This is a genomic window from Bacillus sp. ISL-4, from assembly GCF_018613275.1.
Lineage (GTDB): Bacteria > Bacillota > Bacilli > Bacillales > DSM-1321 > Peribacillus > Peribacillus simplex_E.
Genome location: NZ_JAGGQN010000035.1, coordinates 1 through 115,343 on the forward strand (window position 1 = coordinate 1; position 115,343 = coordinate 115,343).

Below are 115,343 nucleotides of genomic sequence, written 5' to 3' on the forward strand. Positions count from 1 at the left end.
TACTCGTGAGTTTGGCGCGTTTACTCGTGAATTTGCGCTTTACTCGTGAGTTTGGCGCATTTACTTGTGAGTTTGCTCCTTTTACTTGTGAGTTTGGTGCGTTTACTCGTGAGTTTGCTCCCTTTACTCGTGAATTTGATGAAGAATACCATTTATAAAAAAAAGACGCCATAATTGACGTCCTCCTCATTCACTTTTTTACATGTTTTTTTAATACATACCCAATTTGGCTTCCTTTTTTCACTTTATACCATTCATCTTGTTGAGCCAGGATCGTTACGGCTTGGTCCCTGTATAGATTCCCGACCGTTTCAGATGATGCATTTTTATTTTCTTTAATATATAACTCGCTTGCTGTCACTATTCCCTTGGTCTTCCTAATGGAGACTTTCGTTGAAATGAATTTCTGATTGTTACTCTTATCCTTAGCGGAGATTGTCACCGTAAACATCCCGTTGGCTATATTTTTGAAATCCCAGGTTGCCGATTGCCTGCCTTTATTGAACTGCCTTTCAGAAAGGATGCCAACAACCTTACCTTTACTGTTCTTAATTTCCACTGTTACATTAGCGTTTTCATTAATTGTATAGGTTATGTTCGCTTTCTCGGTACTATAATCGCCCGATGTATTGACATCGGTTATTTTCGGTGCCGACGTATCTTTACTGACCTTAATCGCCATTGTGGCCAAGCCTTCATTCCCGCTTTGGTCCATTGCTGATATTTCTGCTTCATATGTACCGTTACTTACCGCTTTTGTGTTCCAGATTGCAGAATGGGTACCCTTTTTCATTGTTTGGTCACGGACTGGGGTAGCTAAGGCTTTCCCTTTACTATCTTTAATCGTGAGTGTTGCCACAGCATCTTCTTTTAGGGAGTATGTGATTCCAACCTCATCATTTAAATGATCCGTCTCCGCTTTCATGTTTACTGAATTCGGTTCCGCCTTTACGACAGGTTCCGTTTTAGATCCAGCACCTGGTCCATATTCCTTTTCTATAGTTGTGTCAGGGTAATAAAACCACAAAATCTCTTGATATGATTGGCCTGCTTCCGCTCTGTTTTTCGCTCCAAACTGACTTAGTCCGACACCATGCCCATATCCTGATCCTTTAATAGAGATTTTGGAAGGATCGGTAGATGAATGGTCAACCAAATAGCTTTTCATCAGCTCTTGCCCCACCATGCCCCTGATTTTGGAAGCCGCTACATTAGTAAGCTTAACCGTTTGTTGCAAAAGTTTCCCCCTGTCATCAACGAGATCCCTTACATAGAAATTCAGTTGGATGGAGCCTTTCGTTACACGGCCTCCCGTTTTTTCATCTGTAAATGTTAACAAGGGAATCTCCGTTATTTTAATATCTTTATTCGCATATCCATTATTCTTCAGCCAAACCTTCAGCTTCGGCACAACCGTTTTATCTTTTTCCTCTACACTTGCCCACCATTCTTCCGGTTTAGATAAATCCATTTTTGACAGGTCGATTTGCTGCTTGTCCAGCATTATTTCCCAATTGGTTTTCGAATCATAGAGGTCTTCTTTTATAGATAAATATGCAAGGGGATCGCCACTTGACCAAACATTTGAATTCGATTCGGTCATCCCTCCATTGCTAGAGGAAAAGAACGCTTCAATTATTTCGCCATCATGTTTGATTACCATGCCCTTTGTCTGTTCAATGGCTGAATTAGTTCGATAGTGACCGGCTGCCCCGCCATATACTTGGTAAGAAACCGTATCATCAATTATTGTGGATTGATGGCGAAGTGCATAAGTCCGGGCGGCAATCGCCTGTGCCTTTAAGGCTTCGGCATGCCATAGAGCGGGCATCTCCAACGGGACAACGCCCTTTAGATAATCTTCCATGTAAACATGATTGATTGGCCGGATGTAACCGTCCTCCGTTGTAAATGAAAATGAGCCAAGATACGGACGGCCGTTTATGGACAATGAAGCACCAGGGTTAACTGGCATAACCTTAAAGGAAGCATAAGATCCCGTTTTCTTAAAACCTTTGTATACGGCAAGTTTACCCGACTCCACTTTCAAAGTCAGATTTTCACCCGCCTTAATGAATATCTCTCCCCCTGAAGTTCGGTAGTCCCCGGTTGCCTTTATTTTGACACTGGTTCTATTCCCCAAATAATTCTTCAGTTTCACTTCCATCGTTGTATTCTCTTTTGCTGCCGTTGTTTCATGAGAAGGAAATGCAAAAAAAATGATAAAGAAAGCGATAAACAAATACCTTAAACTTCTCATTGCTTTTCATCCTCATTCCTATTCTATTTATCTTTCAAAGAATTTTGAATTAATCCTGTTCAATCCATTGGCATGGATAACGGCCTGGAAGATGTCACTGCTGCAGAAACCCCTGATGATTTCAGGACCACCGGGATCGCGGGCTTACTTGCAGGTACTCTTTTTACATTCTGTATGTACGACTCATTATCCTTCAAGTCCAGCTTTATTGTCTTAACAAAATTGGAATCCTCAACATGTGAAAAAATAAAAGCAGGACATGGAAGAAACCATGTCCTGCTTTTTAATGGTAAATGCTTGCTGCATTTTTACCCATTTCTGATGGATGACTTTTTTCTTTACTTCAAATACTTTTTCAACACCGGTTTCATATGATCGACAACGACATGGCTGCCGCCTCGTCCTTTTACATCTTCCATCATCCATGCCATGAGAAGTTCCGGGTCTTCTGTGTCCATGGCAACAAACCAGCCATTTTCTGTTCCGTCAGCATTTTTGGATGCCTTGATTTCGGCAGTTCCCGTTTTGGCAGCGATTTTGATGCCAAGATCATCTATTCCATGTCCGCTTCCCTTAGGATGTTCCACCACTTGTGTCAGCATCTTGGTGACCTGATTTGCTTGGTCTGCTGATATCGCATTTTCTTTCCATATTTTCTTTTCTATTTTATCTCCTGTTATTAACGAAGGTGTCAGGATGTTTCCTTCATTCAAGAAGGCTGAATAGGTCATGGCGAGATGCAGCGTGCTCATTTGGACTTGCGCCTGACCATATCCGGCATCTGCCAAGCGTCCCTCACTGTCGATCTTACCGATGCTCGATGCTTTGATTGGATAATCGTAATTCAAAGACTCATCAAATCCGAATGCCTTGAGTCCATTTGTGAATTTTTCCTTTCCAAGTCCCAAAGCTTTTTGAGCAAAGTAAATATTGTCTGAATAAATTAATGCCTTTTCCATATCGATTGGAACACCGGGGTCCGACACCCTTGTAATGGAATGATCTTTCCATGTCGATTTGGCCCACGTTTTCCCTTGGATATTGATCGACTCTTTCGGATCCACACCATTTTTCAAAGCGATTGCCGCAGTGATGGCCTTAATGGTTGAACCAGGTGCAAACGTCGAACTGAACCGGTTCAAAAGTGGTTTTTTCGGGTCCTCCTCAAGCGCTTTTTGTTCCGCTTTTGTTATCCCGAAAATATATTTATTAGGATCGAATGACGGACTTGAAACAAGTGCAAGCGTTTCGCCTGTCTTCGGATCAATTGCCGATGCCGATCCAGTTTCGTTCTTATATTGCTCGAAGATATCCTTTTGAAGCTCGGCGTCGATGGTCAAGGTAATGGTTTCTCCCTCTTCAGCAGGCTTTTCAGCAATCACTTTTTCTTCGCCATCTTCGGTTTTAATAAAGATTTTACCGCCAGGTTGACCTTTAAGCCGCTCTTCCAACACTTCCTCAAGACCTCGCTTGCCAATAACGTCACTTGCGGTATAACCTTTTCCTTTCAATCTCTCCAGATCTTCCGCCGATGCCTCACCGACATATCCAATTAGATGGGCAGTAGCCTCTTTATATGGATATATACGCTCTTCCGTATTATTGACAGATACACCGGCAATGCTCAATAGCTTTTCCAAGGTTGCGGCATTATCATTTGACATTTTCTTGATGGGCACGAAATAGCTTGGCTTTACCCATGATTGTTTTAATTTCTGATTCACTTCGTCGGTGGACATATTGAGGATTCCAGCGACCTTTTTAACCGTTTCGGAGTCGTTGGCCATTTTCTCTGGCACGATCCCCACTTCTGCTACCGTTCCATTCATGGCAAGGCCGCGTTCATTTCGATCGACAATTTCTCCGCGAATGGCTGGATACGATACAACCGATACCTTCTCTCCAGCTTTCAATTGTGGGAATATATAGCTTTCATCCCACTTGATGTACCAATTTTCTTCCTCGCCTTCCCCTTCCTTGACAAGTGTCGCTTTATGGTCAGAGCTGACAGCACCAGCCATAGTGGACATGCCAACGGTATATAAAAGGCTTACCTTTTCTCCATCTTTATGATTTTTCTCTTCTTTAGGCTGTTTATAGTCCACCTGTAATTGGTCGGCTTCTATGCCCGTATAGATTTTTTCATAACGGTTCGCAAATTCATCCGCACTGATTTCTTTCTTTGTCTCAGGTGACAGATACTCGTACATTTTTGCAAAATCTTGTTTATTCCAAAGCTTCGTGTATGCCGCAAAGCGATCTTCAGGACTTGGCTCATCCGAGCATCCGGCCAGAAACAATACGCTCATCAACAATAAGCTGGAAACTAAAACTAGTTTCTTCATGATTTCCTCCTAATGAATAGTTAGAATGATATACCTATAGTTTAGCAAAATATTAGGGGAATGGGGGATTTTGCATGCCGAATTTCTTCATTTTTCTAATTGACCATGTTTTTTCTAAAACAAAAGTCCTGTACATAGTGTACAGGACTTTTATATTAAAGCATTCTTTTTTTTCGGCTTTTTTTCTCTTGCAGCCATTTTTTCAAGAAGAAAAAGCCCAAGATGCCCGAAATGATTAGACCGCTTGTCGTAACAATGACAGCTACCCACTCGAATAAGGTGTAATTCATGTACGCTTTCCACGGCAATTTCCCTTTCCAATCTTCAATATATAGATTCATTCCGAATATCCCGGAAACAACCGTATAAATCGTTAATATTTGCAAGAGATAATTACTGCTTTTCCCAGACAGTTTATCTTGATTTTGATAAAGGTAGGAAAGTGTTTCCTTCACTTCTCTGTAGAGAGCGGAAATCCTGAAGGCTTCATCCGTTTTTTTGAATAGCTCCTTACCGATTGCCGTACTATTGACTTCAGTGAATAAGTACTTTGCAGAAAACTGAGTGATCATGAATATCAGCTGTTCCGTATCCGATTGATCTTTTTCCACATCTATCTGGGAATGTTCATGAGCCAATTTAAGCAGTACGATTTTATAATAGAAGAAAAGCAACACTGTATAAAAATGCTGGCCATACATTTCACTTGCCAGTTCCTGTTCCAATTTACCTGTCGCTTTCGTGACACAAGCGAAATGATACATGCTAGTTACATAATAGGTTTCCTTGCCCCACCTGTCATATACCCTTTCTTGATAATACTTTTCTATATAATCGGGGTTTAATGCGCCTATATATGGCTCACCATCATTGTCATACCCGTTCAGCTCACTGATGCGGAATAAATCATTTTTAGTGATATCACGATTCTCAGGGAATGCAGTATAGCTGACCACGTACATTCTTTCATCGATAAAGAAGGGCAAACTGCCAAAATAAGTCGGGTTCGCTTGTTCTTCATCCATATATTCCTCAATCGGCGGCAATAGTTCATTGAAGATGAAATCCTTCACCTGTTCATATTGATTTTCACGACAGCTTACTTTCGTTTTTTCTTCATCATCAGCAATTGGTTCGAGGATTCGGAATGTATCGCCAAAATAGAGCACATCATCATATGAAAGCCCTTCAGGCAAAGTAATGCGAAGATTCATCATGCCAATATGAAATGGGCATATGAAGATATCTATAGAGTTAATAATAAATGGGGTATTTAGATAGGGTGATTCGAAGGTACAATCAATATCCAGTTTTTTTGTGAAACGCCGCAAGCCTTCCTTCTGTTTTGCATTACCCGGAAATAAAATCGGCTCGATGTATGGCATGAAATACTTTTCCAATTTACGGTGAGAAACTTTATGGCCACCGTAAAATTGATTTTGTTGTTCCATATCTTTCAAGTTCAAAAAAACGAAATTGTCCTCAAATAACTTTTTCACAAACTTTTCAATCATATTTCCTTCAAGCGCAAATGGAAAAATGTACTGCTGGAAAGTTCGTTTTGTGGGATCATTCTTTACTTTCGCAACCATAAAATATATTCCTCCGATTAAACAGCGATAAACATAGGTTTAATTCATCTGTTTCTTATATTTACCCATGTATATACAAACAAAACGAAACATATTATAGAAATAAAGTGGACAAATTATCCATATAAAAAAAGATCCCCCAAGCAAGTGCTCGGGGGCCATCGAAAAGAGTTCTGCAACCCTCTTCACTTTAGGGTACTAGAAACTGATGTTTCTAATGAAAAATCCGATATTCGGACCATTTTAGCATTTATTTAAAGTATGATAAAACACAAAATTCCTCCATATTTAGGCATTACCGCTCATTATTATCTAATTTACCCTTATATACAGGGATTCCCAGAAGAAAATATAACTATAGGAATAATAGCGAAAATTTTTTTGTTCATTATTTTTTCTTTATCAACGTTTTAACTAATGAGAAATGGGTAAATAAAAAGAAGCAAAGGAGAGACATCATGAAAACCGATAGCAATAAACAACACTTTAGATTTTTTGAAAGAACAAATAACGTTAAACCAAGTGAACGGAAACAAATGAGCGATTTCATCAAAAAGAAGATGAATGCTCAAAACTCCCATTTAAATGGTAAAAACTCATGACGGGTTGGATGTCATGAGTTTTTATCGTTTAAAATGCGATTTCATTTCCCTGAAGGTTGTGCTTTACACATTTCTTGATACCGATTACATTCAAAAAATGTTTAATTTTCTTCATCGAGGTTGCCTGATATTCATCTACAATGGAAAACTCTTTAATATAAGCGATTTTTTCTTGTATATCTGTATCTATATGATCTTGGCTGTAATCTTTTTGATCTGATTTTTTGCATGTGTACACCACAGCTTCACCAATATTCCTGGTTGCCTTATCAAAATAAAAAGAAAACACAATGGCACATTCATCATCGTAAAAAGAGGGTTGAACTTTCATATTAATATCCATCGTTAAACTTACACCTCTCTCCGTTTTGTTATTTACACTATAACAAAATCATTAAAAGGAAATAGGCGTTACAAACTACGCTCACGTTTCTTCCGCACCTAACAAATGGACCTTACACTCCCCATTCATAGATAATTATAACTACAGGAATATGCGCAAAAGAATAATCATTTAATAATAATAAAAAAACATCTTCTAATGAAGATGCTTGAATGATTGATAGGGACGCTTCAGTACTTATTTATATAAACCTGGAAGTTCTGCGTAAAGGCCTGGTAATTCGCTTGGGACAATAACAAAAGCAGCGATGATAAGAAAAGATACGACTAATGCTTTAGTACTTTTTTTCATAGGTCATTCCTCCTTTTCTTTAAAAAAATATTGGTTAAAATAGAAAAAAATTCTATAGTTATATTTAACCACACTTCTTAAAACCATATATTTCGACTAAAGATTCTATTTAAACCGTTCAGGACCTGTACATACCGCTTTCACCGATTTTTCATGACAAAATATAACTCTAGGCATATTTTAAGGAGAATCAAAATGGATTTTTTTGCAGTTGGACAAAAGATCAAAGAGCTACGTAAACAAATCGGGCTTTCCCAGGAAGAGTTGGCATCCGGTATTTGTACACAAGCACAGATCAGCAAGATTGAAAAAGGCGATGTCTATCCATATGCATCCACCCTCTACTTAATTTCCCAACGTTTAGGCGTTGATGTGAACTATTTTTTCGATATTGGAATGACCCCTAGGCTGGATTATGTTGAAGAAGTGATTTATCAATTAAAAATAGCCAGAAGAACCCGAAATTATGAGGAAATGCAGCAAATTGTAAAGGCTGAGGAAAACAGTCCCCTCTTTCTTCAGAATAAAAAGAATCATCAATTGATTCTTTGGCACAAGGGAATATACGAATATGAAAAAAATAAAGATTTAGATAAAGCCATAGAATTCATTAATCAGGCCATCGCCATTACTCATACGACCGACAAAATATATTCGGAAAGGGAGCTTGAAATCTTAAGCAGCCTTGGTGTAATGTATGTTGCCGAAGAACAGTACGAAAATGCATTCGCCTTGTTAAGGAAAGCTTTAGATCACTTGAAAGCCTTACCCTTTTTGACGGATAAAACGCTAAAGACACGCCTATCCTATAATTTTGGCAGAGTGTTAACACGCCTGGTCCGATACGAAGAGTCCATTGCCTGCTGCCAAGATGCCATAAAGTGGTGCCTCGAACATGATCAATTATATGCTTTAGCTGATTTACACTACCATTTAGGTTACAATTTTGAACTCATAGGTAACTTTGAAGAAGCAAAAGAGTACTTGGAAAAGTCAGCGTTTCTATTCAATTTACAAAAGAATCATACCTTTGTTACATTCATAAACAAAAAGTTGGACAGTTGGAAGAATGAAATGAAAATAAATTAATTCTATATTTTTGGCCATTCCCACGGGAATGGCTCCAATTTTTTAAGGAATGTACAATTTGAACGTTGCCTCCAGGCACCCGCTCAAGTCAACTTTGTTTTAACTTTTATATAGAACCCCATTTGCCTACAAACTGAGCCATTCACCAGGAATATGTATAATTTCACACGCATCATTTTCAAAACCTCCATTCTACATTTTAAATTCCAAGCCAAAATGAAGTATAATAAAGAGATGCTTCAAAAAACGCACATTAATAAAAGGTTCCAGCCCCTCATCACTTAGTTTTGTGAAGCGTGATGAGGATGAAGGATTTCAGGCATGGTTAACGTTAATGCCAGTTATTCCTGTTTATATCCGAACCGCTTATATTCAAGGGGATTTTTGACGATATTGACTTTTACAGGGTTTTTATGAATATACGGTTGGAAGCAGTGATGGTTTGTTCGATTGAATGGATTAGAACGTAAAGAGAACGGCCATGGAAAAAGCCCGGCAATCGATCTCGGGATGTAATATATGCACCGCCCAAGAATAACCGGGGGCGGGATTACGATAAGTTAAAGAACTGATGGTTCATGATCATACAAAAAATATAAATTTTGGTAAACAGGGCTTGTCCCTGAAGGAGGAGAGTATGGAGCGGGAGTTGTTGTTAGTTGGGGAGCGGCTGGCGGAATTTTTGGAGGCCGGGGATCCGGAAGATTCGGATGTGGTGAATCAAGGGCTCCAGTTATACCGTCAGGGGCTCGTTGATATTAAAGAAGAAGCGGTGGATACGATTGCGGCTGAGGTACAGGATGGGACACGCTATAGGGCCAGGCTTAATCTGCTCTTCCCTCAGGATGGAAGCTGTACATGTGATTCAAGGTTCATATGCCGGCATCAAATGGCCGTTTTCTTTTCTGCATATTCTGAACACGCTAGTGTTTCCGAATGGCTGAGCGAATGGAAAGCACCAAAAAACACCTCAACTGCCCAAGCACTGCAGCAAGTTAAACGGGCAAGTGAATTACTTAAACAGGCGGCGGGGAATTCCATCATCTTAGATAAAAGCTACCCATCATGGAAGCAATTCGTCAATGATGCCTTTGCGGAACATGTCGAGCCCCATATAGGCGAGGCTACTTATATGATTGAAAATCATATACAAACTTACTTTAAACGCCTTAGCTCAAAAGCTCCAATGGAAAGGGAATGGAAGTTGCTTTATCATTTCGTTACGCAATTTTGCACGATGCAGCAGACACTTAGAATGATTCAGCTGCATAAAAGTGAGACGCAAACGATCAGGGTCTTTTATGCACTTGCCGTCGACCTGGCAGAAGAGCTGCATGAATCGGTACAGCCGCTTAGCAGGCAAGCGAGGCCCTTCGCCTTTGATCCCTTCGTTTTCAGCATCAAGGAAGATGTAGCTAAACTACTGGATGGAGGAGAAGGCCTGGAATACGAAAAGATCGACCTCTACCGGGAGATATGGAGCTACTTATTCTCCAACTCCTCATGGCGTAAAGAGGAACTGGAACGAATCAATAAAGAACTTCCCGACAAGTATATTGGCACCACTGAGAGGACGTCCTATTCCCTCGCAGCCATTCACCTATCCCTTTTGGAGAGCCATGATAAACAAGCGATTGAGCTTCTCCATGAATTGAAGAAGGAAGCCTGTCCATACATTTTTTATTGGCTGAATCTCCTGGCTGAATCTGACAACCGGTCACGTGCCATCCCTTTCATTGAATTCATCAATAATAATGTCCAGGAATTCCTTGCCGGTTTATCCGATTATTATAAACGCGTAGATTTCGTCCGAACGTTCACGACTTTAATTAACAGTTGCTGTTATAAATTAAAACGGACCGATTTGCTTGAGAAATTTTACAGGGCCACCCTTCCGCACAGCTATTGGAACTATGCAAATTTCCTTTTTGAACAAGGACAATATAAAAAATGGGTGGAGATGCATATTTACTCAGAAATCAGCATTGACTTAATCAGCAGTGAATCCATCAAAGAAGTGGTCTCAAAAGAACCGGAACTAATCCTGCCCCTTTATTATCATGCGGTCCAGGAAAAAGTTTCTTTGAAAAACCGGCCTGCTTATAAGCAAGCTGTCCGTTATTTGAAAAGGATGCGCACCATTTATAAAAAGAGCAAAAAAGAAGACGTATTCGATCGTTATATACTTTATGTAGCAGATTCAACCAAACGGCTTCGCGCTTTCCAAGAAGAACTAAAAAGGGGTAAGCTTATCGATGTTTAATCCAGGGAAATTAAAAATCAAAATAGCGGCTCTCGAAAACGGAACTTACGCCCTTGGTGTCGTCAATGAAGAGAATACCTTCCTCACTACGAATCATATGCGCAGGCTGTTATTCAACTGGGATGACGCAAGCTTTTATGGTACTAAAATGACTACGGATATAGTGGATGGAAATCAAGTATTCATTCTTGACGCTTGGGGACTTCTCAACTTTTTTGCTAGGGAAAGCTTTAACTCCTTCATAGAATGGGAATGGTCCGAGTTATCCTCCCTTTGCCTATCAGCAGCGCCCGTTCTTCATGAATCCATTGAAGCCGGAATCCCCGTACCGGATTTCACTAATCTTCAGTTGGACTCCATCGGCTGGAAGCTGCCGGAAGAAGTGGAAGAGGAATTCGTCCCTTCCTTTTGGGGAGAAGAAATATCTTTGGATCTCCCTTCACCTGAACTGGAAACAAACCGTACTTTTATCGAAAAGTGGTATAACGGTGCCGCTAATATGTATTTAAAAAACTATTCACCCATGCAGCATAAATGGAGTGAAGCCGTCGGGGCATTAAAGGATACACGACTTTCTCCCGAAGAATTGCAGGCCTTTTTTGACAAAGACAGCTGGCAGGAATGGCTCGGTACCCTGCCCGATCCCAAGCCATTCACCATAGGTCTCCGTTTAACTGAGCCTCCTGATGGCAATGGGCCTTGGATACTCGATGTTACCCTTCGTTCTAAAAGGGATGAGAATATCCTTGAAACATATACAGGAAAAAAACTGCCGCGCGGCTGGAATAAGTATGCAAGTGAAGTGGTGCGTGCTACGAAACGCTGGCAACTCGTCGTGCCATGGCTTGGGGAGAATGGCCGTCTGAAAAGGGAGATTTCGGAAACGGATGCATGGGAGTTTCTGACCGACGCAAGCGAAAAGCTCCTGTTTCTTGGCGTCGAAATTCTCCTTCCATCATGGTGGCTTGCCTTGAAGGAGTCCTCATTGAAGGTCAAGGCGAAAGTGAAGAGCCAATCGAACCGAGGCCCGTCTTATGTCGGGTTAAAAGCTTTAATGGACTTCGATTGGCGTTTCTCATTAAATGGCAAAGAGCTCACTGAGGTGGAGTTCGAAGAGCTCGTCAATGAAAAAAGGCGGCTTGTCTTCATCCGCGGCCAATGGGTCAAGCTTGATCCAGCTTTCATTAAACAAATTCAGGAGCTAATGGAAACAGCTAATGAAAAAGGCATCCAATTGACTGACCTGCTGCAGCAGGAACTGTTGAATGGCGTAAATGAAGGTGGCGATGACGATTCTGAAAACGACGAAATGCTCCGGATTCAATTTGAATTGAACCAGGAGCTCCGTAAAATGGTTGGAAAACTCCGGGAAACCAAAAACATATCCATCCTGCCCGTCCCTAATGCACTTCAAGGTGATTTACGCCCCTATCAAAAACTGGGCATGAGCTGGCTCCTTTTTTTAAGGGAGCATGGTTTTGGTGCTTGTCTAGCCGACGATATGGGACTTGGAAAAACCATCCAGATGATTGCCTACCTACTTCATGTGAAAGGCAAAGAAGGAGCGAGTAAAGAGCTCCCCGCTGCCCCCAGGGATGAACAAAAAAGTGAACCGATCATTGTAGTAGAGGATAGTAGCGCAGAGAGCAGTGATGAGGCTGAGATCATTACCACTGCCCCCGAATCCATCTCTGTACAATCGGCGCTCATCGTCTGCCCGACATCGGTCCTGGGCAACTGGCAAAAGGAATTGGAAAAATTCGCACCATCACTTAAAGTTCACCTTCATTACGGATCGAATCGTGCTAAAGGTGAAGCATTTACTAAACTGGCAGCCGATCATGATATTGTCTTAACATCATATGGACTGACCCACCAAGATGTGGCTGAACTGACCACCATCCATTGGAGCAGCGTTATCCTTGATGAAGCACAAAACATCAAGAATGCACAAACAAAGCAATCCAAAGCGGTCCGCAAGCTAAACGGCAGACATCATATCGCCTTATCGGGTACGCCGATGGAAAACCGTTTAAGTGAGCTGTGGGCGATTTTCGACTTCATCAACAAAGGTTATCTCGGAACGCTAGGTCAGTTTCAGGAAAAATATGTGGCGACCATTGAGCGTGATGAACAGAAGGATAAAATCAAGGAATTGCAGCGTTTGATACAGCCCTTCTTGCTTCGCCGTACAAAACGCGATAAAGAAGTCGCTCTTAATCTTCCGGATAAGCAAGAACAAAAGGAATTCGTACCGCTTACCACCGAGCAAGCATCGTTGTATGAACAACTGATAAAAGATACATTCACTGATATCGAACAACTGTCTGCCTTTGAAAGAAAAGGCATCATCCTCCAGATGCTGAATAAGCTCAAGCAGCTTTGCAATCATCCAGCTCTTTACTTAAAAGAGACGGAAAAGGAAAACATCATGAAGGCACCTAACCGTTCAGGTAAACTCGAGAAGCTGACCGAGCTTATCGATGCTGTCCGCGAACAGGATGAAAGCTGTCTCATTTTCACACAATATATCGGGATGGGCAATATGATTAAAGAATTACTGGAAAAACGATATGGCTTTGAAGTGCCATTCCTGAACGGGAGTGCGAACAAGAAGCAGCGTGATGAAATGATCACCCGATTCCAAGATGGGGAATTCCCCATCTTCATACTCTCGTTGAAAGCAGGCGGCACTGGACTTAATCTTACAGAAGCAAACCACGTGATTCACTATGATCGCTGGTGGAATCCGGCTGTTGAAAATCAAGCCACCGACCGTGCTTACCGAATTGGGCAACAGCGCTTCGTTCACGTTCATAAGCTAATCTGCACAGGGACCCTGGAAGAAAAAATCGACCAGATGCTTGATAAAAAGCAAGCCCTGAACGACGAGATCATCAGCAGTGACAACTGGATCACCGAACTTTCCACAGAGGAAATCAAGGACTTGGTTGCTCTTCAATAACCGGACCTCACGATATGAAGGGTGAATGAGGGCTGGTTGTTAGCTAATCAGGACCAAAAAAGGGGAGAATGCATATATGATATGCATTCCCCTTTTTTTATACATTAGCGTCCTGTAACTTTTAAACCCTTGAATACCAGGCATGGTCTAGTTCGAATACGTTTATATGATTCAAAAAAGCGATTTCACCATATAGAGAGCTGTGATCCAAATGATGATTGCAGAAATTTTATTTAATATTCCAAGGAATTTCCCGGATGTATCAACCCTTTTCAGCAATCGCCCCGCAAGACATAATCCATGAAACCAGCACCATGACACAAAGATGCACGTTATGGCGAATATCATTTTATCTTTCCCAGAATAAACAAGTGAGCTTGAACCGATTACACTATCGTATCCAAGATTGCATGCGGATTCAGTAATGAGACTGATAGAGTAAACACAATTTGCTTTTTGGTCGACATCTGCATGGATTGGGCATTTGACTGTGAATTCGATTTGGCAAACCAAATCTGAAAACCCATATACAATAAAAATATAACTCCGATTATGATTAATGTAAGGCGCAACCAATCATATTGCATGACAACCAACGAAACACCTAAAATAGCTAACAGAATGAGCACTGTATCACAAATTGCAGCTGTGATCGTTGCTGGCAATGCTTTTTTTATTGTAGGTTGGATTGCTCCTTGATTAAAAATGAATACATTTTGCACTCCCAACGGAAGTATCAGCCCTAATGCCAATAATAATCCATGAAAAAATGGCCCCATACGAATACCCCCTCCCTTCATATTCAGTATAATGAAAACAACAAAGGAATTAACCATCCAATTGGTTGGTTTTCAAACCAACCAATTTATAATGAATATAGAACATGAAAGGAGTGGTTTTCGCATGTTTATCGAATGGAGACCAAACCGGACTTCCGACCAATCACTTCACCAACAAATAGTAGATTGGGTCAAACAACAAATTACACGAGGGGAATGGCCGGTTGGTACTAAGCTTCCATCACAACGCTCATTGGCCGACTCATTTGGTGTAAACCGAAGTACCCTCATCACAGCCATAGATGAGCTGATTGCAGATGGATTATTGGAAACTAAGATTGGGTCCGGCACATTCGTTTCAAATAATACATGGAATGTGCTCGTCTCCAGCAAACAGCCCGACTGGAAAAACTATGTCCGGAATGGCCTTCATGAACCTAATTTAAAAACGATTCAGGACATTAATCAGTATGAAACGGACACCGCCATCATCAGATTGGGCACGGGCGAACTATCTCCAGCTCTATTGCCCACAAAACAAATCGAAAAGACGTTGCGATCCACTTCTTTTGATGCCCACTCATTAGGTTATTCCGAGCCCAAGGGTGATAAGAGACTTCGCCAATGTATAAGTGTTTATTTAGAAACAAAAGGGATCAACGCAAGTCCCAGCTCCCTCATGGTCGTTTCTGGCGGGCTTCAGGCACTCCAGTTGATTTCAGTTGGTTTACTTCAAAAGGGATCGTTGATTTTACATGAATCCCCTTCCTATTTAAATTCCGTTCACCCTTTTCAATCTGCGGGCATGCAATTAGTAGGTTTATCAATACAAGGCCGGGAAAGTATTCCGACACAAATAAAGCGCATCAATGGAAGGAAAAAAGCGTCACTGTTTTATACTGTTCCAACGTTTAACAATCCAACAAATACTACATGGACAAAAGAAGAAAGACTAAACCTCCTATCACTATGCAAAAAAGAACAGATTCCTATTATTGAAGATGACGTATATAGTGATTTGTGGTTTGAAAAAGAACCACCGCCGCCCTTAAAATCTCTTGATGCAGATGGCCTTGTATTGCACATTGGCAGTATGTCCAAAACTTTAAGCCCCGGATTGCGTATCGGATGGATTGCTGGCCCGATAACTGTGATTGAACGTTTAGCGGACATTAAAATGCAAATGGATTACGGTTCCAGTGCACTTTCCCAACACCTTGTGGCAGAATGGTTAGCAAATGGTCAATATTCAATGCATTTAGAGTGGCTAAGGCATGAGTTGATAGATCGCAGAGATTTTACATTAACCCTTCTCGATCAATATTTTAAGGGACTGGCTGAATGGCAAATACCTCAAGGCGGATTTTATATATGGTTAAAATTATGTAAACCCATCGTGAATCCAAACCTTTTCAAGCAAGCGATAAAGGAGAACATACTTCTTAATCCGGGATACATATACGAACCAAATAACCATACACATATACGGCTTTCATATTCATACGCCTCGAAGGATCAATTAGCTTATGGCATCCAAACCCTATCAAAGATCATTCGGCGGACGGTTTGACATTTTGAAGGATAGGAGACGCTCATCATATCGAGGAGCTGCCGTGGCAGCTCCATCCTTATTGAGTAAAGTAACTCATTGGTACGTTCCCATACCCTACATGTCCTGCAGTTCCAGAAGATGATATCAAGGATTAGCAGCTTTCATTTTTACGTTCCGCCCTTTTTGCTGGATGATGAAAAAAGAATGGTGATGGCCATGATTGATCATGATATGGTCGAGGATTGCAGTAAGCGCCTCACCCTTATTCAGCTGATATGTCCCTGAACTTTCCTCCATGATGATTTTTTCTTGGTGGGGATCATAATTAATAGATGTTTTAGCACCTCTTTCAAAAAATGAAAGGGTTACCTCATGCCATAGAGGAAAATCCTGATAGAGTGAATCTGAGCGGGGATCCTTTTCAAAGGGAGAATGGACGTGCTGAAGTGCATCAAAGAAACTCGGTTTTGTAAGATAAGACCTGTCGCTTCCTCTCCTTTCGAATTTCACTGTAATTCCAAGACCACCTACTTTATTGCTGGATTTCTTCTTATAATTCATAGATACCCTCCTTTTAATAGGTTCTTTATACCTAATTCTTTCATCCCACCCCATATACCTGCCGGATAATGAAAATACTTCCTCACTAATAGATTTCCATATTTGCACGGTGAAAACGCAGCAAACTACTCCATAAACATTTCTAAAGAATTCATACTTCGGAAATCTTATTACGCAAAAACAGCCCTCTTGGATAAGAGGGCTGTTTTTCATTATTTTTTAGCTTTATTGATGTTAAAGGATTTCTTCGATTCATTTCCTGCAAGATCGGTCACCTTAAATTCAATCTTGTTGTTGCCTGTTTTAAGCGGCAGCTCCAAATCCTCTATCTTCTTCTTGTAGGCACGCATTTTGTATGGTTCCTTGAATTCATGATAGAATACTTCACTTCCGTTCAGGTAAAGGCGGATTTCATCGAAATTATCCTCTACCGTCACGTCCACTTTTGGATTCTTTCCTTTGGCTCCAACAGTTTCCGGTACACCTTTAACTTTTAACCCTGGCTTTGTTGCATCGACCATTATCGTCCGTTTAAAGGAAACCGTGTTATCCCATTTATCGGTTGCTTTAACCGTAAAACTTTGGACACCATCTACAAATTTCTTTTCATATGAGAATTGATATTTATTATTCGTCTTGTTATACGTTACAGGCACCGTTTTATTGTCGATTTTAAATTCCGTTATTTCCGACGCTTCTTCAATTTCTCCAGTTATTTTGATTTTAGTTTTATTGTTCACGCTCAAGGCTTCAGGACTCTTGATCTTTACAGCTGGTGCATGATTATCGATCGGGGCCGAATCGCTTGCTAATTCGGTTTCAGCCGTTTTTTCATTACCTGCATAGTCTATTGCCACAACCTGAACCTTTTCCCCTTTTACATCAGGTAGGGTGAATTGTTTCGCATTCGCCGGGAGCGGTTCTTCCATGATGGATGCTCCATCGACTTGTACATCGTAATAAGCAAGCCCTGAACCATTCAAATTATCCTTACCTTGGATGGTCAATACATTGCCTTTTTTCGAAATCTTGACTGTCGGCTTTACCGTATCGATTTTGATAGGCATTTTAAACGTCTGCCATTTCGCACCCTCGTAATCTATCATCGCTTTGATTTCAAAATAATAGACCCCATCCTTAGCGAGTGCATTATTGATTTTACCGTCCCATTTACGGGCTGGATCCAGGGTGTATGCAGTCCCTTGTCCGCCATCATAATAGTCCTTACGTACATTATTCTCTGTGCGAAGTTTCCGGACCGACTTGTTTTCACCATTCAATATATTGTATTCTACCTTTTTCGCATTCCTTAAGAATGATAGGACCGGCACGAAGTCATCCTGTGCACCATCACCATTTGGGGAAATTGCAATATTTTTGCCATTGAATGTTTTTCCCGCAGGGTCATAGCCGAGATAAGTGAAGTCTTTACCTGCTGTCGATACTCCTCCTGCCATGCCATAGAAAGACTCTTTGTCATATTTAGTGCCATCCAGGATCGGGGCTTTGTCCCACTCTCCTTTAAACCCTACATACGGTACATTCAGTTCCGGATTCGTATCGGCTGGATCCTTCAATGAAATGAACCCTTCAACAAAGTATCCATTTGGAAAGACCTTGTCAATGTCTACAAGAGTCTGAAGGTCATCGCCAAGTACCTTTGCATCGGATATGTCCACTTTCACTTCGAATGTAACCGATTTTTTTGCAGGAACGGTAACCTTATTTGTATTTTTATTATTGATTTTAATCGAAGCGTTCTTAATTTCCTGTGCTTCCAGCTCATTAGCGGAATAGCCCAGTTGTCCCTGGATTGCATAGTCCGTTTGAATGTTTCCTTTTACATCATACTTGACCGCTTTGTTGCTGAAGTTTTCAACCTTTAAAGTGAAGGCGAACCTATTGCCGATCTCCTTCATTGCAACCTTCGCTTCTTTCGTGAATGCCTCGGTCACGACAGCAGGTGTGGACAATGCGGATTGCAGCTGCATGACTCCGGCTCCCTGCCTGCGAGGCGAGTAAGGGTTTTCCCAGTCAAGGGCCTTATTGACGACACCCTGATCCGTTAATGGTTTTGAAGTATTCATCATCAGATTCTTAGCTAAATTAGCCCGGGCAGATCCATCTAATTTAAATTCTTTATCCACTCTTTCAAGAACCAGTGCCGAGCCTCCGGAAACATGTGGTGCCGCCATCGAAGTACCGCTCATCATTCCATATTCATCGTTGTTCAGCGTCGAATAAATTTGTCCGCCCGGAGCAGTGATTTCTGGTTTGAAATCCAAGTTCGGTGCGACTCCCCATGAACTGAATGAGCTCATTTTCCCTGCTTCTGGATTTACAGCTTTTGTTTTATCACCATTAAAGGTAACCTTCACCTTTTCGCCATCCGTTAAGGCCGCTTTCAGCTTTGCACCATCCGATTTCAACATGAATAGCTGAGGAATGGTGATGCTTGGATCTGTGGCCATGGAAATATATCCGTCAGCATTATTGTAAATGATGACTCCTGTCGCTCCTGCTGCCTGGGCATTTTGCGCCTTTTCTATAAAAGAAAGCGTACCGCGCTCGATGAGGGCGAACTTGCCTTTAACATCCACTTTGGAAAGCTCCTCCGGCGTCCCAAGACCTGCAGCCACCAAGTCATATGTTTTATCCTTCAAAGCATTGGGATGTACGCTTGAAGCCGACATGAACGGAGCTTTACCTGCTTGTCCGTTTATATCATAAGTCGCTGCATCCAAATCCATATAGTTATTCTCTACCGATGCCACTTGTACAGAATCGTAAGCAAGCCCAGGTGAACCTGAAACGCCAATATCCGGGTTCGAGGCTGATGGGTTTGCAAATCCATTTCCAAAGTGCGCCGAGTTTCCTGCTGAAATCGACATGAGGATCCCATTGTCAACAGCCCTGGATACCGCCTGCTGCTCCGGATCTTCTGCCGATACAAAACCTGCAGTGGAGCCAAGGCTCATATTCAGCACATCCGCCCCAAGGATGATGGCATCGTCAATCGCCTTAATGTATATATCGCCCCATGTTGTCTGCATGTCGGGATCATTCCCGAAGACCTTTAAGGCAAGCAGCTGGGCTTCAGGAGCAACCCCTTTAATGCCGCCGTTCTCTTCATCTCCATTGGCACCAGCCGTACCTGCTACATGCATACCATGCATGGAAGCCCCTTCACCAAGGTCAAGGATTTCTTCATTTTCATCCATGTAATTGTAACCATAAGGCACCTTCGCCGTATAATAATTGCCTAATAGATGGCTAGATTCCTTCATCCCGCTTATTTCACTTTCAGTCAGTTCAGCCTTATTCTCGTCGTTCAGGACCATATCACGGTGAGATGGGTCGATTCCAGTATCAATAATCCCGACGACCATCCCTTCCCCTTTATATCCATATTCCCGCCAAGCTTCCTGGGCTTGGACAAGTTCTTTACTATAAAGCATCTCGGGTTTTTCTACAGGACGTTCATATTCATTCGCAATATGTACTTCAGCAACTTCAGGCATGGCTTCCACCTTTTTGATTTCACCATACTGAAGTTCACCACTGAACCCATTGACGACTGTCGTAAAACTTTCAAGTTCCTTGAAAGCTATTTTTTTCTCTTTCACCTTTTTTTTCAATTTCTTCTGATTAGCTAGCTTTTCGGACTTTAATTGTTGTTTCTTAGTTTTCGATAACTGTTTAAAAAGTTTCCCTTCTTTCGAAGCTGTTTCTATTGCCGGGGCTTCCTTCATCTCTACGATGACCCTGACCTTCTCATTGCTTTTGTATTGCTTCCCCAAATCATTTTTCTTCAGCTTTATAATACTTTCCTGATTCTTCTTACCTGCACCGCCCGAGCCTGTCGGTGGATCTGGGAGCTTGGCTGCGGAAACGCTTGCAGTGAATACTAATAGAAAGATTGCTAGAATGGACAAGCTGCGTTTAATCAATGAACTTTCCTCCTCTATAATAATCAATTTTTGGAATATTCTTACTGAGTATAAAAGTATCACAACTTTTGGGGTGATTTTAAGGGGTAATAGTCACTATTTTCCTATTTCGAACTAGGATTATGTTATTATTTTTCATATTTTAATAGATTTACAAGCTAAACGACAAAAAGATGGTGATGTTAAACTAACATCACCCTTTTACTTCTAGTTTTTCATTCTTGGATCCAATGCATCGCGCAGCCCATCCCCCATTAGGTTAAAGCCGAGTACCGTAAGCATGATCGCAAGGCCAGGGAAAAGAACCGTCCATGGTGCCTGAATGATGAACGCCCTGGAATCAGCAAGCATTTTTCCCCACTCTGGTGCTGGCGGCTGTGCACCGAGACCGAGAAAGCCCAGTGCTGCACACTCAATTATGGCAGTTGCAATTGCCAAGGTACCTTGAACGATGATCGGTGCAAGACTATTCGGCAGGACGTGGTGAAGGAGAATCCGGCCATCCCCCATTCCAATTGCCTTCGCAGCCGTTACATATTCCTCTTCTTTCACCGTTAAGACCCGTGAACGTAAAAGCCGGCCGAATATCGGGACATTGACGATGGCAATGGCAATAAGTGCGTTGCGAAGGGAAGGTCCCAAAACGGCTACGACAGCAATGGCAAGCAAGATACTTGGAAAGGCCAGAATGATGTCAAAGACCCTCGATATGATCGTATCTATCCACTTGCCGTAGTAACCGGCAATGATTCCTAAAAAAGACCCGACCACGACAGATCCGGCAACAGATAAGAAGCCGACCCCTATTGATATGCGCGAGCCATAAATGACCCTGCTCAAAATGTCACGTCCAAATTCATCCGTTCCGAACCAATGCTCCGCAGACGGGGCCAAATGTTTATCACTTAGCTTTTGCCCCTCAAATGAATATGGTGCAATAACGGGCGCGAAGATGGCGATTAAGATAAAAAATGCAACAATCCCCAGACCCACAAGGGCTACCTTATTTTTCCTAAAACTTCTCCATCCTTCCTTCCAGGGAGAGATGACTTTTTCCTCTGCCTCTTTTGGAGGAAGGATTGGCGAAGTATTCGTTGCTATTTCAGGCATGAGTTTCCCTCCCTATTTATACTTAATCCTAGGATCGATCACTGCATACAACAAGTCCACAACTAGATTAATCATGACAAACAAAAAGGCGATGACGAGAATTCCGGACTGTATCACCGGATAATCCCGAGATAGTATTGCATCATAAATATATGTACCGATACCCGGCCATCCAAAAATGTTTTCCGTTAATATGGCGCCGCCTAAAAGTAATCCTGTCTGCAGGCCGATAACCGTCACCACTGGAATCAGTGCATTCTTAAGGGAGTGCTTGTAAACAACCCAAAACATTCTCATTCCTTTAGCACGAGCCGTACGAATGAAATCCGATCTCATAACTTCCAGCATGGACGAACGTGTCATCCTAGCAATAATGGCCATCGGAATGGTCGCAAGCGCAATCCCCGGCAAAATGAGATGTTTGATCACCTCGAAAAACTGATCAACCCTGCCAGCCATGAGTGTATCCATCAAATACAGGCCGGTTATGGCTTCAACGGGATCCCTGATATTATCCCGCCCTGTCGTCGGAAGTAAATCCCATTGAATTGAAACGATGTATTGCTCCATTAATCCAAGCCAGAAAATAGGCATGGACAAGCCAATCAACGCAATCACCATGGCGACATAATCAAACCATGAGTTTTGAAACCAAGCTGATATTATCCCTGCATTCACGCCTATGACCACGGCGATGATCATAGCGATCAAGGCCAGTTCTATCGTGGCCATTAGGTATGGCCCAATTTCTTCAGAAACCGGACTATTCGTTTTTAACGAAACACCCAGGTCTCCCTTTAACAGACCTGATAAATAATCCCAAAACTGAATGAACCAAGGTTTATCCAGACCAAGTTCCTTTGTCATTGCAGCGACTGCCTCTTCCGTTGCTTGCTGCCCTAAAATCACCTGTGCTGGATTTCCAGGAATCGCCCGAATCATCATGAATACAATAAATGCCATTCCGAGTAACACTGGAATGAGAGATCCTAAACGTCGTACGGTATAGGAAAACAAAACAATCACCCACCTTTTAAATAAGGGTCCTTCGAAGCGCCCTTGATCATTTTGAAATACATTCCATAACAAAACCGGGAAGCATGCAAGACTCCATACTACCCGGTTCGTACGGTTAATTTTCTAGAGAAACATTAACAAGGGATTGTGAACCAGTTGGATGTGGAACAAACCCTTTGACCGTCTTAGATCCGGCTAACTGCGGTAAAGAGTGTACAAGCGGAACCCATGGAGCATCATCATGGATGATTTCCTGTGCTTTTCCATACAGCTCATTGCGCTTGGCTTCATCTGCCGTGGACTGAGCTTCGATTAGCAGTTTATGGACCTCATCGTTTGCGTAACGGGCATAGTTGTTGGAGCCGATATTATCTTTATCCAATAATGTATAAAGGAAGTTATCCGCATCTCCATTATCGCCTGTCCAGCCCATCATGAAGGATTGGGCTTCACCAGCCTGCACTTTCTCTAAATATGCAGCCCATTCGTACGAAACGATATTCGCTTCGATGCCGACTTGTTTTAGGCTTGCTTGAATGGCTTCAGCCACTTTTTGACCATCTGGCATATACGGGCGCGGTACCGGCATTGCCCATAGGTCCATTTTAAATCCATCTTCAAGTCCAGCTTTTTTCAGCAGTTCTTTCGCCTTTTCTACATCGTAATCATAGTCTTCGACTTTATCATTGTAGCCAGAAACGGATGGCGGCATAGGATTCTTGGCAGGCTCTGCTGTGCCTTCATAAAAATTATCAATGATTTCCTTTTTATTGATCAAATGAGAAATGGCTTGACGCACTTCTTTCTTGTCGAATGGCGCTTTCTCAACATTGAAAGCAAAGTACCCGACGTTCATGGATGCACGTTCGAATATTTGCAGGTTTTCATCTCCTGTAACCTTACTGATATCACTTGGGTTCAACCCGTCCATCAGGTCGATTTCACCCTTGATTACAGCATTTAAACGCGCAGAGTTATCTTTAATGACCTTAAACGTGATTCCATCAAGTTTCGGCAGTCCTTTTTGCCAGTAGTCATCGTTTTTCACAACTTCAATCGTATCGCCAGGTTTCCATGATTTGAATTTGAAAGGACCTGTACCAGATGGCTTTTTAGTGAAGTCATCACCCTCTTTTTCAATTCCAGCCGGACTGGCTATTGCAAATGTAGGCATGGCAAGGTTTTTCAGGAACGGCGCCTGCGGACGGTTCAAAGTGAATTCCACCGTGCTGGCATCGATCGCTTTTACTTCTTTGATAACATGGCCTTCATCACCTTCAAATCCTCCGAACATGGAGGCATAGTAAGCAAATTTACCCTCATCCTTACTTTGTGCCCAACGTTGAAAGTTTTTTACGACTGCATCTGCATTGAAATCCGTACCATCATGGAACTTGATTCCGGTTTTCAATTTGAATGTGTATGTTTTTGCGTCATCGGACACTTCCCATGATTTTGCAAGACCCGGATTGATTTCCGTATCATCTTCCCCATATTTCACTAGCGTTTCAAAAATCTGCTGTGTGACGATGAATGATTCCCCATCGGTTACGATAGCCGGGTCAAGACCGACAGCGTCTCCGCCTTTACCGTATATCAATACGCCGCCCTTCGCTTCACTCGATCCCCCTTTACCATCATCTTTCTCTTTTGATGTAGACGAGGAGCATCCCGCAAGCGCTAGCGAAAGAGCCAGGATTCCAGTCAGCAATAATGCCCATGTTTTCTTCATATTCTTCCCCCTTATTATTTGCGAATTTATGTATACGTCGTGTCAATTGTATAAATGACAAGCAACGTAGTGACCAGGTTTATGTTCATTCAGGATTGGCTTTTCCGTACTGCATCCTGCAATCGCCTTCGGACATCTCGTATGGAATGGGCAGCCGCTTGGCGGGTTTGATGGGCTTGGAACATCTCCCTGCAGGATTACCCTATCCCCTTTGTATTCCACATCCGGGATGGGCACGGCTGATAGTAAAGCCTGCGTATATGGATGAAGCGGATCTTCATAAAGTCCTTCACTTTCCGTCAATTCAACTATATGTCCAAGATACATGACACCGACACGGTCGGAGATATGCCTCACCACTCCAAGATCATGGGCAATGAACAAGTAGGTCAAATCAAAATCTTCCTGCAAATCCTGCAACAGATTCAAGACCTGTGCCTGGATCGATACATCCAGTGCAGATACCGGCTCATCGGCAATGATCAGTTTGGGGTTGACTGCAAGTGCCCTCGCGATGCCAATACGCTGCCGTTGGCCCCCACTGAATTGATGCGGATACCTCTTAGCATGGTAACTGCTTAAGCCAACAACCTTAAGAAGTTCCCGCACACGGGCCTTTCGCGCCTTTTTATCTTTAACTCCATGAACGATGAGCGGTTCTTCCAATATTTTTTCAATAGTATGCCTGGGATTGAGGGAAGCGAATGGGTCCTGGAAGACCATCTGCATTTCACGGCGCATCTTTCTCATTTCACTGGAAGATAAAGCTGTCAGGTCCTTTCCTTCGAAATAAACATTACCCTCACTCGGCTCAAGCAATCGAAGCAATAACCTTCCCGTCGTAGACTTTCCACAACCGCTTTCACCGACAAGCCCTAAGGTTTCCCCTTTATAAATGGAAAAAGACAAACCATCAACTGCCTTGACCTCTCCGATGGTCTTTCCGAGAACCCCTCCTTTGATTGGAAAATGCTTCTTTAGGTTTTCTACCTTAACCAATGTTTGATTCATGCAAGGCAGCTCCTTTCCCATCTTCATACAGCCAGCAGCGAACATGCTGACCCTCATCGAATTTCAATAGAGACGGGGTCTCATTTATACATTGCTCCATGGCATGGGAGCACCGGGGGGCAAACTGGCACCCGAGGTTGCTTGTCCCAGGTTTTGGCACATTACCCGGTATCGAGTAAAGGCGATCTTTCTTTATTCGCATATCAGGAATCGACTGAAGTAAACCGACCGTATAAGGATGCTTAGGGTTTTGGAAAATCGTTTGCACATTTCCTTCCTCTATCACCTTGCCGGCATACATGACAATGACACGTTCACACATTTGCGCAACTACCCCAAGATCATGGGTAATCATCATGATTGCCGTGTCTGTTTCTTTATTTAAATTCTTCATTAACTCTAGGATTTGTGCCTGGATCGTCACATCCAAAGCCGTTGTCGGTTCATCCGCTATAAGGAGTTTCGGCTCGCAAATCATGGCCATTGCTATCATGACCCTTTGTCTCATTCCACCTGAAAGCTGATGCGGATATTCTTTGAGCAATTCCTCGGCACGGCCAAGCCCAACCAGCTTCAGCATTTCAACCGCTCTATGCCGGGCCTGTTTTTTGTTCCATTTTTTATGTATCCGAAGCGTCTCGACCAACTGCTCGCCAATAGTGAACACAGGATTCAAGCTTGTCATCGGTTCCTGGAATATCATCGCTATATCATTCCCGCGAATTTTTCTCATTTTCGCTTCAGAAGCATTTGCGATATTCTCTCCTTTAAAAAGGATTTCCCCCTCCACCTTACCAGCCGGCGAAGGAACCAGACCCATGATGGACAGAGAAGTTACGCTTTTTCCGCATCCCGATTCTCCTACAATCCCTAGAACCTCACCAGGATTGACATGGAAATCGATTGAATTCACGACAGGAATCACCCCATCGTCAGTACGAAAACTGGTTCGCAGCCCATTCACCTTAATAATTGGTTCGTCCATCAAATCACTTCCTATATATAACTTTTTTTCCAATTATATTATTGGGTTTATTATTGCATCAAAATTAAAATATTACAATATATTTTCTAAAAATTCTAATTTAACAGAATTATTTTTTTATTTTTCTCATTTACACACATTTTGGCACAAAAAAATGACTGCTTATTTGCAGTCATTACAAGGGGGAAATCAGATAACTCGATTATATTGAGGGTAAATCGAGGTTTCCAGCGGGGAAGAAGCTATATTAGCTTTTGGGGAATGAATGGATGAAAGATAATCTATATACTACTGTCAAGTTTCACTAAATTGTGCTGAAAATCTGTGCATGTATTTTTCATTATGGTCATATAAATACTTTTATGGTTTCCAATGCAGTAAACATCAAATTGATCGATCCTACGTTTTCACATGGGTCTTCACCACATGGCGGGATAAACACACTCTTACATTTTCTTGGTAACAAATTTGCTTCCGTCCTGTGGCACGCCATCATGCCAACCTCCACGTAGCACTATAAACCAATATGTTCAAAATCTTTGGGCTTAACATCATTTTGTTTAGACCCAATGAATTGAACCCTCTCGGCAACCACTTCAGTTACATATACATATTTGCCCTCCTGATTTTCGTATCTCCTTGTTTGTATTCTGCCAGTTATGCCGATGGTTGCACCTTTTTTACAATATTGAGCAGTATTTTCAGCCGACTTTTTCCATATGATACACTGTACGAAGTCCGCCTCATAGTTACCGACAGTATTACGGAAGTTCCGGTTGACTGCTAACGTGATATTGGAAACAGCCTTGCCATCGGGTGTGTATCTTAATTCGGGATCCTTCGTAAGCCTGCCGACGAGGGTAACTTGGTTAATCATCTTTTCACTCCTTCCTCTTTAATATGCTTTAATCATACTCTTTCTTCCATCGATTAAAAAATCGAGGAAATGGTCTTATTACACCATTTTTCTTCATAAAAGACCGTTTGGATTGATGCAAAATCATTTTTTATTGATTAAAATCAGGTGAAAAACGAATAGTTAACAAAATTAAATATTTTGCAAATTTTTATTCTATCCTTCATAATTTAGACAAATGTTGGGTTTTCATTTCATTAAGGAACTTTTTTTTAGTATGATATAATTACCTTTAAAAGGATTAAATCGATATGCACCATTTCAAAATTACGTTTAAGAGAGGTAATACCGCTCTTTCTTGCAAGAAACGGAGGAATTAGATGAAATCGTTTAAATTGATCTCGTTGCAAATTGTTACTGAAAATTTAAACTTGATTGATATCGCATTAACAGATGGACTGATAATAAATAAAGAAAACGACGCTAGAACATGGTTACTGGAAGCCTTTGTAGAAGAAAATCATTTCAATAAGCTTCAACCCTCACTTCCCAATATAGACGGAGAGGTGTATATCCAGGCAGTCATTACCAAAAAAGACAATGAACCGGCTTTGTTCCACACGGTTTTACGAACAATAAGAAAAGTGGGCAACCATTATAGCCTTTTATTCGTTGGCCACATCAAAAAAACACGGAGCAAATATGCTGAACTCCTTCTTGAAGATTTGGTCCAAAAAGGTCTAACCGGCGATGAATTAATAAAAGAGTTCAAGCAAAAAATCCGCTCAAAGCCTAAATTAGCAACTAATAAATAAAGACCCTTCCCTTAATTCCCATCCCTAATCGAATGCACATAAAAAAGACTGACTTAGACGAATAAGGATACAAATCCTCTTCTTACCTAAGCCAGTCTTTGTCATTCTGCTAATTACTTATTGTTGTCGTCTTTTTTCTTAATCAAGTCATCCGCATCATTATCGACGTTATCATTGACGTTATCATTGACGTTATTATCGTCGTTATTATCGTCGTTATCAAGCACTCCATCATCATCGTTATCATTCATATCGTTATCATCGTTGTTATCCTTTACACCATTGTTATCATCTTTTATGATGTTGTTATCATTTTCTGGTGCAGGATTTTTGTCATTATCATTCGTTCCACATCCAGCAAGGAACATAATAGATAATAAAGATCCCCCAAGTAGTGCAAAAATTTTCTTCATCATTTTTGGCAACCTCCCTTCTTTCTTTATCATTAGTTATTTTGCCCGAATGTGAAAATAACTTGCGCCCTATTTTAAATTAAAAAAGAAAAATCCGCTTTGCTTTCTCATAAAAAAATGCCGGACATATAAAATGTCCGGCATTCAAAGGGAGAATAGAAATTTTAAAACCGCTCTTGCTTTAAAAAAGCAATGCAGTGCTTTTTATATACACCGCTTCACGATTCCTTAAACCGTTTTCCGAGAAATATAGTTAAAACATTCCATTTCCCTTTCGCGGAAAATGAATCTTATTTGTCACCAAAAGCAAACATGATATCGGCTTCACATGCTGTTTCACCATCCACCGTTGCCACTGCTTTCCCTTTACCCATTGACCCTCTCATACGCACTATTTCCACTTCCAGACGCAGCTGATCACCTGGTTTAACTTGCTTTTTAAAGCGGCAATTATCAATCCCAGCGAAAAAAGCAAGCCGTCCTTTGTATTCTTCTTGTTTCAACACGGCTACAGCACCGACTTGCGCTAATGCCTCTACAATCAAAACTCCAGGCATAACTGGATAATCGGGGAAATGACCATTAAAGAATTCTTCATTTGCTGAGACATTCTTCAATCCAACCGCTCTTTTCCCTTCATCTATTTCTATGATCCGGTCGACTAATAAGAATGGGTAACGATGCGGGATAATTTCCTTTATTTGTGTGATATCAAGCATACATGTTCCTCCTATGACTAAAATATTTCTAACATAAACTCGCCCCTGTCATGTAGACAGAGGCTTAGTTGCCATGTAATATAAATCCGATAACGACAGCAACTACTTCAAAAAAACATGGAACTACGCGCCCTTGTTCACTATATCAATAATATGGGTCCATGTGGATTTTTGGAAAACATCCATTGCATGTCCTCCACCAATCACACTATATCCTAATAGTGCCCCGGATAATACAGCAATGAAAATCAATCCGATAACAATGAGTAAACGAAGCCAAATTGGCAAAAGACGGACCTTGATTCTACGATTCGGTTTCGCCTCAACTTCCTTTATCTCTTCTTCAATTTCTTGTCTCATTACACGATTTTGTTCCATATAGAATGTGAAAGCTCCTTTTAAGAAAACTCGCCGACTGATTTTCCCTATACACCAGAAATTCAGCAGCTATGCAAAATGATCGGCACGAATGATTCTCTTTGTTATGAATACATTATAACCGATTTGCTCTAATTCCGCAGGGAGACATTTTATTTACCAGATACCTTAACGGATTCCATTGACCAATCCGCTCATTTGATCAGCCATCGTTACAGCACGGGATTGAAATTGGTAAGACCGCTGAACATTGATTAGATCCGTCATTTCTTTGGAAAGATCGACATTTGATGACTCCAGCGACCCTTGACGGACTGCTGCCCGGTTGCGGGAATCCCCTTGTTAATGCAGTCATGATATCGTCTTCAGTAACCCCCAAGGCATTGAAGTTTTTGGGCTGTCCAAGTAAATTTCCGCCTAGCCGGTCAAGAAATTGCGGTTTCTTGACCGAGACGATCCCGAGCCCAAAACTCTTTTCGCCATATTCTTCCGTATCCACTATCAATAAGCCATTTTCCGAAATCTTAATGTCTTTAATGTTTCCCTCAATGACGATCGGTTCACCATTTTCATCAAGGACTTTATGTCCAGCAGAGGTAATGAGCATCATTTGGGCGTTAGCATTAGGAGTTAAATAAAAGGCCCCATCCCTTGTAAGCCTTGTATTGACCCCATTATCGTCTTGAACGCTTACGGTGAAGAATTGGTCATCGCGGGTGAATGCGGCATCAAGGTTGCGGTCCGTCGTCTTTAAGGCTCCCTGTGAAAGCACCAATTGAGATTGGCTTATCATAGCACCTGTTCCTTGCCGGATTCCAGGTGTGGTCAATCTTCCTTTTTCCTTGGTCTCACTCGGTTGATTATTGAAACTCTGTGTCAATAAGTCATTGAAACTCGTTTGGGTCTTTTTGTAGGCAGTCGTGTCCGCATTCGCGATATTATTACCTATTTGGTCGATTTTACTTTGAAGTTGGTTCAGCGTATTCGTCGCCGTCATCATCGTCCGATTCATGGTTTTTCCCCTTACATGTTCAAATTCCCAAAATCATTTTTCCCTACTGTTCAATTAAAGCCTTCCAACTTCATTGACCGCTTTATCCAAACTTTTATCATAGGCTTGAAGAACCTTCTGACTCGCTTCAAAAGAGCGGTATGCCGACATCATTTCTGTCATCGTTCTCGATTGGTCAACATTGGAGCCTTCAAGAAAGCCTTGCTTAGTAGAAAAACCGACATCTGCAGCCGCATATGCGCTAGGTAAATTCCCATCATTCACAGCCTTGTACAGGCCTTCCCCATCCTTCATGAGCTGTAATGACGGATCATCCGAATAACCGATGCCCATACGTGCGATTTGAACATTTCCTTCTAAAATAACACCGTTTTCCGCTACTGTGAATTGATCGCCAACAAGCTGGATCTTTTCATTATTTTCGTTCAATACATAATGACCGGAAGGCGTAGTCAGATAACCTTGCCCATCCAGGGCGAAACTGCCGTTACGCGTGTAACGGATAGCACCATCACCATCTTGGACAGTAAAAAAAACCGATCCTTGCCGACCCGTTCCTTCATTGATCGGAAGGTTTTCATCAACCAAGGAAATATCCGTATTAAGCTGGGTTTCCTCCAATGTGCCCTGGGTAAATAACGGATTCGCCTCCTGTACGTAAACACCCGTACTGAGCCCCCCAACCTGGGATAAGTTAGACATGCTCAATTTGCTCTCCGTAGGAACCGTTTTACCACCTATGTTGCTTATGAGCATTTCCGGGAAAGACCTTACACTCATTTGATCCGCTTTATACCCTGTTGTATTCGCATTGGACATATTGTTTGTGAGCAATTCTGTGCGCCTTTGCTGTGTAAGCATCCCGGAAGCAGCCGTATAAAAACCTCTTAACATCTTCTTCACTCCTCAATTTACATAACTTATCCCGTTCAATTTCTCATATCTATCTTATCGGTCATGAACATCAGTATCTTAAGGAAAAGGGACAGCATTAGGAAGAAGAATTTGTCTATATCGTAGGCTAGGTCAGATTTAAAGGAATGGTGTTAAATTCTCGACTAAAAGAAGAGGGCCTATTGCTCATCTGTACTAGAACTGCACGCACTTTCACTATGCCTCACGTTTGTCTGAACCTTAGACCCCTATCTTATGATGCGGATTTCCATCCGCTTTTTAGTTGAATTTGTGCCGTGGCAATTTATCCATATTATCAAGCATGATACCGGTTCCGATTGCTACACAATCCATTGGATGCTCGGCAACGAGTACTGGGACCTTAAGTTCTTCAGCAAGGAGTAAATCAATCCCGTGAAGCAATGCTCCTCCGCCTGTTAAAATGACGCCGCGGTCGATGATATCAGCAGAAAGTTCTGGCGGTGTCCGCTCAAGCACGCTTTTTGCAGCTTGTACAATGATGGAAACCTGTTCGCGAAGAGCCTCCTCAATTTCTTCCGAGTTGACCGAAATGGTTCTAGGCAATCCTGATACCATATCGCGCCCACGGATATCGATGACTTCATTACGAGATCCAGGGAAGACGGTTGCAACCTGGATTTTAATGTTTTCCGCTGTACGCTCACCAATAAGGAGCTTGTACTTCCGCTTGATATAATTTAAAATTTCATTATCGAATTTGTCACCGGCCATTTTGATAGAAGAAGATGTAACGATATCCCCCATTGAAAGAACGGCAATATCCGTTGTACCCCCGCCAATGTCTACGACCATATTGCCGCTTGGTTGAAAAATATCCATACCGGCACCGATAGCAGCCACTTTTGGTTCTTCTTCAAGGAATATTTTTTTCCCGCCGCTTTTTTCAGCAGCTTCTTTAATCGCTTTTTGTTCGACACTTGTTATGTTGGTCGGGCAGCAGATTAAAATTCTAGGCTTTGAAAGGAAGCCTTTCACATTCAATGTATTGATAAAATGCTTAAGCATCGATTCTGTTACATCAAAATCCGCAATGACACCGTCTTTTAAAGGACGGATTGCGATGATGTTTCCTGGAGTACGGCCTACCATTTTACGAGCTTCTTCCCCGACGGCAAGAACACGGTTCGTATTCTTATCAATCGCAACTACTGAAGGCTCATTTAACACAATTCCTTTACCTTTGACATGTATAAGAACATTGGCTGTTCCAAGATCTATCCCAATATCTCTAGCAAACATTTCTTAAATCCTCCTTGAATATCCTCACATATAACCTACTTCTGTCCTAATTGTTTATTTTACCATATTGCATTGGCACAAGTAAGTATGAATTATAAATAAACACTAATAAATACTATTATTACCTTTTTTGCCAATATGTAAAAAAAATCGATGCCTTATGTACTAAATTTTTCGCATTTCCCCATAAAAAAATCCCGGCATGGAACCGCAATCAAAGTTAAGAAAAAAGCTGACATTCACTTTCATGTCCCCTTATTCTGCCCCGATTGCCCAATTCACTTCCAATTGCCGGAATGATTAAAGTATCATTTAACGATTTCTTCTTCTCTTTCAGAACGTTTATATTTTAATTTTGTCGCTTCTCCACCTCTAAGGTGGCGAATGGATTTATGATAATCCAATATATCCTTCACTTCGTTAGCCAAATCAGGATTAATTTCTGGCAGCCTCTCAGTTAAGTCTTTATGAACCGTGCTTTTAGAGACTCCGAACTCTTTTGCAATGACGCGGACTGTTTTTCTAGTTTCCACGATATACTTTCCTATCTTGATAGTTCTTTCTTTGATGTAATCGTGCACACCACTCGACCTCCCCAAATTGGATGTGAGAAGTGTGAAATGAGATTCGTATTTTTCGAATCGAATACCGCTGCCCTATAAACAATAAAAGATAGAATTATTCACCTATTAGATAATTTGTAATAAACGATTCCTCACCTCAAACACTCTCTTTGCATGGTTTATAACATCTTATTAGCTTGGTTAAGAATATATGCCTAATCGGACAGGAGGTTTGGATTTATTTCTGATTTTCATCTATTTATTTTCATTAAACGTAAATTATTTCCCGAGAAATTTGTCAGAAATTCAAAGGTTTCAGCATATTGGCCAATATTTCCTCGAAAAAAAAAAGGAAGCCGTTCAAAGTGAACGGCTTCCTTTTACCAAATTTTCAGTTGTTGTCATTCGTAACGCTCTAGGTTTTTGTTTTGATATTATTAAAAATCTTAATCTTAATTAGATTGATTTAACGAATCTTTTAAGGAATCGCTGTCTTCAGTTGTATCTTCACCAGGGACAGAGCCTTCCTCATCAGTGCCACTCTCTAAATCAGTGCTCTCGTCAGTTTCGTCAACTGCAGGTGTTTCCTCTTTATCAGCTTCAGATCCTTCGACTGCAGGTGTTTCTTCTTTATTAGCTGAATCTTCAAGTTCGCTGCCTTCGGCTTCAGTTGCCGATTGAATCGCAGAAGCTTGTTTATCAACAAAATCAAGTGGGTTTAAAGCAATGTTATCTTTTCTGATTTCGAAGTGTACATGTACGCCAGCCTCTTCATTGATTTGGCTTTTTCCGGCTGTAGCAATTGCTTGTCCTTGTTTCACTTTGTCACCGACTGCAACCTTAATGTCTTTAACAGATTGATAACGGGTAACAACTCCATCTTCATGCTCTACTTCAACTAAATTTCCAAGTAACGCATCGTCTTGAACTTTCGTTACATTTCCACTTAAGGAAGCTTTTACATCGAAAGTCTTTCCATCTTCCATTGCAATGTCTATACCTTTGTTTTGCTCATATCTATTGTTGTAGAATACCAATGCTTCTTCTTGCGCCTTTTCATCCGCATTCACATCATAAAACTGTTTCTTGATAACCGTTTTGTTCGCATCGGCTACAGGCATCTTGATTGTCTCAAGATTACTATTAACCTCTACAGAAGGCTCACCATAGTTTTTTCCTGTTTCAGCTGATTCCTCTTTACCATCTTTAGCTGAATCGTCAAAACTATTTTGTAATAAGAAGGCCGCGGCTAAGATTATGGCTGCACTTGCGATATAGATTGCTGATAATGCCCAACGTTGTTTTAGTATACGTCGGATTGTGGAAGTTGGTTTCTTTTCTTCCTCTCTCATATTAATCACCTCAGCAATCATTCTGAACATTTTGTTAAGATTATATACATTCAGGAAAAAAATTTTTTAGATTTATTTTGTGGAAATGAAACCGATTTTATTCGTAGAATGGTAAAATGTTTGGTATCTTACTGTTGAAGGATGTTTAAATCATGAAAAAAGCTTTTAAACTTGTGTTAACGTTATTGCCCTTTCTATATATGATTGCCATTTGGATAATGTCGAGCAACCCCGATGATATGATTCTTGATCTACCCTCATCCTCAATTGACCGATTTATCAAAGAGGCACTTCATCTGGTCGAATTTGCCCTTTTGTATATATTATTAGTTTCCGCCCTTGCTGCAAACCAAAAACTGAAGCCTGGTTTAAGCCTGTTGGCGGCACTTGTGGCTTGCCTTTACGGAGTTATTGATGAGTACCACCAATCTTTCGTCCCATACCGCTCCTCTACCTTAATAGACGTCATTAAAGATATCATAGGAGTAGCAGCAGTCTATTTCCATGTCCAATATCATTATTTCAAGCGTGAACGGGGCTTTTTGACCATTATAGAAAAATTAAGCGCAAAAAAATGAGAGATGGGGATTCCCATCTCTCATTTTTTTGCTGTCATTGTATTCAGCCACTTATTTGAAGACTGAACTTTTACGCCTTTATAATAATATTTCACGATGTCTTCATAGGTTTTACCTTCCCTGGCCATGCCATTAGCACCGTATTGGCTCATTCCAACTCCGTGTCCGGATCCTTTTGTCGTGATGACAATCTGGTTGCCTTGACGCTCCCAGTCAAAATCGGATGATGTAAGCCCGAGCTTCTCACGAATTTGTTTTCCTGTCATTTTCTTTCCTGCGATTTCCACTACACCTACGCGATTACCTGATGTTCTTTCAATGACAGTCCCTATTGATGTTCCCGAAGAAAGACTTACACCCAGTTTTTTTTCAAAATCGGCAGTATCCACTACAACTTTATTATAAAATTTTGGTGATTCTTCTTTATCCCACGGACTGGATACACTTTTTAAATAAGGATAATCAGCTTGCCAATAGTCCTCGGAATTCTCCGTGTAGCCATTACTGGTCGAAAAAAAAGTGGCAGTAATCGGTTTTCCTTCATAGGTTAAAATTTGACCCGCAGTTTCTTTTATAGCCTTGTTAATTTTTTGCATCTTCGATTTATAATCAGAGCCCCACTGTTTTTTCAGCTCATCATTATTCTTATAAACTTGGTGCATGACCGTATCGCTTACATCGGCACCATTCGGCAAGCCCAATCGACTTTCGCTTATAAGCTGATTGACAATGTAAGTTCTAGCTGTCAATGCTTGAGCCTTCAGCGCTTCTTCTTCAAAATCCGCTGGCATTTCAGCCGCAACCACACCAGTCAAGTACGATTCAATCGGCAGTTTTTCAATCTTTTTTGCAGATGTTCGGTATACGGCAACTTCTACAGAACTCATTTCATTTGCAGCTACCTCTTTACCCTCATTCTTCACTTTCTTTTCTAATTGCTCGGTCAACTGCCCACTTGTCTTATCATTTGAAAATGGAAGCACAAGCACTGCCGGAATCATGATAATTACGAATGCTACTGCTATGAATAGTACGATCATCGGTTTGATTGCTTTCAAATTCCTGAGCCTCCCTACACTTGTTTTCTCTGCCGTATATAATCGTATCCAGCAGGTATCTTTACATAACAAATGTATGTCGAAGGACAAGCTTTTATGAATAGAAAAACGACATCTATTTAACTGTAGTCGATGAATCCGGATCAAGACAAAAAAAACCATTCACGGTTCAATGACTCGAACTGTGAATGGTTCTATAAGCTATTTATGCGTTTAAATCTGCAATTTTTTTTGTTTCAGCAGGTACATCTTCGTTAATACGTTCCACATCTGCACCTAGGGATGCCAATTTACCATGGAAATTCACGTACCCTCTGTCAAGATGCTTCAATTCTGTAACACGTGTAATGCCATCAGCAACCAATCCAGTCAGGATGAGCGCTGCCGCGGCACGTAAATCTGTTGCAGCTACTTCAGCACCTTGAATGTTAGTTGGTCCATTAACGATAACGGAACGACCTTCTATCTTAATATTGGCATTCATGCGACGGAATTCCTCAACATGCATAAAACGGTTTTCGAAAACGGTCTCCGTAATCATACTTGTTCCTTCAGCACGCAGTAATAATGCCATCATTTGCGATTGCATATCAGTCGGGAAACCAGGATGCGGCATTGTTTTGATATCAATGGCCTTCAAGGTTTTTGGACCGATAACGCGTAATCCATCTTCTTCTTCAAGAATTTTGACGCCCATTTCCTCCATTTTAGCAATAAGGGAAGTAAGGTGTTCAGGTACAGCTCCTTGAACAAGAACATTTCCGCCAGTAAGAGCGGCCGCAGTCATGAATGTACCAGCTTCGATACGGTCAGGTATAATCGTATGTTCAGTGCCATATAATTTATCGACACCTTCGATTCTCAACGTACCAGTACCGGCACCTCTGACTTTGGCACCCATTTTATTAAGGAGATTCGCAAGATCTACAATTTCAGGCTCTTTGGCCACATTTTCAAGAATTGTTATACCTTCAGCAAGTGTTGCTGCCATCATGATGTTTTCAGTGGCACCCACACTCGGGAAGTCAAGATACACTCTTGCACCCTTAAGTCTGCCTTCTACCTCGGCATCAATGAAACCATTGCCGACCTTCACTTTTGCTCCCATCGCTTCAAAACCCTTTAAATGCTGGTCGATAGGACGTGATCCGATGGCACAGCCACCAGGAAGAGCAACGCGGGCCCGGCCATTCCTTGCTAGTAATGAGCCCATCACTAAAACGGAAGCTCTCATTTTACGTACATATTCAAATGGTGCTTCTTCTAATAACTCTCTTGATGCATCTACAGTTACTTGATTGTCATGAAAGGCAACATCTGCATTTAAGTTGCGCAATACTTCATTGATTGTATATACATCGGAGAGCGTAGGAACATCTTTAATGATACTTTTCCCATCACTTGCTAATAATGTTGCAGCGATAACTGGCAAAACGGCGTTTTTAGCACCTTCTACTTTAACTGTCCCGCTAAGCCTTTTTCCGCCGCGGACGATGATTTTTTCCAAAAGTATTCCCCTCCGCGTCCATTTTCTCTATATTAATATTCAAACGTTATGATTGGTGTGCCAACTACAAAGTTCGTTCGGTCACCCAATCCTTCTGTCCGTAGCCCAAACTGCAAATTTAATTTTTCTTTTGTCAATGGTTGTTTAAACAATGTTGAATGTGCAGATATAGATGTAAAGTTTGTTTCATGCACACTCTCAATTTCCCTTGCTTGGAACATATCTAACAGGTCTTCAGTTTTAGAGTTTAAAACCGAATCCATATTATCATTGATAGACCCTTTAATACAAGAAAAAATTGAAGGAGTTCCTATAAATAGGTCATTCACCCTGTTTTGGAACGTAGCGGTAAAAAATGCCGCATTGGCTTCCTTCCACTCTTTCCCCTCCACTTCGTAAATAACATAGGTAACTTTATCAAATTTCTCTTCCGTTGTCATTATTTTGATAGACTCGGTCAGACCTGAATCGACATTGTAAGTTAACGCCTCAGCCTTCCAGCCGGAAGCATCATCTTTCCGGTGCCATTGAAATTGAGGGTATTTTCGTTTTAAAGCTGTAACTTCTCTTTCAAACTCTTGTTTAGTTGTAATCTCTTTATTTATTTCTCTAGTGAGTACAGACCAATCCCCTATGTCCAAATCTTCATCTTTTTGTAACAGTCCCACCATTTTAACTATATCTGGTTTACTTTCTGCCACAATCGTACTATTCCCAATTAAAATCACCGTCAAACCGAGAAATACTATGTATGTTAACATTTTTTTGTTTAAATTAAACATGTTAAATCCCTCCCCTTTTACACATTATTTCCATAAGGAGAGAGATCATACTTCAAGTTTTCCGACAATTGGTGACAACTTCCCCTTAAACTGGAAGGAAGTAACAGCGAATACAAGAGTAGAATCATATTTTGCTATAAGAAAACTCTTACAGCTTATCAGTCATTACTAAACATATACGGAAGTTGGTTTGCAAATCCCAGGTAGTCGAGGAAGAAATTACTTACAACTGAACCGATGGCAACCGTTAATAAAATATATAAAACCCTGGCCTTGATGACCGAATTGGATCTTAACATTTTATCAAAATGTAATGCCTGTAAAGCCCACCAGGTAACTGCGATGAAAAACAAGTGTGCAATAATCCCTGTTAAAGCCTGCTGTCCCATTGCTGAAAACATGTACATACCTCCTAAAAGACACCCGAATTCTATTCTAACACAAAACCCCTGCATATTTGGAATTTAAAAGGAAGAATTGCAAAATATCTTTTTAAAACTGTAAATAGAGGCTTGATCCAATGGAACAAGCCTCTGATACAGGCATTATATCATTTACTCGAAATAAAGTCTGTAAATTCACCAAATTGATCATGAATAAAATCAAAGGCAATATTTGGCGCCACCCCGAAAACAATGGTGCCTATCACGCAAATGATCAACACGGCGTAAAGACCCGGACGAATTTTAATGACCTTCTCCGAATGAATGGGTCGGAAATAGACCTGCACCAATAATCCGAAATAATACACATAGGAAACAATGGTTCCTGCAATCATGATTCCCGCAAGGACAAAATGTCCAGGCTCCGTTATGAATGTTCCTAGAAAAATATTGAGTTTGCCAATGAAACCTGTCGTCCCGGGAATTCCAGCAAGCGCCAGGATAAATACGGTGAATGCCATGGCAAGATACGGTGATTTCCTCCCAAGCCCTGCAAGAATGCTAATATCCTCTGACCCACTTTGACTGGAGAGCAGCTGAATGACTGCAAATACCCCTATATTCATCAATACATAAGCCATTAGATAAAACCAGACAGTATCCAGCAGGAAATATCCCCCGCCCAATGTTGCCACCGCTACAAGCAGGTAACCCGCATGGGCGATGCTTGAATAGGCGAACAATCGTTTTAAATTTTGCTGCCTTAACGCAACCACATTTCCAATGATGATCGTCAGCCCCGCCAATGAAGCTATATAGATATTATTTTTTTCCAAAAAGTCGAGCGCTCCGAACGTATCACCGGAAGCTGTTAGGAACAACGAGAGAAAAATGCGCAGGATGATGACGAAACCCGCCATTTTTGAAATTACACTCAAGAAGGCTGTGACCGGTGTCGGTGACCCCTCATAGACATCCGGCGCCCACATATGAAATGGGGCGGCAGCAATCTTGAAGGATACACCGACAAATACCATGAAGAAAGCGAGGCCCATAATGTACTGCAGCTGGCCGTCCGTCATTGCAGCCATCGTCCGGCTCATTTCGCCTAGATTGACGGAACCGGTCACTCCATATAAATAGCTCATTCCGAATAAAGTGATCGCTGTGGAAATGCCTCCGTTTAACACATACTTCATGGACGCTTCGTTGGACTTCCGATCATGCTTGCGTATTCCGACCAATATATAAGATGAAAGTGAAAGAAGTTCCAGTCCAACGAACAGCGTTATCAAATCACCGCTTGAGGACATGACCATCGCCCCAAGCAAAGCAGTCAGGAACAGGTAATAAAATTCCCCCCGGTGCTCCCGCAGCCCCTCTTGCGGTTCATATCCTTCAGCCAGAAGGATGATGAGGGCCGCTCCGAATAAAAGCAGCAGCTTAAAAGCTTTTGCAAATGAATCTAAACGAAACGTATCGGATAAGATACTGACCGTTTCAAAGGATAGCAGGCTAATTAGTGACAAACATGCCAAAATGATTCCGGTTAACGCGAGCCATGCCAGTTTTCTCCGATCAAAGTGCTTCGGCCAGAATAGATCCAATATCGAAAGAAACATGGCCGTTCCAAGGATGATGAATTCCGGCATCATCGCTCCCCAATCATAAGAAAGCATCGTGTTCCAATCCATCCTTCATCGCCCCCCTAGAGCTAGCATCATGGCTTCAATCGTTCCTTGAAGAGGCCCGCCTAACAAATTTGGGTATACCCCAACAGTTATTATCAAACCGAGAAGAACCAATGCTGGAAAAAACTCCCAGCCCTTAAGGTCCCGTTTCTCTGTTTCTATCAAGCTATCATTTTTTCCAAAAGTCATCCGCATGACCGCCCTCAGTACATAAACAGCGGTTAATACCAGCCCGATCACACCTATTGCCGCAAGCAACGGCTGACTTTTGAATAAGCCAAGAAATACCATGAATTCACTGATGAAGCCTGACATGCCGGGCAAACCGAGTGAAGCCAGCCCGCTAGCTAACATAAATCCTGAAAAAATCGGCATCGACTTGGCCAATCCCCCAAGCTTAGGGAGCATCGTGGTTCCCGTCCGCTCATACAACACTCCCACCAGGAAAAACAACAAAGCGGCAATTAGCCCGTGTGAGATGACTTGAAAAATGGCTCCCTGAATGCCCGCTTCATTCAAGGCTCCCAGCCCCATCATGACGATACCCATATGTGAGATTGAAGAGTAGGCTAAAACGAGCTTGAAATCCGTTTGTACCAACGCTAGAAATGCACCATATAAAAAACTGAGGACACCAAACAGGACAATGGTAAAGGCCAAGCTTTTATATTGTTCAAGAAATATCCCCATTCCAAACCGGATGATTCCGTATGCCCCTATTTTTAATAGGACACCCGCATGTATCATGACTATGGATGGAGGTGCTTCTGCATGGACCCGCACCATCCAGCTGTGAAAGGGAAAGACGGGCAGCTTAATCGCAAATGCAACGAGAAAGGCGAGACATAAACCAAATTTCATCGAACCGGATATGGGTGCAAAAAGCGAAACACCGCCCATTGTCATCATCTGTGTCAATGCCGCAATGTTAGTCGTACCTGTCCTGGCAAACAAAATCAAAATGGCCACCAATAAAACGGCCGAACCAATGCCATTATAAATCAGAAAACTATAAGAAGCTTTCTCCCTCTCCAGAAATCCCCATCTACCAATTAAAAAGAACGCAGGAATCAAAGTCATTTCAAAAAAGATGAAAAAAAGGATCAGATTTTCTGCCGTGAAGACACCGAGCATTCCGATCTCCAGGATCAAAAATAACAAATAATACCCTTTCCAATCTTTTTTTATATAAATGGAGGCGATTGCGGCGAGTGATGAAATGATTGTTGTCAGTAATATGAAGATGAGGCTTAAGCCATCCAGCCCCAACTCAAAGTCAACCGTGAAGAGTTTGGGATCATACATCTCCAAGTTCCCAAACCTGATCCAATTCAACTTAATGTCAAATAAGGATAGGGCCACACCCGAATAATATTGGCTGCATAAAAAGAACGAGAGGAAAAGGGGAGGCAGTGTTCCGAAAAAACCAAATTGTTTAATCGTCCTTTCCTCTTTTTTCGGCATAAGGGCAACCATCACTATGCCCAGCAGCGGTGAAAACACTAATAGCGAGAGCAAATAGACATTCATCTTAGATACCCCCCAGTCACTGCAAAAATCACCAACAGTACCGCAAGTCCCAGAAAGGCTATCATGCCATATTGCTGTCCCTGTCCCGTTTGCAGTTTAGACCCTATTTTCCCCAATCCTTCTATTGAACTTGTTACAGTGGAAACCAGGCCACCGATAATGAACCTTTCAATATAAGATAGGAATATACTAAAGCCTTTGATTGCATAACCTGCAGTAAGGTGGTAAATCTCATCTATATAATACTTATTTTCCAAAACCCTATATACCCCGGAGTTTTCTTTGACAAGCCATTCCCGAGGTAACTTCTTTTTAGCGTATATCATATAAGCAAGGTATATCCCGGCCAGCGATACAAGCACGGCCAACAACATGATCCAAACGGGCCCCTCACTATGGCTGGCGCCTAGAAGAGTTTCATTTCCCTCCACAAGCCACTCCCCAAGGAAAGTTCCAAACCACGGTGTTTGGATATACCCACCGATTACAGCAAGCAACGCCAATGCGAGCATCGGAATTAACATGATGGAAGGTGATTCCTTGACCTGTTTTACTTGACTGCGCGAGTCGCCTGCAAATATCATGAAAAACAGCCGGAACATATAAAACGCAGTTAAAAAGGAGGTAACCACCGCTAGACCAAACAATATATAACTACCATTCTCCCAGGCAGCCATCAGAATTTCATCTTTACTGAAAAAACCCGAGAGCAACGGAAACCCCGATATCGCCAAAGTGCCAGTCAAGAACAGCGGCCCAGTCCAATTCAACTTACCCCATAGACCGCCCATCTTTTCCATATCCTGTGTATGTATAGCGTGAATAACACTGCCTGCCGACAAAAACAGCAATGCTTTAAAAAAGGCATGGGTCATTAAATGAAACACCCCGGCCACATATCCCGAAGTACCCAAAGCAAGCATCATAAAACCAAGCTGAGAGATTGTCGAATAGGCCAATACACGCTTAACATCCTTTTGCACTATGGCAATGCTTGCGGCAAATATGGCTGTAATTCCACCTGTTATTGCTACGACCTGCATCGCAGCAGAACTAGCCATGAATAACGGAAACATGGCCGCCACCAGGTAAACCCCTGCAGCAACCATGGTTGCTGCGTGTATCAATGCGGAAACCGGAGTCGGGCCTTCCATTGCATCCGGAAGCCAAGTGTGAAGTGGAAATTGTCCAGACTTCCCAACCGCACCGATAAAAATCAAAATAGCGATTAAAGTCAGTTTTCCACTTGATATCATGCCCGATTGAACGGCTTGAAAGATCTCTCCATATTCAAAGCTGCCTGTTTCCCAGAATAGAAGAATGATGCCGATTAAGAGCCCTACATCCCCAATCCTGGTCATGATGAATGCCTTCTTCGCTGCAGCCTTAGCTTCCAGTTTATAAAAGTAAAACCCGATGAGCAGGAAAGAACCCACCCCAACCAATTCCCAGAAGATATAAAGCTGTAATAAATTAGGTGCCATGACTAGACCAAGCATCGCAAAGATGAAGAAGCCCAGATAAGCATAAAAAATGGAGAATCGCACTTCACCCTTCATATACCCCTTCGAATATATCTGGACAAGCAGGCTGACAAGGGAAACGATCACAAGCATCAAGGCATTAAGCTGATTGATTTCGAATCCGGCTGTAAGTTGTGTCCCTCCGAAGGACAGCCAATCTATCGATATATTATAAGTAGGTTCTTTAAATCGTTCTATCAGGACAAGCAACGATAAAACAAACGAAGCCAATGTACATATTATTCCTATAAAAGCCCCTCGTTCCCGCAACCGCCCGCCTGATAGAAGCAGAACCAGAAACGTGACGAGTGGAAAGATCGGTATGAGCCATGCGTGCTCCATCATCGTATCAAATCCCCTTCTTCATTTATATAAACCTTCAATTCTTCATTATTTTCATTTCATCGACATTGACCGTCTTCCGATTGCGATAAAGGGACATTAGTATAGCCAGCCCTACAGCTGCCTCGGCAGCAGCGATCGTAATCGTGAATAAGGAAAAAACTTGACCCGTAATGGATGGCGTTACCCCGAATTTACTGAAGGCGACTAAATTGATATTGGCGGCGTTCAGCATCAGCTCGATTGAAATCAAAACAATGACCGCATTTCTTTTCGTCAAGGCCCCATACAGCCCTATACAAAATAAAACGAGTGCCAATACAAGGTAAGCCGACAAGGGAACTCCCGTCATGATCGATCTCCCTCCTCATCATCTTTTTTAGCCAGTACGATGGCACCGACTAAAGCAACAAGCAGGAGTACCGACATCACTTCAAATGGAATCACATATTTTGAAAAAAGTTCGATTCCTATTTGCTTTGTATTTTCCTCATGCAAGGCCGTCGGCTGTACAGGTATATCCAGATTATAAATCCCCAGATAAACCGCCACGGCGAATCCAGCTATCGCTGCGAGCAAGGAGAATTTCCCCCAGCCCCCTTTAGCGGGTGCATCATTTTCCTGGTGCTTTGTCAGCATAATCCCGAATAGCATCACGATTGTGATTGCCCCTGAATAAATAAGGATTTGGACAATGGCGACAAACTCGGCCGAAAGCAACATATAAATGCCTGCAATGCCCAAGAAAGTAAAGACAAGTGCGATTACCATGTGCACCACTTTTGTTAAGGTAATCAGCAGCACCCCGCCTAATATCGCGACGAGTGCCAAACCAATAAAGGCAATTAATTCACCCGACAAACTCATACCTTATTCACCTTCCGGATATTTTCATCATTTTCATCCAGCCATTCCAGATTTTTGAATAGATGATCACGGCTATACTCTGCCAACTCGAATTGATTCGTCATCACGATCGCTTCTGTAGGGCAAACCTCCGTACATAAATCACATAAAATGCAAATCTCGAAATTGATGTCATACGTATCGATGATTTTCCCTTTTTTCGATGGGTCCGGATGTTTCTTACCAGTTAATTGAATACAATCCGTTGGACAAATCGTCACGCATTGATTGCATACAATACACTTTTCAGGATAGAATTTTTGGATTCCCCGGAATCGGTCAGGGAGCGGAAGCGGCTCATTCGGGTAGTCATAGGTCACTTTTTTCCTCGTCAAGTTCTTTAATGTATAGGTTAAACCTTTTGCTAAACCAAGCATATAAATCCCTCGCTTTCCGACCAGCTTATGTTTCTAAAAAAGGTTAATCAATTCTTTTATTAGTGCCGTCAAAAATATATTTGCTAATGCAACCGGAAGCAGCACTTTCCATCCGAATTCCATCAATTGATCGGCCCTTATACGAGGAAAGGTTACACGAATCCAGACCAATACATAGAATACGGCACTGAACTTCAAACCGAACCAGATGGCTGCCGGAATAAAATCCAAAAACGGAATAGAATTCCATCCCCCTAAAAATAATACAGTGGTTAGCGTTGCCATTGCAAACATATACACATATTCGGATAACATGAAGAAAGCCCATCGAAATCCAGAGTATTCAACATGATAGCCTGCAACAAGTTCGGATTCCGCTTCCGGAAGGTCAAAAGGAACCCTGTTCAACTCGGCAACCGCTGCAATAAAAAACACGATAAACGCAATCGGCTGAAGAAAAATGAACCAAACCTTTTCCTGGGCTGCAACTATATCATTCAAGTTTAAACTGCCTGCTAGGAGGACAATTCCCACTAGCGACATCACCAATGGGATCTCATAAGATATCATTTGCGCGGCTGCCCTCATTCCGCCAATCAAAGAATATTTATTATTGGAAGCCCAACCCGCAGTGACGATGCCGATGGTCGATATGCCGGAAATCGCAATATAATAAAGCAGTCCGACACCTATATCCGCAAATTGGAAGGCATCGGTGAACGGCAAGGTGGCAAGGACCATGAAAGCAGGAGCAAAAGCAATTACCGGAGCTAAAATATATAACGGCTTATCAGCTTTTTTGGGTATCGTATCTTCCTTGATCAGAAGTTTCAAAACGTCAGCAACGGTCTGCAAGAGACCCCATTTCCCCCCAATTTGGTTTGGGCCGACACGCATTTGCATGAACCCCATTATTTTTCGCTCTGAAAGGATTCCATAGGTTACAAACCCTAATACGACGAACAGGAGCAGGACGGCCAAACCAAAAAAAATGCCAAAATTCAGTAGACTTGGAGCGGAGTGGAGAAGATCCTTGATCATTTATCCATCAACCTCCCCTAAAACGATATCGATTGCACCTAATATCGTTATCAAGTTCGCCATATTTTCCCCTTCCAATAATTTCGGAAGAATTTGCAGATTATAAAATGAAGGTCTGCGAAATTTCAAACGGTATGGCTCCTTTTTCCCTTCACTTGCGATATAACAGCCTATTTCCCCTCTTGGCGATTCAATTCGGACAAATGCTTCACCCTTAGGGACCTTTATTATTTTAGGGACCTTAGCAAGGATCGGCCCTTCTGGGAATTGCTCAACCGCCTGCTCGATGATTTTCAGTGATTCTTCGATTTCTTCCATTCTACAGTGATAACGTGAAAAGGCGTCACCCTCTTCCCTTGTAGGAACATCAAACGTGAACCTGTCATAAATGGAATATGGCTCATTTTTTCGTAAATCCCATTCCACACCTGTACACCTTAAGTTGGCACCGCTAAGCGAATACTGCAGGGCTTCTTCCTTCGTATAGATGCCCACCCCTTTAACCCGATTAACAAAGATTTCATTCCCTGTCACAAGCTCATGGTAACCGGCAAGCTGCTCCCTCATATAAGGAACAAACTCGGCAACCTTCGCAATCCAGTCTTCAGGAGCATCCCATTTCACGCCTCCGACACGCATATAATTGAATGTAAGGCGTGCCCCTGACAATTCAGTCAATAAATTAACGATCATTTCACGTTCTCGAAATGCGTATAGGAAAGGGCTCGTCGCACCTATATCCAGCAAGTATGTACCCCACCAGACAAGGTGGCTTGCCACTCTGCCCAATTCCATTGCGATAACCCGCAAATATTCTGCCCTTTCGGGGATCTCCACCCCCATCATTGTCTCAACAGCATGGCAAAGCACATAATTATTTGTCATTGCCGCTAGATAATCGAGCCGATCGGTATATGGGATTATTTGTGTATATTGCAGATTTTCCGCTAGTTTTTCCGTACCGCGATGCAAATACCCAATGACAGGTGTTGCCTCTTTTATAATTTCACCGTCAATCTTGATGACAAGCCGAAAAACACCATGTGTACTCGGATGCTGCGGCCCGACATTGAGAAGCATTTCTTCCGTCCTTAACATTGGGCTTACACCTCCACATCATAAGGCTGATAATCTTTTCTAAGGGGATACCCTTTCCATTCTTCCCCAAGTAAAATCCGTTTTAAATCAGGGTGTTCATAAAAGTTAATACCTAATAAATCATACGCCTCACATTCTGGCCAATTTGCTCCTGACCATAATGGGACCAATGATGGAATAACGGGAGAATCCCTATCAAGTTTCACCTTCAAGGCAACTGATTGGTTCATTTTGAATGAATGTAAATGTACATAGATTTCCATATGGGTTTCAAAGTCCGTACCATGAAGTTCCGATAAATACGAAAAGTTAAGCCGTTCATCGTACCGCAGAAATTTTGCTATTGAGAAATATGTATCCGGATTAGCCACTAAAGTGGGTACATCTTTTGATAATCTATTAATATAGTGCTCTGATAATGTCCCTTGTCCAACATGGCTCTCAATAGCAGAAACGATTTGATCAAGTTTCGACTGATTTGGGGAAAGTTCGATAGGGTTGTTAGCTTCCTCGCTTTCCTTTACAGCAGTCCTGCTCTTCGCAGCAGCAGCTGCCTTCGCCTTGGCTGCTGCCGCCGCCTTTTGCTTCGCTATATCCATATCGCCTTCCGGCTTTTCCGCCGCTTCTTCTTTCGCCTGTTTTCGGGCTAATGCGGCTGCCTTCGCCTTGGCTGCTGCCGCTGCTTTTTGCTTCGCTTTATCCATTTCGCCTTCCGGCTTTTCCGCCGCTTCTTCTTTCGCCTGTTTTCGGGCCAATGCCGCTGCCTTCGCCTTGGCTGCTGCCGCCGCTTTTTGCTTCGCTATATCCGTTTCGCCTTCCGGCCTTTCCGCACTTTCAGCTTTCGCCTGTTTTCGGGCCAATGCCGCTGCCTTCGCCTTGGCTGCTGCCGCCGCTTTTTGCTTTGCTATATCCATTTCGCCTTCCGGCTTTTCTGCATTTTCAGCTTTCGCCTGTTTTCGGGCCAATGCTTCAGCCTTCGCCTTGGCCGCTGCCTCCGCTTTTTGCTTCGCTTTATCCATTTCGCCTTCCGGCTTTTCCGCACTTTCAGCTTTCGCCTGTTTTTGGGCCAGTGCTTCAGCCTTCGCCTTGGCCGCTGCCTCCTCTTTTTGTTTCGCTATATCCATTTCGCCTTCCGGCTTTTCCGCATTTTCAGCTTTCGCCTGTTTTCGGGCCAATGCTTCAGCCTTCGCCTTGGCCGCTGCCGCCGCTTTTTGCTTCGCTATATCCATTTCGCCTTCCGGCTTTTCCGCACTTTCAGCTTTCGCCTGTTTTCGGGCCAGTGCTTCAGCCTTCGCCTTGGCCGCTGCCTCCGCTTTTTGTTTCGCTAAGTCCACCTTTTCACTCATCTATATCACCCGCTTTCCGGTTTTCGCCTCGTAACGGATTTTTTCTTTTAATTTATTGATCCCATAAATAAGTGCAGCTGGGTTTGGGGGACAACCCGGTATATACACATCGACAGGTACAATTTGATCTACCCCCTTGACCACTGAGTAAGAGTGAACATAAGGCCCACCAGCAGTTGCACAGGATCCCATCGCAATAACCCATTTCGGTTCTGGCATTTGTTCGTATAATCTACTTATTATTGGAGCCATTTTTTTCGTTACCGTTCCTGAAACAATCATGACATCCGATTGTCTGGGTGATGTCCGAAAAAATGAACCAAATCGGTCCAAATCATAATGAGAGGAACCGACACCCATCATTTCAATTGCACAACATGCCAAACCGAAAGTCATTGGCCAGAGTGAGTTACTTCTAGCCCAGCCTTTTATTTGCTCAAGTGTGGATAAAAAAATGCTATGGCGCATTTCTTCCATTTCTTTAGGGGTAAGTTCATCCAACTTCAATTCCACTTTAACACCTTCTTTTTCCAAGCGTAGATTAGCCCAAGCATTAGGATCAGGACAAAAAACAGCATTTCAATCAATGCAAACAGTCCGAGTTCATCATAGGCAACCGCCCATGGATAAAGAAAAACCGTTTCCACATCAAATATGACGAACATCAATCCGAATAGATAATACCTGACATTGAATTGAACCCTTGAATCCTGAAAAGGTTCGATTCCACTTTCATAAGTCGTATATTTCATATCTGTCGGTTTATACGGCCTTAGCAGTCTACCAAGAAATAAAGCGATCACAGGTAATAAAATGCCAAGACAAAGGAAAACAAATACAATTAAATAATTATTTTGGTAAATATGCAGCTGTCCCATGTTCATCTCCCTTTATGGATAATTCATGTTAAATGGGTACAATTCAAATTTGCTTGTCTTCTTTTTGGATACCGTTTTAAATATTATGCAGGGTAACATTCTTTTAGAAGCAAAGTGAAAGGAGGGGGTATGAAGCAATAAATGTAAGCGTATACATTATAACATTAGGATAAAATCATGTCGACGAGTTAAGGTTTAAAATGGAAAATACTTTACTCTATAATTCGACCTTTTTTTCCTAATTCCGATATTCAATGTCAAAAATCCTCAAAAACCTCTTGGATAAAAAAAAACACCTGATCTTACCACGAATGGTTTGATCAGGTGTTTCTTCATTTAAAGTTATCGCATTTCAGCAATTTGGATACGGTTGATGGCACGTTTAAACGCTAAATCAGCCCTTTTGGCATCATTTGATCCATCATTGTTCTGCAATCTTTGTTCAGCACGGGTCTTTGCTGCTTGAGCACGTGCAAGATCGATAGTTTCAGCTCTTTCAGCAGATTGAGCTAAAATGGTTACCACATCAGGGCGGACTTCCAAGAAGCCACCATTTACAGCTACATAGTCTGTGTTGCTTCCATTTTTAAGACGGACAGCACCGATGGTAAGAGGAGCTACAGTCGGAACGTGTCCAGCCATAATTCCCAGCTCACCGCTTTTAGCTTTAGTGCTTACCATTTCAACTTCTGCATCATATACTGGGCCATCGGGAGTAACAACATTGACTTTAATGGTCTTCATTTCATTCCCTCCTAGGTCCCTTTAATTAAGCCATTTCTTTTGCTTTAGCAATAACTTCTTCGATGCGGCCAACTAGACGGAAAGCATCTTCAGGAAGTTCGTCATATTTTCCAGCTAGGATATCTTTGAATCCTTGGACTGTTTCTTTAACTGGTACATAAGATCCTTTTTGACCAGTGAATTGTTCAGCCACGTGGAAGTTTTGTGACAAGAAGTTTTGAATTCTACGAGCACGGGCAACGATTACTTTTTCGTCTTCGCTTAACTCGTCCATACCCAAGATGGCAATAATATCTTGAAGTTCTTTATATTTCTGTAAAGTTGATTGCACTTGACGAGCCACTTTATAATGCTCAGCTCCAACGATCTCTGGGCTAAGAGCACGAGAAGAAGACGCCAATGGATCAACTGCTGGGTAGATACCCATTTCAGAAAGTTTACGTTCAAGGTTAGTTGTTGCATCCAAGTGAGCGAAAGTTGTAGCTGGAGCCGGATCCGTATAGTCATCGGCAGGTACATAGATCGCTTGAATGGATGTAACTGAACCTTTATTTGTTGATGTGATACGTTCTTGTAATTGACCCATTTCTGTAGCAAGGGTTGGTTGGTAACCTACCGCTGAAGGCATACGACCTAATAGGGCAGAAACCTCAGAACCTGCTTGAGTGAAACGGAAAATGTTATCGATGAAGAAAAGAACGTCTTGTCCTTGTTCGTCACGGAAATATTCAGCCATTGTCAAACCACTTAAAGCTACACGCATACGTGCACCTGGTGGCTCGTTCATTTGTCCGAATACCATTGCTGTTTTCTTAATAACACCAGAATCAGTCATCTCGTAGAAAAGGTCATTTCCTTCACGAGTACGCTCACCTACACCAGCGAATACCGAGATACCGCCGTGCTCTTGTGCGATGTTATTAATAAGTTCTTGGATAAGTACAGTTTTACCAACACCGGCACCACCGAAAAGACCGATTTTACCACCTTTGATGTAAGGTGCAAGTAAATCTACTACTTTAATACCCGTTTCAAGAATTTCAACGGATGTTGATAATTCTTCAAAAGTTGGTGCTTGTCTGTGAATTGGATCACGACGCACCTCTGCTGTAAGTGGTTCAAATAGGTCAATGTTTTCCCCTAATACGTTGAAAACGCGGCCTAGAGTTACTTCACCTACAGGAACGGAAATTGGAGCTCCTGTATCAACAGTCTCTGCACCACGAGTTAAACCATCAGTGGAAGACATTGCTACAGTACGAACTGTATTATCACCTAGTTGAAGGGCTACTTCAAGAGTTAGTCCTGTACCAGACGCTGTATTTTCGATTCTTAACGCGTTATAGATCTTAGGAAGTTGTCCGTCTTCGAATTTCACGTCAACAACCGGACCCATAACTTGAGTAACGCGTCCTATATTCATCGTTTTCCCTCCTAACGTTGCTTATAACGACTATCGAGATTATGGAACGGCCAAGCTTCGTTCGGGCCGACCGTCCCCTTTAATGATTTTATTCTAAAGCTGCTGCACCGCCAACAATTTCCGTGATTTCTTGAGTAATTGCGGCCTGACGTGCACGGTTATATTGCAATGAAAGCGAGTCGATCAATTCTTTCGCATTATCGGTTGCATTTTTCATTGCAGTCATACGTGCAGAGTGCTCACTTGCTTTACCATCTAACAAAGCACCATAAATTAAACTTTCTGCGTACTGAGGTAGTAATACCTCAAGAATTTCTTCTGCATTCGGTTCAAATTCATAAGAAGTCAATGCTGCATTGGAAGTATTAAAGTCAGCTAATGGAAGGACTTGCGTTTCCGTTACATCCTGCTGGATTGGGCTGACATAATGGTTATAGTACATATAAAGCTCATCACACAGTTCATTTAGATACAAATTCACTGTTGATTTAGCAAAGGAGCTAATGTCAGCGAAAGACGGCTGATCGGGAACCCCTATTACTTCAAGCTCTACGTGCATATTACGGCTGACAAAGAAATCACGGCCAACCCTTCCGATTGCGATAATGACGAACTCATCATTGGATTTATGGCGTTCAAGAATAGTTTTATGAACGTGGCGAAGGATGCTACTGTTGTATGCACCTGCCAATCCGCGGTCCGATGTGATTACCAGGTAACCGGTTTTCTTCACTGGACGTGAGGTAAGCATTGGATGAGATGCACCCGTACTTCCGTTCGCAATACTTGATACTACTTCTTGAATTTTTTCCATATATGGAACATATGCTTTAGCATTAGCTTCAGCACGGTTCATTTTAGAAGCAGATACCATCTGCATCGCTTTTGTAATTTGACTCGTCTTTTTCGTTGAAGTAATCCGAGACTTAATATCGCGTAAAGAGGCCATTCATTCTCACCACCCTTTATAAATTAGTTAGACCTTATTATTCAGAAATAACGAAGTTCTTTTTGAACTCGTTAATTGCAGCAACGATAGCAGCGTCTTCAGGAAGACCTTTAGTTGTGCGAATGTGATCTAATAATTCTGGATGAGAACGATCTAGGAACACATAGTATTCTTCTTCAAAACGAAGGATATCCGATACTGGAATATCATCTAGATGACCTTTAGTCAATGCATAGAAAATCATGACTTGTTTTTCAACTTTAATTGGTTTATTTAGATCTTGCTTAAGAACTTCAACTGTACGAGCACCACGGTTAAGTTTTGCTTGAGTAGCAGCATCAAGATCAGAACCGAATTGGGAGAATGCTTCCAATTCACGATAAGAAGCTAAGTCTAGACGTAATGTACCAGCAACTTTTTTCATCGCTTTAATTTGTGCAGATCCACCAACACGGGATACGGAAAGACCAGCGTTAATCGCAGGACGTACACCTGAGAAGAACAAATCAGATTGTAAGAAGATTTGTCCATCTGTGATGGAAATAACGTTTGTTGGAATGTAAGCAGAGATATCGCCTGCTTGTGTTTCAACAAATGGAAGCGCAGTAATTGAACCGGCACCTAAAGTGTCATTCAATTTAGCTGCACGCTCAAGTAAGCGGGAGTGCAAGTAGAATACATCCCCAGGGAATGCTTCACGACCTGGAGGACGGCGAAGAAGCAAGGAAAGTTCACGGTATGCTGATGCTTGTTTAGAAAGATCATCATATACCACTAAAACGTGCTTGCCGGCGAACATGAACTCTTCACCCATAGTCACACCAGCATATGGAGCTAGGTATAAAAGTGGTGCTGGTTGAGAAGCTGATGCAGATACAACAATTGTGTAATCTAGTGCACCATTTTTACGTAGTGTCTCAACTGTTCCACGAACTGTTGATTCTTTTTGACCAATAGCAACATAAATACAGATCATGTCTTGGTCAGCTTGGTTAAGGATTGTATCGATTGCAACTGATGTTTTACCAGTTTGACGGTCACCAATGATTAACTCACGTTGTCCGCGTCCGATTGGTACTAGAGCATCGATTGCTTTAATCCCTGTTTGTAATGGCTCATGAACAGATTTACGGTCCATAACACCTGTAGCAGGGCTTTCGATTGGACGAGTTTTTGTTGTAGCGATTGGACCAAGACCATCTAATGGTTGTCCTAGCGGATTCACGACACGTCCGATTAATTCTTCTCCAACTGGCACTTCCATGATACGGCCAGTACGGCGTACTTCACTGCCTTCTTGAATGTCTCTGAATGGTCCAAGAATAACAACACCTACGTTATTTTGCTCAAGGTTTTGTGCCAATCCCATTGAACCATTAGAAAATTCTAAGAGCTCCCCAGCCATTGCATTATCTAAACCATGAACGCGAGCGATACCATCACCAACAGTGATTACTGTACCTACATCGCTTACTTTAATTTCCGACTGATAGTTTTCAATCTGCTTTTTAATCAGCGCACTGATTTCTTCAGCTTTGATGCTCATGAATTTCACCCCTATCTGTGAATATTAACCTAATAGTTGTTTGCTAAGGCGATCAAGCTTCCCGCTTATCGTTCCGTCATAAATACGGTTACCGATTTGAAGTTTGATGCCGCCAAGAATACTGCTATCCGTAACATTAGTGATACGCAAATTACGTTTGCCGATTTTTGCAGCAAAAGCTGAAGACACAGCTTCCGCTTCAGCTTCAGTTAAAGGATTAACTGTATAAACAGTCGCGTCCGCAACTGAATTTTCTTCATTCGCAAGTTCAATGAACTCTTGTGCCATAGCAGTCACTTCATCTGTACGATGACGCTCCACCATTAACATTACAGTATTTTGAACGGAAGACGAAAGACTTGCAAATGCATTTGCAAGCAATGTATTTTTTGCATCGCTAGTCATTTTAGGATGAGCCAAGAAGTTTAATAGCTCTTTATCATTTGTGAAAACGTCATTCACTATGCGAAGCTCTTCTTCAAGTTGGTTAATGAGATTTTGCTCTTTCGCAATTTGGAAAAGAGCTACAGCATAACGTCCTGCTACAGTTATATCGCTCATTTACCTTCTCCTGCCTCTTGAATATATTCATTGATTAGTTTTTCTTGATCAGCTGATGAAAGTTCTTTCTCAATCACCTTAGAGGCGATCATGACAGATAATGAAGCAACTTGCTCGCGTAAGGCGGCAACTGCTTTTTCTCTCTCTTGAACGATTTCACGTTTTGCTGATTCTTTAACACGTTCAGCCTCTGCACGCGCTTGATTAATAATATCTTCGCGCTGTGCTTCGCCTTGTTGCTTAGCATTCTCTATAAGTTGTCCCGCTTCAGTGCGAGATTGTTTTACGATTTCACGCTGTTCTTCTAAATATTTCAGTGCTTCTTTTCTACTAACTTCAGCTGCTTCAATTTCATTCGCAACATGCTCTTCACGTTCTTTCATGATGCCCATTAGCGGACCCCATGCAAACTTCTTAAGCAACGCTAACAAAATAATAAAGATTACAAGCTGGTATATGATATCCCCACCATTAAAGTGGACTGCTTGACCAAGAACATAATTGCTTGTTAACACGCTCGGTTCACTCCCTTCATGAGATTCACTATTGAAGTTCTGTATTTTCGATTGACAGTATCACTGTCATAAATGTTCACTTTAACACAGAGCAATGGCGAAGGGTCTCCTTGGATCATCTTCGCCATTATTGAACTTTTTCAAGTTATCTTATTTACCCATTACAATAAACGCGATAACTACAGCGATGATTGGAAGTGCCTCAACTAACGCAATACCAACGAACATTGTAGTTTGAAGCATACCACGAGCTTCTGGCTGACGAGCCATTCCTTCAATTGTACGCCCTACGATAAGACCATTACCAATACCCGCACCTAGTGCACCTAATCCAACTGCGATAGCAGCAGCTATAAGACCTAAAGAACCTGTCATGATAAATTTCCTCCTTGAAATGTTGTTTTATTTTTTCATCAATATAATGTTCAAAATGAACAATATTTATAATTAATGGTCGTCACTTACTTTATGGGAAAGATAAACCATCGTTAACATAGTAAAGATAAAAGCTTGAATGGAGCCGACAAAGATACTAAATCCTTCCCAAGCTAACATCGGTAATGCAGCAGTGGCTGCACCCACAACACCACTTGTTCCTAGTCCAGCAAGTAAAGTTAATAGTAACTCACCCGCATAAATATTCCCGTAAAGCCGCAATCCTAGAGTTAACGTATTAGCGAACTCCTCAATAATCTTTAACGGAAACAAGAAACCCATTGGTTGGACATAAGTTTTGGCATAATTTTTCATGCCTCTCATCTTGATACCATAATAATGAGTTAAACCCATTACCATAACTGCCAAGGTTAAAGTTATTGCTGGATCTGATGTAGGTGATTTCCACCAAAGTTCATGCCCTATTACAATCGAGAACGGCAATCCTAACATGTTTGAAACAAATACGTACAATATTAATGTCATTCCCAACATAAGGAACTGACCACCCGTACGCCAATCCATATTGCTGTTGATGATGTTTTTCACAAAATCCATAACCCATTCTATAAAGTTTTGGATTCCTGTTGGCTTCATCGCAAGTTTTCGAGTTGCTGCTACAGCAATAATGAAGACAATGAGACTTGCGATAGTCATCATAAGAACATTAGCCAAGTTGAAATGTATTCCAGTATCCATAAATTCCCACATAGGAGCTTCATGATTCAACAGTATTCACCTCTCTTCTTTACTACCTACGTATGTTTTGCATAAAATAATCTATCATAATGACAAAGTAAACTGTCATTAATCCCACTACCACGCAGACCACTTGAAACTCGTCAGGATATCTCAATGCAATAATTGCAGCTAAACCCGCTACAGACATTCTAGTTAAACTACCAAGGGAGCGCGTTTTCTTACCTTCGGCAACCTCTTGAGCGAACTTTTTGTTCTTTTTGACCATTGACCAGAATATAAATAGGCTGAAGGCTGTTCCAAGCAATAATCCTTGGAAGACTGAATCATGTGAAGTGAAGCCCACCCCGAGTACATAAATACCCATTAAATACAACATGTATTTTAGCTGCCTATTGAACATTTTTTCCAATTCTAGCATTTTGTCATGTAATCTCCCTAGAAATATTGTAGTATCTGTGTTTAGCTAGGGAATTTGCCCGTAACAAGTCCAAATAGAAGGTCAAAAACTAGCTTCTATTTGACACGTTATTAACGTATGAAACCCCTCTCATTTTACATCCTTAGTTAGCATACAATAGGCAAGAATCAATGTCAATGAGTGGTTAGTGAAATTTGTCACAGGTTTGTAATTATTAACGAATTGTTCACAAATTATCTTTTTTATACTATTGACATCCATTTTATTTTACTTATTACTCTCTATTCACTCAATAAGTAACGTCTTTTCTATCCGATCTTCCCTTCCACCCTTTCTCGCAAAGATTATCGCTTTATACACTCCTTTAGGCGGCAAGTTCTTTTTCAATACTTCTTTTTTGATCAAACCGGAAGGTGCCGATTTGGACCAATCCAAATATCCAGCGAATTTCAAGCTATCTTCCTCATAAAGGGCAATACCGAATTCTTCAGCCCCACTCGGAAGGTACATTTCGTATCGATATGTGCCTTTCTGGTCCCCTTGGCCAAAATCAAATCCCATTATCCTTGGGTAATCAGGCTCTTCCTTTACATATAAATAAGGAAGGGATATTCTTTTGGTTCCTTCCATTATAATGAGGTATCCATCAAAGACTCCTTTTTTAAGCTTTGCTGGGTTGACCTGCAGCCCCACTTTTAACCGTTTTTTTTCCTTCGGATTCAAAGTAAGGGATTTCGGCAATTCCCAAATAAGTCCCGTCTCTTTCAATGGAACCATGAAGGAGTACTTCCTCATTTCCGTTCCGGTATTTTCTATGACTATCGTTTCATGATGCTCTTCAATTCCTTCTTTTTTCGTATACATCCCAAAGGACAATGAGCTTGGACTCAAGAGCGTGTCCGCTTTTAATGCTTCGTCGACCTGGATGCGTCCAGCCCCCTGTTCATATGTGTGATACAATTGATTCGTAGATTTCCTCAATGGTTTGGAAGTGCTCATCAATGCAGATTTCACTTGCTCCGGGTTCCATTCGGGGTGTTTTTGCAGGATTAAGGCGCATGCTCCTGCAACATGCGGTGCGGACATACTTGTTCCATCCAGGGACATGTATCCTTTAGGGATGGTACTTTTAATTTCCACTCCCGGTGCCAATACGTCAGGCTTTATTCCCCATGATACGGTTACCGGTCCCCTGGAGCTAAAATCTGCGAGCTTATCCTGCTCGTTCTTATAAACAAATTGAACGGTTTTACTCTGCCCTTGCTCCATGATTTGCTTTAGCTGTAATCCATCTCTTCTATTAATAGAAGCAGCTGGGATGTTCATTTCTTTTTCCAAGCTTCCAGTAAAGGTCCCGCTTGTATTATTATAAACAATTACCCCCTTTGCACCTGCCTTCTCTGCATTGGATACTTTCTGCTGGAAGGTAAGTGTGCCACGTTCCATCAACACAATCTTATCCCGAACATGTTTCAGGTCCTTTTCATTGCCCAGACCCCCAAATATGACATCCTCAGAAAACGTCAGGTTCCATTTTTTAGAACCTTGAAATACGGTTAAATGCGATTGGTGCTTTTTCGATCCAAGTCCGTAAATCATATACGGAACCCTTAAGGGAGGAGTCGATGCCCCAACGGAAATCGCTTTTTCCGCTGTTCCGGGTGAGCCTACGGTCCATACAGCAGGACCGGAATTCCCGTTGGATGTCACGGCAACGATGCCGCTTTCCACAGCTTTATTCAACGCAAGGGAGATAGGTAAATCAGGGCCATTGATGTTATTGCCAAGAGAGAGGTTCAATACATCCACCCTATCCTTCATGGCTGACTCAATAGCCATCAAGACTTGGTCTGTATCTCCTGCACCACCTGGTCCCAAAGCTCGATATGCATATATCTCCGCTTCTGGTGCAACGCCTTTCATTTTTCCATTGGCTGCAATGATGCCTGCCACATGAGTCCCATGTAATGTATCCAGGTCGCCTTGATTTTTGGTTTCCATCGGATCTTCATCACCATCTACCAGATCCTTCCCTCCTTTATAAGCACGTTGCAAATCTGGATGTGTATAATCGATTCCAGTATCTATGATTCCTACTTTTACCCCTTTCCCGGTGATCCGGTGATTCTCCTTATCAAAGAAACCCCTGACCCTTCCTCCTCCTATGTATGGGACACTTTTATCCAACACCGCTTGATAAACGGTTACTTCCGTTACAGCCTGAATTTCATCCTCCTTTTTAAGTTGTTCTATCTCATTCATCTTCCCCTGAACGGAAAATCCTTTCAGGGCAACTGAATAAACATTCCGTAATTGAAGGGATGGATATTTTTCAAGCAGTTTTTCGATTTTTTTTCGTTGAAACACCTTATCCATCGTTACAACAACCGTTACTTCCTTAGATTCAGATAGTTTTGGTAAAGGCGGCAGAATGACGGATGCCAATCCCTTTTCATTTTGATAAATAAATAGAAAAAGGAAAACAAACACTATGAACGTTTTCTTTCCCAACATAATCATCCCCTTAGCTGTTATCTTTTCTCAACAACCTTGGAGTATGCAAATAAAAAAAGGAAAAGCGCATGGCTTTTCCTTTTTTATGAGTCAAATCTAGTTGGTGGCATGTCTGCTTGCTTAAAATAGTAACGGATGGCTTCAGCGATGCGGACCGAAGCATTTCCATCCCCATATGGATTTGAAGCTTTGGACATTTTTTCGTGCACCTCTTGATCGGTGAGCAATTCATGTGCCAAATTATATATGTTTTGTTCATCAGTACCCGCCAATTTTAAGGTTCCAGCAGCAATCCCCTCAGGACGTTCGGTCGTATCCCTTAAAACTAGGACAGGTACACCAAGTGACGGTGCCTCTTCCTGGATTCCTCCAGAATCTGTCAAAATCAGATAGGCTCTTGAAGCGAAGTTATGGAAATCCAATACATCCAGCGGTTCAATCAAATGAACCCGCGGATCGCCCCCGAGAATTTCGTTTGCCAATTCCTGAACAAGCGGATTTAAATGGACAGGATATACCACTTGAACGTTATCATGCTCAGCAATGATTTTCTTTACGGCCCTGAAGATATTCCTCATGGGTTCGCCAAGGTTTTCCCTGCGATGGGCTGTAAGCAAAATGAGCCTGTCTTCTCCAAGTCCATTTAAAACCGGATGGGAATACGTGGAACGTACAGTAGTTTTTAAAGCATCGGTTGCCGTATTTCCCGTTACGAAGATATTATCCTTCTTGTTTTCGTTCAGCAGATTCTCCTCCGCTTTCGAAGTCGGCGCAAAATGCAAATCTGCCATAGTACCTGTAAGCTGCCGATTCATCTCTTCCGGATAGGGTGAATACTTATTCCATGTGCGCAGCCCTGCTTCTACATGCCCAATGACAATTTGATTATAAAAAGCTGCCAGACTTGCGACAAACGTCGTGGTTGTATCACCGTGCACAAGAACAATATCAGGTTTAGCTTCCTTCATTACTGAATCAAGACCATTTAATGCTCTTGTTGTAATGTCAGCAAGCGTTTGCCTTTCCTTCATTATGTCCAAGTCATAGTCCGGCTGTATGGAAAATAGTTCGAGAACTTGATCTAACATTTGGCGATGCTGAGCCGTAACAGCAACGATCGGCTTGAAATATTCTGGGTGTTTTTGAAATTCGAGTACTAAGGGAGCCATTTTGACAGCTTCTGGTCTCGTCCCGAAAATGGTCATGACTTTAATCGGTTTATTCATTCGTGACACCTCAGTTTCTTTCCTTATTTTGTGCCGAATAAACGATCTCCCGCGTCTCCAAGACCTGGAACGATATACCCGTGTTCATTCAGTTTTTCGTCAAGACCCGCAATATAAATATCAACATCAGGATGGGCTTCTTTTAATGCTTCTACACCCTCTGGAGCTGCAATCAAACACATGAATTTAATATTGACTGCACCGCGCTTTTTAATGGAATGGATCGCTTCGATGGCTGATCCGCCAGTGGCTAACATCGGGTCAACGACAATGCATTCCCTTTCAGCCAAATCGCTTGGCATTTTCGCATAATACTCCACCGGTTTCAATGTTTCAGGATCACGGTAAAGTCCAACATGTCCGACCTTTGCAGCAGGAATCAGCTTAATGATCCCGTCCACCATCCCTATGCCTGCACGTAAAATAGGAACGATACCCACTTTTTTACCAGAAAGCATTTTCACTTTCGCTGTGCTTACAGGCGTTTGGATTTCCACCTCTTCCAATGGCATATCCCTCGTGATTTCAAATGCCATCAATGATGCAACTTCATCCACTAGTTCACGGAATTCTTTTGTTCCTGTATTTATATCACGTATGTAGGCTAATTTGTGTTGAATTAACGGGTGATCGAAAACATAAACTTTTCCCATTTAGCATCTCTCCAATTCCATTGCTTAGTTTTGCGCTTTTTTATGATTTCCCTAGTCGAATAGAAAAATTTTCGTGTCTTTTAAAATTCGTTTCAACCTATTTTACAGAAAAAAGGTTCAATCTTCAATAAAGGTTTAGATGTCAGACCTATTTTCACTATTCGGATTCTTCTAACACCGGTCTTCCATAAGATACAAAAAAACCGCTCCCTTTAAAAGGGAGCAGCTACGATATTACAATGAAGGATATAATTCAAATTTGTTCGCTAATGATTCAACACGCTGTTTTGCTTCTTCAAGTTTAGCTGCGTCTTCATTATTTTTCAAAACAAGTCCGATGATTGCAGCTATTTCATCCATGTCTTCCAATCCGAAGCCACGTGATGTCACCGCCGCAGTCCCAATACGTATACCGCTGGTTACGAATGGTTTTTCCGGGTCATAAGGAATCGCATTTTTGTTCACGGTAATACCGATTTCATCCAAAACATGTTCTGCGATTTTACCCGTTAATCCAGTAGAGCGCACATCAAGAAGAATCAAGTGATTGTCCGTTCCATCAGAAACAAGGGTGAACCCTTCTTTCTTCAATCCTTCGCCCAAACGTTTAGCATTATCGATGATCTGTTGTGCATATACTTTAAATTCATCTTGAAGCGCTTCGCCGAATGCAACAGCCTTAGCGGATATAACATGCATCAACGGACCGCCTTGAATTCCAGGGAAGATGGATTTATCGATCTTCTTACCGAATTCTTCTTTACAGATGATCATCCCTCCGCGTGGTCCGCGAAGTGTTTTATGAGTGGTTGTCGTTACAAAGTCAGCATAAGGAATCGGGCTTTGATGTATTCCAGCCGCAACTAAACCTGCAATATGCGCCATATCGACCATTAAATAAGCCCCGACTTCATCTGCAATTTCACGGAATCGCTTGAAGTCAATTTCCCGCGGATATGCACTTGCACCCGCTACGATCAATTTCGGTTTGTGCTGACGCGCTTTTTCCAATACATCATTGTAATCGATACGGTGATCTTTTTCGTCTACACCATATTCAACAAAATTGTAGTTAACACCACTGAAGTTAACTGGACTTCCATGTGTTAAGTGACCTCCATGCGAAAGGTTCATCCCAAGCACTGTGTCTCCAGTTTGAAGAACAGTAAAGTAAACGGCCATATTGGCTTGAGCTCCAGAGTGAGGCTGCACGTTCACATACTCCCCTCCGAAAATTTCTTTCGCACGCTCACGTGCTAGATCTTCAACGATGTCTACATACTCACATCCGCCATAGTAACGTTTTCCAGGGTATCCTTCTGCATACTTATTAGTCAAGACCGATCCTTGTGCTTCCATGACAGCTTCACTCACGAAGTTTTCAGAAGCAATAAGCTCAATTTTACTTCTTTGACGCCCTAATTCCAGTTGAATTGCGTTAAACACTTGCTCATCTTGCTTTGCTAAACGATTCATTCCGTAATTCCTCCTCAAATTGTGCGTGATTCGCTTTTTAGTATTTATGTGCAACATGCCTTCAAAAAAGCATGAAAAAGCCTTACCAATAGTTATTAGAAAATTCTACTCCATTTTAACATGTCTAATTTAGAAGTGATAGTCTAATTTTATCGAACGTTAAATGTTTTTTTATTTAAAAACGTTCGTATTTAACATCGAATTTATACTAAATAGCTCTTTCACCCTATATTTCATAAGCAAAATCACCATTCTATTAGCACCATAAAGTAATGATTTTTTTGTGAACCTTATCTTGAGCTTTACGATTTCGCTCGCATTCAATTAAAAAACAGCATTCCCCATCCGAGAAATGCTGTTTCACTTACCCATTAAGTACAACTCTTGTTATCAGAAATGTCCTGATAAACGGCCCGCTCCCCGCCAATCAGTTTCGGACGTGTTTTTGCCATGGTCACATGTGCATGTCCTATTTCTTTAATGGCAGAGCGAATCGGAACCGCCACATGCTTCAGATGCATGCCAATGAAGGTGTCCCCAATGTCAATCCCCGCATCCGCTTTAATATGTTCAACGACTACAGCATCTTTCCATTGTTGATAGGCATACGTCGCCATCGATCCCCCAGCTGTTCTTACAGGTACAACCGAAACTTCTTCATAATCATATCGAACCGCGGTTTCCCTTTGTAAAACCAAGGCCCTGTTTAGATGTTCACAACATTGATATGCAACCTGAACACCCGTTTTCCCTTGAAAATCCCTAACTACGGAAAAAATCATCCCTGCAACATCGAGCGTCCCTTCAGTACCGATCCTTTTCCCGATCACTTCACTTGTACTGCAGCCGATCACCAGTAGCTGTTTCTCTTTTAAAGCTGTCTGTTCTTGAAACTCATGTAAAAGTTCCCGAAACTGGTTTTCCCATATCTCAAGCTCATTTGAAAATGTAGCATCACTTGTCATGAAAACGCATCCTTTCAATAAGAAAACTTGCTATCGGTAGAAAAGGGTTCTCCCCAAAAAACCATAAGAATTAGCTATGTTTACCTTCATACTCCGCAATCTTACCAATCCTGTTTTGATGACGCCCGCCTTCAAATTCCGAAGTCAGCCATGTTTGTGCAATTTCCCTGGCCAAACCCGGACCAATGACACGTTCCCCCATCGCTAACATATTGGTATCATTATGCTGGCGGGTCAATTTCGCACTATAGACATCATGAACCAATGCACATCGTATTCCTTTGACTTTATTGGCAGCAATGCTCATTCCAATTCCAGTTCCACAGATTAAAATACCCCGATCGAACTCACCCCGCGCCACTTTTTCAGCAACCGGCAAGGCATAATCAGGATAATCCACCGACGTACTGCATTCACAGCCAAAGTCCTCAAATGGAATCTGTAACTCATTTAATAAATTCTTTATTTCTTCACGGATATGTATACCACCGTGATCCGAAGCAATCGCAACTTTCATCATAATCCTCCTCTAGCTTTTTCATTTGATTTTATTGTGTCACAAAATTATGAAAAGATAAAGGATGTCCATCCTTTTTCCCCGCAAAGAAGCAGGAAACCGACTCGGGTTTCCTGCAGTAAAATGTCAAGTGTGAAAGCGGGTGATGGTCCTGTTAACCCTTTTCCGCTTGCACTTTAAGTTCCATTGCCGATTATTCGACATTTTCCATGACTAACGCTTGTTCACTTGTCGTAGCCGTCACTTCTTCCGCTCCAGCAGATGCTTATTCTGCAATAGCAGCCACTTCTTGGGACTGCCTTGATCCTGCATTTTTCATTGACGGGCAACAAGCTTAGTAATATCTTTTACTGCAGCGACCACATTATGTACCCTGTTTATTCTTTAAGCCTTTTCACTAATTCTTCTATTAATTCCTGCAACTCCCTGAACGTTTCACGGTAAATACCTTCAGAACCGCCAAACGGATCTATTATGTCTCTATCATATTTATCCTCAATAATGAATTCTTTTAAAGTAAAAGTCTTATCGATCATTTTGGGGTATGCCCGGGTAATGACCGATTTATGCCCTTCCGTCATGGTGAAAATATGAGTCGCCCATTCCATTTCCTTCTCGGATAAGGGCGTTGAATGATGATTATGCACTATGTCATTTTCAACCAATACATTTCTAGCATGCAGCGAAGCAGCCTGGCCTGATGAAGCATACACGCCTGCAGACTTCACTTCAACACCCGCAATATTCTTATTTTTCAATATCGCTTCTGCCATCGGGCTTCTGCATGTGTTACCTGTACATACAAATAATACTCGAATCATTTTTAACGCCTCCTTTTTTATTCATTATAAGCTATCGCCCGTTTATTATAGTCAAAAAAATCACCGTCATTATGTCTGAAAAAAAATAAAAACCGCCCCAGTAATCGGAACAGTTGAGGAAGGAACGATATGAATTCAAGCCGATCAAAAAGAGAACAATAATTTCAATCCAAACGCACACAGAATGCTTCCGCCAAGAATCTCACTATACACGCCAAGCAAGCCCTGCATTTTTCTACCCAGTAAAAGCCCAGCCCACGTTAATAGAGTGGCAGCAAACCCAAAACAAAGAACGGTTAAAATCGTTTTTGCACCGTAAATGCCCAGAGTCAATCCTACCGAGAAGCTATCCAGGCTTACCCCTAAAGCAAAAATGAATAGACCTTTCCCGACAGGGGCCAGCATCTTATTTTCCCTGACACCAGCTCCATCCTTTTTACCAGGGATAAACATCTGTATACCAAGAATGATCAACAATAGACCGCCAGCGTATGTAGCAAAGGTCCCGAATTTTTCTGAAATGAAACGGCCTGCCCCCATTCCAAGCAAAGGCATCCAAATATGAAAAATGCCTACTGTCAGTCCTATAAAAAGTATTTGCCTCAACCTTAGCTTAAACATTCCCATTCCAAGGCCAACTGAAAAGGCATCCATTCCCAATGCGAATGCCATTAGCAATAAGGTGATGATTTCTCCAGCAAATGTATTCATTCAAATCCCCCTCGGACGTGCCTACTACATGTTATGCATGTCCGAAAAGAAATAGAAGGATAAATCAGTCCTTATTACACATGTTCCTTGATGATTTGATGGCCTGCAGCCTTCTCAAGCCGGTTCATGACCGCAGCTCCTATTCCATGGTCAGGAAACATTTCACTAAAAATGACATCGACCTCCAGCTCGTCAAACTGTCTTAAAGCATCATATAAGCCTGTCGCAACAGTATGTAAATCCGCTAACGAACCTGGGACAACCACATAATCCGCCTTATAATCCTGTTGATGTTCATAAGCCGTTATGATGCCCACCTTTAACCCGTCAGTTCTTTTTTCATCCACAAGCTTCTGAAGGAAAGCTGGATTACCCTTGACTAAATATAGAGGGGCCTTCGGAGCATAGTGGGTATACTTCATGCCCGGGGCTTTTGGCGCCGTTTCCTGATTCTTCAATGCGACATCTTGCCTGACTTCCCCTATTACCGCTTCCAGCTGTTCCAGGGTCACCCCGCCAGGCCTTAAAATAACAGGTACTTCCACAGTGCAGTCAAGTACTGTGGATTCTACGCCCACTCCCGTAGTCCCGCCATCGACTATGCCTGCAATCCGGCCCATCAAGTCATCTTCAACATGTTTTGCTGACGTGGGGCTTGGTTTCCCGGAAGTATTTGCACTTGGAGCCGCAATGGGCAAATCACTTGCACGAATAAGGCCTAGGGCAACCTGATGATCTGGCATCCTGACAGCCACCGTGTCCAATCCAGCTGTCACTAGGTTTGATAGCTGGCCCGGTTTTCGTTTCATGATCAAAGTCAAAGGACCCGGCCAAAATTCTGCCATTAGCTTCCTGGCCTGTTCCGGAATCTCGTCTACAATACCTGACAACTGGTCATCGGAGGCTATGTGAACGATCAAAGGATTATCACTCGGACGCCCCTTCGCCTCAAACACTTTTTTGACTGCCTCGTCATTTTTGGCATTCGCCCCCAGTCCATAAACGGTCTCTGTAGGAAAAGCAACCACTTGATTTGCCTTTAATAATTTAGCTGATTGTATAATCTGGGGATAACTTTGTAAATTATCCACATTTTTATCCACTGACCAAATTTTCGTTTTCATCTTGAACACCATCGCCTTTTAACGTTTCTTATTTTATATAATTGCTTTTATATGAACGATATTCTCAAATTATTGTAATAAATTCACTTAAAGATACTTTGAAAGTATAAAAGAAGTATACACATAATTCAAGTGTTATCCACAAATTGGGGATAACCACATCGAATCCGTGGATAAGTTTGTGGATATTAATGATTAATGACAGACTTTTTTGATTTTTTGTTAATAACCCTGTGGATATGTTTACAAAATTATCTGATTTTAAAAAAAGAGGGCATCTGCCCCCTTTTTAAAATAGATCATTGAAGATTTCTGCAAACAGAGACTTCACTTCAACCTCAGGCTCTTTTTCCCCTTCATATAATTGTTGACCTTGTTTATTGGATGCCGCAAGTTCAACCTGTTTTTCTTCAACATTCCCATCAACGGCTTCCTCCGTCACTTGTTCCTTATCTTTTACTTCTGTCACTTCTTCCTTTACTTCCGGCTCTGTAACCTCTTCTTTTACCGTTTCTTCCGGTACTTCCTTTACGCTCTCCTCCACTACCTCTTCTTCAACTTCTTCCTCTGCAACAGGCTCACCCTCTTCATTTGTTTCAGCATACGCCTTCCCTTCCGAGCTCAAGGATTTTCCCCCCTCTTCCTCGACAATCGGACTTTGACTTACAGCCGTCCCATTTGAAAAATCCAGGAAACATAATGGGGGAAATAGAACACACCACCAATTTGCGCCTTCCCCTTCCCCAAGCGTGATAATTACCGCTTCATAATCCCCTGCCGGATATAAATACTGCCCGTAGAGTTTTGTCGGAAATTCCGCTTGTCCAAAATCCACTTTAACTGACTGCTCCATACCCTGTTCCTTTATAACTGCCTCAGCCGTGGCTTGGATATCCGGTAGATGCGAGGTGATCACATCCCTCGCTTCATCCAAAGAAGTAAGTTCCTCGACCCACTTTGTGATATCTTCATTTACCTCATCCCTAATCAGCCGTTTAACCGCTTGATCCTTTTCTGCATCACTATTAGCAAGTATCCGCAGACGAATCGCCTCATCCGGGATCACCTTCGTAGCTTCTGCACCGACCATCTCCGCTTTAGGCATATATATACTTACGATCGTTCCTATAGTTAAGATTAATAGATAAATAATGGCTAAATGTTTAGTTTTCATCGCCTTCGCCCCCTCACATGAATTAGTCTCACCATTTTCCAGCTATCTTAAACTAGTAAAAATAAAAAAGTTGATAGCTTGAAATATAGATTCCAAAGGATAATGAGGGTGGTTTTCATAAAAAAATCCGTCTCAAAAGGAGAGACGGATCAATTTAATACAGCGAAGACCATTCGATCTTTCTCATTAATATCATTTACAATGGATACTTCTGCGGCAGGAAAGGTTCGCTTCAATAAATCCGCAACCGCCTCACCCTGCCCAGTGCCCACTTCAAAACCGATCAGCCCAGGCACCTTCATGATCAGGGGTAACTGATCCATAAAGCGGCGGTAAAAATCCAGCCCATCGATACCGGCAAATAATGCACGATGCGGTTCATGACCTGTCACGACTACTGACATGGATTCATGATCATCATCTGGTATATATGGCGGATTCGATAAAAGGATGTCCACCTTCTGGTTTATGTTTATGAAAGGCAAAAGCAAATCACCTTGCATGAACTCCACTTCGGCACCAAGTGATTCGGCATTTTGCCGCGCCACCTCAAGCGATGGTTCCGCTATGTCCGTTGCCGTCACCAACATGTTTGATTTTTCAAGTTTCATCGTTATGGCGATTGCGCCGCTGCCGGTCCCAATATCAGCTAAACGAAGCTTCTGTCCCTCCATAAAAATGGCCGGGATTTTACGTAAAGCATAATAAATCAATTCTTCTGTTTCAGGTCTCGGTATGAGCACTTCTTCATTCACAAAGAAGGTCCGTCCATAAAATTCTTCACTGCCGATTATATATTGGATGGGCGTTCCCTCAGCATGCAGCTCAATAGCGGCCTTAAATTGCCTAAAATCCGCTTCACTAAGCTCATCATGAAGGTTGGCCAGCATTTGGGAGCGAGTTTGTTTTAAAAAGTGCTGTAACAGGATTTCCCCAGCATTGGCATCACGATCATTTTCCTTTAAAAAAGAAGAAGCCCATTTAAGGGCTTCAAACACTTTCACGGCAGAATTACTCATCTGCATTTTCCAGCCTTGAAGATTGGTCTTCCATGATTAATGCATCAACGACTTCATCCAGTTTACCTTCCATGATTTGATCCAGTTTTTGAATCGTTAAACCAATACGGTGGTCGGTAACGCGGTTTTGCGGGAAGTTATAAGTGCGAATCCTTTCGGATCTATCGCCCGTTCCAACGGCAAGCTTCCTATTTTGATCATATTCCGCCTGTACTTCGCGATGGATTTTATCGTACACCCTGGCACGCAAAACCTTCATTGCTTTTTCTTTGTTCTTGATTTGTGATTTTTCATCTTGACAGGATACAACCGTATTAGTCGGAATATGAGTCAAGCGCACCGCCGACATTGTCGTATTGACACTTTGCCCTCCAGGACCGCTTGATGCAAAGGTATCGACACGAACATCCTTATCATGGATTTCAACTTCCACTTCCTCAGCTTCAGGTAAAACCGCAACCGTGGCTGTAGATGTATGAATCCGTCCGCCTGATTCAGTTTCAGGTACCCGCTGAACGCGATGCGCTCCATTTTCGAACTTCAATTTTGAATAAGCACCATTGCCATTAATCATGAATATGATTTCCTTGTAGCCGCCAAGCCCAGTAGGACTTGCTTCAATGACTTCAGTCCGCCAACCCTGCACCTCGGCAAAACGGCTATACATTCTGTATAGACTACCCGCAAATAAGGCCGCCTCATCTCCGCCTGCCGCTCCGCGGATCTCCATGATCACGTTTTTATCATCGTTAGGGTCCTTCGGAATAAGCAATATTTTCAGTTTATCCTCAAGGCCTTTTATGGTCTCATCAAGTTCATTGATCTCTTCTTTTACCATTTCACGCATATCCGCATCAAGTTTCTCCTCCAGCATCGCCTTCGCTTCCTGGAGTTGCTCACGAACCGCTTTATATTCCTTATAAGCCGATGCGGTCTCTTGAATACTGGATTGCTCCTTAGAATATTCCCTTAGCTTCTTAGAGTCATTAATGATCTCCGGGTCACTTAATAGTTCATTCAATCTTTCATATCTATCTTCTACTGCTTGTAAACGATCAAACAAATTATTCACCTCATAAATTTTCCAAAATCATCTGAAACGATTTGGAAGTAATCCATCTTTTCTAACTATAAATAAGTAGCTCAGTGCCCCAGCTCAGTTCACTTCTAGGTTAATTATAGTATAGGTGAATAATCAACGTCAAAGAGGATTCAAAAATGTCGTTATTTCTTTAATTTGACATCTAAATTATATTGAGGCACAACCCTGTTTATCATGCCTTGTATTCGCTGCATTTCCTCTTTTCTCTTTTTTTCCGTCTTGATTTGGCCTTTATCATGGACCGTAACATGTATGGTATTCCCATTAAACCAAACGGAGCCCGCCTCATAATTAGTTTCAGAATCAATGACTCCGCGGATTTCATCAATTTGCTGCCCCATGGATGGAGAATTATTGGACGTATGATGCGGTGTGTTGAGGAGCTGATCCGATGGCCGTTCCGTTTCATTGTCCCAATCTTTATTGGATACTTGATTTAAACCCTTGCCAACAAGATCCTTGCCATCACGGGATTGATCCCCATATTCCGAATCATTATTTATTGCATTGTCATTTTGGCCGCATGCCGTTAGTACAGCAAGCAGAAAGGCCGTCATAATAAGCAATTTCAATTTCATATTTTTTCCCTCCATTTTGACTGGGTAAGAAGAACATTTCCCCGTTAGCCTGCCCAAAATGGGGCAATATTTATCTTCTATTTCCCTTCCATGTATTGGTCATGAACCTCAGCAGTTTTTTCTACCACTTATAATTATTCCTTACCGTTTCCATAAAAAAAAGCACCCTACGATCATAGGGCACCATCATTCAAATATGTTCTTTGATCCCAACAGCCTGCTTACCCGGAACTTCGTGATGATGGCGGCAGCGGGGCTCGTATGATTCCGATGCACCCACAAGGATGATTGGCTCATCATAGGAGGCCGGCTCCCCATCTATCAATCGCTGTGTCCTGCTCGCAGGTGATCCGCACACTTCACACACAGCCTGCAGCTTAGTCACCGATTCTGCAAGCGACAATAGAACAGGCATAGGACCGAATGGTTCACCTCTGAAATCTTGATCGAGTCCAGCCATGATCACTCGATAACCGCTGTCCGCAAGATGCTGGGCAACCCCGATAATTTCATGATCAAAAAATTGCACTTCATCTATTGCAATGATATCCAGGGGCTTGTCCAAATACTTAAAAATATCCGTTGAATGGGCAATCGGTTTTGCCATCACAGAAGAGCCATTATGTGATACGACAGCCTCTTCCGCATAGCGATTATCAATAGCTGGTTTAAATACAGCTATTTGCTCTTTAGCAAATTGAGCACGGCTGACTCGTTTAATCAATTCCTCAGATTTACCTGAAAACATGCTTCCGCAAATAAGCTCGATCCAGCCTGTTTGTTTCATTACATACATGGAAACAGCTACTCCCTTCCACCTGTCGATCCCTTGGCCATAATTGAAGTCGACCCGGCTTTATATAAATTCTTACTTGTTTATGAAAAAGAAAAAACAGGCAAGAAAAATACTTGCCTGTTTTTTAAAAAGTCCGGCTTATTTAATACCGTATTTTTTGTTGAAACGATCAACACGTCCGCCAGCTTCAGCGAATTTTTGACGACCAGTATAGAATGGGTGGCACTCTGAACAAGTCTCAACTTTGATCTCTTCTTTAACTGAACCAGTTTCAAAAGTGTTTCCGCAAGAGCAAATTACTTTTGAAAGCTTATAATTTGGATGAATTCCAGTTTTCATTCTTTTCAGCTCCTTATGCCCTGAATCATTCGAAACAGAGTTATATACTTCAAGTTGAGGGAAAAGCACCCTCACATTTATTGTAAAAACACATGAACTCATTATAACAACTTAAGACTAGTTGTGCAACTGTTTGTTTCTTACAGGGTTTAAGAACGTTTTACGCTCGCTGGCCCCTTTTTCATTTCTGACATCTCTTCATCCAGCTTACTGAAAAATTCTTCATTACCTTTTGTCTGTTTTAGACGGCGAAGGAATTTCTCCGAGAAATCGGGTGAATCTGACATTGTTTTCCTAATGGCCCATAGTTTATCCAGGCGATCTTTCGGAATTAACAATTCTTCTTTACGAGTTCCTGAGCGACGAATATCGATTGCCGGGAAGATGCGTCTTTCGGCAAGGGCACGATCTAAATGCAGCTCCATATTGCCCGTACCTTTAAATTCTTCATAAATGACATCGTCCATTCTTGAACCCGTATCTACCAATGCTGTAGCAAGGATCGTCAGGCTGCCGCCTTCCTCGATATTCCTCGCCGCACCGAAAAAGCGTTTTGGACGGTGGAATGCAGCAGGGTCAATACCCCCTGATAGTGTACGCCCGCTCGGCGGAATGACAAGGTTGTAAGCACGGGCAAGTCGAGTGATGCTGTCCATTAAAATGATGACATCCCGTTTATGCTCCACTAGGCGCATGGCTCGTTCTAACACCAGCTCAGCTACCTTGATATGGTTTTCCGGCACTTCATCGAAAGTTGAACTTACCACGTCACCTGCGACGGAACGTTCAATGTCTGTCACTTCTTCCGGGCGTTCATCGATCAACAGCACAATCAATTCCGATTCGGGATGGTTTGTGGTTATCGCATTGGCAATTTCCTTGATGAGCATCGTTTTACCGGCTTTTGGCGGTGCGACAATCAGACCACGCTGCCCAAAACCGACCGGTGCCAGGACATCCATAATCCTGGTCGATAAGTTCTTCGGTGTCGTTTCCAGTTTAATTTGCCTGTTTGGATACAGTGGTGTTAAACCTGGAAAGTGGACACGCTCTTTAGCTGATTCCGGATTATCGCCATTGACTGCTTCGACATGCAGCAATCCATAATAGCGCTCGTTTTCTTTTGGAGGCCTTACCTTACCGGACACTTTATCTCCATTTCGCAAATCGAATCTGCGGATCTGTGAAGCAGAAATATAAATATCCTCCGAGCTTGGAGAATAATTAATTGGACGCAGGAAACCGAAGCCCTCTGAAGGTATGATCTCTAAAACGCCCTCCATGAATAGGAGACCATCCTGCTCAGCTTGTGCTTTCAGGATAGCGAAAATAAGTTCCTTTTTTGAAAGTTTGCTGTAATAGGAAACTTTATATTCACGCGCGTGCTCATATAGATCCTTTAGTTTCATGTTTTCTAAATTAGAAATAGTTAAATTCATTATGACACCACACTTTTATTAATTAAACGTTTTCACCCATACTGAAAAAGAAATGGTTTGTTAGATGGAAGAAAAACCGCAATCCATGTACCCGACCAGAGTTTTCTTAGAAAGGATGATACATTTTTACATGTAAAGAAGAAAATTATTTGAAGGCTTCTTGAAGTTTGGAGTGAAAGGGCAGATTTTAAATTATTAATAGTAGACCAAGCTTTATTTTACTTTTTTTATTTTAATTATTCAACTTAAATTTTTTTAAAGAGAAAGCGAGCGATGAAACCGCTCGCTTTTTAAAAGTGATTTTTCTAAAAAACGCTATCAGTCAATCAAACCATTCGGTTTAATCTTAAGACTGTGACGCCCATCAATGAATCGAACGGTACCAGATTTAGCACGCATGACCACGGATTGTGTTTCACCGTAATGCCCTTTAAATTGTACACCGCGTAAAAGTTCTCCATCAGTCACACCTGTTGCAGCAAAAATTGCGTCATCTCCGCGAACAAGGTCTTCCATTCTGAGGACTTTTCCTAAATCAAGGCCCATTTTTCCACAGCGTTCCACTTCTTCATCACTTTGAGGAACGAGCTTACCCTGAATTTCCCCTCCAAGGCATTTCAAGGCAACGGCTGCAATAACTCCCTCTGGAGCTCCGCCAGATCCGAATAAGATATCAACACCGGTAAGATCGAAGGCCGTATTTATGGCTCCCGCTACATCTCCATCGTTGATCAACTTGATACGTGCCCCCGCCTCACGAAGTTCATGAATGATCTTCGAATGACGATCACGGTTCAATACTGTTGCAACCACGTCTTGGATATCTTTATTCTTTGCCTTGGCTACCGCTTTCAGGTTGTCCAATACGGAAGCATTGATATCAATCTGACCAACAGCCTCGGGTCCGACAGCTATTTTATCCATATACATATCCGGGGCATGCAGCAAGTTCCCCTTATCGGCTATCGCCAGTACAGCCAATGCATTCCAGCCGCCAGATGCAACGATGTTCGTTCCTTCCAAAGGATCAACAGCAACATCCACTAGCGGCCCAAGACCAGTACCAAGTTTTTCGCCAATATAAAGCATTGGCGCTTCATCCATTTCCCCTTCACCGATTACAACCGTTCCTTGCATGGGAATAGTATTGAAAACATCCCGCATTGCAGTTGTTGCTGCATCATCTGCTTCGTCTTTCTTTCCTCTTCCCATCCAACGAGCTGAATTCAGTGCTGCCGCCTCTGTTACGCGGACAAGCTCCATCGATAAACTTCTTTCCATTTCCGGTTCCCCCTCATGTACACTAGCATGATTTATTTATATATTAGTATAACACATTATATCATATATAGTAACACAATGAGGTAACAAGAAAAGGGATCAGCTTTTAAGCTGCTCCACTTCTTCTTGCGTCAGTTCTTCACGCCAAATCGTCGCTCCCAAACCCGAAAGTTTTTCAACAAGATGGCTATATCCGCGATCTATATGTTCAAGCCCGGTCACTTCCGTAATCCCTTCAGCCATTAAACCGGCAATTACAAGAGCTGCTCCGGCACGTAAATCGCTTGCCTTCACTTTTGCCCCATGAAGTTGGACAGGACCATCGACGATGCCTGCTCTGCCCTCGACTTTGATCTTCGCATTCATGCGTCGCAGTTCATCAATATGCTTAAATCGTGCCCCGTATATCGTATCGGTCACCATGCTAGAACCGCTTGCTTTTGTTAAAAGGGAAGTGAAAGGTTGCTGAAGATCTGTTGGGAATCCAGGGTAAACCAATGTCTTGATATCAACGGGTTTATATTTCTCTCCTGGTGAGACAAATATCTGGTCATCACCCGCTTCAATATTAATCCCCATTTCCCTTAATTTAGCAGTCAATGACTCCAAATGCTGGGGAATGACATTATCGATAAGAATCCCTTCACCAACAGCAGCGGCTAAAATCATGAAAGTACCGGCTTCAATCCGATCCGGTATGATCGTATGCTTGCACCCATGCAAACTTTCCACACCATCAATACGAATGATATCCGTTCCTGCACCCTTTATTTTCGCTCCCATATTGGTCAACAGTGTGGCAACATCAATGATTTCCGGTTCTTTCGCAGCATTTTCAATCACAGTGCGGCCTTTGGCCAAAACGGCGGCAAGCATGATGTTGATCGTTGCCCCTACACTAACGACATCCAAATATATGCGAGCTCCCCGGAGCTCGTCCGCCCTAAGGTAAATGGCTCCTTGTTCATTCGTCACTTGAGCGCCTAGTGCTTCGAACCCCTTAATATGCTGATCTATCGGACGGGGTCCTAAATGGCAGCCTCCAGGCAAGCCGATCACTGCCTTTTTGAATTTACCAAGCATTGCCCCCATCAAATAATAAGAGGCACGTAACTTCTTGACCCTTCCATTGGGAAGAGGCATTGAAATCATCCTACTTGGGTTGACTGTCATTTCTCCTTCATCAAAGGATACCTCACCGCCAATTTCCTCCATTAACGCTTTCAGCATCTGTACATCCGAGATATCAGGCAGGCCTTCAATCGTTACGGGAGAGTCCGCTAAAATTGTTGCCGGAATAAGGGCAACCGCACTATTTTTTGCTCCGCTGACACGAATGCTTCCCTTTAAAGGATAGCCACCGGCAATTTTAAGTTTTTCCATAATAAACTCCCTTCCACGCTAAGCACTTAGAAGCTACTTTCAAAAGTAATATTTTACCACAGGGAAATTGCATAATCCGACAACATTTACTATCTAGTTCTTTAGTTTACACAAAAGTAGAAAATTCATGTAAAAAAAGATAAAAATTTCTAATTTATGTTAATTTTATTAAAAGAGTGCAATCTATAGCGACTTAGCGGCAAGGCATTATGCTTCAGTGCGTGAATTCCAATCATTCAAGAAAGCTTCAATCCCTTTATCCGTTAATGGGTGGTGGAATAATTGCAATAAAACTTTATAAGGGATCGTTGCAATATGTGCCCCTTTAAGAGCCGCTTCTGTAATATGCATCGGATGGCGGATGGAAGCTGCAATGATCTCAGCGTTGATATCATGGATCGCAAATATGTCAGCAATATCCGAAATTAAATCCAAACCATTTTGTCCGATGTCGTCCAAGCGTCCTAAAAATGGCGATACATAAGTTGCTCCTGCCCTAGCTGCCAATAAAGCTTGGTTGGCACTGAAAATAAGCGTGACATTAGTTTTGACACCTTGTTTTGTAAGTGCTGAAACAGCCTTCAAGCCGTCTGGGGTCATTGGCACTTTAATCGTGATATTAGGTGCAATGGCAACGAGTTCCTTGGCTTCAGCCATCATTCCTTCAAAATCAAGCGCAATGACTTCAGCAGAAACGGATTCCTTAACAAGGCTTGTGATTTCTTTTAGCCGGTCATGGAAAGAAACGCCCTTTTCTCTTGCAACAAGGGATGGGTTAGTCGTGACACCTGCTAAAACGCCAAGTTCGTGCGCTTGTTTGATTTCTTCCATGTTTGCTGTATCTATAAAGAATTTCATAAAATATCCTCCGTATGTAATCGATTTTTTACTTCCTATATGCCCTGAATTCTAATTGTTCTAAAAATGGAGCCCGGATTCAGCCCTGCATTTAAAAGAAACCATTAGGGGGGAGCCCCCCCAATGGGAATATTGCCTTTATCATCTTACATTTAAAGGGATGGAACCCTTATGTTACGATTCTAAATTATGCTTTGCCGTTTGAACCGAATTCACGTATTTTGCCGATGACAGTTTCTTTAATCGCTTCACGGCCAGGTACCATGTATTTACGTGGATCGTACACTTCAGAATCGTTATTCAAAATTTCACGAACCGCTTTTGTGAACACAATTTGATTTTCCGTATTCACATTGATCTTTGATGTTCCAAGTGAAATCGCTTTTTGGATATCTTTCGTAGGTATGCCTGTACCGCCATGAAGAACAAGAGGTTTGTTCGTTAAATCACGTACTTCTTCCATTTCTTTATAGCCTAAGTTAGGTTCACCTTTGTATGGTCCGTGAACGGATCCCAAAGCTGGAGCAAAACAGTCGACATTCGTTTCTTTAACTAACTGTTCACATTCTTGAGGGTCTGCATATACGACTCCATCAGCGATTACATCATCTTCTTGTCCGCCAACCGTGCCCACTTCCGCTTCAACCGAAACATTCCGTGCGTGAGCGAATTCGACAACCTTCTTGGTTGTTTCGATATTTTCTTCGATCGGATGATGTGAAGCATCGATCATTACTGAAGTGAATCCGGCTTCGATAGCTTCCTTACATTTATCAAAACTTGAACCATGGTCAAGGTGAATCGCCACAGGAACAGTGATTTTCATGTCTTCCAACAATCCTTGAACCATCATGACAGTCGTTTTAAAACCACCCATATGACGGGCAGCACCTTCGGAAACACCAAGGATGACTGGAGATTTTTCTTGTTCTGCAGCAGCTAAAATGGCTTGAGTCCATTCAAGGTTATTGATATTGAATTGACCTACTGCATATTTTTCATCAAGGGCTTTATTCAGCATATCTTTCATAGAAACTAAAGGCATTTGATTTCCTCCTACTAGTGGATGTTATGATTTTTAAAGTTAATTCTTTCTAGATATTCCCTAAAACCAAAGTAGCATACGCTTATAAATCAGAATATCTCTCCTCTTTTAGCATATCAATACATCAAAAAAACAGCAACAATTAGCACTATTCCATGCCTCAAATTTTATTCCAAAAAAACACGGCCCATCTAAAAAAAGATAGCCGCGGCAATTTCCCCGTCAATAATATTAAATTTTCAAGACCGTTAACTCGATTGAATCGGTAAGTATTCTCGAACGGCCTTTCTAATATCATCAATATCAAACGGCTTTGCAAAGTGTGTCATTGCCCCTAAATCCTTTGCTTCCTGAATCATATCAAGTTCACCATATGCCGTCATGATTATGACCCGGATGTCCGGATCGACGACTTTCATCCTTTTCAAGATCTCAATGCCATCCATTCCAGGAATCTTCATATCCAGCAATACAAGATCAGGTGAATGATTATTTAGCACTTCCAAGGCTTGAATGCCATTAGCCGCTTGAAATGTTTCATACCCTTCTTTATGTAAAACCTCGTTCAATAAAATACGAATCCCGAATTGATCATCAACAATCAATATTTTCCCTGGCATTTTATCACCTCTCCGCTTCCCGATTCATCAATAAAATATATTAGCCTATTCGGCCATATTACCCGAAAAAGGGTAGTTACATAGATTGCGTTAAATCACTTGAGGTCCAACGCATTTATTCCTTCATGATTTCTATGTTCATATTCGATAATTGTAACAAAATTCCTGCTATATGGCTAAAAGGAATTTTAATTTTTTTGTTTTTTCGACCGATTTAGTAAATTCAGCCCTTTGGATCAAAAGCCCTGAAACCTGTCAATGCAAAGGAAAGTCCTTTATAATAAGTATATTATTTTTTAAAGGAGTCCCTGATCATGTTAAAAATTTTCTCGACACAGATAAGTGGTTTATTTAAAAAAATGATTGAAAATGAGGCCTTTGAAATGGAGGATGCCGGACGCTTGCTCGCTCAGGCTGCAGTTGGGGACGGTTCTGTGTTCATTCACGGTTTTGGTGAAATGCAGGGCGTCACTGCCGAGGCTTTGAATGGGGCGGAGCCCTTTCCTAAGGCAAAAAGATATGAATCAGGAGAAACTTTTTCCAGGGAAGATCGATTTCTTATATTCAGCCGCCATTCGGACGATTCAGAGGCATTGATGCTGGCAAAACAACTCAAGGAAAAATATATACCATTTGTTGCAGTTTCTACATCCGTCCCTTCAGAAGAGGATTCTCTTTTGGAGTTGGCTGACGTTCATATTGATTTACGTATCCAACGGGGATTGATTCCCGATGAAACTGGAAATCGATATGGGTACCCTACCCTCATTGCCGCTCTTTTCGCTTATTATGGGATTAAATTCACTCTTGAAGAAATCATAAAAGAATATGAAGATGAAGAATGATATCTTCATATTAAACAAAAAAAAACAGCCACATGGGCTGTTTTTTTTATTAAAGATTTTTGCCGTACTTTAATGACATACCGACAAAGTCACGGAATAGCGGCTGCGGACGGTTAGGACGCGACGTGAATTCCGGATGGAATTGAGAAGCCACAAACCAAGGATGATCTTTTAGTTCAACGATTTCAACTAGACGACCATCTGGACTTGTACCGGAGAACACGAATCCTGCCTCTTCCATAGCTTGACGATAGTGGTTATTGAATTCATAACGGTGACGGTGACGTTCATAAACAACCTCGTCATTATACGCTTCGTATGCTTTAGTACCTTCGATAAGCTTACATGGATACAGACCAAGACGCAGTGTTCCGCCCAAATCTTCTACGTCCTTCTGCTCAGGAAGAAGATCGATGATTGGATCTGGAGTATCTTCCTTAATTTCTGCGGAATGTGCTTCTGGCAATCCTAGGACGTTGCGTGCATACTCAATGGACGCCAACTGCATGCCTAAGCAAATTCCGAAGAATGGTTTTTTTGTCGTGCGGGCAAATTCGGTCGCTGCAATTTTCCCTTCAATTCCACGATCTCCAAATCCGCCAGGGACAAGGATTCCATCTGCATCTTGAAGAAGTTCAGCAACATTTTCTTTAGTTACGTCCTCGGAATTCACCCAGTCGATTTCAACATCTGCATCAAATGCGTAACCAGCATGCTTAAGTGCTTCCACTACAGAAAGATAAGCATCTTGCAATTCAACATATTTTCCGACTAAGGCGATTTTCGTTTTCTTCGATAAAGAAGTAACCTTTTTGACTAGTTCCTTCCAATCTTCCATATCCGCTTCGCCACAGTCCAATTGCAAGTGATCACAAACGATTTGGTCCATATTTTGTGCTTGAAGCGCAAGAGGGATGGAGTAAAGTGTATCCGCATCAAGACATTCGATAACAGAATTTTTATCGATATCGCAGAATAAAGCGATTTTATCCTTCATATCTTGTGAAATCGGGCTTTCTGTACGTGCAACGATGATATTTGGCTGAATGCCAAGACTGCGTAATTCTTTTACACTATGCTGTGTCGGTTTTGTTTTCATTTCACCAGCAGCTTTGATGTAAGGAACCAGTGTACAATGGATATACATAACATTATTGATACCGATATCACTCTTGATTTGGCGAATCGCTTCAAGGAATGGAAGAGACTCGATATCCCCTACAGTACCGCCAATTTCAGTGATGACTATATCGGCATTCGTTTCATTACCTGAACGGAAAACGCGTTCTTTAATTTCATTCGTGATATGGGGGATGACTTGAACCGTTCCACCTAGATAATCGCCACGGCGTTCTTTTCTCAGGACGGTTGAATAAATTCTGCCTGTAGTCACATTGCTGTGTTTACCAAGGTTGATATCAATGAAACGCTCATAGTGCCCTAAATCCAAATCCGTTTCAGCACCATCATCCGTTACAAACACTTCACCATGTTGATATGGACTCATCGTACCAGGATCCAAGTTGATATAAGGGTCAAACTTCTGGATCGTAACATTCAATCCCCTATTTTTTAATAATCTACCTAAAGAAGCTGCCGTTATCCCTTTTCCCAAGGAAGAAACTACTCCACCTGTCACAAAAATATATTTTGTCATCTTATATCCTCCTATAGAATGTTTTCTTCCAATTCTGTTCTTCACATCATTAAATCGGAACCTGAATCGAATCTTCCGCCACATGAGCGGTTAAAAGCAAAAACCGTAAACCAGTACAAACCATTAATCACTTAAAGGTCTTTAGTGAGAGTCATGCAGGATACATGAACAAGAGTAAATTTCCTTAAATGACGTAAACATAAATATGTTCTCTATAGTTTTTACAATTCTACGAGAAATCATTTTTAAAAATAAAAAAATGATGTCATTTATTCATTCCATCATTAAAAACAAAAACGCTCCGCTTACAATAAAAGTAAGGGAGCGATATAATTTAATCATTGTGTCCTTTTTTAAGGAGCCCAAAAATGATTCTACAAATTTCGCCTCAAAAAGTCAAGGGCGATTATTTATTTCTTATCCTCTTCATTCAAGTCATCTTCGTCTTCATCTTCGTCCTCATCATCTTCAAGGACAAATGCATCATCTTCGATTATTTCTTCTTCCAGATCGTCGTCATCATCCACGTCATCATCCAAAAGCACTTCGTCGATGACTGGAGTACCTAGAATATCATCATCGTCGTCATCTTCATCCTCGTCCAGATCATCGACATCTTCTTCAAAGTCAAGGTCTTCGTCTTCAAGTTCATCGAAATCGTCGATAACGACAGCTGCCTTTTTGGCTTTCTTTTTCTTTTTAGGTTTTACAACATGTACGACTTCTTCTTCGATTTGGTCAACTGGGTACCATGTTTTCAATCCCCAGCGGTTGTCTCCAAGTGAAGTGAAGCGGCCATCCACATTTAAATCCGTATAGAATTGTGCAATTTTCTTTTCCACTTCCGCTTTAGATAAATGGTGCAGCGAAGCTAATTCACTTATTAATTCTTTAAATGGAATCGGTTCATTTCTTTCCACTAACAAATCATATGCCATCTCAATTAAGGACATTTCCAACAATTGCTCTTTTGAGTATTGTTTTAAACTCAAATTCCGCACTTCCCTTCTCTATTCAAACACTGAATTCCGTGTTTTTTCACATAAAAAAATAATCTAAAACAGTAGTTCGATAAAATAACGACAATTCCTGCTAGACATATACTCCATTATAAACAATCTAAATGGGTTTATGCTAGTTCTATATGATACTTTCACACATTTACCTTATTGTCTATCATTCACAGGAAACCAAAAGGTAAATATCATTCCTTTTTCTTTTTGGATTTCTGACGATATGCTGCCGTAAAAAAGACAACCGTCAGGATAAAAAAAGAAATGGCACCCAATTGATGCTCATACAGCTCAAATAAAAAAATGATGGCAAGAATGTAACCTATGATTAATCCAATCATTTTCAGGTTCATTTTCTCAACTCCAATAGGGCTGATTCTTCATTTTTGCCCCTTTTCCAAATAATTATAAGGTAAAATCTTCATTTTGTTAAAAAAGAGGGGAATTATTAAAAAAAGAGGCCCCTAAACGTTCGGAGCCCCCTTCTTGGTTTACATATTCCTTCGATATTGACCTCCTACATCATATAGCGCCCTCGTTATCTGCCCCAGACTGGCCACTCTCACACAGTTCATGAGTTCGGCAAAGATATTTTCCCCATTCATGGCTGCCAATTTCAGTTTAGTTAGCGCCTCTTCCGTGAGCTCCTTATTTCTTTCCTGGAATGACCGGAGATTCATGATTTGCCCTTCCTTTTCTTCCTTCGTTGCACGGGCAATTTCCATGCTGTTCACTGCTTCTTCGGAAGGAGGGTTTGGGTTCAAATACGTATTGACACCAATGATCGGCAATTCTCCCGTATGCTTTTTCATTTCGTAATGCATCGATTCATCCTGGATTTTCCCGCGCTGATACTGCGTCTCCATTGCACCCAGCACACCGCCTCGATCGTTGATGCGATCGAATTCTTGCAGTACGGCCTCTTCAACCAGATCCGTCAATTCCTCTACGATGAAGGCACCTTGCATCGGGTTTTCATTTTTTGAGAGACCATGCTCCTTTGTAATGATCATTTGTATGGCCATTGCCCGGCGCACGGATTCTTCAGTAGGTGTCGTGATGGCTTCATCGTACGCATTAGTATGCAGGGAGTTACAGTTGTCCTGCAGTGCCATTAAAGCCTGAAGCGTCGTTCTGATATCATTAAAATCAATTTCTTGCGCATGAAGGGAGCGCCCAGAAGTCTGTACATGGTATTTGAGCTTCTGGCTACGGTCATTCGCACCATATTTATCCCGCATGACAGTCGCCCAAATCCTTCTTGCCACCCTCCCGATAACCGTATATTCCGGGTCGAGCCCATTTGAGAAGAAGAACGACAAATTCGGGGCAAAGTCATCAATATTCATTCCGCGACTTAAATAATATTCGATGTAAGTAAAGCCATTCGCTAATGTAAAAGCCAGCTGTGAAATGGGATTGGCACCCGCTTCTGCAATGTGATAGCCGGAAATGGATACAGAGTAGTAGTTCCTGACTTTCCGATCGATGAAATATGCTTGAATGTCCCCCATTAACCTTAAAGCAAATTCCGTAGAGAAGATGCATGTATTCTGGCCTTGGTCCTCTTTCAGAATATCCGCTTGAACAGTTCCGCGTACCGTTTGAAGGGTATAAGCCTGCACTTCTTCAGCTTCGGCATCAGTGAGGGGACGGCCTAACTCTTCTTCTTTCCGTTGAATCTGCTGATCGACTGCAGTATTCATATACATGGCCAAAATGATTGGTGCCGGTCCATTGATGGTCATGGAAACAGATGTTGAGGGGTGGCAAAGATCAAAGCCTGCATACAGCTTTTTCATGTCATCCAACGTACAGATGCTGACTCCGCTTTCCCCTACCTTTCCATAGATATCAGGCCGGTGATCAGGGTCCTCGCCATATAAAGTTACAGAATCGAAAGCCGTACTAAGCCGTTTAGCATTATCATCCTTTGACAAATAATGAAAACGCCTGTTGGTTCGGTCGGGCGATCCTTCACCGGCAAATTGCCGCTTCGGGTCTTCCCCTTCACGCTTGAATGGAAAGACTCCCGCTGTGTAAGGAAAGAAGCCCGGAACGTTTTCACGGAATACCCATCCTAAGATCTCTCCATAATCCACATATTTAGGCAGTGATACTCTCGGAATCATTAAACCTGATAAACTTTTGGTTTTCAGCTTTGTGACGATTTCTTTATCCCTGACTTTTGTTACAAACTGCTCCCCTGCATACTTTTCTTTTAAATCCATCCATCCAGAAAGGATTTTTTTAGATTCAGGTGATAAATTCAAAGCGGTATCCTTTTTCAGTTTTTCTAAAGAAGCCACCATCTCGTCGTTGTTATCATTTTCCTTAATTGCATCGATTGCTCCTTCAAGCTGGAAAAGCCTCCGGGCAATGCGTACTTGTTCAGCCGTACGCTTATGATACGATCTGACCGTATCACTGATTTCACGTAAATAATACCGACGGTCAGTAGGAATGATGACATTTTGCTTGTAAACATCCGCTTCTTTCGAAAAGGCCGTACTCCAAACCGTCCCTGATTTTTCATTAAGCTTTTCAATCAGCGCAGCGAATAATGCATTGGTGCCTGGGTCATTGAATTGGGAAGCGATCGTACCGTATACTGGCATTTCTGATGGATCTTGATCAAAAAGTGTACGGCTTCTTTGGTATTGCTTTTGAACTTGGTTTTTTGCATCCTCGGAGCCTTTACGCTCGTATTTGTTAATGACTATCAAGTCTGCATAATCAATCATATCAATTTTTTCAAGTTGCGAAGGTGCACCGAATTCACTCGTCATTACATACATGGATACATCGCATATTTCGGCAATTTCTGCATCTCCCTGACCAATTCCGCTCGTTTCAACGATGATTAAATCGAAGCCAGCTGCCTTTACGACTGAAATGGCATCTTTTATCGCCAAAGACAGCTCACTTTTTGAATGGCGCGTGGCTAGGCTCCGCATATAAACACGCTCTGAAAAGATCGAGTTCATTCTGATCCTGTCACCAAGCAGGGCACCGCCCGTTTTCTGTTTGGTCGGGTCTACAGATAGGATGGCGACTCTTTCTTCTGGAATTTCGTTAATGAACCTTCGTATCAATTCATCAGTCAATGAACTTTTTCCAGCGCCGCCAGTCCCTGTAATTCCTAGAACGGGAACCTTCTTTTCGGAAGTCTTGATCTGCTCAAAAAGACTCTCCACCGCTGCCGCTGATTCCTGTGAAACATCGAGTCTATTTTCGGCAAAGGTAATAAATTGGGCAATGGCATTTGTTCCCCCGGCAATCAATTCATCAAAGCGTTCTTGTAAAGATGGTTTGACTGTCGAGAAATCACACTCCTCCATCAATACGTTTATCATTCCTTGAAGCCCATATTCCCGCCCTTCATCAGGCGAAAAGATACGGGCAATCCCATAATCATGCAGTTCTTTAATTTCCCTTGGGATGATGACCCCGCCTCCGCCGGCAAAAATCCGAATGTGCTCGGCTCCCTTTTCCTTCAGCAGGTCATACATATATTTAAAATATTCCACATGTCCGCCTTGGTAAGATGACATGGCTATGCCTTGAACATCTTCCTGGATGGCCGCATTCACGATCTCTTCTACCGAACGATTATGACCTAGGTGAATAACTTCTGCCCCGCTGGACTGAAGGATTCTCCTCATTATATTGATGGATGCGTCATGCCCATCAAATAAACTCGAAGCTGTGACGAATCTAATATGGTTCTTCGGTTTATACACCTCAACTGTACTCATATAGCTCCTCCTTATTGAAACTTATTTATATCAGTGCTTTTTGGAACCCGATACATTTTGAATCAATAATTGCGTCTGTAGTTCAACATACTCTTGAAGCGTATACTGTTTATGCAAAGCCCATCTTCTAAAACTCCACATCTGTCCCTGAACGAAAATGTTATGTGAAACAAGGCTTATTTGTTTTTCCGTTAACGAGAGCTCCCCATTCTCGACACATTTCGTTATCACTTTTTCGAACATGCCAACCATCCGAATTTCTTTGTTCAGAACATATGGTAAAGCATCTTTCGTCAGGGCCTTCACTTCCTGATACATGACCAGCACTTCGTCCTGCATATCATCCATCACTTTATAAAAATAGGCGATCGTCAGCTTCAAACTTTCAAGTGTCCCATCACTCTGTTCTATTTCTTTCTGAAGCTTTTCCTGGACTTCATCATAGATAAAGTCACAAACGAGATATAATATATCTTCCTTGGTTCGGATATACTCGTATAACGTGCCAATACTAAAGCCTGCAGCTTTGGCAATTTCCCTGGTAGTCGTACGGTGAAATCCCTTTTCCTTAAAAAGGGTAACCGCTCCTTTAATCATTTGTGTACGCCTTTTTTCAACCAGCCGCTCATCCTTTACAGATGCAAGAACCTCTCTTTTTTCCATTTCCAAACTCCTTTTGAAAGCCCATTATTCAATTATCAAAGACATTCTGAAGAAATTGAAAAGGGAATTCCGGTAAAGGCAGTGCCTCATCGGAAAACCTCAGTTTCAACCCTATTTAGTAACCATCCGTGAGATGACCAGCTTTTGAATTTCCTGTGTACCTTCGTAAATTTGGGTTATTTTCGCATCGCGCATATACCGCTCCACTGGATAATCTTTTGTATATCCATAACCCCCGAAAACCTGCACGGCCTCCGTCGTCACTTTCATTGCTGTATCTCCAGCAAAAAGTTTGGACATCGCCGACTCTTTTCCATAAGGAAGGCCCACTGATTCCAACCACGCAGCCTGATAGGTTAATAGCCTTGAAGCCTCAACACCCGTTGCCATATCCGCCAATTTAAAACCGATTCCTTGCTGTGCAGAAATTGGCTTGCCGAATTGGACGCGCTCTTTTGCATAACCAACCGCGGCATCCAATGCACCTTGGGCTATGCCTACGGCTTGGGCTGCAATTCCATTACGGCCGCCATCAAGTGTCATCATCGCAATTTTAAAGCCTTCTCCTTCTTTTCCAAGGAGATTTTCTTTAGGCACTCGACACTCATCAAAGATGATTTCCGTTGTCGGTGATGAACGGATTCCAAGCTTCTTCTCTTTTTTACCAACACTGAAGCCCGGGAAGTCCTTTTCAATGATAAAAGCACTCGTTCCTTTTTGTTTCGATTCAGGATCCGTCAATGCAAAGACGACATATGTATCCGCAATCCCGCCGTTCGTAATGAAGATTTTTGAACCGCTGATAATATATTCATCACCTACAAGCTTTGCAGTCGTTCTCATACCGCCTGCGTCGGAGCCTGAGCTAGGCTCAGTCAGTCCGTATGCACCGATTTTTTCACCCTGTGCCATCGGGCGAAGGTATTTTTGTTTTTGTTCTTCAGACCCAAATTTATATATTGGCCATCCTGCGAGCGAAGTATGGGCTGATAAAGTCACCCCAGTGGATGCGCAAACGCGGGAAAGTTCCTCAATCGCTATGCAATATGCTAAGTAATCACTGCCAATTCCGCCGTATTCCTCAGGCCACGGAATCCCAGTCAATCCAAGCTTAGCCATTTTATCGAAGATCTCACGGTCAAATCGTTCTTCTTCATCCCTCTCGGCAGCAGTCGGAGCCACTTCATTCTGGGCAAAGTCGCGCACCATTTTCCTGATCATTTCATGTTCTTCCGTTAGTTTAAATTGCATGAATATGCCCTCCAATTTTCTCGTAATTATAGATTCTTACTGATGACCATTCTCTGTATTTCGCTCGTACCCTCATAAATTTCAGTTACCTTTGCATCCCTGAAATAGCGTTCGACCGGATATTCCGTTGTATATCCATAGCCTCCGAACACTTGGACTGCTTCTATCGCCACATCGACAGCCGTCCTCGAAGCGAATAGCTTAGCCATTGCCGCCTCTTTACCGCAATTCAATCCCTGCGAGCGTAAATATGCTGCCCGATAGACCAGTAGCCTTGAAGCTTCTATGCCCGTTGCCATTTCGGCCAGTTTGAAACCAATTCCTTGTTGTTGCGCAATAGGTTTGCCGAATTGCACCCTGCCTTTTGCATATTGGACAGCATGTTCCATGGCACCTTCAGCAATTCCCAGCGCTTGAGCAGCAATCCCGATCCTTCCAGCATCCAAGTTGGCCATTGCGATCTTAAAGCCTTCACCTTCTTTGCCAAGGAGATTGGCTGTAGGGACTTTCATATCCTCGAACGTTACCTGCACGGTGCTTGAGCCATGAAGGCCCATTTTACGTTCATCTTTACCGATGATTAAGCCTGGCGTCCCTTTTTCTACGATAAAAGCGGAGATTCCCTTGCTTCCCTTCTGAGGGTCGGTTGAAGCGAAAACAATAAACACATCCGCTTCCCCGCCATTGGTGATAAAAACCTTGGACCCATTTATTCGATATTCTCCGCCTTCCTTGACTGCCACTGCCTTCGATTTCAAACTCGCAGCATCGGAACCTGAGCTTTGCTCAGTCAAGCAAAAGGCGCCTAAATATTTACCAGCGGCTAACTTAGGCACATACTTTCGCTTCTGCTCTTCCGTTCCAAAATAAACGATTGGATTTGTTCCAACAGAAGTATGAACGGACAGTATGACACCGAGAGTGGGACTTACTTTGGAAATCTCATTGATGGCAATGATATAAGACATGAAGTCCATACCCGCTCCACCGTATTCTTCTGAAATCGGAATTCCCATCAAACCAAGCTCACCCATTTTTTTCAGAATTTCTTTTGGAAACACGCCTGTTTCCATTGCCCCGATATGAGGAGTGATCTCATTCTCCGCAAAAGCGCTTACCATTTTCCGCATCATTTCCTGTTCTTCTGTAAACCTGAAATCCATCCTTCATCCCTCCATAGCTGCACATCTTTCCATGATTAGTTATATTCGTAAAAGCCCCGTCCTGATTTCTTGCCTAGCCACCCAGCTTTTACATATTTCCTTAACAGCGGACACGGTCGGTATTTATCGTCTCCCAGCCCTTGGTGAAGGGTCTCCATTATATACAAGCATGTGTCTAGCCCAATGAAGTCAGCTAGCGTAAGCGGGCCCATCGGATGGTTCATTCCCAGTTTCATTACGTCGTCGATCGCCTCTTTAGTAGCGACGCCCTCGTATAGTGTATAGATGGCCTCATTGATCATAGGCATTAAAATCCGATTAGCTACAAAACCTGGAAAATCATTGACTTCCACCGGTACCTTGTTCAAGGATTCAGCCATCTTTTCAACTTCTTTATAAACTTCATCCGATGTAGCAAGGCCTCGAATGATTTCAACCAGCTTCATGACTGGAACGGGGTTCATAAAGTGCATGCCAATTACCTTTTCCGGCCTTTTCGTGGCAGCGGCTATCTCGGTAATCGGAAGCGAAGATGTATTGGATGCAAGAATGACGTGCTGCGGTGTGATTTCATCCAACTCGGCGAATATTCTTGTTTTTATTTCCATGTTTTCCACCGCAGCTTCAATCACTAAATCTACCGCAGCCGCATTTTTCAAATCCGTCGATGAAGTCAACCGGGAAAGGATTTCATCTTTCTCCCCGGATTCCATTTTCCCTTTTTCAACCTGCCGGGAAAGGTTCTTGGTAATTGTCCCTAACCCCTTTTCTACATATTCATCTTTTAAATCGTGTAAAAGAACTTCATAACCGCTCATTGCACAGACCTGGGCAATGCCAGATCCCATCTGTCCCGCACCAATGACCATCACTTTTTGAATGCCCATGAAAATCCCCCCTCATTTATCTATGAAACTATTATCCTTGCTTAGGCACTTCAATTAAAATGGCATCTCCCTGACCGCCGCCACTACAGATCGCTGCGATGCCCAATCCCCCTCCGCGGCGTTTCAGTTCATGCATCAGCGTAATGATGATGCGGGCACCACTCGCCCCGATTGGGTGACCTAATGCTACAGCCCCTCCGTTCACATTCACTTTTCCCGGCGCGATGTTGGCAATTTTCCCACTGGCCAGTGCCACCGCTGCAAATGCTTCGTTCACTTCAAACAAATCAATTTCCTCTATCGATTTACCTGTCTTCTTCAGGAGTTCATTTATGACCAAACCTGGCGTTTTAGGGAAGTCCTTTGCTTCCACTGCCACTTCTGCATGAGCTAAAATATAAGCAAAAGGCGTTTTCCCTTCTTTTTCCGCACGTTCCTCACTCATCAGTACGAGTGCACCTGCCCCATCATTGACACCTGGTGCATTACCTGCCGTAATGGTCCCCTCATTATTGAAGGCTGGACCTAATTTAGCTAACTTACCGGCAGATGTATCTTTTCTTGGAGCTTCATCATGTTCGATGGTAATTGGTTCGCCTTTTCGTACCGGCACCTGTACGGAAATGATTTCTTCTGCAAGAATACCGCCATCGATTGCCTTTATCGCCTTTTGATGACTCTCGTAAGCCCAGCTATCTTGTTCCTCACGGGTGATTTCAAGATCATCGGCAGTACTGTTTCCGTAAGTCCCCATATGGACGCCCGTAAAACTGCAGCTAAGTCCATCCGAAATCATCGTATCCTTCAGTTCACCATCACCCATCCTTAGTCCCCACCTTGCTTTCGGAAGGATATAAGGCGCATTGCTCATCGATTCCATTCCACCGGCAACAATGATTTCTTCTTCTTCTAAGCGAATGATCTGATCAGCCAATGTTACGCTGCGAAGTCCTGATGCGCATACTTTATTAATGGTTTCCGTTTTCACTTCCCAAGGCAATCCAGCATGACGGGCTGCCTGACGGGACGGTATTTGGCCTTGGCCTGCTTGAAGTACATTCCCCATGATAACCTCGTCTACTTGGCTGCCTTCGACCCCAGCCCGAACAAGTGCCTCTTTGATTGCTATTCCACCAAGTTGTGATGCCGTCAAACTGCTAAGACCACCGCCAAATTTACCAAAAGGTGTTCTCACACCGCTAATAATCACTGTTTTCGCCATCATTATTTCCCCCTATAAGTAACATTGATTGAACGCTCGCTCAATTTGGAGTTAAAAAAATAGTTTTGTAAGCGCTTAATAATATATTATATTACACATTTTTCTCAAAAATGAAAATATTTAGTTTATAAATATTTGAAAATATTGCCTGCTTCCATTTGATCCAACCCATTTAGAAGAAGCAGGCAATTCCATTTTAAATTAAGAGGCAATCGATTTATTTTCACCAATGACCGCTTTTTCTAGTAGTTCAGCTACATCATACGTTTTAACATTTTCCTCAACTTCTTTTGCTTTCGTCCCATCAGATAGCATGGTCAGGCAATAAGGACATCCTGAGCTGATCACCGTTGGACTGACGGCTAGCGCTTGTTCGGTACGGGCCACATTAATGCGGTTTCCTGTTTCCTCTTCCATCCACATCAAACCGCCTCCAGCTCCACAGCACATACCCTTCTCTCGGTTACGCTCCATCTCAATAAGTTTCACACCATCAATGGATTGCAAGATTTCACGCGGTGGGCTGTAAACTTCATTGTACCTTCCCAAGTAACAGGAATCGTGAAATGTAATCGTCTCATTCACCGGGTACTGAGGCACCAACCTGCCTTCACTGACAAGTTTGGCTAACAGTTCAGTATGGTGATACACTTCCGCTTCCAAGCCAAAATCCGGATACTCATTCTTAAAGATATTGTATGCATGCGGATCGATCGTCACGATTTTCTTAATTTCATTCTTCTGGAACTCTTCTATATTTTTCATTGCAAGCTCCTGAAAGACAAACTCATTACCCAATCGACGGGGAGTATCCCCTGAGTTTTTCTCCTTATTTCCGAGAATTGCAAATTTGACGCCCGCTTCATTCAATAATTTAGCAAAGGAAAGGGCAATCTTCTGGCTGCGGTTATCGTACGATCCCATTGAACCTACCCAGAATAAATACTCGAATTCTTCGTCTGCCTTTTTTAATTCCTTCACGGTAGGGACGCTGACATCTTCCCGAAGGCTTCGCCAATCTTCCCTCTCTTTACGGTTCAGTCCCCACGGGTTTCCTTGACGCTCAATATTCGTCATGGCACGTTGCGCATCAGGATCAAGTCTGCCCTCTGTCAACACTAGATAACGGCGCATATCGATGATTTTATCGACATGTTCATTCATTACCGGGCATTGATCTTCACAATTCCGGCATGTGGTACAAGCCCAAAGCTCTTCTTCCGTAATGACTTCGCCAATAAGGCTTGGACTGTAAGCCTCGGTTGCTGCAGCAGATTCCTGCGCCCCCTGCGCGGCACCAGCCAAAGCTATCTTATTACCCTTCGTATTTCCAAAAACAAAAGATGGTACCCATGGCTGCTTCGTTGTAACGGCAGCGCCTGTATTTGTTAAATGGTCACGCATCTTGATTATGATATCCATCGGTGACAGCATTTTACCGGTACCTGTAGCCGGGCACATATTCGTACAGCGCCCGCACTCCACACAGGCATAGAGGTCCACCATTTGGTACTGCGTCAAATCTTCGATATATTTGGCACCGTAATATTGATCGCCTTCTTTGTCGAAAACCTCTTCTTCCAAATCAACCGGTTTCAATTTCCCCGGATTATCCAGTCGATTCAGGAATACATTTATCGGACCGGCAATCAAGTGAGCATGCTTAGATTGCGGGATATAAACAAGGAAAGATAATATGATCAGTAAATGCAGCCACCAAGCTACATAAAAAACGACTGTTGCCGCTGTTGTCCCCATCCAGCCGAATAGGAAAGCGATGCTTGATGCGACTGGCTCTGACCAAGTTGCATCGTGTCCATGCCAGATCATTCCCATTCCATTCCCCAGTAATACGGTGATCATGATACCGGTGATGAAGATGACAACCAAACCTGCTTTGAAACCCCTTTTCAAGCGAACGAGCTTTTCGACATAACGGCGGTATGCCGCCCATAAGATTGCAACTAGAACGGTAAGCGTCACAATCTCCTGGAAGAAAGTAAAGGCCGGATAAACAGGGCCAAACGGTAAATGCCACCCCGGTCTTAAGCCTTTAACGAAAAAGTCAAGTGCACCAAATTGCACTAAGATGAAACCATAAAATAACATGGCATGAATGATCCCGCTCTTTTTATCTTTAAAGAGCTTCTTCTGTCCAAATACATAAACCCCTATTTTAACAAGACGATCTTTCACACGGTTATCGAATTCCACTTTTTTGCCCAGTTTTATATAAGCTATACGGGTCTTTATCAAGTAGACAAACAAACCGGCGGCGTAAGCGGTTACAAGCAGGAATGCAACTAAGTTGATCCACAGTAAACCATTCATTTCCATGCAGTCTTTCCCCCTCTTTAGTAAATTGCAAATGCCAGGCACCATTTTGGGAAATTTGGCATTTTTCTGAAATTTAATTAATTCCATTATATAATGAATGAGCATTCAGTCAACTTTTTTCTTTCTAAAACTATTTAATTTTTCTGGATCTTAATTATTATAATTCGACAATTTCTCGTATTACCCTTCTGCATTTTAAAAAAATGAGGACCCTCTCCCCGCTTTTTAATGGTTACTAACAGGGAATTAGAGCCAAACTAAATATAATTATTTAGGGGGGGGTTTTTTGAAGATAATCACTACGATTGCCTCCATATTTTTATTGATCTTCTCTTGGTGCTGGGTGGATCTTAAGGTAGGGCATAAGCGTTATTTGAAGCACGCAACCAACATAAAATATCCGCCTCGGAACAGCGACATGACTGTATTCACATCAGGGAAAATCCTGTTTGATGATTACATGAAGGAAGTAAAGCAAGCTAAGGATTCCATCCATATCCTATTTTATATTGTAAAAAATGATAAATTCAGCAAGGACTTTTTGAAGTTACTGCAGTCAAAAGCGGAAGAGGGCGTGGAAGTGCGGCTTTTAGCCGATTGGGTAGGAAGTAAAGAGATGTCCCGCCAAAACATTCAGGAACTAACTAAAAGCGGCGTTCATTTTTCTTTCAGCTTTAAACCGAAACTCCCCTTCCTTTTCTATACAATACAAAAAAGAAATCACCGTAAGATTACGGTGATAGATGGAAAAATTGGCTATCTTGGCGGCTTTAATATCGGTAAGGAGTATATAAACCAAGGGGAGAAGCTGAACCCGTGGAGAGATTACCATTTAAAAATGACCGGGGAAGGTGTAAAGGACCTTCAGGAAGTCTTCCTCTCGGATTGGTTCTATGATACAAACGAGGATTATAGAGGAACGCCTGCCTATTTCCCGACATTGACACCCGGGACGCAGGCACAGCAATTTGTTGTCACGAATGGCAGTGATCTTGAACAGTCACTTACACACGTAATTCGGCAAGCCACTAAAAAAATCATTATCGGGACTCCATATTTCATTCCCAGTCGAACTTTATTTCAAGAATTAAGGGAAGCACTTGCACGCAATGTTACCGTTACGATCATCGTACCTGAAATTTCAGACCATGCCCTTGTCAAGGAAGCTTCATTTCCCTATTTCCGGGTACTAATAAAAGAAGGGGCTGAAATCATGCAATTTCAAAAAGGGTTCTACCATTCTAAAGTGATTCTGATTGATGATATATTGTGTGATATCGGTACGGCTAATTTTGATAAACGCAGTTGTTTTTTAAATAGTGAAATCAATTGCATCGTATTTGACCGGACATTTATAGAAGATGTAGAAAAGGAGTTGGCAGTGGACCTAGCTGAATCCAAGCCGCTAAACGGAGACGAGATTTCCAACATGAATGTAGTCCGTTCAGCAAAAGAATCGCTGGCTGCAATCCTTTCTCCTTTTCTTTGACATCCCGTTGCTCAAGGAGAAAAATATAATGAAAATAAGATTTGGATTCGTATCCAATGCCACCTGTTTATGGGAAGCTTCTCCGGCTAAGACACTTACTTACAAGCGATATAGCTCACTTGGCACGGAAAAGGGAATGGAAAAACTCCTGGATGTGACAAGGCAGAACATTGAAAATACCTTAAGGGTCCTTCAATATAACACGGCACACCAAATAGAAATATACCGGATGTCCAGTTCCATTGTTCCTTTAGCCACACATCCCGAAATAGAATGGGATTTCGTTACACCTTTTAAAAAAGAGTGGAAACAGCTTGGCGATTGGGCCACTGCACACAAGATGAGGATCAGCTTTCATCCCAATCAGTTTACGCTGTTTACCAGCCCTAAGCCCGGGATTACACAAAATGCCGTAAAAGATATGGAGTTCCATTATAAAATGCTTGATGCAATGGGCATTGCGGACACCTCTTTCATCAATATCCATGTCGGTGGGGCCTATGGTGATAAAGAGTCCGCCCTTATAAGGGTTCATGACAACCTTACATCGCTGCCTATGCATGTCAAGGAAAGAATGACTTTTGAGAATGATGATAAAACCTATACAGCATCTGAAACCCTGAGCGTATGTAAGAGGGAAGGCATCCCTCTTGTATTCGATTACCACCATCATCTCGCAAACCTTTCAGATGAGCCGCTAAACGAGCTGCTCACCGAGGTGTTCACCACCTGGAGGCAAGCAGGAGCAGTACCAAAGATTCATATTTCATCCCCAAAATCGGCAGGTGAATTTCGGTCACATGCAGATTATATCGATTTGGACTTCATCATGCCCCTTTTTAAAGTCCTTAAGAATCTTGGACAGGACGTCGATTTCATGATCGAAGCCAAGATGAAGGATCGGGCAATGTTGCAGCTGATTGAAGATATAGCTAAGGTTCGTGGTGTAAAAAGGGTGAGCGGCGGTGCCGTCGAGTGCTAATTAACCTAAAAAAAGCGGCTTGTTTCGTTAGAAACAGCCGCTTTTTCCATTACATTTTTTCCGGTGCCGAAACCCCGATTATAGCTAATGCATTCTTTAAGGTAATTTGGACGGATTTGACCAGTCCTAAACGTGCCTTACTTCTTTCCATCTTTTCAACATCCAGAACCTTATCTGCATTGTAGAAACTGTGGAATGTAGAAGCCAGGTCAAATATATAATTCGTCATGCGGTGAGGCATCCGTTTTTCGGCTGCTTCCGCTATTGCCTGCGGGAATTCTCCTAATTTCTTCAAAAGCTCCACTTCTTTTTCAGTAGCTAGGGCAGAGAAATCAGTGACACCTTCATAGCTGATCCCTTGTTCCACACCTTGACGTAAAATGCTAGAAATCCGGGCATGGGCATACTGTGCATAATAAACCGGGTTTTCATTGGACTGTGATACCGCAAGATCCAAATCGAAATCCATGTGAGTATCCGCACTTCTCATCGCAAAGAAATAACGGGTTGCATCCAGACCTACTTCATCAACAAGGTCACGCATCGTAACTGCTTTACCGGTACGCTTACTCATCTTCATTTTCTCGCCATCCTTGTACAGGTGAACAAGCTGGATGATTTCCACTTCAAGCTGCTCGCGTTTGTACCCTAATGCTTCGATCGCTGCTTTCATACGCGGTATATAGCCGTGGTGGTCTGCACCCCAGATATTGATCAGCGTTTCAAAGCCGCGCTCCAATTTATTACGGTGATAGGCAATATCCGGTGTCAGATATGTGTAAGACCCATCCTGCTTAATAAGCACCCGGTCTTTATCATCGCCTAGTTCCGTAGAGCGGAACCATGTAGCCCCATCTTCCTCGTAAACATGGCCCCTGTCCCTCAACACTTTGAGTGCCTCATCTATTTTACCGTCTTGATATAGAGATGTTTCGGAGTACCATACATCGAATCCGACACGGAAATTACCCAAGTCCGTTTTCAGTTTTTCCATTTCATATTTCAAGCCGTATTCACGGAAGAATTCAAAACGTTCCTTTTCATCGGCATTTACATATTTATCCCCATATTCACTGGCAAGTGTCTTACCGATGCCAATGATATCTTCGCCATGATAACCGCCCTCCGGCATATCCTTTTCGAGGCCAAGTGCCTGGAAATAGCGGGCTTCTATGGAAATGGCCAAATTATTAATTTGGTTTCCTGCGTCATTGATATAGTATTCACGTGAAACATCATAACCTGCTTTAGAGAGGATATTACATAACGTATCACCCACTGCTGCACCACGGGCATGACCAAGGTGAAGATCACCGGTCGGGTTCGCGGAAACGAACTCCACTTGGATTTTTTCGCCTTTACCAAAGTCACTTTCCCCATATGCTTCATCCACTTTCAAAATAACAGGAATCAATTCTGTCAAATAGGAATTATTCATGTAGAAGTTGATGAAACCAGGTCCTGCAATCTCGATTTTTTCGATGGATGCTTTTGAGTTGTCAAAGTTTTCGATGATTGACTCTGCTATCATCTTTGGCGCCTTCTTTGCAATCTTCGTTAATTGCATGGCCATATTCGTGGAATAGTCTCCGTGTGTCTTATCTCTTGGCAGTTCCAATACAACATTTGGAATCTGCTCTTCCGTTGCTAAACCAGCTTTAACGACTGCCGCTTTAATCTCTTCTTTCAGTTTTTCCTGTACCTCTTTTACTATATTCATGCGCTATGCTTCCTCCTTGTAGGAAATCGTCATCTCATATTGACCGGGTTCGCTTCCCTGCATATGTAACGTATATTTAAGGACAAGTTTCCCTTGTTTGGTCTGTTCATCCCATTGATGATGTATCTTCTTCGCGGTCGTCCGTAATCCTAACCTGCCATATATACTTTCATAATGTCCATTTGTCGCTTCCTGCAGGCGGAAAAGCTGCCTCATTTTAATGGCGCCATTTCTAAGCAGGATCGTTTCATCCGGTTTGTGCTTAATGGTCGTTTGTGTTTGACCGGCTTCATTTTCCTCTTTATATTGCAAATATAAATCTGTACCTTTATACATTTTTGTACCAAATGTCACCAGCTCATACGTCTCCGTTTCTGAGCCGTGCATGATTTTTGTCTGTAAAGTCACTTTAATAGCATGCTTATCTATATCATGAAGAGTCAAAGCTACACTTCCTTCATCATGTCGTTCTTAACTTTATAAGTATAAATATTCTTCAAGGAAGTTTCAACTTGGAGCGGAAAATAACGTGTAAATTCAAAAGTGTGAGGATAAACTGTCGAAATCACGTTGTTGCAATTCATTTGATTTTAACGCAATAATGACTCATTGGGGCGGAATTATCCAAAAAGGGTCCTTCAGATGTAAAATTCTTTTCCTGAATGGATAAAAAAAGACCATTCCCGCTAAAAACGGGAACAGTCAAGTCTTCCATCATTAACCTTTTTGAACCCAACCTAGAATCATTTCGCGAATCAGCTTGCTAGCCGTGTTCGCAGTTTGCTCGGATGGATCATAAATCGGTGCCACTTCTACTAAATCGCAGCCGACTACATTAATCTCAGACCGTGCTATCTCATGAATCGAAGCCAAAAGCTCTTTTGAAGTGATGCCTCCACAATCTACGGTGCCTGTCCCAGGCGCGTGCGCAGGATCAAGAACATCGATGTCAATCGTCACATACACAGGACGACCAGCTAACTGCGGCAGTACTTCTTTCAGAGGTTCAAGAACTTCAAATTTAGAGATGTGCATGCCATTTTCTTTTGCCCATTGGAATTCTTCCTTCAAACCGGAACGAATGCCGAAAGAGTATACATTTTTCGGGCCGATAAGTTCTGCGGATTTACGGATGATGGACGCATGGGAAAGCGGCTCTCCCTCATAATCCTCACGTAAATCTGTATGGGCATCCATATGGATGATGGCCATATCGGGATACTTTTTGAACATGGCTTTAATGACTGGCCATGTGACAAGATGTTCCCCTCCCATACCCATTGGGAACTTACCTGCATCCAACAAGCTGTCGACAAATTTTTCAATCATATCGATACTGCGCTGCGGGTTGCCGAATGGTAATGGAATATCCCCGGCATCAAAGAATTTAACTTCCTCTAATTCACGATCTAAATATGGACTGTATTCTTCCAAACCAATCGAAACTTCACGAATCCGGGTAGGGCCGAATCGAGAACCCGGACGGAAACTTACCGTCCAGTCCATCGGCATGCCGTATAGTACAGCTTCTGATTCCTCAAAAACAGGGTGGCTTTTAATGAATACATTGCCTGAATAGGCTTCATCGAATTTCATGGTCCATGCCTCCCTTACTTCACTAAATCTTGAACGAATTTAGGCAGAACGAAAGCTGCTTTATGAAGTTCTTTTGTATAATATTTCGTTTCTATTTCATGGAAACGGTCTTCAGCCACTTCTAATGGATTATATTTTTTCGACCCGATCGTGAACGCCCAAAGGCCGCTTGGATACGTCGGGATATTCGCTAAATATAGGCTTGTGATTGGGAATATTTCTTTCACATCACGTTGTACATCGCGAATTAAGTCCGCTTTAAACCAAGGGTTGTCGGATTGTGCCACAAAAATTCCATCTTCTTTCAAAGCTTTGGAAATCCCGGCATAAAAACCTTTTGTGAATAAATTGACAGCAGGTCCGACAGGTTCAGTCGAGTCAACCATAATCACATCATATTCATTTTCACTTTTGGCGATGTGCATGAAGCCATCCCCAACTTGTACGTCTACACGCGGATCTTCAAGCATGCCTGCAATTTCAGGCAGGAATTTCTTTGAGTATTCGATAACTTTCCCATCGATATCCACCAATGTAGCTTTTTTTACACTTGGGTGTTTTAGGATTTCACGGATAACTCCTCCGTCCCCTCCACCTACAACCAAAACGTTCTCTGGATTAGGATGGGTAAATAAAGGAACATGGGCTACCATTTCATGGTAAACGAACTCATCACGCTGTGAAGTCATTACCATGTCATCAAGCAATAGCATATTGCCCCACTCTTCCGTTTCAATCATATCAAGCTTTTGAAACTCAGTTTGCTCCGTATGTAAAGTACGATTCACTTTCATCGTAATACCAAAATTCTCTGTTTGTTTTTCAGTAAACCAAATGCTCATTTATTAACGCTCCTTTTCCATTTCATATTGTCAGTCACCTTATAGGTTCCCCAAAATCGGTATAGTCATTAGCTAGAAAAATTATAGACGAATCTAGCAGAATTGCAAGATAAATTTCATAAATGCAGTTCTTACGTTTAAAATTTTCTTTTTTTTCCATAATAGTAATAGATACTAGATTCTTACCTGATAAGAGAGGTGAAAGCAATGGAATTGATTCCAAGCGAACGATTTAAAAGGACAACTAAATATGTACGGGCCTTCATCATCCTTGCCACAATCGGGCTCATGATACTCTTTGTATTGCTTCTCTCTTTACTGATTTATGCAAAAATATTAGGTCCTCCCCCATTGGTCGTGCCGCAGTCCACTCTCTATTATAGTGATGATGGAAATGTGATCGGTGAAACAGATAATGGCCAGAAACGTTATTGGGCCGGAATGGAGTCGATTTCACCACAGCTCATCAAAGCGACTGTCGCCGTTGAGGACCGTCAGTTTTACACTCATAACGGATTTGATATAAAGCGGATCGGCGGTGCCATCCTTGCTGATATTAAGGCAATGTCCAAAGTCCAGGGTGCAAGCACCATTACCCAGCAGTATGCCAGGAATCTGTTTCTTGGGCATGACAAAACGTGGTCGCGTAAGTTTAATGAGGCCTTTTATACGATACGTTTAGAAATGAACTACTCCAAAAAGGAAATTCTAGAAGGCTATTTAAATACGATTTACTATGGCCACGGCGCATATGGGGCCCAAGCTGCAAGTCAATATTACTTTGGCAAGGATGCCAAGGATTTGACTCTTCCTGAAGCGAGCATGCTGGCCGGAATACCAAAAGGGCCGTCAAACTATTCACCATTGGATAACTTTGAAAAAGCGAAATCAAGGCAGAAAGTTGTCCTGCAAGCCATGAAAAACAAAAACTACATTTCAGGAAAAAATATCGCGGAAGCGTTGCGAACATCCCTTACATTAAAGGGCGAGCACGGAACGGTCACCAATAAGACCGCTCCCTATTTCCAAGATGCCGTCAAACAAGCTTTAAAGTCTCAGCTTCATTTGGATGACCGGACGATCGAGCTCGGCGGGCTTAGGGTCTATACCACACTGGACGAAACCCAGCAGGATGTTGCCGAAGAGGTTCTTTCCAATACCATACCCAAGTCTTCAGGCATTCAAGCCTCGATCGTGGCAATGGATCCGGATACCGGAGAGGTCCGTGCTCTCGTCGGCGGTAAAGATTATTCCGAGTCACCATTCAATCGGGCTACACAGGCCGTTCGCCAGCCTGGTTCAACCATGAAGCCATTGCTATACTATTCAGCGCTGGAGAACGGTTTCACACCGTCCACCACCTTAAAGAGCGAGACAACTACATTTTCTTTCGATGATGGTCACTCATCTTACACACCGCATAATTACAACCATCAATATGCGGAAGGCGAAATCACGATGGCCCAGGCCATTGCTCTTTCCGATAATATCTTCGCCGTAAAAACGCACTTGTTCCTTGGGGAACAGACATTGGTCGATACGGCGCATCGTTTCGGAATCACGGCAAAGATGGATGCGGTTCCTTCCCTGGCACTCGGTACGTCAGGTGTAAGGGCGATTGAAATGGTGAACGCATATAGCATTCTGGCTAACGGCGGCAAGAAGGTTAAACCCGTATTTATCAAAAAGGTTGAAAATCAAAAAGGTGAAGTGATTTTTGATGAAAATGAGAAACCGGAACAGATTCTGGATGAGGACAAGGCATTTGTCATGACCCAGATGCTTACAGGTGTTTTCGATGAAACCTTAAATGGCTATACGAAAGTGACCGGCAGCACCATCAGTTCCCAGCTGACCCGCCCATATGCCGGCAAATCAGGCTCCACCCCGACGGATAGCTGGATGATCGGTTACACACCGGAGCTTGTAGCAGGAGTATGGACTGGATATGATCAAGGCAAAAAGATCGAGATCCCTGCTGAAAAAGGCTATGCAAAGAAAATCTGGGCTTCTTATATGGAAAAGGGTCTAGAAGGGAAACCGGCAAAATCGTTTAAGGAAACCAAAAACGTGATCGGGGTAAACGTGAATCCCGTAAGCGGAAAATTGGCTACAAAGGATTGTCCTGTCTCAAGATTGACTTATTATGTTAAAGGAACCGAGCCTGTCGAATACTGTGCCGAGCACTTTAAGGGTGAGAATCCGAAACATGCCCCAAAAGAAGAAGAACATAAAAAGGCCCCGTGGTACAAAAAAGTCTTAAAACCTTGGGGATAACGAAAAACCCCCGAAGCCGGCAGCGGCTTCGGGGGTTTTTCTGTCCTAGTTCCACAGTGACTAAACTGCTGTCTTTAAGTTTACTGATTTTATCGCTTTCCTACAAGTGCATTTTTCACTAAACTTAACATTTCATCCATTAAACAAGATTCAAACCGTCAATGATTCCTTCAGCTGATCTGAAGAACGCTCCCACATTCCTGCATCATGGTTTTTCAGGAAGTCTGCAAGCACGCGCTTTGATTTATCGTCCATGTCCTCGACAATGATTTTTCGTTTCAGCGATTTATCCATCCGGTTGACATGCTCCGGAAGCGATTTGTAACCGCGTCTAATTGACCTGTCGACCATCATTTCACATGCTGTCACACCTGCATAGTGCGGACCGTTTTGAGTGGCCTCAATGGTCACCCAAACAAGCCAGTAAGGTTTGGCATTCGGGACTTCCTCTTTAGTCTTTAAAAACTTGATCCCTTTTTCCACTGCACTTCTTGCATGCATCGCGCCGATATCGACCTCTGCTTCACCTGCATCCACATCGATGATGACCGGCGAAATATTATCGAGCGTTAAAACCCCTGCTCCATATCCGCCATGACCTTCTGTAGGGTCGTTTTTTATAATATTGAAGCCTACCTTTTTCTTTGGTTGTTCTTCCATGTTTGTATCCCCCTTTATCGTTTGTCATTCCTTATTATTGGTTAAAAAAACAAAAGTGAAAAAAATTGACTCAGGATGCCTCCTACAAATTTAATACCGGTATCCATAATCGGTCTGATTGTATAATCGCTCAGCGGTGTGATGATCAAAATCAAAAAAATCAGGGAGCCATATTGTTCATACTGGGTCATTTTTGCCCGCAAGTCCGCTGAAACAAGATCCTGTACGATCCTATAACCATCAAGCGGCGGCAGCGGTATCAGATTAAATACAAATAAAAGGACATTTAAATTTATGAGTATAGTTAAGAAGGGCTCGACGAAAAACGGTAAATCAGGTCCAACGCCTGCTGCAAGCAATCCGTAAAAAATTAAAAAACCCAAAATTGCAACAATCAAATTACTGAACGGACCGGCAAAAGAGACGAGCACTCCTGCCAACTTTGGATTCTTGAAATGAAAACGATTAACCGGTACAGGTCTAGCCCAACCAAATCCGGCTATTAATATCAGCAATGTTCCGATCGGATCCAAATGAGAAATCGGATTCAATGTGACTCTTCCTTCATTCTTTGCAGTCGGGTCACCGAACTTATAGGCCACATAAGCATGGGAAAATTCATGAACCGTAAATGCGATTAACAGTGACACAATGACATATGGAAGCTTTTCCAAAGGATAAGCCAAAAACCGTCCTATTTGATCAAAGAATTCCATCGATAGCTTCTCCCCCATTGTTTATTACCGTTAGTATACATCAAAAGTCCAAGAAGTGAAAAAACTCTGACTTCCGTGTCTTGCAATTCTTTTTCCATTGTGAAACACTACAAGATAAGAGAGGAAGGGGGGAAAAGAGATGCCATATGTAACAGTCAAAATGCTTGAAGGCCGTACAGACGAACAAAAAAAAGCTTTAGTCGAAAAGGTGACTGCAGCCGTTACGGAAACAACTGGCGCACCAGCTGAAGCCGTGACGATTTTCATTGAAGAAATGTCAAAAAATCATTTAGCAGTAGCAGGTGTCCGTAAAAGCGATTTATAAGATTTACATAATGGGGAAAAGCTAAGCCATCAATTCGGCTTAGCTTTTGTTTTTAACTGCTCAATATATTCATATGCCTCATCAATTTCTTCAAGCGTATATTTTTGTTTGCTTTTCAGCGTGAAAATTTTCTCGGTGACTTCCTCTTTTTCAAGCGTGTCGAAGTATAATACCGTTGAAACCAGCTCCAAAAACCGGGCATTCTGTTCGTTCATATCCTGTAGGCATGCCTCGAGTGCCGGCATCTCCACTTCCTGTATGGATAGGAAATCCTGGCCGGCATCCGTTATCGAATAACAATATTGATAATAGCCTGCTTTTTTTTCCCTCACTTCATTCAAGTAACCCATCTCGCAGAGCTCCTCAATCCGTAAGGTCAACTCCTCCGAATACGGTCCGTAAAAGTGAAACTGGAACTTTTCATGAAATGGGAAGGACAGCTTTTTTGCGATATAAACGATTTTTTGTAATTTTTTCCGACCCGAGATTTCACCTGCAGTAGAAATTGCATTGATAATGTTTGCATGATCCTTAAACAAGGCTCGTCACTCCTCACCAAAAATGTACCACTTTAATCCGATAGCTCTAAAAGCTTACGAATCTGTTTTTTTATATTTTTCTTCGTAGATTCATCACGCAATAAATCCGCTGGATAATACAACTTATGATCCGTTCTTCTTTTCCCTGAAATTGCATCGACAATTTCGGATTCACGCGATAATTCACGAATTTCGCCATTATTTTTCAGCAAGTGAATCGGCAGTCTCTCCTCTTCCTCACCTGGACGGTAAAAATCATACGGCAGATCTGATGAAGAATCGACGACAAGATAATAATCCGGATCGATGCCTGCCTTCTTGAATAGCGTCCTTAATTCCATCAACCTGTTCATTTGACTGTTCGATGGATGGAATTCAACATATTTAAATAGTTTACGGTTAACGAAGCGAGTGCATAAATCTTTTAAAATCGCATCGTTCTCCTCTTCCCATGCTTCGAAATAATAGAGCATCACCGCTTCATCCATTTTCAAGTAGTCCGTTAAAGTCACTTCTCCCTTGAACAATGAATAAAAATGGTGCGGTTCTTGAGCAAACTCATAACCGGATTCATATAAATGTTTCGCCCTATGCAGAATCTTGGTAAGTATGACCTCCGCACTTCTCGTAACTGGATGGAAATAAACCTGCCAGTACATTTGGTAGCGACTCATGATATAATCCTCAACCGCATGCATCCCGCTTTGCTTTATGACGGCATGCTCTTCCCTTGGCCTCATTACACGCAAAAGCCTTTCCATATCGAAATGTCCATAACTAACGCCAGTGAAGTAAGCATCACGCTGTAAATAATCCATTCTATCAGCATCGATCTGACTTGAAATCAGGCTGACTACTAATTTGCCTTTATAGGTTTTCGCTATGACTTCTGCCACTTTTTTAGGAAAATCACGTCCAACTCTAAGGAGGATCTTATTCACTTCCGTATCGCCGAGGATTATTTGCCGCGTGAATTGCTCATGATCCAGGTCAAACACTTTTTCAAAAGAATGAGAGAAAGGACCATGACCCAAATCATGCAGCAGTGCTGCGCACAAGGATAGTAACCGTTCCTCAGGTTTCCATTCCGGTCTGCCCTCGAAAACATCATCCACGATTCTCCGGACAATCTCATATACTCCAAGCGAATGGCTAAGCCGGCTATGTTCCGCACCATGAAAGGTCAAATAAGTCGTCCCCAGCTGTTTGATCCTTCTAAGACGCTGGAATTCCTTCGTCCCTATTAAATCCCATATAACCCGGTCACGAACATGTATATATCGGTGCACCGGGTCCTTGAATACTTTTTCTTCTTGTAATTTTTCGCCGGAATATCCCATGAACTACCCTCTTTTTCATAATCTCGATGCATTCATTATAGCGCGTTTTGACAAAAAACCCTAACATCCACCTTGCTAGTAAGAGGGGTCCTTTTGTAAGAAAACGGAAGTTTCAGTCTGATTTTGTCTTGAAAATAAGAAAATAAAAAATCACCGCAGTGTGTTGAATCTGGGTGATGATTACTTGTTCCATTTATCATAAGCTAACAATCCACTCTACCTATATATCATGGATCCTACTTTAGTTTTTTATTGATTTTATCTAGTAACTCGTCTTCTGTCGGTGCAGCAACTGGACGGTTATTGACAAAGGCAAAAGACTTCTTTCTGCCAGGACCGCAATAGGATTGACAGCCCACTTCAATTTTCGCGTCGGGATCAAGCTTTTCAAGACGCGGGATCAATGTTTTAATGTTTACCGCCAAGCAGTCATCGCACACTCTAAATTCATTGGACATCCTCCGGTCACCATCCTTTCCATGACAAACTATTTTTCATCCATTTATATGACTAAAGGGTATTTTACCGCTTCTACTTATGAATATCAAGAGGGCTTGATCATGTGAAAAGGAAAGGGCAGCTGCTGTAAAAGGATGTAATTAATCAAAAAACTAGTATCCTTTTAACCTTTTTGTATAAAAAATCCAGAATTTGTCCAAAATGCTAGTAGAACACTCCATAAATCACTGCCACACGATATTTTATATAGTTATTTATTTTAAAAGTTACCAGAAAGGGAGTATGTAGAAATGAAGGTTCGTCAAGACGCCTGGACAGAAGAAGATGATTTGCTTTTGGCAGAAACGGTATTGCGCCATGTGCGGGAAGGCAGCACTCAGCTTAATGCTTTTGAAGAGGTAGGAGATAAGTTGAATCGCACCTCTGCAGCATGCGGATTCCGCTGGAATGCAGTTGTCCGCCATAATTATGATAAAGCGCTTTCCCTTGCCAAGAAACAGCGTAAGCAGCGGCAAAGGATCCTTGGAAAAGATCAAGGAGGGAAAAAACGGCTTCTTTATACACCGCCGTCCCCAACGATTTCCGACATAATGGTTCCCCAAGTACAAGAAGAGGAACTAGAGTTGAAATCCGAAGTCGATACTACCAATTATGAAGCAGCAGAGGAATTCGTTGTGGCTGAAGCCCTCGCTCCTATGACACAGCAAACACCAGTGACTTTGGAAACGGCCATGAGCCTTGATGCCGTCATCGCTTATTTGGAATCTATGAACGGCCGCATGCTTCAAGCTGAAGTATTAAAAACCGAAAATGAAAGATTGAAGCTTGAAATTAAAGGGCTGAAAAAGCGAAATGAAGATTTGGAGAATAAAATCAGCCACCTGGAACAAAACAGCGGCTTGATGCAGGAAGATTATGAAACTTTGATGAATATCATGAATCGAGCAAGAAAGCTGGTCCTGTTAGAGGAAGAGGAACGTCCGGCAACGAAGTTCAAGATGGACCGGAATGGCAATTTGGAAAAAATGGCCGAGTAATAAGATAATGTGGGGTTCGGTTATAATAGATCAACCACATGCCAAAGGCCGTTTCACCCATGTTTATCTTAAAAAAGGGAGCCGACAAGGCTCTTTTTTCATTGTTTCAAGAAAGAATCAATAATATCTCCGCCTATCATACAGGCCTTTTACAGTTTCAGTGAATGCTAAAGTCGTATTTAATGAAAAAAGCCATTCCTGAATTCCGGGAACGGCTTCTTTCATATCAATCCTTTAATGCATCGAATACTTTATCATTGCGTTCCACCACTCTTGTCAAGTATGCCTCATACATCGGCCATTCCTGAACGGAAAGAGTGTCAGAAAATATCCTTTCGCTATGTTCCTTCAATACATGCAGGAATCTGAGCATAACGTCCTGAACACTCAATTGCACGCCCAACAATTCCGTTAGGGACGCCATTACCGAAGGGACGATATCGGGATAAGCGAATTTGGTTTCTTCATTTCCTTTAGCTGCATCATAAAAACCCTTCACGAGACTGGCACGTTCAGCCCCGCTTCCATTGACACACAAATAGATTTGCACCGCTACGCCATTGCGAATTCTGCGTTGGGATATACCGGCAAACTTTTGCCCATTTATACTTAAATCATAACTTCCAGGACAATAGGAACCGACGATTTCCCTTGCCTCCATCGTGACCGGGAAATCGGCAAACATCAATTGGACAAGCTCCCACATCGCATCATATCCACGATTGATTTCAATTTTCTGCTCGTTTTCAGGAAAAATGAGCGACAAATTAAGGACACCCTCATCCAGCACGACTGCCAGCCCTCCGGAATTCCTCACGATGGCCTGAAAACCATGTTCTTCTAAATGATCCAAACCCTTTTTAAGAAAAGGCAACTTCGTATCCTGTATACCCATGACGATGGTTCGATGATGTACCCACGCTCTGGCTACGGCCGCTGATTTACCTGCCCCTACGGAAGCACAAAATGTATCATCCATCGCAAAGGACTCCAGAGCTGGAAACTGAGGTCCAACGGAAGATTGATCAATAATCCTCCACTCTTGCTGCATTAATAATGAATCTGTTTCACTCATACGAATCTCCCTCTACATTTAATCCTCAAGCTGGCTATTGATACTGCGCCACAAATCCCTGTGCCGCTGTAATGACAGCCAGTTTATATACACCCTCTTCACTGCATCCCCTCGAAAGGTCATTCACCGGACGGTTCAGCCCCTGTAGGATCGGACCAACCGCTTCGAAGCCACCCAAGCGCTGTACCATCTTATAGCTAATGTTCCCTGCTTCAAGACTTGGGAAAATAAAAACATTCGCATCCCCCTGAAGAAGGGAATCCGGCGCTTTTTTTCTTGCTACCGAAGGAACAAAAGCCGCGTCAAACTGAAATTCCCCATCAAGAATGACTTCAGGGACCATTTCTTTTGCCAAATCGACAGCATCAACCACTTTTAAGGTTTCGGGGGATGTTGCCGACCCCTTCGTCGAAAAGCTCAGCATTGCCACACGCGGTTCGATATCGAACATTAATGCAGTCTTCGCACTTTCTATAGCAATTTCAGCCAGGTCTTGGGAATTGGGGTTTATATTGATCGCACAATCCGCGAACACATATTTTTCTTCTTCCCGGACCATGATAAATACTCCCGATGTTTTTTGGACGCCTGGCTTTGTTTTTATGATCCTTAAGGCGGGACGAACCGTATCGGCAGTCGAATGCGTTGCACCACTCACCATTCCATGTGCCAGTTTCATATGGACGAGCATGGTTCCAAAGTAGTTTTCATCCATTAAGATTTCACGTGCTTGTACCTCGGTCGCTTTACCCTCACGGACCTTCACGAACGCTTCAACCATTTCGTCCATCATGATATAATTCTTCGGATCATATATTTCGATTGCATCAAGGGAGATTTTCATATCTTTTGCCTTCTCTTGAATCGACCCGATATCCCCGATCAATACCGGTGTCACCAGTTTAGCTTTGGCAAGCCTTGCTGCCGCTCCCAAAATCCGTTCATCCAGCCCTTCCGGAAAAACGATCTTTAAATTATGCCCCATAACTTTCGCTTCCAATATTTCAAATAAATCACCCATTGGCTCTTCCTCCTTTTTTAGATACGTTTTCCCTGTTTCCTTCTATATTTAACCATCCGGTGAAAATCCATAGTCGTCTTCTTTTAAGAATACTCTAGCAGCCAGGTAATTTCCAGCCACTTTGGTCCCCTGCCAATCCACAAATTTGAAAATTGTTTGAACACCGAAAAACAGTGATGGTGTTTGCGGGTTGATATAAATTTCCTTATACTGAAACTATGTTATATTAAAGTTATAATAAGACTTAGGAGTGATCGTAATGAGTGAAGCAGCACAAACACTGGACGGCTGGTATTGTTTACATGATTTCCGTCTAATCGACTGGGCTTCTTGGAAAACGTTATCAAGTGACGAACGCCAATTGGCCATCTCAGAATTCCAAGGTTTACTGGATAAATGGAATATGACACAAAGCGACAATGAAGGCAGCCATGCCCTATATTCCATCGTTGGTCAGAAAGCGGACTTCATGCTTATGTTTGCCCGCCCAACCATGGAGGAATTGAATGCAATTGAAAACGAATTCAACAAAACGAAGCTTGCGGAATATACAGTTCCCGCTTATTCATACGTTTCCGTCGTGGAATTAAGCAATTACTTAGCTGGAGGAGATGGTGAGGACCCTTACCAGAACCCTCATGTCCGTTCAAGACTTTATCCGATACTTCCAAAAGCGAAGCATGTGTGCTTCTATCCAATGGACAAGCGTCGTGATGGCGATGATAATTGGTATATGCTTTCCATGGAAGAGCGCAAAGGCTTAATGCGTTCCCACGGCTTGATTGGCCGCAGTTATGCCGGTAAAGTGAAACAAATCATTTCGGGTTCTGTCGGTTTTGACGATTATGAATGGGGCGTTACACTATTCGCAGATGATGTCCTTCAATTTAAAAAATTAATCTATGAAATGCGTTTTGATGAAGTGAGTGCACGTTACGCTGCATTTGGTTCTTTCTTTGTAGGCAATATCCTGCCGGAAGAAAACGTACCTTCATTCCTATACGTATAAGACGATGGGCTTCCGGTTTCCGGAAGCTTTTTTTGCGTCCCTTCTTTTTTATTTTTCCCCGGCTATGGAATAAATCCAATCCACATCCCATACATTTTCAATAGTGATGAATTTATTTTTTCACAGTCCCATTCAGCTTCAGGAAATTGATCAAGGCAATTCCTGACTCCAGCGAGGTGAAGGAACGTTACTTCTATTCATTGGCCGGCAAGAGGATATGGTTTATATCATGAACGGCAGCCGTTATGTATCGCTTAACTTTCATTGTGGTTTTTTAAGCCACCCGGGGATTGTCCAGAAAACATATACAATACTACCGGTCGCTATAAATCGCACAGTTTCTCCCAGTCCATACTCTTGGATTGTCCAAATTCCACAGCATCAACTAAACCTTGAATTTAGGAGGGAATGCAATGTCACAAAATAATCCTTATGGTAACTACCCGTACGGGGGAAGCCCCTATTACCCCTATGAGAATAATGAGCCTGAACTAAGGCAGCAGAATCCCAACCCGCAGCAAGGATACCAACAGCCATCATACCAGCCACAACAGCCCACTATGGCAGGCACGCCACAACAAATGCCGATGCAGGTGAGTCCAGCCACTTCCGGACCACAGATACCTGGCATGCTTCCGGTCGAAGCGTCATACATCGAGAACATCTTGCGTTTGAATAAAGGGAAATTAGCCACAGTTTATACAACGTTTGAAAACAACAAGGAATGGAATGCCAAGATCTTCAAAGGAATCATTGAGGCTGCAGGACGCGATCACTTAATCATAAGCGACCCTCAAACGGGAAAACGATACTTAATCCCGATGGTATACTTAGATTATATAACGTTTGATGAAGAAATCGAATATGAGTATCCATTTGGAGGCGCTGGGCTTGCCACCTATTCGCCAAGGTAAAGAAAATCAAATAAAGAAGAGCCTCAGAATCTATTTGATTTTGAGGCTCTTCTTATATTGGAATGACTTTTTTCATTACAAGTATTTATATGCAGCAATGATCATTAAGACCCAAGCAACCAAGAATGAAACCCCGCCAAGCGGTGTGATGGCACCAAGGACTTTGATTTGCGTAACGCTTAGAACGAATAGGCTTCCGGAAAACAGGATAATTCCTATTAGCATAAGCCAGCCTGACCAGTTGATCAGCGGACTTGAAATCTTCCCAGCCAATAAACCGATTACCAATAAACCCACCGCATGGAACATTTGATATTGAACAGCGGTTTGCCAGGTTTCTAAATATTTATCAGGAATTTTCCCTTCCAGTCCGTGTGCACCGAATGCACCTAGTGCCACAGCAATAAACCCATTCAATGCACCTAAAATGATGAACAGTTTCAATTATTTCGCTCCCCTTCCCTAATTTAAAAATCGAACAAGGACTCCCCATTGGCCTCATCCATTTTAACCGGTTCTACATTCGGTGTAGCCGACATAACGGGCTGGGTCAATGTGATTGGCTTCGGTATGCTGATGTTCGCTGCCTTTTCATCCACCATTACTTCACAAAGGGACTTAATGGCGATTACATACCCCTGCACCTTATCCTCTGAATTTGCCTGTTTCGCTTTTAAAACAAGCTCTTCGATTTTATCCAACATTTGTCTTGATGAAATATCCAACTTTACCACCTCGTCTATATACAGGTCAAAACTATCATAACTAGCATAGCAAAAATCAGAGAAGAAAACACCTTGCATATTTCCTACCTCTTAATTGGCTTGGCCTGAAATTTCAAGCATGGCTGTCCTGAAGAATGAAAGACATCAAGAGAAGGCTGATTTGATGTTTTAAATTGAAAAGCACGGCAGCCCTTTGGAAAACTGGGATCCCAAGTTATATAGAAATGACGGCACGCCATACAATTCACCCTTTTCGTTTTCTTGCCCATATCATCGGTTCGAGATTTTCCAATCAATTGGGGATTCACCCATTTCCATCAGCCATTGATTTGTTGTGGAAAAAGGTTTGGTGCCAAAGAAACCACGGGAAGCCGACAACGGACTCGGATGTACGGACTTAATGATTTTATGACGGGTCTCATCAATCAAAGAGCTTTTGGTTTGTGCAGGTTTCCCCCACAGGACGAATACAACAGGTTGCGGACGGTCATTCAATAGGCGAATAACTTGATTCGTAAAGATTTCCCATCCTTTTCCGCGGTGTGAGTGGGCCACTCCCTCACGAACAGTCAAGACGGTATTCAATAGAAGCACTCCCTGTTTTGCCCATTCGACTAGGTAACCATTATTCGGAACCTCAAAGCCTAGATCGGTGTGTAACTCTTTAAAAATATTTCTTAAAGAAGGTGGGATGCGAACCTCCGGCTTAACTGAAAAACTAAGGCCATGCGCTTGACCAGGGCCATGGTAAGGGTCCTGTCCAAGGATGACAACCTTTACGTCTTCATACGGAGTATAGTGAAGTGCATTGAAAATATCGTCCTGAACAGGATGAATGACTTGCTGACTGTACTCTTGCTTAATGAATTCCCTTAGCTCCTGGTAATATTCTTTTTTGAATTCCTCTTTCAATAGAGGCCACCAATCATTTGTTAATAACTGCTTTGCCATCTGCCACAGCCCCTCTCCACTTTTCGAAACTATATTATATCAAACTTCATCGCCTTGCCTTTTTCCATAGATTACGATTTATGTTTCTATATACCCCAAAAGTGGGAAAATAGAAAGTTAGCAAGCAATTTAACCATGTTGGAGGATTCCCTATGAAAAAATGGTACAAAAGAAAACGATTTTATCTGCTTGTCAGCATTTTGATCGTCATTGCACTCGTAATCGTCTATAACAGCTACAAGCCTCTCCCCGATGGCATTTCCTATGAAGGAAAGGTTCATCATGTCGAGGATATCGATTTCATTTATGACCTTTCCTATCACGATGAACAAGGGGATCTGCAACATGAGCAGCGAATCTTCCGAACCATAAATCAAGCCATAGAAGAGGCTGATTCTTATATCGTAATCGACATGTTTTTGTTTAATGCTTTTTATGATGAAAAGATAAACTTCCCGAAGCTAACCGAGACTCTGAAGGATAATCTGGTTGAACAGAAGAAAAAGAAGCCTGGCCTCCAGGTTATTTTCATTACTGATGAAGTGAATACTTCCTATAACGCCTACCAGCTAGAGGCATTGGAAACGATGAAGAAAAATGGCATTGATGTCATTGTTACCAACTTAGACCGCCTCCGGGATCCGAATCCTCTCTATTCAGGTGTATATCGGACCTTTTTCCAATGGTTTGGTGAAAGCGGGAAAGGCTGGATTGTGAATCCAATGGCTAAAAGCGCACCAAAGGTCACATTGCGTTCCTATCTTAGACTGATGAATATCAAAGCCAATCACAGAAAAGTGGTCGCTACTGAAAAAACGGCCATCATCTCATCTGCCAATCCTCATGACGCAAGTGGATTCCATTCCAACATTGCGTTCCAGATGGATGGGAATATCATCGGAGATTTTGTTAAAGCCGAAGAAGCCGCTTCGAAATTCTCGGGAGGACCGAAGTCATTTCCTGAGTTCAAAGGGACATCAGCAGATAAAGGACCGATATCAGTACAACTGCTAACGGAAGGAAAAATCAATAAACATGTCCTTAAGGCAATTAAGGATGCAAAAAAGGGTGACAACATCCATCTTGCCATGTTCTACATTGCCGATCGCGAGGTTGTCGAGGCATTAACGGATGCAGCTAAACGGGGTGTGAAGATTCAAATGATATTGGATCCGAATCAAAACGCTTTCGGAAGTGAAAAAATCGGGCTTCCCAATCTTCCGGTTGCCGCCGAATTCGAAAAACTGGGGGATGAAAATATCTCGATCCGCTGGTACAAAACAGAAAAAGAACAGTTCCATACAAAGTTGATGATGATCCAAAGGGCTGATGAAACGGTTATCCTTGGAGGATCGGCTAATTATACGTCACGCAATCTAGATGATTATAATCTTGAAGTGAATGTTGAAATCCATGCTCCAAATGATGCGGACGTTTCCAAGGACGTCGATAGCTATTTTCAAAGACTCTGGACAAATCAAAATGGAACATACACGGTGGATTACAGTGAATACCAGAAGAAACTGCCTGTCTTTAAATACTTGACCTACCGCATTCAGAAGGTGTTCCGCTTCACCACTTACTAAAATTTTCTTCTATATAAATGTTTATCAGTGCCCAAATGAGGTTATATACTACTATAGCCAAACAGCAACTGTAATAAGCAAGATTCCATTTACCTATATTCAAGAGAATCTCACTAAAATTCAAGGAGGAGTTTATATGTATCAAGTACATGTAGTAGAAAACGGTTTACAAGCAAAGGAAAAAATCGATGAATTAGTTACATCAGGTTATACGAAAGATGATGTATATTTGTTTGCCCATGATAAAACCCGTTCAAAACACCTTACCGAGAATACAAATACAGAAGGTGTAGGCATGAAGGAACAAGGTTTCCTTGATTCTGTCGGAAATCTCTTTAAATCACGCGGAGATGAACTTCGTAACCGAATGAGCAACCTTGGCCTTAGTGATATGGAGGCAGAACGTTACGAGGAAGTGCTTGACGAAGGCAAAGTGGTCATCGTTGCTTCCAAACAAGATAATAAAGACGGGGTTACACACTAATACCCGATAACCATTAACCTATATGGATTCATAAAA

Annotated in this window: 107 protein-coding genes and 2 pseudogenes; 18 read left to right on the plus strand and 91 right to left on the minus strand. The window is 42.2% G+C overall.

All coding sequences use genetic code 11. The features are described 5' to 3' along the window. Positions 1-190 precede the first annotated feature (190 nt). The 3 genes from J7J00_RS19845 to J7J00_RS19855 all read right to left on the minus strand — a co-directional run bounded on the left by J7J00_RS19845 (position 191) and on the right by J7J00_RS19855 (position 6,197). Positions 191-2,260 carry a SpoIID/LytB domain-containing protein gene (locus J7J00_RS19845; protein ID WP_214793910.1) on the minus strand — a complete coding sequence of 690 codons (2,070 nt, stop codon included), beginning with the start codon at positions 2,258-2,260 and terminating at the stop codon, positions 191-193. A gap of 338 nt (positions 2,261-2,598) precedes the next feature. Then, positions 2,599-4,605: a penicillin-binding transpeptidase domain-containing protein gene (locus J7J00_RS19850; RefSeq protein WP_214793913.1), complete on the minus strand. Its 2,007-nt coding sequence runs from the start codon at positions 4,603-4,605 to the stop codon at positions 2,599-2,601. A 155-nt stretch (positions 4,606-4,760) separates the two neighbouring features. Continuing rightward, positions 4,761-6,197 (minus strand): hypothetical protein, encoded by a 1,437-nt coding sequence (locus J7J00_RS19855; protein ID WP_214793916.1) that lies wholly within the window; start codon positions 6,195-6,197, stop codon positions 4,761-4,763. A gap of 458 nt (positions 6,198-6,655) precedes the next feature. Here J7J00_RS19855 and J7J00_RS19860 point away from each other — a divergent pair, with 458 nt between their 5' ends. Beyond that, positions 6,656-6,799: a hypothetical protein gene (locus J7J00_RS19860; protein WP_214793919.1), complete on the plus strand. Its 144-nt coding sequence runs from the start codon at positions 6,656-6,658 to the stop codon at positions 6,797-6,799. Positions 6,800-6,827: 28 nt separating this feature from the next. On the opposite strand, the gene J7J00_RS19865 is transcribed toward J7J00_RS19860, so the two are convergent. After that, positions 6,828-7,142, minus strand: coding sequence for a hypothetical protein (locus J7J00_RS19865; RefSeq protein ID WP_214793922.1), 315 nt, complete (start codon positions 7,140-7,142; stop codon positions 6,828-6,830). Between the two features lie 546 nt (positions 7,143-7,688). Between J7J00_RS19865 and J7J00_RS19870 the strand changes: the two genes are divergently transcribed. The 3 genes from J7J00_RS19870 (at position 7,689) to J7J00_RS19880 (ending at position 13,810) form a co-directional block, all read left to right on the plus strand. Continuing rightward, the gene (locus J7J00_RS19870; protein ID WP_098371620.1) at positions 7,689-8,582 is read left to right on the plus strand and encodes a helix-turn-helix domain-containing protein; all 894 of its coding nucleotides are present in this window, start codon (positions 7,689-7,691) and stop codon (positions 8,580-8,582) included. A 637-nt stretch (positions 8,583-9,219) separates the two neighbouring features. Then, positions 9,220-10,845 carry a hypothetical protein gene (locus J7J00_RS19875; RefSeq protein WP_214793925.1) on the plus strand — a complete coding sequence of 542 codons (1,626 nt, stop codon included), beginning with the start codon at positions 9,220-9,222 and terminating at the stop codon, positions 10,843-10,845. Beyond that, complete coding sequence (locus J7J00_RS19880) at positions 10,838-13,810, plus strand: DEAD/DEAH box helicase (protein ID WP_286201488.1); 2,973 nt, start codon at positions 10,838-10,840, stop codon at positions 13,808-13,810. The genes J7J00_RS19875 and J7J00_RS19880 overlap by 8 nt, the downstream gene beginning before the upstream one ends. 171 nt (positions 13,811-13,981) lie before the next feature. On the opposite strand, the pseudogene J7J00_RS19885 reads toward J7J00_RS19880, so the two are convergent. Further along, positions 13,982-14,589 (minus strand): annotated as a pseudogene (locus J7J00_RS19885) (LysE/ArgO family amino acid transporter). Between the two features lie 124 nt (positions 14,590-14,713). Here J7J00_RS19885 and J7J00_RS19890 point away from each other — a divergent pair. Further along, complete coding sequence (locus J7J00_RS19890) at positions 14,714-16,159, plus strand: aminotransferase-like domain-containing protein (RefSeq protein WP_214793928.1); 1,446 nt, start codon at positions 14,714-14,716, stop codon at positions 16,157-16,159. 126 nt (positions 16,160-16,285) lie between these two features. Here J7J00_RS19890 and J7J00_RS19895 read toward each other — a convergent pair whose 3' ends face one another. From J7J00_RS19895 to ssb, 8 genes are all read right to left on the minus strand, one after another. Continuing rightward, positions 16,286-16,702, minus strand: coding sequence for a hypothetical protein (locus tag J7J00_RS19895; protein ID WP_214793931.1), 417 nt, complete (start codon positions 16,700-16,702; stop codon positions 16,286-16,288). 212 nt (positions 16,703-16,914) lie between these two features. Continuing rightward, positions 16,915-20,652, minus strand: coding sequence for a S8 family serine peptidase (locus tag J7J00_RS19900; RefSeq protein ID WP_214793956.1), 3,738 nt, complete (start codon positions 20,650-20,652; stop codon positions 16,915-16,917). A gap of 207 nt (positions 20,653-20,859) precedes the next feature. After that, on the minus strand, positions 20,860-21,762 hold the full coding sequence (locus J7J00_RS19905) for an ABC transporter permease (RefSeq protein ID WP_214793959.1): 903 nt from the start codon (positions 21,760-21,762) through the stop codon (positions 20,860-20,862). A gap of 12 nt (positions 21,763-21,774) precedes the next feature. Next, positions 21,775-22,779 carry an ABC transporter permease gene (locus J7J00_RS19910; RefSeq protein WP_214793962.1) on the minus strand — a complete coding sequence of 335 codons (1,005 nt, stop codon included), beginning with the start codon at positions 22,777-22,779 and terminating at the stop codon, positions 21,775-21,777. Positions 22,780-22,894: 115 nt separating this feature from the next. After that, a complete protein-coding gene (locus J7J00_RS19915) occupies positions 22,895-24,511 on the minus strand; it encodes an ABC transporter substrate-binding protein (protein ID WP_214793965.1) in 1,617 nt (538 codons plus the stop codon). A gap of 42 nt (positions 24,512-24,553) precedes the next feature. Further along, on the minus strand, positions 24,554-25,522 hold the full coding sequence (locus J7J00_RS19920) for an ABC transporter ATP-binding protein (protein WP_214793968.1): 969 nt from the start codon (positions 25,520-25,522) through the stop codon (positions 24,554-24,556). Then, complete coding sequence (locus J7J00_RS19925; protein ID WP_185150822.1) at positions 25,503-26,507, minus strand: ABC transporter ATP-binding protein; 1,005 nt, start codon at positions 26,505-26,507, stop codon at positions 25,503-25,505. The genes J7J00_RS19920 and J7J00_RS19925 overlap by 20 nt, the downstream gene beginning before the upstream one ends. A 514-nt stretch (positions 26,508-27,021) precedes the next feature. Next, positions 27,022-27,384 (minus strand): single-stranded DNA-binding protein, encoded by a 363-nt coding sequence (gene ssb / locus J7J00_RS19930; protein WP_141992301.1) that lies wholly within the window; start codon positions 27,382-27,384, stop codon positions 27,022-27,024. 359 nt (positions 27,385-27,743) lie between these two features. Here ssb and J7J00_RS19935 point away from each other — a divergent pair, with 359 nt between their 5' ends. Further along, complete coding sequence (locus J7J00_RS19935) at positions 27,744-28,178, plus strand: YwpF-like family protein (RefSeq protein ID WP_214793971.1); 435 nt, start codon at positions 27,744-27,746, stop codon at positions 28,176-28,178. A gap of 113 nt (positions 28,179-28,291) precedes the next feature. Here the strand turns inward: J7J00_RS19935 and J7J00_RS19940 are convergent, their stop codons facing one another. From J7J00_RS19940 to spoIIQ, 9 genes and pseudogenes are all read right to left on the minus strand, one after another. After that, positions 28,292-28,594, minus strand: a complete 303-nt coding sequence (locus J7J00_RS19940; RefSeq protein ID WP_214793974.1) for a hypothetical protein — start codon at positions 28,592-28,594, stop codon at positions 28,292-28,294. 287 nt (positions 28,595-28,881) lie between these two features. Further along, the gene (gene fabZ, locus J7J00_RS19945) at positions 28,882-29,310 is read right to left on the minus strand and encodes a 3-hydroxyacyl-ACP dehydratase FabZ (RefSeq protein ID WP_034315755.1); all 429 of its coding nucleotides are present in this window, start codon (positions 29,308-29,310) and stop codon (positions 28,882-28,884) included. 123 nt (positions 29,311-29,433) lie between these two features. Next, complete coding sequence (locus J7J00_RS19950; RefSeq protein ID WP_286201489.1) at positions 29,434-29,670, minus strand: DNA-directed RNA polymerase subunit beta; 237 nt, start codon at positions 29,668-29,670, stop codon at positions 29,434-29,436. A gap of 186 nt (positions 29,671-29,856) precedes the next feature. Continuing rightward, entirely contained in the window at positions 29,857-29,955 is a 99-nt protein-coding gene (locus J7J00_RS28685) for a flagellar basal body rod C-terminal domain-containing protein (RefSeq protein ID WP_309487214.1), read from the minus strand. A gap of 295 nt (positions 29,956-30,250) precedes the next feature. Further along, positions 30,251-30,700, minus strand: a pseudogene (locus tag J7J00_RS28690) (flagellar hook-basal body complex protein); the annotation flags it as partial. Positions 30,701-30,754: 54 nt separating this feature from the next. Next, entirely contained in the window at positions 30,755-31,594 is an 840-nt protein-coding gene (locus J7J00_RS19960; protein WP_214793977.1) for a flagellar hook-basal body protein, read from the minus strand. 279 nt (positions 31,595-31,873) lie between these two features. Continuing rightward, a complete protein-coding gene (gene mreB, locus J7J00_RS19965; RefSeq protein WP_214793980.1) occupies positions 31,874-32,875 on the minus strand; it encodes a rod shape-determining protein in 1,002 nt (333 codons plus the stop codon). A gap of 308 nt (positions 32,876-33,183) precedes the next feature. After that, on the minus strand, positions 33,184-33,456 hold the full coding sequence (gene spoIIID, locus J7J00_RS19970; RefSeq protein WP_034315767.1) for a sporulation transcriptional regulator SpoIIID: 273 nt from the start codon (positions 33,454-33,456) through the stop codon (positions 33,184-33,186). Between the two features lie 434 nt (positions 33,457-33,890). Beyond that, positions 33,891-34,790, minus strand: coding sequence for a stage II sporulation protein SpoIIQ (spoIIQ, locus tag J7J00_RS19975; protein ID WP_214793983.1), 900 nt, complete (start codon positions 34,788-34,790; stop codon positions 33,891-33,893). Positions 34,791-34,942: 152 nt separating this feature from the next. Between spoIIQ and J7J00_RS19980 the strand changes: the two genes are divergently transcribed. Then, positions 34,943-35,368 carry a VanZ family protein gene (locus J7J00_RS19980; protein ID WP_076368335.1) on the plus strand — a complete coding sequence of 142 codons (426 nt, stop codon included), beginning with the start codon at positions 34,943-34,945 and terminating at the stop codon, positions 35,366-35,368. A 20-nt stretch (positions 35,369-35,388) separates the two neighbouring features. Here J7J00_RS19980 and spoIID read toward each other — a convergent pair whose 3' ends face one another. The 30 genes from spoIID to rpiB all read right to left on the minus strand — a co-directional run bounded on the left by spoIID (position 35,389) and on the right by rpiB (position 64,474). Further along, positions 35,389-36,426 carry a stage II sporulation protein D gene (gene spoIID, locus J7J00_RS19985; protein ID WP_286201490.1) on the minus strand — a complete coding sequence of 346 codons (1,038 nt, stop codon included), beginning with the start codon at positions 36,424-36,426 and terminating at the stop codon, positions 35,389-35,391. A 205-nt stretch (positions 36,427-36,631) separates the two neighbouring features. Next, positions 36,632-37,933 (minus strand): UDP-N-acetylglucosamine 1-carboxyvinyltransferase, encoded by a 1,302-nt coding sequence (murA, locus tag J7J00_RS19990; protein WP_214793986.1) that lies wholly within the window; start codon positions 37,931-37,933, stop codon positions 36,632-36,634. Between the two features lie 32 nt (positions 37,934-37,965). Beyond that, positions 37,966-38,715 carry a YwmB family TATA-box binding protein gene (locus J7J00_RS19995; RefSeq protein WP_214793989.1) on the minus strand — a complete coding sequence of 250 codons (750 nt, stop codon included), beginning with the start codon at positions 38,713-38,715 and terminating at the stop codon, positions 37,966-37,968. Between the two features lie 158 nt (positions 38,716-38,873). Beyond that, positions 38,874-39,116, minus strand: coding sequence for a DUF1146 family protein (locus J7J00_RS20000; protein ID WP_034315776.1), 243 nt, complete (start codon positions 39,114-39,116; stop codon positions 38,874-38,876). Between the two features lie 149 nt (positions 39,117-39,265). Next, entirely contained in the window at positions 39,266-40,792 is a 1,527-nt protein-coding gene (gene nuoN / locus J7J00_RS20005; RefSeq protein WP_214793992.1) for an NADH-quinone oxidoreductase subunit NuoN, read from the minus strand. A 3-nt stretch (positions 40,793-40,795) separates the two neighbouring features. Then, positions 40,796-42,319 (minus strand): complex I subunit 4 family protein, encoded by a 1,524-nt coding sequence (locus J7J00_RS20010; RefSeq protein ID WP_214793995.1) that lies wholly within the window; start codon positions 42,317-42,319, stop codon positions 40,796-40,798. Continuing rightward, positions 42,316-44,187, minus strand: a complete 1,872-nt coding sequence (gene nuoL / locus J7J00_RS20015) for an NADH-quinone oxidoreductase subunit L (protein WP_214793998.1) — start codon at positions 44,185-44,187, stop codon at positions 42,316-42,318. Before nuoL ends, J7J00_RS20010 begins: the two co-directional genes overlap by 4 nt. A gap of 34 nt (positions 44,188-44,221) precedes the next feature. After that, positions 44,222-44,536: an NADH-quinone oxidoreductase subunit NuoK gene (nuoK, locus tag J7J00_RS20020; RefSeq protein WP_214794001.1), complete on the minus strand. Its 315-nt coding sequence runs from the start codon at positions 44,534-44,536 to the stop codon at positions 44,222-44,224. After that, positions 44,533-45,051, minus strand: a complete 519-nt coding sequence (locus tag J7J00_RS20025; protein WP_076368342.1) for an NADH-quinone oxidoreductase subunit J — start codon at positions 45,049-45,051, stop codon at positions 44,533-44,535. Before J7J00_RS20025 ends, nuoK begins: the two co-directional genes overlap by 4 nt. Continuing rightward, positions 45,048-45,467: an NADH-quinone oxidoreductase subunit NuoI gene (gene nuoI / locus J7J00_RS20030; protein ID WP_048685828.1), complete on the minus strand. Its 420-nt coding sequence runs from the start codon at positions 45,465-45,467 to the stop codon at positions 45,048-45,050. The genes J7J00_RS20025 and nuoI overlap by 4 nt, the downstream gene beginning before the upstream one ends. 33 nt (positions 45,468-45,500) lie before the next feature. Further along, complete coding sequence (nuoH, locus tag J7J00_RS20035) at positions 45,501-46,508, minus strand: NADH-quinone oxidoreductase subunit NuoH (protein WP_214794004.1); 1,008 nt, start codon at positions 46,506-46,508, stop codon at positions 45,501-45,503. Next, positions 46,509-47,606, minus strand: coding sequence for an NADH-quinone oxidoreductase subunit D (locus J7J00_RS20040; protein WP_098371645.1), 1,098 nt, complete (start codon positions 47,604-47,606; stop codon positions 46,509-46,511). A 5-nt stretch (positions 47,607-47,611) separates the two neighbouring features. Then, positions 47,612-48,952: an NADH-quinone oxidoreductase subunit C gene (locus tag J7J00_RS20045; RefSeq protein WP_214794007.1), complete on the minus strand. Its 1,341-nt coding sequence runs from the start codon at positions 48,950-48,952 to the stop codon at positions 47,612-47,614. Continuing rightward, entirely contained in the window at positions 48,953-49,429 is a 477-nt protein-coding gene (locus J7J00_RS20050) for a NuoB/complex I 20 kDa subunit family protein (RefSeq protein WP_170946902.1), read from the minus strand. 26 nt (positions 49,430-49,455) lie between these two features. Next, positions 49,456-49,830 (minus strand): NADH-quinone oxidoreductase subunit A, encoded by a 375-nt coding sequence (locus J7J00_RS20055; protein WP_076368347.1) that lies wholly within the window; start codon positions 49,828-49,830, stop codon positions 49,456-49,458. Positions 49,831-50,172: 342 nt separating this feature from the next. Continuing rightward, positions 50,173-50,574, minus strand: a complete 402-nt coding sequence (locus J7J00_RS20060; RefSeq protein WP_214794010.1) for a F0F1 ATP synthase subunit epsilon — start codon at positions 50,572-50,574, stop codon at positions 50,173-50,175. Between the two features lie 25 nt (positions 50,575-50,599). Then, a complete protein-coding gene (atpD, locus tag J7J00_RS20065) occupies positions 50,600-51,997 on the minus strand; it encodes a F0F1 ATP synthase subunit beta (RefSeq protein WP_061465696.1) in 1,398 nt (465 codons plus the stop codon). An 88-nt stretch (positions 51,998-52,085) separates the two neighbouring features. After that, positions 52,086-52,946 (minus strand): ATP synthase F1 subunit gamma, encoded by an 861-nt coding sequence (gene atpG / locus J7J00_RS20070; RefSeq protein WP_214794013.1) that lies wholly within the window; start codon positions 52,944-52,946, stop codon positions 52,086-52,088. Positions 52,947-52,983: 37 nt separating this feature from the next. Beyond that, positions 52,984-54,492 (minus strand): F0F1 ATP synthase subunit alpha, encoded by a 1,509-nt coding sequence (gene atpA, locus J7J00_RS20075; RefSeq protein WP_034315812.1) that lies wholly within the window; start codon positions 54,490-54,492, stop codon positions 52,984-52,986. 24 nt (positions 54,493-54,516) lie between these two features. Continuing rightward, entirely contained in the window at positions 54,517-55,053 is a 537-nt protein-coding gene (locus tag J7J00_RS20080) for a F0F1 ATP synthase subunit delta (protein WP_214794016.1), read from the minus strand. Beyond that, positions 55,050-55,568, minus strand: coding sequence for a F0F1 ATP synthase subunit B (gene atpF, locus J7J00_RS20085; protein ID WP_063234153.1), 519 nt, complete (start codon positions 55,566-55,568; stop codon positions 55,050-55,052). The genes J7J00_RS20080 and atpF overlap by 4 nt, the downstream gene beginning before the upstream one ends. 150 nt (positions 55,569-55,718) lie before the next feature. Further along, the gene (gene atpE, locus J7J00_RS20090; protein ID WP_034315818.1) at positions 55,719-55,943 is read right to left on the minus strand and encodes a F0F1 ATP synthase subunit C; all 225 of its coding nucleotides are present in this window, start codon (positions 55,941-55,943) and stop codon (positions 55,719-55,721) included. Between the two features lie 72 nt (positions 55,944-56,015). Beyond that, positions 56,016-56,732: a F0F1 ATP synthase subunit A gene (atpB, locus tag J7J00_RS20095; protein WP_076368353.1), complete on the minus strand. Its 717-nt coding sequence runs from the start codon at positions 56,730-56,732 to the stop codon at positions 56,016-56,018. A gap of 22 nt (positions 56,733-56,754) precedes the next feature. Beyond that, positions 56,755-57,123 carry an ATP synthase subunit I gene (locus tag J7J00_RS20100; RefSeq protein WP_063234155.1) on the minus strand — a complete coding sequence of 123 codons (369 nt, stop codon included), beginning with the start codon at positions 57,121-57,123 and terminating at the stop codon, positions 56,755-56,757. Positions 57,124-57,408: 285 nt separating this feature from the next. Beyond that, positions 57,409-59,634 (minus strand): S8 family serine peptidase, encoded by a 2,226-nt coding sequence (locus tag J7J00_RS20105; protein WP_286201491.1) that lies wholly within the window; start codon positions 59,632-59,634, stop codon positions 57,409-57,411. An 86-nt stretch (positions 59,635-59,720) separates the two neighbouring features. Further along, positions 59,721-60,863, minus strand: coding sequence for a non-hydrolyzing UDP-N-acetylglucosamine 2-epimerase (gene wecB, locus J7J00_RS20110; protein ID WP_214794019.1), 1,143 nt, complete (start codon positions 60,861-60,863; stop codon positions 59,721-59,723). A 23-nt stretch (positions 60,864-60,886) separates the two neighbouring features. Next, on the minus strand, positions 60,887-61,516 hold the full coding sequence (upp, locus tag J7J00_RS20115) for a uracil phosphoribosyltransferase (protein WP_034315825.1): 630 nt from the start codon (positions 61,514-61,516) through the stop codon (positions 60,887-60,889). A gap of 234 nt (positions 61,517-61,750) precedes the next feature. Then, positions 61,751-62,992 (minus strand): serine hydroxymethyltransferase, encoded by a 1,242-nt coding sequence (locus tag J7J00_RS20120; RefSeq protein ID WP_214794023.1) that lies wholly within the window; start codon positions 62,990-62,992, stop codon positions 61,751-61,753. Positions 62,993-63,363: 371 nt separating this feature from the next. After that, entirely contained in the window at positions 63,364-63,957 is a 594-nt protein-coding gene (locus J7J00_RS20125; protein WP_098370193.1) for a TIGR01440 family protein, read from the minus strand. 70 nt (positions 63,958-64,027) lie between these two features. Beyond that, positions 64,028-64,474: a ribose 5-phosphate isomerase B gene (gene rpiB / locus J7J00_RS20130; protein WP_034315832.1), complete on the minus strand. Its 447-nt coding sequence runs from the start codon at positions 64,472-64,474 to the stop codon at positions 64,028-64,030. Between the two features lie 209 nt (positions 64,475-64,683). Here rpiB and J7J00_RS28315 point away from each other — a divergent pair, with 209 nt between their 5' ends. Continuing rightward, positions 64,684-64,812 (plus strand): hypothetical protein, encoded by a 129-nt coding sequence (locus J7J00_RS28315; RefSeq protein WP_286201492.1) that lies wholly within the window; start codon positions 64,684-64,686, stop codon positions 64,810-64,812. Positions 64,813-64,851: 39 nt separating this feature from the next. Here J7J00_RS28315 and J7J00_RS20135 read toward each other — a convergent pair whose 3' ends face one another. The 15 genes from J7J00_RS20135 to J7J00_RS20205 form a co-directional block, all read right to left on the minus strand. Further along, entirely contained in the window at positions 64,852-65,295 is a 444-nt protein-coding gene (locus J7J00_RS20135; RefSeq protein ID WP_214794026.1) for a low molecular weight protein arginine phosphatase, read from the minus strand. Positions 65,296-65,439: 144 nt separating this feature from the next. Next, positions 65,440-66,006 carry a manganese efflux pump MntP gene (locus J7J00_RS20140; protein WP_098370195.1) on the minus strand — a complete coding sequence of 189 codons (567 nt, stop codon included), beginning with the start codon at positions 66,004-66,006 and terminating at the stop codon, positions 65,440-65,442. Between the two features lie 74 nt (positions 66,007-66,080). After that, complete coding sequence (locus tag J7J00_RS20145; protein WP_214794029.1) at positions 66,081-67,130, minus strand: L-threonylcarbamoyladenylate synthase; 1,050 nt, start codon at positions 67,128-67,130, stop codon at positions 66,081-66,083. Between the two features lie 289 nt (positions 67,131-67,419). Further along, positions 67,420-68,304 carry a stage II sporulation protein R gene (spoIIR, locus tag J7J00_RS20150; RefSeq protein WP_214794032.1) on the minus strand — a complete coding sequence of 295 codons (885 nt, stop codon included), beginning with the start codon at positions 68,302-68,304 and terminating at the stop codon, positions 67,420-67,422. 149 nt (positions 68,305-68,453) lie between these two features. Then, positions 68,454-69,323, minus strand: coding sequence for a peptide chain release factor N(5)-glutamine methyltransferase (gene prmC, locus J7J00_RS20155; protein ID WP_286201499.1), 870 nt, complete (start codon positions 69,321-69,323; stop codon positions 68,454-68,456). Continuing rightward, the gene (gene prfA, locus J7J00_RS20160) at positions 69,316-70,386 is read right to left on the minus strand and encodes a peptide chain release factor 1 (protein ID WP_214794038.1); all 1,071 of its coding nucleotides are present in this window, start codon (positions 70,384-70,386) and stop codon (positions 69,316-69,318) included. The genes prmC and prfA overlap by 8 nt, the downstream gene beginning before the upstream one ends. Positions 70,387-70,547: 161 nt before the next feature. After that, the gene (locus J7J00_RS20165; protein WP_214794041.1) at positions 70,548-71,003 is read right to left on the minus strand and encodes a hypothetical protein; all 456 of its coding nucleotides are present in this window, start codon (positions 71,001-71,003) and stop codon (positions 70,548-70,550) included. Positions 71,004-71,193: 190 nt separating this feature from the next. Then, on the minus strand, positions 71,194-71,799 hold the full coding sequence (locus J7J00_RS20170) for a thymidine kinase (RefSeq protein ID WP_034315845.1): 606 nt from the start codon (positions 71,797-71,799) through the stop codon (positions 71,194-71,196). Positions 71,800-71,937: 138 nt separating this feature from the next. Beyond that, positions 71,938-72,138, minus strand: coding sequence for a 50S ribosomal protein L31 (rpmE, locus tag J7J00_RS20175; protein ID WP_034315847.1), 201 nt, complete (start codon positions 72,136-72,138; stop codon positions 71,938-71,940). A gap of 149 nt (positions 72,139-72,287) precedes the next feature. Then, positions 72,288-73,577 carry a transcription termination factor Rho gene (gene rho / locus J7J00_RS20180; protein WP_034315849.1) on the minus strand — a complete coding sequence of 430 codons (1,290 nt, stop codon included), beginning with the start codon at positions 73,575-73,577 and terminating at the stop codon, positions 72,288-72,290. A 318-nt stretch (positions 73,578-73,895) separates the two neighbouring features. Beyond that, complete coding sequence (glpX, locus tag J7J00_RS20185; protein ID WP_214794044.1) at positions 73,896-74,858, minus strand: class II fructose-bisphosphatase; 963 nt, start codon at positions 74,856-74,858, stop codon at positions 73,896-73,898. 99 nt (positions 74,859-74,957) lie between these two features. After that, positions 74,958-76,241 (minus strand): UDP-N-acetylglucosamine 1-carboxyvinyltransferase, encoded by a 1,284-nt coding sequence (locus tag J7J00_RS20190; protein WP_214794047.1) that lies wholly within the window; start codon positions 76,239-76,241, stop codon positions 74,958-74,960. A 207-nt stretch (positions 76,242-76,448) separates the two neighbouring features. After that, positions 76,449-77,099, minus strand: coding sequence for a fructose-6-phosphate aldolase (gene fsa, locus J7J00_RS20195; protein ID WP_098370202.1), 651 nt, complete (start codon positions 77,097-77,099; stop codon positions 76,449-76,451). A 187-nt stretch (positions 77,100-77,286) separates the two neighbouring features. Beyond that, a complete protein-coding gene (locus J7J00_RS20200) occupies positions 77,287-78,144 on the minus strand; it encodes a class II fructose-bisphosphate aldolase (RefSeq protein ID WP_098370203.1) in 858 nt (285 codons plus the stop codon). Between the two features lie 248 nt (positions 78,145-78,392). Continuing rightward, a complete protein-coding gene (locus J7J00_RS20205) occupies positions 78,393-78,764 on the minus strand; it encodes a response regulator (RefSeq protein ID WP_034315860.1) in 372 nt (123 codons plus the stop codon). A gap of 314 nt (positions 78,765-79,078) precedes the next feature. On the opposite strand from J7J00_RS20205, the gene J7J00_RS20210 reads away from it, so the two are divergent. Continuing rightward, entirely contained in the window at positions 79,079-79,609 is a 531-nt protein-coding gene (locus tag J7J00_RS20210; protein ID WP_214794050.1) for a DUF2529 domain-containing protein, read from the plus strand. Positions 79,610-79,658: 49 nt separating this feature from the next. On the opposite strand, the gene J7J00_RS20215 is transcribed toward J7J00_RS20210, so the two are convergent. From J7J00_RS20215 to J7J00_RS20260, 10 genes are all read right to left on the minus strand, one after another. Further along, positions 79,659-81,266: a CTP synthase gene (locus J7J00_RS20215; protein WP_076368370.1), complete on the minus strand. Its 1,608-nt coding sequence runs from the start codon at positions 81,264-81,266 to the stop codon at positions 79,659-79,661. Positions 81,267-81,676: 410 nt separating this feature from the next. Further along, a complete protein-coding gene (gene rpoE / locus J7J00_RS20220; protein ID WP_214794053.1) occupies positions 81,677-82,258 on the minus strand; it encodes a DNA-directed RNA polymerase subunit delta in 582 nt (193 codons plus the stop codon). Between the two features lie 212 nt (positions 82,259-82,470). After that, complete coding sequence (locus tag J7J00_RS20225) at positions 82,471-82,632, minus strand: hypothetical protein (protein WP_155726484.1); 162 nt, start codon at positions 82,630-82,632, stop codon at positions 82,471-82,473. 138 nt (positions 82,633-82,770) lie between these two features. Further along, the gene (icmF, locus tag J7J00_RS20230; protein ID WP_214794056.1) at positions 82,771-86,037 is read right to left on the minus strand and encodes a fused isobutyryl-CoA mutase/GTPase IcmF; all 3,267 of its coding nucleotides are present in this window, start codon (positions 86,035-86,037) and stop codon (positions 82,771-82,773) included. Positions 86,038-86,067: 30 nt separating this feature from the next. Beyond that, positions 86,068-86,700 (minus strand): TetR/AcrR family transcriptional regulator, encoded by a 633-nt coding sequence (locus J7J00_RS20235; RefSeq protein WP_098370208.1) that lies wholly within the window; start codon positions 86,698-86,700, stop codon positions 86,068-86,070. A gap of 111 nt (positions 86,701-86,811) precedes the next feature. Then, positions 86,812-87,951, minus strand: a complete 1,140-nt coding sequence (locus J7J00_RS20240; protein WP_214794059.1) for an acyl-CoA dehydrogenase — start codon at positions 87,949-87,951, stop codon at positions 86,812-86,814. 26 nt (positions 87,952-87,977) lie between these two features. After that, complete coding sequence (locus J7J00_RS20245; RefSeq protein WP_214794062.1) at positions 87,978-89,114, minus strand: acyl-CoA dehydrogenase; 1,137 nt, start codon at positions 89,112-89,114, stop codon at positions 87,978-87,980. Positions 89,115-89,149: 35 nt separating this feature from the next. Next, positions 89,150-90,001: a 3-hydroxybutyryl-CoA dehydrogenase gene (locus J7J00_RS20250; RefSeq protein WP_214794065.1), complete on the minus strand. Its 852-nt coding sequence runs from the start codon at positions 89,999-90,001 to the stop codon at positions 89,150-89,152. A gap of 31 nt (positions 90,002-90,032) precedes the next feature. Further along, entirely contained in the window at positions 90,033-91,223 is a 1,191-nt protein-coding gene (locus tag J7J00_RS20255; RefSeq protein WP_214794068.1) for an acetyl-CoA C-acetyltransferase, read from the minus strand. A 201-nt stretch (positions 91,224-91,424) separates the two neighbouring features. Further along, on the minus strand, positions 91,425-93,554 hold the full coding sequence (locus tag J7J00_RS20260; protein WP_214794180.1) for a (Fe-S)-binding protein: 2,130 nt from the start codon (positions 93,552-93,554) through the stop codon (positions 91,425-91,427). Between the two features lie 292 nt (positions 93,555-93,846). Here J7J00_RS20260 and cls point away from each other — a divergent pair, with 292 nt between their 5' ends. Together cls and uvsE are read left to right on the plus strand one after the other, a co-directional pair. Further along, positions 93,847-95,049 carry a cardiolipin synthase gene (cls, locus tag J7J00_RS20265; protein WP_286201493.1) on the plus strand — a complete coding sequence of 401 codons (1,203 nt, stop codon included), beginning with the start codon at positions 93,847-93,849 and terminating at the stop codon, positions 95,047-95,049. Positions 95,050-95,077: 28 nt separating this feature from the next. Next, positions 95,078-96,031: a UV DNA damage repair endonuclease UvsE gene (gene uvsE / locus J7J00_RS20270; protein ID WP_214794071.1), complete on the plus strand. Its 954-nt coding sequence runs from the start codon at positions 95,078-95,080 to the stop codon at positions 96,029-96,031. A 49-nt stretch (positions 96,032-96,080) separates the two neighbouring features. Here uvsE and argS read toward each other — a convergent pair whose 3' ends face one another. From argS to speE, 4 genes are all read right to left on the minus strand, one after another. After that, the gene (gene argS, locus J7J00_RS20275; RefSeq protein WP_214794075.1) at positions 96,081-97,751 is read right to left on the minus strand and encodes an arginine--tRNA ligase; all 1,671 of its coding nucleotides are present in this window, start codon (positions 97,749-97,751) and stop codon (positions 96,081-96,083) included. A 3-nt stretch (positions 97,752-97,754) separates the two neighbouring features. Then, positions 97,755-98,195 (minus strand): YwiB family protein, encoded by a 441-nt coding sequence (locus J7J00_RS20280; RefSeq protein ID WP_214794078.1) that lies wholly within the window; start codon positions 98,193-98,195, stop codon positions 97,755-97,757. 273 nt (positions 98,196-98,468) lie between these two features. After that, a complete protein-coding gene (gene speB, locus J7J00_RS20285; protein WP_034315888.1) occupies positions 98,469-99,347 on the minus strand; it encodes an agmatinase in 879 nt (292 codons plus the stop codon). Positions 99,348-99,361: 14 nt separating this feature from the next. Next, a complete protein-coding gene (gene speE / locus J7J00_RS20290; protein ID WP_214794081.1) occupies positions 99,362-100,189 on the minus strand; it encodes a spermidine synthase in 828 nt (275 codons plus the stop codon). 207 nt (positions 100,190-100,396) lie between these two features. On the opposite strand from speE, the gene J7J00_RS20295 reads away from it, so the two are divergent. Further along, positions 100,397-102,466, plus strand: a complete 2,070-nt coding sequence (locus tag J7J00_RS20295; protein WP_214794084.1) for a transglycosylase domain-containing protein — start codon at positions 100,397-100,399, stop codon at positions 102,464-102,466. Positions 102,467-102,616: 150 nt separating this feature from the next. On the opposite strand, the gene J7J00_RS20300 is transcribed toward J7J00_RS20295, so the two are convergent. Both J7J00_RS20300 and J7J00_RS20305 read right to left on the minus strand, forming a co-directional pair. Next, positions 102,617-103,126, minus strand: a complete 510-nt coding sequence (locus tag J7J00_RS20300) for a YwhD family protein (RefSeq protein ID WP_063589657.1) — start codon at positions 103,124-103,126, stop codon at positions 102,617-102,619. A gap of 41 nt (positions 103,127-103,167) precedes the next feature. Further along, positions 103,168-103,842 carry a site-2 protease family protein gene (locus J7J00_RS20305; protein WP_286201494.1) on the minus strand — a complete coding sequence of 225 codons (675 nt, stop codon included), beginning with the start codon at positions 103,840-103,842 and terminating at the stop codon, positions 103,168-103,170. A 139-nt stretch (positions 103,843-103,981) separates the two neighbouring features. Between J7J00_RS20305 and J7J00_RS20310 the strand changes: the two genes are divergently transcribed. Then, the gene (locus J7J00_RS20310; RefSeq protein ID WP_034315897.1) at positions 103,982-104,167 is read left to right on the plus strand and encodes a 2-hydroxymuconate tautomerase; all 186 of its coding nucleotides are present in this window, start codon (positions 103,982-103,984) and stop codon (positions 104,165-104,167) included. Between the two features lie 29 nt (positions 104,168-104,196). On the opposite strand, the gene J7J00_RS20315 is transcribed toward J7J00_RS20310, so the two are convergent. The 3 genes from J7J00_RS20315 to J7J00_RS20325 form a co-directional block, all read right to left on the minus strand. Further along, positions 104,197-104,706 carry a YwgA family protein gene (locus tag J7J00_RS20315; protein ID WP_034315899.1) on the minus strand — a complete coding sequence of 170 codons (510 nt, stop codon included), beginning with the start codon at positions 104,704-104,706 and terminating at the stop codon, positions 104,197-104,199. A 32-nt stretch (positions 104,707-104,738) separates the two neighbouring features. Continuing rightward, the gene (locus J7J00_RS20320) at positions 104,739-106,046 is read right to left on the minus strand and encodes an HD domain-containing protein (RefSeq protein ID WP_096339124.1); all 1,308 of its coding nucleotides are present in this window, start codon (positions 106,044-106,046) and stop codon (positions 104,739-104,741) included. A 236-nt stretch (positions 106,047-106,282) separates the two neighbouring features. Next, positions 106,283-106,504, minus strand: a complete 222-nt coding sequence (locus J7J00_RS20325) for a YuzB family protein (protein WP_048683566.1) — start codon at positions 106,502-106,504, stop codon at positions 106,283-106,285. 291 nt (positions 106,505-106,795) lie between these two features. Between J7J00_RS20325 and J7J00_RS20330 the strand changes: the two genes are divergently transcribed. Continuing rightward, positions 106,796-107,542, plus strand: a complete 747-nt coding sequence (locus J7J00_RS20330; RefSeq protein WP_214794087.1) for an RsfA family transcriptional regulator — start codon at positions 106,796-106,798, stop codon at positions 107,540-107,542. Between the two features lie 226 nt (positions 107,543-107,768). Here the strand turns inward: J7J00_RS20330 and lipL are convergent, their stop codons facing one another. Then, a complete protein-coding gene (lipL, locus tag J7J00_RS20335; protein ID WP_214794090.1) occupies positions 107,769-108,617 on the minus strand; it encodes an octanoyl-[GcvH]:protein N-octanoyltransferase in 849 nt (282 codons plus the stop codon). Between the two features lie 34 nt (positions 108,618-108,651). Next, positions 108,652-109,638 carry a phosphate acetyltransferase gene (gene pta / locus J7J00_RS20340; protein WP_214794093.1) on the minus strand — a complete coding sequence of 329 codons (987 nt, stop codon included), beginning with the start codon at positions 109,636-109,638 and terminating at the stop codon, positions 108,652-108,654. A gap of 259 nt (positions 109,639-109,897) precedes the next feature. On the opposite strand from pta, the gene hemQ reads away from it, so the two are divergent. Both hemQ and gerQ read left to right on the plus strand, forming a co-directional pair. Then, positions 109,898-110,647 (plus strand): hydrogen peroxide-dependent heme synthase, encoded by a 750-nt coding sequence (gene hemQ, locus J7J00_RS20345; RefSeq protein WP_063234194.1) that lies wholly within the window; start codon positions 109,898-109,900, stop codon positions 110,645-110,647. Between the two features lie 413 nt (positions 110,648-111,060). Further along, the gene (gerQ, locus tag J7J00_RS20350) at positions 111,061-111,561 is read left to right on the plus strand and encodes a spore coat protein GerQ (protein ID WP_214794096.1); all 501 of its coding nucleotides are present in this window, start codon (positions 111,061-111,063) and stop codon (positions 111,559-111,561) included. Between the two features lie 75 nt (positions 111,562-111,636). Here the strand turns inward: gerQ and J7J00_RS20355 are convergent, their stop codons facing one another. The 3 genes from J7J00_RS20355 to J7J00_RS20365 form a co-directional block, all read right to left on the minus strand. Then, entirely contained in the window at positions 111,637-112,005 is a 369-nt protein-coding gene (locus J7J00_RS20355) for a DUF423 domain-containing protein (RefSeq protein ID WP_076368389.1), read from the minus strand. 23 nt (positions 112,006-112,028) lie between these two features. Continuing rightward, positions 112,029-112,364, minus strand: coding sequence for a YwdI family protein (locus tag J7J00_RS20360; protein WP_063234197.1), 336 nt, complete (start codon positions 112,362-112,364; stop codon positions 112,029-112,031). Between the two features lie 192 nt (positions 112,365-112,556). After that, positions 112,557-113,237: a uracil-DNA glycosylase gene (locus J7J00_RS20365; protein ID WP_214794099.1), complete on the minus strand. Its 681-nt coding sequence runs from the start codon at positions 113,235-113,237 to the stop codon at positions 112,557-112,559. 152 nt (positions 113,238-113,389) lie between these two features. Between J7J00_RS20365 and J7J00_RS20370 the strand changes: the two genes are divergently transcribed. Next, complete coding sequence (locus tag J7J00_RS20370; RefSeq protein WP_214794102.1) at positions 113,390-114,823, plus strand: phospholipase D family protein; 1,434 nt, start codon at positions 113,390-113,392, stop codon at positions 114,821-114,823. A 136-nt stretch (positions 114,824-114,959) separates the two neighbouring features. Next, positions 114,960-115,307, plus strand: a complete 348-nt coding sequence (locus tag J7J00_RS20375) for a YflT domain-containing protein (protein WP_063234200.1) — start codon at positions 114,960-114,962, stop codon at positions 115,305-115,307. Positions 115,308-115,343: the final 36 nt, after the last annotated feature.

Coding starts and splice junctions, on each gene's coding strand:
- rho (WP_034315849.1), bottom strand. CDS start 73,577: ATGAATTTAACTATTTCTAATTTAGAAAACATGAAACTAAAGGATCTA.
- mreB (WP_214793980.1), bottom strand. CDS start 32,875: ATGTTTGCTAGAGATATTGGGATAGATCTTGGAACAGCCAATGTTCTT.
- nuoN (WP_214793992.1), bottom strand. CDS start 40,792: ATGGATTGGAACACGATGCTTTCTTATGATTGGGGAGCGATGATGCCG.
- J7J00_RS20055 (WP_076368347.1), bottom strand. CDS start 49,830: ATGGGACAGCTGCATATTTACCAAAATAATTATTTAATTGTATTTGTT.
- J7J00_RS20235 (WP_098370208.1), bottom strand. CDS start 86,700: ATGGAAAAAAGAGAGGTTCTTGCATCTGTAAAGGATGAGCGGCTGGTT.
- J7J00_RS20260 (WP_214794180.1), bottom strand. CDS start 93,554: ATGAATGGTTTACTGTGGATCAACTTAGTTGCATTCCTGCTTGTAACC.
- J7J00_RS20045 (WP_214794007.1), bottom strand. CDS start 48,952: ATGAGTGAAAAGGTGGACTTAGCGAAACAAAAAGCGGAGGCAGCGGCC.
- J7J00_RS19950 (WP_286201489.1), bottom strand. CDS start 29,670: ATGAGACAAGAAATTGAAGAAGAGATAAAGGAAGTTGAGGCGAAACCG.
- J7J00_RS20165 (WP_214794041.1), bottom strand. CDS start 71,003: ATGAAATTGAAATTGCTTATTATGACGGCCTTTCTGCTTGCTGTACTA.
- upp (WP_034315825.1), bottom strand. CDS start 61,516: ATGGGAAAAGTTTATGTTTTCGATCACCCGTTAATTCAACACAAATTA.
- rpmE (WP_034315847.1), bottom strand. CDS start 72,138: ATGAAAACTGGAATTCATCCAAATTATAAGCTTTCAAAAGTAATTTGC.
- gerQ (WP_214794096.1), top strand. CDS start 111,061: ATGTCACAAAATAATCCTTATGGTAACTACCCGTACGGGGGAAGCCCC.
- J7J00_RS20255 (WP_214794068.1), bottom strand. CDS start 91,223: ATGGCGAAAACAGTGATTATTAGCGGTGTGAGAACACCTTTTGGTAAA.
- J7J00_RS20240 (WP_214794059.1), bottom strand. CDS start 87,951: ATGCAATTTAAACTAACGGAAGAACATGAAATGATCAGGAAAATGGTG.
- prmC (WP_286201499.1), bottom strand. CDS start 69,323: ATGAGTAATTCTGCCGTGAAAGTGTTTGAAGCCCTTAAATGGGCTTCT.
- J7J00_RS19995 (WP_214793989.1), bottom strand. CDS start 38,715: ATGTTTAATTTAAACAAAAAAATGTTAACATACATAGTATTTCTCGGT.
- atpA (WP_034315812.1), bottom strand. CDS start 54,492: ATGAGCATCAAAGCTGAAGAAATCAGTGCGCTGATTAAAAAGCAGATT.
- J7J00_RS20205 (WP_034315860.1), bottom strand. CDS start 78,764: ATGCCAGGGAAAATATTGATTGTTGATGATCAATTCGGGATTCGTATT.
- J7J00_RS20200 (WP_098370203.1), bottom strand. CDS start 78,144: ATGCCTTTAGTTTCTATGAAAGATATGCTGAATAAAGCCCTTGATGAA.
- J7J00_RS28315 (WP_286201492.1), top strand. CDS start 64,684: ATGACTAACGCTTGTTCACTTGTCGTAGCCGTCACTTCTTCCGCTCCA.
- J7J00_RS20080 (WP_214794016.1), bottom strand. CDS start 55,053: ATGAGCGATATAACTGTAGCAGGACGTTATGCTGTAGCTCTTTTCCAA.
- nuoI (WP_048685828.1), bottom strand. CDS start 45,467: ATGCTTGGTTTAGCAAAAGGTTTAACCTATACATTAAAGAACTTGACG.
- J7J00_RS19940 (WP_214793974.1), bottom strand. CDS start 28,594: ATGATGAAGAAAATTTTTGCACTACTTGGGGGATCTTTATTATCTATT.
- J7J00_RS20190 (WP_214794047.1), bottom strand. CDS start 76,241: ATGGAAAAACTTAAAATTGCCGGTGGCTATCCTTTAAAGGGAAGCATT.
- J7J00_RS19895 (WP_214793931.1), bottom strand. CDS start 16,702: ATGAATTATAAGAAGAAATCCAGCAATAAAGTAGGTGGTCTTGGAATT.
- J7J00_RS19925 (WP_185150822.1), bottom strand. CDS start 26,507: ATGGACGAACCAATTATTAAGGTGAATGGGCTGCGAACCAGTTTTCGT.
- J7J00_RS19915 (WP_214793965.1), bottom strand. CDS start 24,511: ATGAAGAAAACATGGGCATTATTGCTGACTGGAATCCTGGCTCTTTCG.
- J7J00_RS19860 (WP_214793919.1), top strand. CDS start 6,656: ATGAAAACCGATAGCAATAAACAACACTTTAGATTTTTTGAAAGAACA.
- J7J00_RS20120 (WP_214794023.1), bottom strand. CDS start 62,992: ATGAATCGTTTAGCAAAGCAAGATGAGCAAGTGTTTAACGCAATTCAA.
- J7J00_RS20375 (WP_063234200.1), top strand. CDS start 114,960: ATGTATCAAGTACATGTAGTAGAAAACGGTTTACAAGCAAAGGAAAAA.
- atpD (WP_061465696.1), bottom strand. CDS start 51,997: ATGAATATAGGACGCGTTACTCAAGTTATGGGTCCGGTTGTTGACGTG.
- J7J00_RS20100 (WP_063234155.1), bottom strand. CDS start 57,123: ATGCTAGAATTGGAAAAAATGTTCAATAGGCAGCTAAAATACATGTTG.
- J7J00_RS20135 (WP_214794026.1), bottom strand. CDS start 65,295: ATGATTCGAGTATTATTTGTATGTACAGGTAACACATGCAGAAGCCCG.
- J7J00_RS20245 (WP_214794062.1), bottom strand. CDS start 89,114: ATGGATTTCAGGTTTACAGAAGAACAGGAAATGATGCGGAAAATGGTA.
- J7J00_RS19890 (WP_214793928.1), top strand. CDS start 14,714: ATGTTTATCGAATGGAGACCAAACCGGACTTCCGACCAATCACTTCAC.
- J7J00_RS20225 (WP_155726484.1), bottom strand. CDS start 82,632: ATGAACCTGAAAATGATTGGATTAATCATAGGTTACATTCTTGCCATC.
- nuoH (WP_214794004.1), bottom strand. CDS start 46,508: ATGATCAAGGATCTTCTCCACTCCGCTCCAAGTCTACTGAATTTTGGC.
- J7J00_RS19960 (WP_214793977.1), bottom strand. CDS start 31,594: ATGTTAAGAGGTTTTTATACGGCTGCTTCCGGGATGCTTACACAGCAA.
- spoIIR (WP_214794032.1), bottom strand. CDS start 68,304: ATGAAAACTAAACATTTAGCCATTATTTATCTATTAATCTTAACTATA.
- nuoK (WP_214794001.1), bottom strand. CDS start 44,536: ATGACGGGAGTTCCCTTGTCGGCTTACCTTGTATTGGCACTCGTTTTA.
- J7J00_RS19920 (WP_214793968.1), bottom strand. CDS start 25,522: ATGAATCAAACATTGGTTAAGGTAGAAAACCTAAAGAAGCATTTTCCA.
- J7J00_RS28685 (WP_309487214.1), bottom strand. CDS start 29,955: ATGACGGATCTAATCAATGTTCAGCGGTCTTACCAATTTCAATCCCGT.
- J7J00_RS20170 (WP_034315845.1), bottom strand. CDS start 71,799: ATGTATGTAATGAAACAAACAGGCTGGATCGAGCTTATTTGCGGAAGC.
- J7J00_RS20360 (WP_063234197.1), bottom strand. CDS start 112,364: ATGCAAGGTGTTTTCTTCTCTGATTTTTGCTATGCTAGTTATGATAGT.
- pta (WP_214794093.1), bottom strand. CDS start 109,638: ATGGGTGATTTATTTGAAATATTGGAAGCGAAAGTTATGGGGCATAAT.
- J7J00_RS20210 (WP_214794050.1), top strand. CDS start 79,079: ATGTTAAAAATTTTCTCGACACAGATAAGTGGTTTATTTAAAAAAATG.
- J7J00_RS20050 (WP_170946902.1), bottom strand. CDS start 49,429: ATGGAAGAAATGCGCCATAGCATTTTTTTATCCACACTTGAGCAAATA.
- fsa (WP_098370202.1), bottom strand. CDS start 77,099: ATGAAATTCTTTATAGATACAGCAAACATGGAAGAAATCAAACAAGCG.
- J7J00_RS19935 (WP_214793971.1), top strand. CDS start 27,744: ATGAAATCGTTTAAATTGATCTCGTTGCAAATTGTTACTGAAAATTTA.
- J7J00_RS20370 (WP_214794102.1), top strand. CDS start 113,390: ATGAAAAAATGGTACAAAAGAAAACGATTTTATCTGCTTGTCAGCATT.
- hemQ (WP_063234194.1), top strand. CDS start 109,898: ATGAGTGAAGCAGCACAAACACTGGACGGCTGGTATTGTTTACATGAT.
- J7J00_RS20140 (WP_098370195.1), bottom strand. CDS start 66,006: ATGAATACATTTGCTGGAGAAATCATCACCTTATTGCTAATGGCATTC.
- J7J00_RS20215 (WP_076368370.1), bottom strand. CDS start 81,266: ATGACAAAATATATTTTTGTGACAGGTGGAGTAGTTTCTTCCTTGGGA.
- J7J00_RS19845 (WP_214793910.1), bottom strand. CDS start 2,260: ATGAGAAGTTTAAGGTATTTGTTTATCGCTTTCTTTATCATTTTTTTT.
- speE (WP_214794081.1), bottom strand. CDS start 100,189: ATGAGCATTTGGTTTACTGAAAAACAAACAGAGAATTTTGGTATTACG.
- icmF (WP_214794056.1), bottom strand. CDS start 86,037: ATGAGTACAGTTGAGGTGTATAAACCGAAGAACCATATTAGATTCGTC.
- lipL (WP_214794090.1), bottom strand. CDS start 108,617: ATGAGTGAAACAGATTCATTATTAATGCAGCAAGAGTGGAGGATTATT.
- speB (WP_034315888.1), bottom strand. CDS start 99,347: ATGAAATTCGATGAAGCCTATTCAGGCAATGTATTCATTAAAAGCCAC.
- J7J00_RS20365 (WP_214794099.1), bottom strand. CDS start 113,237: ATGGCAAAGCAGTTATTAACAAATGATTGGTGGCCTCTATTGAAAGAG.
- J7J00_RS19865 (WP_214793922.1), bottom strand. CDS start 7,142: ATGGATATTAATATGAAAGTTCAACCCTCTTTTTACGATGATGAATGT.
- J7J00_RS19855 (WP_214793916.1), bottom strand. CDS start 6,197: ATGGTTGCGAAAGTAAAGAATGATCCCACAAAACGAACTTTCCAGCAG.
- J7J00_RS20125 (WP_098370193.1), bottom strand. CDS start 63,957: ATGACAAGTGATGCTACATTTTCAAATGAGCTTGAGATATGGGAAAAC.
- J7J00_RS20320 (WP_096339124.1), bottom strand. CDS start 106,046: ATGGGATATTCCGGCGAAAAATTACAAGAAGAAAAAGTATTCAAGGAC.
- argS (WP_214794075.1), bottom strand. CDS start 97,751: ATGAATATAGTAAAAGAGGTACAGGAAAAACTGAAAGAAGAGATTAAA.
- atpE (WP_034315818.1), bottom strand. CDS start 55,943: ATGACAGGTTCTTTAGGTCTTATAGCTGCTGCTATCGCAGTTGGATTA.
- J7J00_RS19880 (WP_286201488.1), top strand. CDS start 10,838: ATGTTTAATCCAGGGAAATTAAAAATCAAAATAGCGGCTCTCGAAAAC.
- J7J00_RS19875 (WP_214793925.1), top strand. CDS start 9,220: ATGGAGCGGGAGTTGTTGTTAGTTGGGGAGCGGCTGGCGGAATTTTTG.
- wecB (WP_214794019.1), bottom strand. CDS start 60,863: ATGAATAAACCGATTAAAGTCATGACCATTTTCGGGACGAGACCAGAA.
- J7J00_RS19980 (WP_076368335.1), top strand. CDS start 34,943: ATGAAAAAAGCTTTTAAACTTGTGTTAACGTTATTGCCCTTTCTATAT.
- J7J00_RS20330 (WP_214794087.1), top strand. CDS start 106,796: ATGAAGGTTCGTCAAGACGCCTGGACAGAAGAAGATGATTTGCTTTTG.
- J7J00_RS20325 (WP_048683566.1), bottom strand. CDS start 106,504: ATGTCCAATGAATTTAGAGTGTGCGATGACTGCTTGGCGGTAAACATT.
- J7J00_RS20295 (WP_214794084.1), top strand. CDS start 100,397: ATGGAATTGATTCCAAGCGAACGATTTAAAAGGACAACTAAATATGTA.
- J7J00_RS20025 (WP_076368342.1), bottom strand. CDS start 45,051: ATGAGTTTGTCGGGTGAATTAATTGCCTTTATTGGTTTGGCACTCGTC.
- glpX (WP_214794044.1), bottom strand. CDS start 74,858: ATGGAAAGAAGTTTATCGATGGAGCTTGTCCGCGTAACAGAGGCGGCA.
- spoIIQ (WP_214793983.1), bottom strand. CDS start 34,790: ATGAGAGAGGAAGAAAAGAAACCAACTTCCACAATCCGACGTATACTA.
- J7J00_RS19870 (WP_098371620.1), top strand. CDS start 7,689: ATGGATTTTTTTGCAGTTGGACAAAAGATCAAAGAGCTACGTAAACAA.
- rpiB (WP_034315832.1), bottom strand. CDS start 64,474: ATGAAAGTTGCGATTGCTTCGGATCACGGTGGTATACATATCCGTGAA.
- J7J00_RS20000 (WP_034315776.1), bottom strand. CDS start 39,116: ATGTTTTCAGCAATGGGACAGCAGGCTTTAACAGGGATTATTGCACAC.
- J7J00_RS20310 (WP_034315897.1), top strand. CDS start 103,982: ATGCCATATGTAACAGTCAAAATGCTTGAAGGCCGTACAGACGAACAA.
- uvsE (WP_214794071.1), top strand. CDS start 95,078: ATGAAAATAAGATTTGGATTCGTATCCAATGCCACCTGTTTATGGGAA.
- ssb (WP_141992301.1), bottom strand. CDS start 27,384: ATGATTAACCAAGTTACCCTCGTCGGCAGGCTTACGAAGGATCCCGAA.
- J7J00_RS20250 (WP_214794065.1), bottom strand. CDS start 90,001: ATGGGCATTCAAAAAGTGATGGTCATTGGTGCGGGACAGATGGGATCT.
- J7J00_RS20305 (WP_286201494.1), bottom strand. CDS start 103,842: ATGGAATTCTTTGATCAAATAGGACGGTTTTTGGCTTATCCTTTGGAA.
- J7J00_RS20300 (WP_063589657.1), bottom strand. CDS start 103,126: ATGGAAGAACAACCAAAGAAAAAGGTAGGCTTCAATATTATAAAAAAC.
- J7J00_RS20010 (WP_214793995.1), bottom strand. CDS start 42,319: ATGAATGTCTATTTGCTCTCGCTATTAGTGTTTTCACCGCTGCTGGGC.
- J7J00_RS20145 (WP_214794029.1), bottom strand. CDS start 67,130: ATGAAAACGAAAATTTGGTCAGTGGATAAAAATGTGGATAATTTACAA.
- J7J00_RS19850 (WP_214793913.1), bottom strand. CDS start 4,605: ATGAAGAAACTAGTTTTAGTTTCCAGCTTATTGTTGATGAGCGTATTG.
- atpG (WP_214794013.1), bottom strand. CDS start 52,946: ATGGCCTCTTTACGCGATATTAAGTCTCGGATTACTTCAACGAAAAAG.
- J7J00_RS20060 (WP_214794010.1), bottom strand. CDS start 50,574: ATGAAGACCATTAAAGTCAATGTTGTTACTCCCGATGGCCCAGTATAT.
- J7J00_RS19905 (WP_214793959.1), bottom strand. CDS start 21,762: ATGCCTGAAATAGCAACGAATACTTCGCCAATCCTTCCTCCAAAAGAG.
- J7J00_RS20040 (WP_098371645.1), bottom strand. CDS start 47,606: ATGTTAAGGACGGAAGAAATGCTTCTCAATGTCGGGCCGCAGCATCCG.
- nuoL (WP_214793998.1), bottom strand. CDS start 44,187: ATGATGGAGCACGCATGGCTCATACCGATCTTTCCACTCGTCACGTTT.
- fabZ (WP_034315755.1), bottom strand. CDS start 29,310: ATGCTTGATATCACACAAATAAAGGAAATTATCCCGCATCGTTACCCA.